This is a genomic window from Pseudomonas sp. PL-6 (genome assembly GCF_054110165.1).
In genome coordinates, this window is the sequence record NZ_CM134189.1 from 1,433,169 (window position 1) to 1,545,349 (window position 112,181).

Below are 112,181 nucleotides of genomic sequence, written 5' to 3' on the forward strand. Positions count from 1 at the left end.
CGCTGGTCGTCACGCCCTACGCTGGGGCGTCGGCCCTGGAGGTGGAGCAGGAAGTCAGCGACCGCCTGGAGAAAGCCGTGCAGCAGCTCGGGCAGCTGGAGCGCGTGCGCTCGAAGTCCGAGCGTGGGCTATCGACGCTGACCGTGACCGTCAAGGACAACTACGACCGCGAGAGCTTGCCCCAAGTCTGGGACGAGCTGCGGCGCAAGATCGAAGATGTGCAGCGCGATCTGCCGCCGGGTGCCGGGCCGTCGATCGTGCTCGATGACTATGGCGACGTCTACAGCGTGTTCCTGGTGGTCACCGGCGACGGCTACAGCTATGCCGAGCTCAAGGACTACGTGGATGGGCTGCGCCGCGAGCTGCTGCTGGTACAGGACGTCGGCAAGATCACCACCTTTGGCGAGCGCCGCGAGGCCATCTTCGTCGAGTTCAACAGTGATCGTCTGTCGCAACTGGGTCTGGCGCCCGCCGCCATAGTCGAAGAGCTGCGTCAGAAGGGGGTGGCGACGGATGCCGGGCGAGCGCGGGTTGGCTCGGCCTTCGTCACCCTGGCGCCATCGGGTGGGCTCAGTTCGGTGGGCGATTTCGAGGCCTTGCTAATCCATGGCGGCGACGGCCGGCAGTTCCATCTGCGCGACCTCGCCAGCGTCCGTCGCGGCTATGTGGAGCCCAGCGCTGCCGAGATCCGCTTCGACCGTCGGACCGGTATCGGCCTCGGCATTTCCACCGTCTCCGGTGGCAACGTGGTGACCATGGGCGAGGCGCTGCAGGCACGCATGGCGGAGCTTGAGGGGCAGCGCCCGGTCGGCATGGAGTTCGGCATCGTGTCGCTGCAGTCGGAGGCCGTCACCACCGCCATCTCGGGCTTCGTCGAGAGCCTGCTGGAGGCGGTTGCCATCGTCGTGGCGGTACTGCTGCTGTTCATGGGCCTGCGCAGCGGGCTGCTGATCGGCTTTGTGCTGCTGCTGACCATCGCCGGCTCCTTCCTGTTTCTCGAACCGATGGGCGTCGCGCTCGAGCGTATCTCGCTGGGCGCCTTGATCATCGCGCTGGGCATGCTGGTCGACAACGCCATCGTGGTGGTCGACGGTGTGCTCATCCGCATGCAGAAGGGCGAGAGCGCCGAACAGGCGGCTGCCACCGTCGTCAAGCAATCGGCCTGGCCGCTGCTCGGAGCCACCCTGATCGCGATACTGGCCTTTGCCGCGATCGGTACCTCGAACGACGCCACCGGCGAGTTCTGTCGCTCGCTGTTCCAGGTGGTGATGGTCTCGCTGCTGCTGAGTTGGGTGACCGCGGTCACGGTGACGCCGCTGCTGTGCGTCATGTTCTTGAAGGCGCCCACGGCCGATCAGGCAAATAGCGATCTCTACGGCAGCGGCTTCTACCGGCGTTACAAGGACTTGCTGCGTGCCTGTATCAGGCGCCGCTACCTGAGCACGGCAAGCGTGGCCGGCCTGTTTGCCGTCTCCCTGTGGGGTTTTACCCTGGTCGAGCAGAGCTTCTTCCCTAGCTCGACACGTCCCCAGTTCATGGTGGATTACTGGCTTCCCCAGGGCACCCATATAGACGCCACGCGTGCCGAGGCCGAGCCGGTCGAGCGCTTGTTGCTGGAGCAGGACGGGGTGACGCACGTGACCACTACTCTGGGCGAGGGCGCGTTGCGCTTCCTGCTTACCTACCAGCCGGAGCAGCCCAACCCGGCTTATGCGCAGTTTCTGGTCAGCGTGGACGATTACCGCGTCATCGCCGGCCTCATGGCGAAAGTCGAGACCGAACTCGCCTCCCGCTTCCCGGACGCACTGGCATATGCCTCGCCGTTCGAACTCGGCACGGGGGTAAGCGGCAAGATTCAGGCCCGGCTCAGCGGCCCCGACCCGAGCGAGTTGCGCCGGCTCGGCGATCAGGTGCAGCAAATTTTTCGGCAAGATCCCGACGCCAAGGCGGTGCGCACCGATTGGCGGCAACGGGTAAAGCTGGTGCAAGCGACTCTGGCCGAGGAGCAGGCCAACGTCAACGGCATCACCCGCGCCATGGTGGCGGCGGCGATCCGGGAGGGTTTCCAGGGCGTGACCGCGGGCGTCCATCGCGAGGCGGACCTGCTGCTGCCGATCATCGTGCGTGTCGACGAAGCGTCGCGTAACGACATCGATGGCCTGGCGAATCTGCAGATCTGGAGCCCAGTGGCGCAGCGGATGATTCCGTTGCAGCAGGTGGTGCGGTCGTTCGAAACCACCTTCGAGGACGAGTTGATCCATCGGCGCGACCGCAAGCGCACGCTCACCGTCTTCGCCGACCCGAGGCAAGGCAATGCGAATGACCTGTTCTCGCGGCTGCGCCCACAGGTCGAAGCCTTGCCGCTGCCGCCCGGCTACAGCCTGGAGTGGGGCGGGGAGTACGAGGACGCCGGCAAGGCCCAGGCCGGCCTTGCCGCGAGCATCCCGGTGTTTATCGCGGTGATGGTGCTGATCACCATCATGATGTTCAACACGCTGCGCCAGCCACTGGTGATCTGGCTGTGCGTGCCGCTGGCGCTGATCGGCGTGACTGCGGGCCTGCTACTCACCGGGCAGCCCTTCGGCTTCATGGCACTGCTTGGTTTCCTCAGCCTGATCGGCATGCTGATCAAGAACGCCATCGTGTTGATCGAGCAGATCGATCTGGAATGCGATGAGGGCAAGGATTTGTTGCTGGCGATCATCGATGCCGGGGCGAGCCGTCTGCGTCCAGTAGCGATGGCCGCGCTGACGACGGCGCTCGGCATGATCCCGTTGGTCTTCGATGCCTTCTTCGTGTCCATGGCCATTACCATCATCGGCGGTCTGCTGTTTGCGACCGTCCTCACCATGGTCGTGCTGCCGGTATTTTATGCGCTGGTCTACCGAGCAGCATGAGCCTTCCGTCTCGGCGGCCGGTGAGCGGCCGCATCGAGTCGAGGGGCCAGTTCAACAACCCACAGCAGATGAGACGAGCATGACGCTGACAGACCAAAGCATCGGTATCCGCTCCGGCGAAGAACTCGACGCCGCCGTTATCGATACCTACCTCAAGGCCCACATTCCCGGCCTGAGCGGCGAAGCGAAGATCAGCCAGTTCCCTGGCGGCGCCTCGAACCTGACCTACCTGATCGAGTATCCCGAGCAGGAGTTCGTCCTGCGCCGTCCGCCGTTCGGCCACAAGGCCAAGTCGGCGCACGACATGGGTCGCGAATACCGCATCCTCAACCAGCTCAACGCCGGTTTTCCCTACTGCCCCAAGGCCTACGTGCACTGCACCGACGAGTCGGTAATCGGCGCCGAGTTCTACGTGATGGAGCGGGTCAAGGGCATCATCCTGCGCTCGGAAATGCCGGTGGAGTTGGCATTCACGCCCGATCAGACCAACGCGCTGTGCAAAAGCTTTATCGACAAGCTGGTGGAGTTGCACAAGGTCGACTACAACGCGTGCGGCCTCGGCGACCTGGGCAAGCCGAAAGGCTATGTGGAGCGCCAGATCGGCGGCTGGATCAGCCGTTACGAGAAGGCCCTGACCCCCGATGCGCCGACCTGGGAGCCGGTCAAGGCCTGGCTGCGCGACAAGATGCCGGCCGATGACCTCAAGCCGGGCATCGTGCATAACGACTACCGCTTCGACAACGTCATTCTCAACCCGCAGAACCCGAGCGAGATCATCGGCGTGTTGGACTGGGAGCTGACCACCCTCGGCGATCCGCTGATGGACCTGGGCAACACCCTGGCCTACTGGATCGAGGCCGGCGATCCGCAGCCCATGCAGTCGATCCGCCGCCAGCCGAGCAACGCCCCGGGCATGCTCACTCGCCAGCAGTTCGCCGACTACTACGCCGAGCGCGCCGGGCTGCCTGCCATCGACAATCTGGATTACTACTACTGTTACGGGCTGTTCCGCCTGGCCGGCATCGTCCAGCAGATCTACTACCGCTTCTACCATGGCCAGACGCGGGACCCGCGCTTCGCCGAGTTCATCCAGATGAACCGGCTGCTGGAGCAGGCGGCCCTGCAGGTCATTTCTCGGTCGCGCTTGTAAGAGCCTACTGCGCTGTCGCCCCCGGCCGAACGGGCCGAAAAGGGCGTCGGCGCTGAGCGCTCAGCGGTTGGCCACGAACAGTTGCAGCGCCCGGCAGGCCGTCTCGGTTTCGCTCTTGAGCCGCGCCGAGTCCCTGTGAGCGGCCCAGGCGATGATCAGACCGTCGGCCAGTTGAATGAGCAAGCGGCTGGTCGATTGCAGGAACGCCGGCTCGAGTTGATTGCCGATGGCCCGCTCGAGCTCGCGCTCGATGGCCTCGGAGGCCACCGCGAAGATCTTGCTCGCCATCTCCGGATTGTTACGCAGCGTCCAATAGAAGAGCTCGGTCTGCGCCTTGGCCAGTTCCGGGTGATCGGTCAGCCAGGTGATCAGGTGGCGCAGCATCTCTGCCGCGCTATCGGCTGCGGTCGAACCGGCGGCCACATGCTCCAGCGCCTGATGGGGCAGGTTGAACAGCGACTCGTAGACCGCATAGAACAGCTCGTCCTTGGTGCGGAACACATAGTGCAGCGTTGCCAGAGGGCAATCCGCGGCCGCCGCGATGCGCCGCGTCGTGGCGTTCGCAACGCCATGTTCGGCGATCACCTTGACGGTCGCCTCTACGAAGTCCTGTCTGCGCAGTTCAGCGCCCACTCTGGCCATAGCTATCTGATCTCCTTTGGCTACTGCTTAACTGTCTTCATGGGACTCGACGCCGGCGGATGCTACCGCATCGGCACCCGCCGGGTAACGGGTCGAGCCGTATCGGCTGTTGCGCTGCTTCTTTTGCCTCATGCATGCGGGCAGATCGACAAACCACCAAGCTTCCCAAATAAACATAACGTGTGTTTCGTAAATACCCAGAATGGTGCGGTGTGCCAACCAAGATGGTGCGTACTGGGTATTTGGGTATCGCCGCCAGGGCGGCTTAAATTGCATAACCATCTGAAATAAAAGAGATATTTTCAGTTTGTCGGGATGGCATGTGCTTTGCTTTGGTCAAATGACTTGGTCAAGTGATCAAGTCATTTGACCAAAAGTGTGGCACAGCCCGATTTTCCCTGCCAGGCAGCTCGGGTAGCCGGTTCAAGCCCCATGAGGACTTTCCAATGAATGAAGTAATTGAGCGCTCGCGCCCCGGTGTCTCCACCTTCAGTGGCGCAAGGCATCTGGTCGTGGCATTGGCGGCATCCGCCATCTGTGCGGTTCAAGCTGCGGAGAAGGATCCTGCACTGCTAGGTACCACGCTGACTCCGTTGGGAGCGGAAGCAGCGGCCAGCGCCGATGGGGCGATTCCGGCATGGACTGCACCTGGCCCGCAGGGTGGGAGCTGGGTCTACGGCCAGGTACGGGGCCAGCACTGGAAGTTCAAGGACGACAAGCCGCTCTTTAGCATCGATGCCAGCAACGTCTCGCAGCATGCGAGCAAGCTGGCGCCCGCCCAGCTGGAGTTGTTCAACAAGCTCCCGGGCTTCCGCATGGATGTCTACCCCACCCGCCGCAGCTGTGGCGTGCCGGATTTCGTCGCCGAGAACACCAAGAAGAACCTTGGCTTCGCCACCCTGGACAGCGCCGGTCTGGCCCTGCAGGAGGCTCATGTGCCGGGCATTCCCTTCCCCATGCCGACCACAGGGGCGGAGGTGATGTGGAACATGAAGATGCATTACCGCGGCGTCGGCTTCGTCATGTCCAAGACGATCTCTGGCATCTCGCCGCGCAAGGCCGGTGGCGACTGGCTGCGTACCTCGCTGGACTGGAACATGTACACCCCGTGGGGGGAGAAGGGCAGCTCGCTGTTCTCGTCCCATGACCGGCTGGAAACCGCCACCTACTTCAGCTACTACGACCCGGTGTCCCTGGCTGGACAGGCCGGTGTGCTGACCACCAAGGCCGGCGAGGAGACCACTACCTTCTATTACTTCCCCGGCCAGCGTCGCGTACGCCGCATGCCCGCCTACTCCTACGACGCACCGCAGATCGGCCTCGACAACCAGTACACCATCGACGAGTCGATCATCTTCTACGGCCCCCTGGATCGCTTCGACTGGAAACTGGTCGGCAAGCAGGAGCTGATCGTGCCCTACAACTCGTTCGGCGCCTATGACACCTCGGCCAAGATCGATGACGTGGCTCAGCCCGACTACTTCGCCCCCGAGTACCGTCGCTACGAGCTGCATCGTGTCTGGGTGGTCGAGGCCACGGTGCGTCAGGGCATGCGCCACCAGGCCCCGAAGCGGGTCTTCTACATCGATGAGGACAGCTGGAATGGCCTGCTGGCCGTCGACTACGACAAGCAAGGGCAGATCTGGAAGGTGCGTGAAGGTCAGTTGATCCCGGTCTACGAGACCGGCAGTTGCGATGTCGCCGCCCAGGTCCAGTACAACCTGGTCGATGGGCGCTACCTCTACGACATGACCTCCATTGGCGTGGGCAAGAAGGATCACCGCTGGCTGACCGAGGTCGAAGGCAATCCGCGCATGAAGCGCGACTTCTACACCTCCGACAACCTGCGGACCATCAGCGAACGCTAATTGCGAATTTTGGGAGCCGACATGAAAAGAACAATTTCTAAAGCATCGGGTCTGGTGATTGCTTGCACAGCGCCGCTGGCCATGGGTTTCACCTTCGAGACGGACAACATTCGTGGTTCGTTCGATTCCACCATCGGCTGGGGCATGGGGGTGCGCACCCAGTCCCAGGGATGCGATCTGATCAACGCCGGTGCGACCGGGCACGGCGCTCCTGGTGGCTGTCTGGATCCGACCGTTTCCGGTATCGGTGATCAGGGCAACCTGAACTACGACAAGGGCGATCTGTTCACCCACTATCTCAAGGGCGTTCACGAACTGGTATTGAAGTTTCCCGAGGACTTCACCTTCATGGCGCGTGGCAGCTGGAAGCGGGACTTCGCCGCCACCGACACCACGGGAACGCTGGGTGCCGAAACCCAGTTCTGGCAGGCCATGGGCTCGGATATCGGCAGCGACGGGCTGACCGATGATGCACGTGACGAACTGAAGTTCAAGGCGCGCCTGCTCGATCTGTGGGTGAGCAAGGGCTTCGATGTGGCCGATCAGCGGGTGCGGGCGCGCCTGGGTAACCAGGTGATCAACTGGGGCGAGAGCCTGTTCGCCATCGGCGGCATAAACGCCACCAACGCCTATGACTTCCAGGCCCTCTCGAGCCCAGGGGTGCAGCTCAAGGAAGCCGTGCTGCCGGCGCCGATGCTCAGCGTCGCCACCGGGCTTGGTTACGGCGTGAACGTCGAGGCCTACTACCAGTTCGGCTGGAACAAGAGCGAACTGCCGCCGGTGGGCAGCTACTGGTCGACCTACAACGTGATCGGCGAGGGCATGGAGGAGTACGGCTACGACGATAAGGACGCCCGCGACAGCGGTCAGTGGGGCCTCTCGGTACGCTGGCAGCCGCAGGACAGCGACGTCAACTACGGCTTCTACGTGATGCGCTATCACGACAAGCTGCCGCAGGCGCGCTACGACCAGGCCACCTTCGCGCCCACCTGGGTCTACCCGGAAGAGCGTATGCTCTACGGCATCAGCGCCAACCTGCCGGTCGGCGACTGGGCCGTTGGTACCGAGCTGTCCTATCGACCCAAGGAGGCGGTGCCGCTCAACCCCTTGCCAGGCCTCGCATTCGGCCCTGCGCCTTGCTCGGGACGGGGAGGGGAGTGCTGGAAGGACACCAAGAAATTCCAGTGGCACCTGACCGGCATCTACAGCATGACCAACGCCAACTCCCCGGATTTGCTCGACTTCACCGGGGCCAGCACCGGTACCCTGCTGACGGAACTGGTGCTGGTGAAGTATCCGGGCCTGCATGACAGCTACGACGGCGAGCTGGTCGCCCCGGGGGCCAATACCTGGGTCGAGGATCTGTCGCAGTTCCCGCCCAAATCCCACGGCAACGCGACCTCCTCGGGAATCCACCTCGACTTCAGCCTGACCTATGACGGCAGCCTGATTCCGGGCTGGACGGTTACCCCGGGCATCTACTACCAGCAGTCGCTGGGCAATGGTCGCACGCCATCGATCTATTCGACCTACACCCGTGATGCCAGCGCGATGAACCTGTACCTGAACTTCGTGCGCAACCCGGGTAACTGGCAGGTCAGCTTGAACTACGCGAAGTTCAACGATGGCGACACCTCCTACGACCAGATGCTGCGTGATCGCGATTACGTTGGCCTGGCGATTTCGCACTCGATGTGAGGCATGCAGTGAATACTCCTGTTGTAGACAAGTCCGACCAGAGGGGGCGTGGCGTGCTGCCACGCCTGGAGGGCTGGCTGTTCCGCCAGCGCCGGCTGGTGCTGGTGCTGCTCGCCCTGTTCACCCTGGGCATGGCCTGGTTTGCCGTGCAGCTGCGCATGGATGCGGGCTTCGAGAAGCAATTGCCGATCGGCCATGAATACGTCGAGACCTTCCAGGCCTACCGCACCGACCTGATAGGGGCGAATCGCCTGACCATAGTGGTCAAGGCCCGCGACGGCTCGATCTGGAGCGTGGCCGGGCTAAAGCGGCTGTATGATGTGACCCAGGCGGTGACCTTCCTGCCCGGGGTCTCGCGCAGCAGCGTGCAGTCGCTGTGGACACCCAACTCCTTCGTCAACGAGATCACCGAGGAGGGCTTTCGCGCCGATCCCCTGATCCCCGGCACCGTGACGCCCGAGCGTCTCGATCAGGGGATCATCGACAAGATCGCCAACTCCACGGCCCAGGGTGGCTTCGTCGGCACCCTGGTGGCGCGCGATCAAAGCAGCGCGATGATCACCGCCGAGCTCAACGAGCTCGACGAAAATGGCCAGCAGCTGGACTACGTGGCCTATAACCAGGTCCTGGAGCAGCAGATTCGCGCGCAGTTCGAGGACACCGCGTTCGAAATCCAGATCATCGGCTTCGCCAAGCAGATCGGCGATATCGCCGACGGCGCCTCCGCCGTGCTGGAGTTCTGCCTGCTGGCGCTGCTGCTGACCGCGGCGGCGGTCTACTGGTACTGCCATTCTGTGCGCTTCACCCTGCTGGCGCTCGGCTGCTCGCTGACTTCGCTGATCTGGCAGTTCGGCAGCCTACGCCTGCTCGGCTACGGCCTGGATCCACTGGCCGTGCTGGTGCCCTTCCTGGTGTTCGCCATCGGCGTGTCCCATGGCGTGCAGCAGATCAACTACATCGTGCGGGAAATCGCCTGCGGTAAGAGCGCCGAGGAAGCGGCACGTTCCAGTTTCAGTGGCCTGCTGATTCCGGGCACCCTGGCGCTGGTCACGGCCTTCGTGTCCTTCGTCACCCTGCTGCTGATCCCGATCCCGATGGTACGCGAGCTGGCCATCACCGCGTCGCTCGGCGTGGCCTACAAAATCATCACCAACCTGGTGATGCTGCCGCTGGTGGCGTCGATGCTCAAGATAGACGGCAGCTACGCCAGCGCCGAGGAGCTTTCGCGCGAGCGCCGTGCCCGCTGGCTGCATGGGTTGGCGCGCCTCGCCGAGTGGCGCAATGCCCAGCTGGTGCTGGGCGGCGCCCTGCTGGTGTTCCTCACGGCGATCTGGCAGAGCCATGACCGGGTTGTCGGCACGCTGCAGGCCGGCGCGCCGGAGCTGCGCGAGGATGCCCGTTTCAACCGCGATGCGGTATCCATCGCCGGCAACTACGACATCGGCCTGGACTGGCTCAGCGTGGTCTTCGAGGTCGCGCCGGACGAGTCCGGCGAGGTCACCGGCGCCTGCGAGAACGTGGCCCTGGGGCAGTACCAGGATCGCTTCGTCTGGGCCATGCAGGGCGTTCCCGGGGTGCTGTCGGTGGCTTCGTTCTCCAGCGGCATGCGCCAGTTCAACGAGGGCTACAACGAGGGCAATCCGAAGATGAGCGCGGTGCCCATCGACTCCATGAACTACTCCTCGCTTGCCACCGAGGTCGCGCGAATCTCGGGCATCATGCGTGCCGACTGCAGCATGACCGCCGTGCACCTGTACCTGGCGGACCACAAGGCAACCACCATCAACCGGGTGATTGAGGCTGCCAAGGCGTTTCGCACCGAGTTCCCCATGCCGGGCGTCTCGGTGCGTCTGGCATCGGGCAATGCCGGCGTGCTGGCGGCGATCAACGAGGAGGTGGAGAAGAGCGAAATGCCGATGCTGCTGTATGTCTACGCCGCCATCGCGCTACTGGTGTTCGCCGTCTACCGCGACCTGCGCGCCGTGCTGGTGTGCTGCCTGCCGCTGACCATCGGCACCTTTATCGGCTACTGGTTCATGAAGGAGCTGCAGATCGGCCTGACCATCGCCACCCTGCCGGTGATGGTGCTGGCGGTGGGCATCGGTGTCGATTACGCCTTCTACATCTACAACCGTCTGCAACTGCACCAGGCCAACGGCCAGCCGATTGTCAAGGCCGTCGAGCATGCATTGCTCGAGGTCGGCGTGGCGACCATCTTCACCGCCATCACCCTGGCCATCGGCGTCGCCACCTGGGCGTTCTCCGAACTCAAGTTCCAGGCCGACATGGGCAAGCTGCTGGCCTTCATGTTCATGGTCAACATGGTCATGGCCATGACGGTGCTGCCGGCTTTCGCCGTCTGGCTGGAGCGGGTGTTCCCGCGCAAGCGCCCGGTGCGCATGATCGGCGCCCTGGCGCATTGAGGAGAGAGCAGATGCGATACGCGTTTTTCTTGATGGGCGCGCTGCTCGCCGCAGCGCTACCGCTCGCCAGCGTGCAGGCGCAACCGCTGCGAGCCGAGCGGGCCCTGACCGTGAGCCATGCCAGCGCGGCGACCATGCTCGATGCCGATTGGGCTGGCGGGCGCATGGTGGCCGTGGGCGACCATGGCGTGGTGCTGCTGTCCGACGATGACGGCCAGAGCTTTCGCCAGGCCCGCTCGGTACCGGTTTCCACGCCGCTGACCGGCGTCAGCTTCGCCGACGCGCAGCATGGTTGGGCGGTCGGTCATTGGGGGGCGATCCTGGCCAGCAGCGATGGCGGCGAATCCTGGCAGATCCAGCGGCTGTCCAGCGAAGAGGACCGTCCGCTGTTCGCCGTGCATTTCTTCAATGCCCGGCAAGGGGTCGCGGTCGGCCTCTGGTCGCTGGTGCTGACCACCGACGACGGCGGGCAGACCTGGCGCGAGCAGACGCTGGACGCGCCGCCGGGCTATGGCCGGGCCGACCTCAACCTGATGGGGCTGTTCGCCGACGCCAAGGGCGGCCTGTACGCCACTGCCGAGCGCGGTCAGCTGCTGCACTCGGTCGACTACGGCCAGAGCTGGCGCTATCTGGACACCGGCTACGAAGGCACCCTGTGGTCGGGCGCGGCATTGGCCGACGGCTCGCTGCTGGTCGGTGGCCAGCGCGGCACGCTGCTGCACGGCTCGGCAGACGGGCGCAACTGGCGGCACGTGCCGCTGCAGAGCAAGAGCTCGGTCACCAGCATAGTCGCCGCGAGGCGTCAGGTGCTGGTCGCCGGTCTCGACGGCCTGCTGGTGCGTAGCCGCGACGGGGGGCGCTCATTCCAGCGCCAGGACGCCGAGGATGGCGTCTCGCTGACCGCCGCCCTGCTCGCCGACGGTGATCGCCCCGTCCTGTTCTCCCGGCGTGGCGTGATAGCCGCACAGGGCGAGTGACGGGCTAGCTACGAGCGTCGCCGGCGCCGCTCGCGCCGCGATCGATCGAAGCCTTTTTCAGGGCCTTGTTGTCATTCGACGCTCGGCCCTTTTTTACGACTGTCTAGACCGGAGGGCTTATGTTTGCCGGGAGAAAACTGAAGCGCTTGGCTGGGGAAGTCAGCCTGAGAATATCCGCATTGTTAAGCGGCCAGTCGGACCAGGCGTCGTACCGCTGCGACCTGATCGGTCGCTATCCCGAGCTGCTCGATAGCTTCGCTAACCTGGAGCGCTGGTTTGGCCGTCAGGCCGAGGCCGCCGCTGCACCGACCCCGAGCGACGAGGAGAACGCGCTGGTCCGTGAGTTGCGCGAGTGCCTGCGCAGCGCCCGGGACGAGCTGGGGCAACTGCGCGGCGAACTCGAAGAGGGCCGGTACAGGCTGCTTGCCTCGGACGAGCGACTGGCCGCCTGCGCCGAGCGGGAAGAGATCTGGGAGGTGACCCGGAACCTGCTGACGGAGGTTTGCTGGGAACTGGTTGTAGTCGACGGGGATCCGGCTCACCCGGACAATCAGTTGCGTTGGTCGCAGCAGTTCCGCGATCTGCTGGGCTACTCGGAGCGCGACTTCCAGAACGATCTGGAAGGCTATTACTCGATCGTCAATCCGGATGATCTGAATCGGGTGGTGGCGGTAGTGAGCGAGTACTTTCGCATCGGCGATATTTCCTCGCCATATTCGGTCGAGTACCGGATGCGGCACAAGAGCCGGGGCGAGGTGTGGTTCCGCGAACGCGGCCAGGGTGTCCTGGGGCGCGATGGCAAACTCTGCCGGATCATCGGTGCCGTGCGCGACATCTCGGACGAGCGCCTGGCGGAGACCATTCGCGTCCGCGAGCAGGCCGGCATACAGGCCACCTACGAGCAGATCTCGCAGGTGGTGGGGGTGATCAAGGGCATCGCCGACCAGACCAACCTGCTCGCGCTCAATGCGGCGATCGAGGCGGCCCGCGCCGGCGAGCAGGGCCGTGGCTTCGCCGTGGTGGCCGACGAGGTGAAGAAGCTCGCCGGCAGGACCCGCGAGGCCACCCAGAAGATCCAGGAAATGCTGACCGCCAGAGCGGCTTGCTAGCGATTGGAGGAGCCACGTTCAGGCGAAGGCGCGACTCCAGGACTGGAAGTCGCGTCCGGAGATCGGCTTGCTGATGCAGTAGCCTTGGGCCTCCTCGCAGCCCCAGCCGGAGAGCATGTCCATGGCCTCGGTCGATTCCACCCCTTCGGCGACCACCTCGATGCCCAGGCTATGGGCCAGCTCGATGATCGTTTTGACGATGGCCGCCGACTCCTTGTCGCTACCCAGGCCACTGACGAAGGACTGATCGATCTTGATGTAGTCCACCGGCAGTTTTCTCAGGTAGGACAGGGAGGAGTAGCCGGTGCCGAAGTCATCGATGAATATCTTGAAGCCCGCTTCGCGCAACCGCGTGAGCACCTGCCGGGCAGCCGCCAGGTCCTCCATGATGCAGCTCTCGGTAAGCTCGAACTGAATCCAGTCCGGGGCGCCGCCCCAGGTTTGCAGGGCGCGCGCGATCTGCTCGTTGAGCTGCGGGTCGCGGATGTCGTGGGGGGACAGGTTGATGGCAATCGGAACGGCTCGACCTGCGTCATGCCACAGATGGCTTTCCCGGACTGCGGCCGCCAACACCCAGTAGGTCAGCTTGGTGATCAGGCCCGCACTCTCGGCGAAGGTGATGAACTGGCTGGGGCTGATCAGGCCTCGTTCGGGATGCTCCCAGCGCACCAGGGCTTCCACGCCGCTGACCCGTTTCGAGCCCATGCGCAGCTTGGGTTGAAACAGCAGGAGCAGTTCGTCGCGTTCGATGGCGCGCCGTAGGTCGGTCATCAGAGCCAGCCGCTGGGCGTTGTCGCTATCCAGCGAACCGGCATATATCGCCACTCTCTCCGCGCCCTGTTTGGCGCCGTAGCGGGCGACATTCGCGCGGCGCAGCAGGGCATCGGGGTCGTTGCCATGTCCGGGGAACAGCGTGATGCCGATACTGCAGTCGCTGTGCACCAGCAGTTCGCCCAGCGCCAGCGGTGCCTGGAGCGTCTGCGCTACGTCGCGCGCTACCTGCATCGCCTGACTGGCGTCCTGCCCCGGCAGCAACAGGGCAAAGGCGGATTCGGCGATCCGCGCCAGCCTTTCCTGCGGCTCGCCACGCTCTTGCAGCCTGGCCGCGAGTGCCTGCAGCAGCCGGTCGCCTTCGCGGTAGCCGAGGGTTTCATTGATTTCCCTGAAGTTGTCGACCTCGACATGCAGCAAGGCTAGCGGGGCGTGCGAGTCGCCCGAGCGGGCGATGGCTGTGCTCAGGGCCTCGTGCATGGACAGTCGATTGGGCAGGCCGGTCAGTTCGTCAAAATAGGCCATTGTGCGTATGCGCTCTTCGGCGCACTTGAGCTCGCTGATATCGGTGATAAAGCCCTCCAGGGCAAGTACCTGCCCATCTGCAGAGTAGATGCCGCAGCCCTTGTCCCAGACCCATTTGGTCTGGCCATTCGGTGTCTGGATCCGGTAGCTGGACTGGTAGGGTTGGCGCTTCTTCAAGGCCTTGGCAACCCCGCGGCGGAGCGTTGGCAGGTCGCCTGGGTGAATGATATCCACCATCTTGACCCGCCCCTCGATCAGATCGTCGGCGGTATAACCGGTAAGTTTCAGGCAGCCCTCGCTGACCAGTTCGAGGCGCCAGGAGAGGTCGCTGCGACAGCGATACGCCACGCCGGGGAGGTTGCCGATCAGGGTCTGCAGGGTGCGCTGACTTTCCCGTAGGCCATCGATCTCGACCAGCTCCCGGGCGAGCCGATCCGCCAGCTCACGCTGGCCGCTGCGCTGCTCGATCAAGGCGGCGATGTGCCGGGCCAGCAGCTCAAGCGCCTCCAGCTGCGAGGCATCGAGAGGCTTGGGTAGGGTGTCGGCGACCGCCAGCACACCGACCATTTCGCCTCCCGCCAGGGCGATGGGGACACCGGCAAAGCACTTGATAAAAGGCGGCCCGGCTACCAGAGCGCAGTGGCGCAAGCGCTCGTTGGTCGAGGCATCCGCTACCTGAATCCGCTCCTGGGCAGTGGTGACGGCGGCGCTCGACGCGCCTTGCCAGGCGTTCTCGCCATCGGCCATGCCCAGTAGCGCGCCGCACCAGTCGCCGCCTTGGTCCGGGAACGTCAGCATGGCCATTTGCACCTGGCAGGTGAGCGCCGCCAGCTTGACGAAGCCCTCGAGTTCCGCGGCGGACAGGGGGGCGCACGTAGCACGAAGCTGAACAGCTGCCATGGTCGCTCCTCCAGCGGACATGCATCGACGCGATAGTAGGAGGCTCCAGCGGTACTGCTGCCCGTAGCCAGGCGCGCGAGGGCCAGGGCTAACCAGGCTCTGCTATCAGTGTAGCCGCGCAGTCGGGACGGCATGGCGGCCATCAATTGGCATGCGGCCCGCGCCGGGGGGCATCGAAAAAAAAAGCGCGGCTTACGCCGCGCGAACGCTCAACTGGGTCCTGGGGCAGGGGTGAACCAGGGGGCTAGAACTGATCCGCCGTCAGTTCGTAGAGGCTGTCGGCGCCGCCGCGTATGCAGGCACTCAAGCCTTCGATACGCGGCAGAATGCGTTTGAAGAAGAAGCGCGCAGTGGCCTGCTTTGCCGAGTAGAAGTCCGGGTCCGAGGCCTGTCTGGCCTTCGCTGTGCTGGCCATTCGCGACCAGACGTAGGCATAGGCGACGTAGCCGAACAGGTGCAGGTATTCCACCGAGGCGGCGCCCACCTGGCGAGGGTCCTGCTGGGCCTGGTCACGGATCCAGGCGCTGGACTCTTCGAGCCGTTGCACGGCATCCAGCAGCGCATCGCGATGCTCGACGCCGGGCTCTTGGGCGTACAGGCGGATTTCCGCGAGAAACTCGTCCAGCGCATTGCCGCCATCGGCGAGAACCTTGCGCCCAAGCAGGTCCAGCGCCTGGATGCCATTGGTGCCTTCGTAGATCTGGGTGATGCGGCAGTCGCGGACCAGCTGCTCCTGGCCCCATTCGCGGATATAGCCATGGCCGCCGAAGATCTGCTGGCCGTGCACCGTGGTCTCCAGCCCCATATCGGTCAGGAAGGCCTTTGCCACCGGCGTGAGCAGGGCTATCAGTTTCTCGGCGCGCTTGGCGGTGTCCTTGTCCTCGCTGTACTTGGCGGTGTCGAGTTGCATGGCGACGTAGCTGGAGAAGGCGCGGCCGCCCTCGTTCAACGCCTTCATGGTCAGCAGCATGCGGCGCACGTCCGGATGCACGATGATCGGGTCGGCGGCCTTGTCCTTGGCGACCGGGCCGGTCGGTGCGCGGCTCTGGATGCGCTCGCGGGCGTACTCGATGGCGCTCTGGTAGCTGCGCTCGCCCAGGGCCAGGCCCTGGATGCCGACACCCAGGCGCTCGTAGTTCATCATGGTGAACATGGCGTTGAGACCCTTGTTCACCTCGCCGACCAGGTAGCCGGTGGCGCCGTCGAAGTTCATCACGCAGGTGGCCGAGGCCTTGATGCCCATCTTGTGCTCGATCGAGCCACAGGACAGCGAGTTCTTCTCGCCCAGCGAGCCGTCGGCGCCCACCATCAGCTTCGGCACCAGGAACAGCGAGATGCCCTTCGGGCCGGCCGGTGCGTCCGGCAGCTTGGCCAGCACCAGATGGATGATGTTCTCGGTGAGATCATGTTCCCCGCCGGTGATAAAGATCTTGGTACCGCTGATCTTGTAGCTGCCGTCGGCCTGAGGCTCGGCCTTGGTGCGGATGATGCCGAGGTCGGTGCCGGCGTGCGGCTCGGTCAGGCACATGGAACCGGCCCAGCGGCCTTCGTACATGTTCGGCAGGTACTGCGCCTTCAGCTCTTCGCTGGCATGGTTGAGGATCGACAGGCAGGCGCCGGCGGTCAGCATCGGGTACAGTCCGAAGGACAGGTTGGCCGAGTTGACCATTTCCTCGACCTGGGCGCCGATCACCTTGGGCATGCCCATGCCGCCGAACTCGGGCGAGCCGCCGACACCGACCCAGCCACCCTCGGCGTAGGTCTGGTAGGCCTCGGGGAAGCCGGTCGGGGTCTTCACCGCACCGCCTTCCCAGGAGCAGCCTTCCTCGTCGCCGCTGCGGTTGAGCGGCGCGATCACGCCGGCGGTGACCTTGCAGGCCTCCTCGAGGATGGCGTGTGCGGTGTCCATGTCCAGGCTGTCGGCGAGCCCCGGCAAGGCGGCCCATTGCCGGCCGACGTCGAAGACCTCACTGAGGACGAAGTGGATATCGCGCAGGGGCGCCTGGTAGTTGCTCATGGTCGGTTCTCCAAAGTCGACAAGGGGGTGGTGGCCGTCAGCAGGCGCACCAGGGTCTCGCAGCGCTGCCGCTCGCTCAGCGGGTAGCGCGCGAGCCACAGCGGCAAGTGCTCGAACAGCTCCAGGGCGGCAACGCCGGTCTGCTCGGGGCCGGTGCAGCCGGTGGCGCCGAGCAGCGCATGGAGCTTGTGCTGCACCTGCTGACGCAGCCGATCGATGTACTGCCGTTGGCCAGGCTTCAGACAGTCGGCGTCGCGGGCTGCCAGCTGGAAGTGCAGCGGATGGGACTCGTGGAGCGCTATCAGGCGCTGGATCACCTCCTGCAGGGTCGCATCGGCGGATTCGCGCTGATGGCGACGATCGAACAGCGACAGCAGTGCCATGTAATGCTCTTCGATGAACTCCTGGAGCAACTCTTCCTTGCTGGAGCAGTGGTTGTAGAGCGAGCCCGCGGTCAGTTCGAGGTGGCTGGCCAACTCGCGCAGGCTGACCTGGGCGAAGCCGCGCCGGGCAAACAGCTCCAGGGCCCTGGGGCGGTTGCGCTCGAAGCGCGAACCGGTTCCGGCGGGGCGCGAGATGGCTTGCACGCACTTGGCTGTGTTCATGTTGCAACCCCTCAGAGGCGGTGTTCGGGAGCGGCCTGTACGAGACGCGCCGAAGGAGCCGGCCGGGAGCGCAGCACCCTCATCGTGGGTTGGGTGCTGGCGCATTTCCGGACCGGCCCCCTTCAGACGCGTTCGAAGATGACGGCGATGCCTTGGCCGCCACCGATGCACATGGTGGCCAGCGCATAGCGACCCTTGATCCGGTGCAGTTCATGGATCGCCTTGGTGGCGATGATGGCGCCGGAGGCGCCCACCGGGTGGCCCAGGGAAATGCCGGAGCCGTTGGGGTTGACCTTGTCTGGATCGAAGCTCAGCGCATGCGCCACCGCACAGGCCTGGGCGGCGAAGGCCTCGTTGGACTCGATCACGTCGAGGTCGGCCAGCGTCAGCCCTGCACGCTGCAGCGCCAGACGAGTCGCCGGGATCGGGCCGAGGCCCATCAGGGTAGGCTCGACACCGGAATGGGCATAGGCCACCAGACGCGCCATGGGCTGCAGTCCTTGTTCCTTCACCGCTTCGCCGCTGGCCAGCAGCAGGGCGCTGGCGCCGTCGTTGAGGCCCGAGGCATTGCCAGCGGTGACGCTGCCCCCCTCGCGGAAGGCCGGCTTCATCTTCGCCAGCTGCTCCAGGGTCAACTCGCCGCGCACGTGCTCGTCGGTCTCGAATTGAATGACACCTTTGCGGGTCTGGATCTCCACCGGCACGATCTGCTCGGCGAAGCGCCCTTCGGCGATCGCGCGGGCCGCGCGTTGCTGGCTCTGCAGGGCCAGGGCGTCCTGCTCCTCGCGGCTGATGCCATGCAGCTGGGCGACGTTCTCCGCGGTGATGCCCATATGGATGCCGTGCAGCGGGTCCTGCAGGGCGCCGAGCATGTAGTCGAGCATCTTGGCATCGCCCATGCGCGCACCCCAGCGTACGCTGGGTACCAGATAGCCACCCTGGCTCATGGATTCGGCGCCACCGGCGACGGCGATGCGCGAATCGCCCAGCAGCAGGCCCTGGGCGGCGCTGACGATGGCCTGCAGGCCCGAGCCGCACAGGCGGTTGACCGTGAGTGCCGGCGCTTCCTTGGAAATCCCGGCCTGCAGGGCCGCCACGCGGCTGATGTAGGCGTCCTTGGGGGTGGTGGGAATGACGTGGCCGAATACCACGTGCTCCACCTGTTGCGGGTCGCAGTTCGCCCGTTCGAGGGCTGCGAGGGTAACCAGCGTTGCGAGCTGGGCGGGTGGGGTGTCCTTCAGGGTGCCGCCATAGGTGCCGATGGCGGTGCGTACCGCGCTGACGACGAAAACTTCGGGTCTGTTCATCCGAGACGCTCCTGGTTCGGTAGTGGAATGACCGCGAGTCTAGGGCGTGAGGCCGGCCGTCTCCTATGCCAGAATTGCGCAGGTGCGGATGACGAATTTGGACATATCGCGTGTTATGAAAACGTCTAGTGCGGGGCCATCTGACGAACGAACGGTCCGCAAGGGTGATTCGGTGGCGGCTTATTTCGTCAAGGCGGCCGTGCACCGCTTGGCCCATGTGCCGCAACGCGCCGAGGCGCTGCTGCGTGAGGCCGGCATCGAGCCGGCCCGCCTCGATGATCCGTCGCAGCGGGTACCGGCCGAGTCGGTCGCACGGCTGTGGCTGCTGCTCACCGCGGAGCTGGGCGACGAGTTCTTCGCCTTCGACTCGGGCGGCATGCCCCGCGGCGCCTTCGCCATCATCTGCCGCAGCGTTGTGCACGAGCCGGATCTGGGCCGAGCGCTGCGCCAGTGCCTGTCCGGCTTCAACCTGTTCCTGCGGGATATCCACGCGCACCTGGAGTTGCGGGGCAATCGTGCCGCCATCGTGCTGCACAACCGCATCGCCGATCAGGCCATCCGAGGCGTCGCCGAAGAGATCTACCTGAGCATGGTGATCGGCGTGGCCTGCTGGCTGGTAGGGCGGCGAATCAACCTGGATCACACCCAGTTCGGCCATCCGCAGCCGCCCCATGGCGCCGATCCGCTGCTGTGGGGCCCCTGGATCGAGTTCGATGCGCCCCGCACCGAAGTGGAGTTCAGCGCCGTCCAGCTGTCCCTGCCGACGGTGCGCAACTTCGCCAGCCTCAAGCAGTTCCTGCGCCAGGCGCCGGAAGGGGTGGTGGTGCGCTTTCGCAATCGGGCCGGGCTGGCAGCCGGCGTCTATCGCCGCCTGAAGGCGTCTCCCGAGCTGGACTGGCCGTCGCAGACCCAGATGGCGTTGGACGTGGCCATGAGCGAGTCGGCCTTTCGCCGGCAACTGGAGCGCGAGGGCTTCTCCTATCAGGCGCTCAAGCACGAGGTGCGCAAGGCGCTGGCCTTCGACTATCTCAACGACAGCAGCCTGAGCATTTCCGAGATCGCCATTCGCTGCGGTTTCCAGGAGCCCAGCGCGTTTCACCGGGCCTTCCGCCAATGGACCGGCATGAGCCCGGGTCGCTACCGCTCCGCGCAAACCACGGGGCGCGATTAGGCCGCAGCCGGACAGCGCGGGAAAAGCCTTCGCGCTCCCATGCCGCAGCGGCTCAATTTGCTACGACACGAGGCCAGTCGGGAAATCCGAGCGACTACCAAGTCGGCCGACTCTTCATCGCCCCAGCCCGGGCAACTCTCTTCACCAGTTCGAATCCGCTGCTGATCCCTGGATGGGATTTCTTGCAAGTGGCGAACATGCAAAATTAAAGTAACGTGTGTTACGTTAATATGTGCGTCGATCTTGTTCTGCGCAGTCACGGGGCGTCGGATCGCTCAATTGCATCTGCGATGTCCTGTTTTCATGACGGTTCGAAGGAGTTCTAAATGCATACAAGAATTACCGAGCTGACGGGTACGCGGTACCCGATCGTTCAGGGCGGAATGCAGTGGGTCGGTCGGGCCGAATTGGCCAGCGCGGTCTCCAACGCCGGTGCCCTCGGCATACTGACGGCGCTGACCCAGCCGACGCCCGACGCGCTGGCGGCGGAGATCGCGCGGTGCCGGTCGATGACCGACCAGCCATTCGGTGTCAACCTCACCGTCCTGCCGACCACCACGCCGCCACCCTATGCGGACTACGTGACGGCCATCATCGAAAGCGGGGTGAAGGTGGTGGAAACGGCGGGGCGCAGTCCCGCCGACTTCATCGAGCGATTCAAGGCCGCCGGCATCAAGATAATCCACAAGTGCACCGCCGTCCGTCATGCCCTGTCGGCCGAGCGGGCGGGTGTGGATGCCGTCAGCATCGATGGGTTCGAGGCCGCGGGGCATCCCGGCGAGGACGATGTGCCGGGCCTTGTCCTCATCCCGGCTGCGGCGGCGGCCTTGCGGATTCCGATCCTTGCCTCGGGCGGCATCGCCGATGGCCGTGGCATGGCGGCGGCTCTGATGCTTGGTGCGGAAGGCATCAACATGGGCACGCGTTTCATGCTGACGAAGGAAGCACCGATCCACGGCGCTATCAAGGACGCGGTCGCAGCGGGCAGCGAGCTGGATACTAATCTCATCTTCCGCGCTTTCCGCAACACGGGCCGGGTATTCCGCAATGCAGTCTCGGATGAAGTGGTGGCGATCGAACGACGCCCAGGGGCGACGTTCGAGGACATCAGGGCCTTGGTCGCGGGTGCGCGTGGGCGTGCCGCATTGGAGGGCGGAGAGGTGGATGGCGGCCTCCTCTGGGCAGGGCAGGCTATCGGCCTCATCAAGGACGTGCCGAGCTGTGCCGAACTCATCGAGCGCATGGTGAGCGACTGCCGCCAGGCCATCGCCCGCGGCGCGGCGCTGACGCAGGAGAACGCCCATGTCCTATAAGACGATCCGCTATGAGGTGGGTGACGACGGGGTTCTGCTGCTCACCCTGTCGCGCCCCGAGCAACTGAACGCCTTCACCGTCGAGATGTGTAGCGAGTTGGCCGACGCCTACCAGCGGGCCAGTGGCGACGATGCCGTGCGCGCCATCGTCGTGACCGGGGATGGGCGAGCCTTCTGTGCGGGCATGGATCTCTCGGTCGACGGCAATGTCTTCGGTCTGGATGAGAGCCTGACTCCTACGCTGGAGGACATGCGCCAACGTCTTGATACGCCGGAGATCCTGCAGGGCGTGCGCGACACCGGTGGACGGGTGACGCTAGCGATGTACGACTGCCTGAAGCCGATCATCGGCGCGGTCAATGGTGCGGCGATCGGCGTCGGCTCGACCATGTTGCTGCCCATGGATTTCCGTTTTGCTTCCGATAGGGCGCGCTTCGGCTTCGTTTTCGGCAAGCTCGGCGTCACCGCCGAGGGCTGTTCCAGCTGGTTTCTGCCGCGCCTGGTGGGCTTGGAGCAGGCGCTGGAGTGGTTTTACCGGGCCGAGATCTTCGACGCCAACGAGGCGCTGGAGAAGGGGCTGATTCGAGCAATATTGCCCGCCGAAACGCTGGTGGACGAAGCTCGCGCCTTCGCCACTGCGCTGGTCAAGGACCGCTCGCCGGTATCGATCGGGCTCATGCGCCAGATGCTGTGGCGAAACAGCGCGCAGGCGCACCCGCTCGCCGCGCATGAGGTGGAGTCGCTGGCCATGTTCTATACGAGCCAGGCCGATGGCCGGGAAGGGGTCCAGGCGTTCCGTGAAAAGCGGCCTGCACGCTTCTCCGCCAAGGCATCCAGCATGCCGCCTTTCTACCCTTGGTTCTAGACGGTTCGTCACCCCCAAAAAAGAAGCGAGCGCCAGCGATGGCCTGGTTAGTTGCGACTGGTTCCCTCGGCTTGACATAAGAGTTGAGCTCTTTTGCAGAGGGGACGTCGCAAGAACACCAGCAAACGGAGTCAGAATAATGAGCGATGTAGAACACACCCAATTGCCATCGGGAATGGGAATCCTGATCGAAGCCGAAGATTTCGACAGCTACGGTGGTTGGGTCCTCGATTCCCAGTTTGAAACGGTGATGGGCTCTCCCTACCTGCTTGCCCATGGCCTTGGTCGCCCAGTGCCCGATGCGACCACCGTTGTCTCCATCGCCAATGCTGGTGAATATGACGTGTGGGTGCGCGCAAAGGACTGGGTGCCTGCGCATCATCCCGGCCGGTTCGCTCTGTCGATCAACGGCACTCTGCTCGAAACGGAGTTCGGCGCGAATGGTCAGGATTGGTCCTGGCAGTGCGCCGGAAAGGTTTCGCTTCCGCAGGGCGATGTGGCCTTGGCGCTACACGACCTGACAGGCTTCGACGGTCGCTGTGATGCAATTTATCTCTGTCTGGATGGAGTGCCGCCGCCAAACGACGTTAATGCGGCCAGCCGAGCTTGGCGAAGGGCCCTGCGCGGTCTTCCGGACAAGCCGGTTGATGCGGGAGAGTACGATGTGGTCGTCGTTGGCGGTGGCATTTCCGGCTGTGCAGCAGCGCTCGCCGCCGCGCGTCTCGGTCAGCGCGTTGCGCTGATTCATGACCGTCCAGTTCTCGGCGGCAATGCAAGCAAAGAGATTGGTTTGATGCCGCGTGGTACTCAGGGCGCCCTGCTCAAGGAGTTGTCTGCGCGAACCGCTGATGGCGACCTGGCGGCCTTTTCATTGCTGGAAGCTGAGCCGACCGCGACGGTGTTCCTCGAGCATCGCACTGTCGCTGTCGCCACCGAGGGCGCGAGGATCGTCTCGGTCAATGCCGTTCAGGCTCGCGGCGGTCATGAGCGCTGCTTCAGAGGCGCCGCATTCATTGACTGTACTGGCACGGCAATGCTGGGCGTTCTCGCAGGGGCGCAGACCATGTTCGGACGGGAGGCAAAGTCAGCTTTCAATGAGCACTATGCGCCTGAGGTCGGCGATGACATGCACCATGGCAACACACTGTTCTTCCGTACACGGATGGCTGAACACCCAACTCCGTTTCCAGACGTTCCCTGGGCGACCGAGGTATCCAAAGACTACGCAAACCTCAGTGGGCAACTGGTTGAGGCTGGTGTCGAGAACGGTCCCGGCCCGAAAGCCGGAGCAAATCCTGACACACCGGAGTTCAGGTTTGGCAGATCCTCCGATACTTTCCCTGCGACCCATTTCTGGGAATATGGCCAGTGGCTCGACCCCTACGTCGAGGGAGAGCATATTCGCGACTATCTACTTCGGGCACTCTATGGGACGTTCTCGAATGTCAAAAACCTTGAGCCCGAGAAATACGCGAATCTTGAACTGGAGTGGATCGCCCATGTTGCTGCGCAGGGCGAGTTCAGGCGATATCTCGGTGACTACGTCCTCACGGAGAACGACATCCGCGACCACAAGCAATTCCCCGACACCTTGATCGCCAATGATGGATCGTTCTGCATTCATTGCGCATGGGAACCAGGCGAGGGCAAGTACAATTTCCGTCTCAAGGACTGGATCTTCGACGCACGTGACAAGGAGTCGTACGAGATCCCGTTCCGTTGCCTCTACTCGGCTAACATCGACAACCTGTTGATGGCCGGTAAGCACATCAGTGTCACGCATGTCGCCGGCTCTGCAACCAAACTCATGGGCAACGGCGCACAGCATGGCGTTGCAGTCGCCGCTGCGGCTGCCCTATGCAACAAGCTCGGTACTACACCACGTGGCCTGTATGAAAATCACCTCGACGAACTTAAGGGCCTCGTGCACCAACTCACTCGCTGCGATCACGATATGGCAAGCCATCCGCCTGTCAGGCAGTTTGAGTCGGTTCCTGGCTAGCAGAGGGGGATCGGCGGACCGGCTGGGCCGTCGATCAAACATGGTGGGTGCTACTCAGGTCCGTCACAGGCCAGCTGCTGGGACGCCCCGGCAGTTGTTTTCCCTGATCGAGCACTTTGGGCAGAGATAAAAGTGTGTGAAGCGGAGCAGCCTAGCGGATCGATACTGCTCCATCTCCAGAGGGGCCTACGCTGACGGATGTTTGGTCATTCGTGATCGATAGAGAAATTTCCTGGCGAACATGCGATTCGCCGGTTTGCAGGTGCGAACCGGCGTGTCGCCCCGTTCGCTGACTTTACGACTGAATTTGCTGAAGACCGACGGACGTCTGAAGTCGACGCGCTGGATACGAACGAGTGATCCTCGGATGCTTGGCCGCAAGACCAGCGTGCCGCCGTTCTGCCCCTGATTCTGACGAATCAGCCTCCTTCTAACCCTTGCCTTATCGCAAACGGAGCCCTCGTTTCCACGAACGGTTCTTTAGGTGTCTTTTTACATAACAAAAGATTTGCATAACAAGTGTTGCGTAAAATTGAGAGCATGGTTAGAGTGAGGCGAAACAACAAAACGCCTCCAGGAGGTGCGACAGATGATTACCCTCAAGCCCACCCTGACTCTGCCGGCTGCCGGGCTCACCGGTTTCGAGACCCCGCTGAGCGAAGAAGAAGCTGCGATCCAGTTCTCAGCGCACCGCTTCGCCAAAGAAGTGTTGCGTCCGTTGGGACGCGAGCTGGACAAGATGAGTGCCGACGAAGTGGTCGCGCCAGGCTCGCCGTACTACTCGGTCTTTGGCGAGTTCGCCAAGCTGGGCCTGGATCCGACGCTCCTGGCGGAGCTGCCGGCTGAGATGGGGGTGCGTGTTGAATCGATGATCCTTGAGGAGCTGGGGTGGGGCGATTCAGGTCTCGCTGTGTCCCTGGGATGCGCTGGCTTCCCGCTGCAGATGGCTGTTGCCGCCGGCAATGCTGAGCTGGTGGAGCTTTGTCAGGGCAGGATCGGCTGCTGGATGGCGACCCAGCCTGATCGCGGCAGCGACAATCAGTTGCTCGACGTCGCTCGAGACTGGCCGGCTGGCACTCCGGCCAATATTGGAAACCTGACCGCCAAGGTGGTCGGTGACGAGATCATCATCAATGGCCAGAGCTCGGCCTGGGTATCCAACGGTGCCGTGGCTCAGGTGGCCTTCGGTCTGATGTGCGCCGACTACGGCGACGGCTTCTACGGCAAAGACGGCCTGCCCCACGGTATCGCGGTAATCGTGCCGCTGGATATCAAAGGCGTCTCCAAGGGCAAGCCTTTGGCGAAGATTGGTCAGCGCTCGCTGCCGCAGGGCGAGACTTATTTCGACAACGTGCGCGTGCCGCGCCGCTTCGCCATTGCTGAGCGCGACAACTACTACGGCACGCTCAGCTCGTCTTGGTCTCATGCCGGCACCCTCATGGCGCAGGTCTTTACCGGTGTTGCTCGAGCAGCCTTCGAGCTGGCGCTGCAGTACTGCCATGAGCGCCGCCAGGGCGGTCGCATGCTGATCGACCATCAGATGACCCGCCTGCGCCTGGGCGAGATGCTGCGGCGCGTCGAGACCGCTCGCGCCGTCGCTCGCCGTTCGCTGAGCTTCGCCCGTCTGTCGCCACAGACGCATCCTTATGCCACCGCCTCGGCCAAGGTCACGGTCACCGAGGAGGCGCTGGCCGTGGTCCAGGAGGCCTTCCGCCTGTTCGGCGGCAACGGCACCACCCTCGAATACCCAATCGAGAAGCTGCTGCGTGACACCCAGTCCGCCCTGATCGAAGACGGTGAGAACCGCATCCTGACTATGCGTCTTGGGCTGCTCGCACAGCAGCTCTATGCCGAAGGTTGGGCTCAGAACTGATCCACCCGCTCCACCAGACCATTCATCCAAGAACAAAACGAGGTACTCGAAATGGCCAAATATCCTGTCGTTGTCTATGGCGCTAGCGGCTACACCGGCATGCTGACCATGGACTGGCTGATTGACCAGAAAATCCCGTTCACGGCTGTGGCGCGCAACGCCGGTCGCGCCAAGGAAATGATGGCGCAGCGCGTCGTCGGCCTGGAGACGGCCACCTATGAGCTGATCGAGTGTCCGCACGAGGTCGAGGCCCTGACCGCCGTGTTCAAAGGCGCGAAGGTCGTCTGCAACACCGTCGGCCCGTTCGTCAATTTCGGTCTGACCACCGCCGAGGCAGCCCTGAAAGCCGGCTGCCACTACCTGGATCCGGCTGGCGAGCAGGAGCACATCCGTGCCCTGCGTGACCAGTTTGGTGAACTCTATCGTCAGGCCGGCCTGCTGCTGTCGCCGTCGCTGTCCTACATGTACACCTACGCCGAGATCGCCGCCGAGCTGGCCTTGGAGACCCCCGGTATCGACTCCCTGGAAACCGCCACCCTGACCCGTGGTCCGCGTGTCGGCGCCGCCGGTGTGACCGTGGGCTCCACTGCCACCATCTTCGAGGGCTTCCGCCATCCAGGTGCTTACCTGTGGGAGAAGGAGCTGATTCCATACGCGCCAAACAGCAGCTTCAACGTGGTCTGCCCCAGCTTGCTCGAGTCGGTGTTCTGTCTGCCGTGGGGTGGCACCTCGCTGCCAATCTATTTCCAGAATGATGGCCGAGTGCGTAGCTGCATGTCTTGCGTCGGCTTCTACGATAACCCGGTAATGAAAATGGTCCACGGCCTCGGCCAGAAGTGGGAAGCCGAGTACAAGCACCTACCCAAGGAACAGCAGGATGCAGTGATCCAGAACCTGGTGGATTCCACCACGCCGAGTATGCCTCCGCGTGAGCGCAGCACCCTGCAGCGCACTGTGGACTTCGCAATTGGTCGCGGCCAGCTGGGGGCGGTGCGAGCCACCGTACATGGCATCACTCCTTACATTTCCACCGGCGCGTTGCACGCTGCTGCTGCTGCCAGGCTGCTGGACAACGACACCGCCAAGGTGGGCTTCGCCTCGTCGTCCAAGGCCTTCGGCCACCGCTACATGCTCGGCTTCCTCGAGCAGCGTGGCCTGGCTCGCGCAACCATCACCCAGCTGTGAAGTGACGAAAATGGCGATCATCGATTTCTTCGACCGCGGCTGGCGGATCAATCCGCGCGGCGCCGCCTATATCCAGGACGGCGCGGTCACAACCTTTACCGATGCGGGGGAGATGTCCTGCCGCATCGCCAACGCACTGCTCGCTAGTGGATTCGCACCCGGAACCAAGGGCGCGGTCTGGGCGGCCAACGATGTGACGGCCTGGCTCTGCGCCTTGGGTCTGTGGCGCGCCAATATGTGCTGGATTCCAGTCGGCGCGCGCAACGCGCCCGAGGAAAACCGCCATGTGCTGGACGCCTTCGACTGCGAGGTACTGTTTTTCCAACAGGAGTTCGCCGAGACCATTGCTGCCCTACGCCCGCAGTTGCCGAAGATCTGTCAGTGGGTCTGCATCGATGGCGAGGTTGAGGGGGCGGAATCACTCGAGCAATTCATCGCGCAACAGCCGGCGAGCGATCCACGTGTCGCCGTCGATCCGGACGACGTGATCTGGCTCGGTCCAACTGGCGGAACCACGGGCCTGCCCAAGGGTGTGATGAATACCCATCGTAGTGTGCAGACCGGCTTTGCCCACGTGATGATCAACACGCCGTACCCGGCGGGTGCCAGGCCGGTCAATCTGGCTGCCGCACCCATGACTCACACCGCTGGCCTGCTATCCATGCCTTGCACGGCTAGGGGCGGCACCGTGGTAATCATCACCAAACCGGAACCCCAGATGCTGCTGGCGGCCATCCCCACGTACAAGGTGACGGAGTTCTTCCTGCCGCCGACCGTGATCTACCGGCTGCTAGACATTCCTGATTTGAACAAGAAAGTCGACTTCTCGTCGCTGCGCTACTTCCTCTACGGCGCCGCGCCGATGTCTGTGGACAAGCTGCGCAAGGCGATTGAGGTTTTCGGACCAGTCATGATTGAGGGGTACGGTCAGACCGAGGCGCCGGGCTCTATTGCTCATCTGACTCCGGGCGAGCATTTCCTCAATGGTGAAGTGGCCAGCGATGAGCGGCTGTCCTCGGTCGGACGGCCCAACCCGCTGATTCGTGTCGAGATCATGAACGACGACAACCAGATCCTCGCCCAGGGCGAAACCGGCGAGATCTGCGTGCGCGGCGACCTGATCATGAAGGGTTACTACAAGGACCCGCAGAAGACCGCGGAGACCATCATCGACGGCTGGCTGCACACCGGCGATATCGGTCACCTGGATGCCGATGGCTACCTGCATATCACCGACCGTAAGAAGGACATGATCATCTCGGGCGGCTTCAACGTCTATCCGAGCGAGGTCGAGCAGGTGCTCTGGGGCCATCCCGCGGTGCGCGACTGCGCGGTGATCGGCGTGCCGGACGAGAAGTGGGGCGAGGCGGTCAAGGCCGTTATCGAACTGAACGAGGGTCAGAGCGTCGACGCCGAAGCGCTGATTGCCCTGTGCAAGGACAAGCTGGGTTCGGTCAAGGCACCGAAGTCCGTCGACGTCGTCGAGTCCCTGCCCCGCAGCCCCGTCGGCAAGGTGCTGAAGAAGGACCTGCGTGCCCGCTACTGGCAAGGCGCCAGCCGGCGGATCTGAAGTCGAGGAGTCTTCTGATGGAACCGATTTATATTGCCGGTATTGCGATGACCGAGTTCGGTCGTCACCCGGATCGCAGCCTCGAGGACCTGGCCCTGGAGGCGCTCAACGGCGCGCTGGCCGATGCTGGCGCCCAGCGCGCCGATATCGGCGCGGTGTTTTACGCCGGTATCACCAACGGCGCGCTGCAGGGCCAGCTGTCCATTCCGGGGCAGGTGATCATGAGCAAGATCGGCATCGAAGGGGTGCCGGCCTACAACGTCGAGAACGCCTGTGCCTCCGGTAGCACGGCGGTGCATCTGGCGGTGCAGAGCCTGCGCGCCGGCGCCACCGATGTGGCGCTGGCCCTCGGCTGCGAGAAGATGGTGGTGGCCGACAAGGCGAAATCCTTCGCCCTGTTCGAAGCCGGCTGGGACGTCGCCCGCGCCGAGGAAAACTTCGCCATCCTGTCGAAGATGGGCGATGGCATCGTGCCGCCGCCCGGTTCGGAGTCCGATCGTCCGTACAGTCGCTTCATGTCCATCTACGCCGGTTTCTGCCGCTGGCACATGAAGACCTACGGCACCACCCAGCGGCAGATCGCGGCGGTATGCGCGAAGAACCACGGCCACTCGGTGCACAACCCTTACTCGCAGTTCCGCAAGCCCTTCACCATCGAGGAAGTGCTGGCGGCGCCGCCGATCACCTATCCGATCACCCTGCCGATGTGCGCGCCGATGACCGACGGCGCCGCCGCCGCGATCATCTGCACCGAGGCGGGCCTCAAGCGCATCGGCGCCGACCCCAAACGTTGCGTGCGCATCGCCGCCAGCGTGATCCGCAGCTTCACCCTGCGCAGCATGGATGAGACGGACAAGCACGTCAGCCATCTGGCCGCGCTGCAGGCCTACGAGACCGCCGGCCTCGGCCCGCAGGACATGCATGTCGCCGAGGTCCACGACGCCTCGGCCATGGGCGAGATCATCCAGGCGGAAAACCTCGGCCTGGCGCCGATGGGGCTGGGCGGGGTGTGCGCCGAACGCGGTGATTTCACCGTGGGTGGACGGATTCCGATCAATCCCTCCGGCGGCCTGGAATCCAAGGGCCACCCGCTCGGCGCCACCGGTATCGGTCAGCTCTTCGAGCTGACCACCCAGCTGCGCGGCGAAGCCGGTGCGCGCCAGGTCGAGGGCGCGCGCCATGCGATCCAAGAAAACGGCGGTGGCCTGATCGGCGTCGAGGAAGGCGCCGTGGCCGTTCACATTCTGAGCCGATAGGAGTACCTGTCATGTCAGCAGTCCGTCGCGGCACGAAAAACGGGACCAGCAGTGAAGTCGGGCAATTTCGTCGCCACGGCGGCTGGCTGGAAAGGCCGGCCGACCTGCAGCCGGAGCTGGAAAGCGATGTCAGCGCCGATGTGATAGTGGTCGGGGCCGGCTTCGCCGGCCTGTCCACCGCGTTGGAGCTGACGGCGCTCGGCGCCAAGGTGATAGTGCTCGAGCAGGAGTTCGCCGGGTTCGGTGCTAGTGGGCGCAATGCCGGCTACCTCGGTGGCAGCCTGGGCATCGAGTTCGAGTTCTTCCTCAAGCGCGTCGGCATCGAGCAGGCGCGGAAGATCGTCAGCTTCTACGACGAGGGCGTCAGCTACGTGGAGCACAGGCTCGACGAGCTTGGCATCGACTGCGACTACAACCGCTCGGGCAATATCCGCGTGGGCGTGCATCCCTCGCAGGAGAAGAAAGTTCGCAAGGCCATGCAACTCGGTCTCGAACTCGGCTCGCAGACGCAGTTTCTGGACGCCACCGAGATGCGCGCGCGCGGGATACCGCCGGCGTTTCTGTTCGGTTATGCCCAGCAGCACGGCGGCACGCTGGACCCCGGCAAGTATGTGCTGGGCCTGCGCCGCGCGGCGCTCGAGGCCGGCGTGCAGCTCTACGAGAACACGCCGCTGCTGTCGTACAGCGCAGGACAGACCGTCCGTTGCATGACCCGGCGCGGCTTCGCCAGCGCGCCATTTCTGGTGCTCGCCACCAACGCCTACACCCCGCAGCTCGGCCTGCTCAAGGACAAGATCGTGCCGCTGCGCGTCTCGGCGATCGAGACCGATCCGCTTTCCCCGGCCCAGCTGGCGACGCTGGGTTGGCCGGGGAGGGAAGGCCTGATCACCGCGCACTGGACCATGGAAAGCCACCGCCTGACGGCGCGCAACTCGCTGGTGATCACCACCAAGCGACTCGACTATGCCTATGGCGCGCAGACGCCGAACGAACCGGACCAGGCCGCCTATCGCGCCCTGGCCGCGGCGCTCAACGAGCGCCATCCGACCCTGCGCGGGCTGGGCATCCGCTCGACCTGGAGCGGCTACGTCAGCATGGCCTACGACGCCTTGCCGGTGGTCGGCGAGACCGGTGCCCACGACAACGTGCTGTATACCGCCGGCTGCTCGGGGCATGGCGTCGCCACCCAATCGCTGATGGGGCAGCTGCTCGCCGAGCGGATTGGCGGCATCGAGCATCCGCTGCTGGCCGCGCTGCGCCACAAGACGCCGTCCACGCTGCCCGAACCCCTGCAGTGGTGCGCCGTCAAGCTCGCCCTCGGGGCGGCAAACCGCATGGACGGCTGGACCAACAGCAGGGCGCGCCGCGCCGCCGGGCATTGAGCCTGGCGGCCAACTTCGATCATTTCTTTGGAATCCGAATCTATGAATGCCAACTCGAAAGAGGTCGTGCAGCTCACGGCCTGGGCCGCAATCCTGGGCGGCGTCTTCGCCTATCTGAATGTCGGTTTCATGTTGCTGGTCACCCAGGGCGACATGAATCTGTCCCTGCAAGGCGCCTACATGTTGGGCGCGTCGGCGCAGGTGCGTGAGTTCTTCCGCTGGTCGATGCTGGCGGATGTCCTCGGCTTCTACCTGCCGCTGCTGGTCATCGGCGGTTACTTCTGGGCCAGTTTCCGCGACAGGGCAGGGGCCCTGGGCGACATGGCGGTTCTGGCCATCGTCGTCTACGTCATCCTCGGGGTGGCCGGTGCCAGCCTGCAGCTGGCGGTGCTCAATCCGCTCGCCAGCCTGCATGCCGAAGGCGGCGAAGCCGCCAAGGCCGCCGCCGAGGCCGCCTGGACCAGCATCGCCACCGCCAGCCAGAAAGGCCTGTGGTGGTGCGAGGGCCCCGTCGTGCTGTTCTGGGGGCTGATCGTCGGCAAGCAGCTCAAGGACGCCGGCTGGGGCAAATCCATCCTGTGGCCGTTGAGCATCGTCGGCTGGTGTTTCGGCCTGTTCTTCGTCTGCGGCTTTTTCCAGAGCCTGGCCGTGCTGACCAATCTGCTGCTGGTCGTGGTCGTCCTGATCTTTCCCCTGTGGCTGCTGATGTTCGGCGCGCAACTGCTGCGTGGGCCGAAGTTGCGGCTGGCCGATCAACTTTCCTAACAACTGCGAGAGGCGCTCAGTATGTCCAAGAAGCCCAGCGTTGAAACCGGCCTCGATTCGAGGCGCAGGCAATTGTTGAAACTCGCCGGCGCCACCGCGGCCGTGGGAGGCCTAGGCCTGAAAGTAGGGCTGGCCAGTGCCAGCGAAGACGACCTCCAGGCAAGTGGCGTGATCGATGTGGCCATTATCGGCGGCGGTCTCGCCGGTTTGACTGCGGCCCGTGACCTGCAGCAGGCGGGTAACCACTCCTTCGTGGTCTTGGAGGCCAGGGACCGGGTCGGCGGGCGAACCCTCAACTACGAGGTGGGGGACGGCAATGTCTCGGAGGTCGGCGGGCAATGGATCGGGCCGGGCCAGACTGCCGTGGAGGACCTCGCGCGCCAGCTGGAGGTAGGTACCTTCCCGCAGTTCCACGAAGGGCGCACGGTCATCCTGGGCGGGGACGGTCGGCTGGAGATCGATCTCGAAGGTACCTTCGGCACCGACATGGCCGTGGCCGAGAAGCTCAGCGAGATGTCTCGCGATGTTCCTTCGGGCGCGCCCTGGAGGTCGGTGAAGGCCGCCGAGCTGGACAAGCTCTCGGTCGGTGATTGGCTGGCCACGCAGAACATCAAGCCCGAGGATCGCTCGGGCTGGGATGCCGCCCTGACGCTTACCGGTGGGGCAAGCCCGGCCAAGATGGGGCTGCTGCATTACCTGTCCATGATCAATTCGGCCAGCTGCGACTACGAGAAGCTCGATTCGATCAAAGACAGCGCGCAAGGCACCCGCTTCGTCGGCGGCTCGCAGATTCTCAGCACCAGGATGGCCGAGCAACTGGCCGACAAGGTGCGCCTGCAGTGTCCGGTGCGCAAGATTTCCGGCTGGGATGGCGAGGTCGTCACGCTGCACACGGACCAGGGGCTGGTTCGCGCACGCAAGGTCATCGTGGCCATCCATCCCGCGCTGTGCAATCAGGTGCAGTTCGAGCCGGCCCTGCCAGCGGCCCGTGCCGCGCTGCAACGTGCCTGGCCCGCGCACTCTCCGGCACGCAAGATCGCCATGGTGTATCGCCGTCCTTTCTGGCGGGACAAAGGTCTTAACGGGCACATCTTCCAGTCCAACGGCCCGATCATCTGGGCTTGGGACAATTCCCCGCCCAGCGGCGAGATCGGCATCATCAACGCCTTTATCTCCAACGCCAATCTGCCTTCGGATCATGCAACCGCCAAGCGCACCCTGGCGGAACTCTTCGCCCGCGCCTGGGGCGATGAAGCGCTGGAGCCGGTGGCCTTCCACGATCATGACTGGCGCTACGACCCCTGGTCGATCACCTGCGTCTCGGCCATCCCTCCGGGTTTCTGGACTACCCATGGCGAGGCGCTGCATCCGCCGTGCGGCAACCTGTTCTGGTCCGGTACCGAGACCGCCGATATCTGGGCGGGTTACATGGATGGCGCCGTGCGTTCGGGGCACAAGAGCGCCCTGCAGGTGCTCAATGCCCTGCGTCAGGCGTAGGAGGAAAAGATGAAGAAGTTGATAGCGTTGTCCGTCGTCGCGCTGATTGCCGGGCTGGTGGCTTTATATGGTCGGGATGCTCTCGATCTTTATCGCCTGATGGACCACATCGCCACGTCCAGCGAGGCCAGCGAGGCCGATGGCGGGCCGTGGCCGCGTCTGACCGATGCCTGCGCCGGCTGTCATGGCCGCCAAGGCCATTCACAGCATCAGCAATATCCGAGTCTGGCGGGGCAGCCCGCGCCCTACCTGGTGGCCCAGCTCCAGCGCTTTTCCAGTGGCGAGCGCGCCAGTCCCAACATGGGCCCGCTGGCGATGACCCTGAGCGAGGCCGATATCCAGTTCCTGTCGGCGTACTTCGCCAAACAGCCTGCCGCTGCGAACGGGTCGTTCCAGCCCGATGCCACGCTGCAGACGAAGGGCGAGAAGCTGGCGGCGAACGGCGGCTGCGCCGCCTGTCATGGCGAAGGGCTGATGGGGCGGGAGCAGTTCCCGCGCCTGGCCGGGCAGGGGCACGACTACCTGCTGGCGCAGCTGAATGATTTTGCCCACGGGCGGCGCCAGGACCCGACCGGTGCAATGACGGCCATCGCCGCGGCTCTGTCCGTGGACGATCGGCAGGCCCTGGCCCACTACCTCGCGGCGCTTCCCCCTGCGGCGAAGTGATCCATCAGTTCAGTATTCGATAGAGGCTATTGCTATGGAAATTAAGGAAGCTCTTGCGTTGCTTTCCAGCGTCTTCTTAATCGTTTGCGGCGTGGTGTACGGCCTCAAATATGTGCGGGTGCGAAAGAACTACCTGCTGGGTTTCGAGTGGCTGATCGTCGCTTTCTCCGCGTCGAATCTTCTGTTCTTCCTGCTGACGGGGTTTGGGCCTAGCTACAGCATCTCCTTCTTCCTCGATGCTTTTTCCCGCGCGTTCGGGGTGCCAATTGTGGCTGTGCTGGGCCTGATGGCGGTCACCCATAGCTACAAGCCGTCGGTTGCCAAGGACATCGTGATATTCACCGTCACCTTCGCCGCCACCTTCGTGCTGGTGCTGGCGGACTCCGTTCAAGGTCCGCTGCCGTATTTCTACCTGCTCATGTGGTGCTGCTACACGGTCTTTCTCGTCTATTTCAGCTGGCGACTGCTGCGTGCCGGCGAACATCTGCATGCCCTGCTCAATACGCTGGCGGCGGCGGCGGCTTTGGGGATCGCGGTCGTCTATGACTTCTTTCCGATCCCGGGGGACGACGACAAGATGGTGTTCATGATCTACGCCCTGACCGTCTGGGGTTGCCAGATCGTTCAGCAGTACTACGCCTATGGCGCGCTGGAGCGTGCGGGGGCGAGGGCGTCCGGCTCCCTTGCGCTGGCCCGCTGATCGAGTTGCGTATCTGCAGGGCGTGAGCCGTCGCCTGACGGCTCATTCTCGCTCCAGCTCATTGCAGTAAGACCGGCGCCTTCTGGTCCGCCTTCGGCGTGACAACGATGGCGCCATTATCGATGGCGTCGAAAGACCTGCCCCGAGTGATTGGGGCAACGGAGTTCATGGATTTGAACACAGTGCTGATCCCTCCCTGATTCTCCCAGCCACTAACCCTCCCAGGTTTCGCGAGTACGGTCCGGCCGCATCCCATGGTGCCGGACGGGGAAAAGTCGTCCGCGAAAAAAGCAAGCGCTTGCATACCCAACACAACAACAAGAGGTAGAGAACGCATGAGAAGGAAACAACCACGCTGGCAACCCACCCGCATAGCCTGTGCGCTGGGACTGGTCGCCGGCACCTGTGCTTCGGCGCATGCCGTCACCTTCAATGTCGGCGAGCTGGAGGGGCAGTTCGACTCGCAACTGTCGGTCGGTGCCAGCTGGTCGGTACGAGGAGACGACCCGGATCTGATCGCATTCAACAATGGCGGCGACGGCCTGGCGCCGTCATCGGACGACGGCCACCTGAATTTCAAGCGGGGCGAGACCTTCTCGAAGATCTTCAAGGGCGTGCATGACCTCGAGCTGCGTTATGGCGACAGCGGAGTGTTCGTTCGCGGCAAGTACTGGTACGACTTCGAGCTGAAGGACGAACAGCGCCTGTTCAAGGATATCGATGACTCCAACCGCAAGCAGGCGGCACAGGCCTCGGGTGCCGAGATTCTCGATGCCTTCCTCTACCACAACTACGCCATCGACGATCTGCCCGGTTCCGTACGCCTGGGCAAGCAGGTGGTGAGCTGGGGCGAGAGCACCTTCATCCTCAACAGCATCAACTCGATCAACCCGATCGACGTGGCGGCCTTCCGCCGTCCGGGTGCCGAGATCAAGGAAGGCCTGATCCCGGTGAACATGTTCTACGTCTCGCAGAGCCTGAGCGAGAACCTGTCCGCCGAGTTGTTCTACCAACTGGAGTGGGACCAGACCGTGGTCGACAACTGCGGCACCTTCTTCGCCCAGCAGGATGTGGCGGCCGATGGCTGCGACCATGAGCTGGCCGTTCTGCTGACCCAGCAGCAGCTCGCCGATGCAGGTTTTGCGGGCGTGGTTCCTGCGCTGCAGGCTAATGGTGTCACCTGGGGGACGCCGGACGAGGGCGTGATCGTGCGTCGTGGCGGTGACCGGGACGCGCGCGACGGTGGCCAGTGGGGGAGCGCGCTGCGCTACTACTTCGCGCCGTTGGATACCGAGTTCGGCGCCTACTTCCTCAACTATCACAGCCGGACGCCGTTCTTCAGCGCCACGGCGCCGGACGCATTCACCTACGGCGTTGCCGATCTCTTCGGCCCAGCGGCGCCGTTGGTGGTGGCGGGAAATTCCAGCTACTTCCTGGAGTATCCGGAGGATATCCGTCTCTACGGTCTGAGCTTCTCCACCACCCTGCCCAGCGGTACTGCCTGGAGCGGCGAGATCAGCTATCGGCCGAATGCGCCGGTGCAGATCAACACCACGGACATTCTCTATGCGGGGCTCACGCCGCTTACCGATCCGCAGTACGACAACGCCTCCATCCTCAGCGCCACGCCGGGTCGGGATCTGCATGGCTATCGGCGCAAGGAGATCACTCAGCTGCAGACCACCTTCATTCACTTCTTCGATCAGGTCATGGGGGCTTCCCGTCTGACTCTGCTTGGGGAGGTCGGTGTGGTGCATATCGGCGGCCTGGATCACTCCGGTGACGTTCGCTATGGCCGTGACCAGATGTTCGGCCCGGGGCCGCTGCCGAGCGGCGCCTGCCCGATCCTCAATAGCCAGTCCCTGGGTAACAACCCGAATGCCGAGAATGTCTCCAGGTACTGCGAGAACGACGGTTTCGCCACCAGCACCGCCTGGGGCTATCGCGCGCGGGCGATCTGGGAATACCCCAATGCCTTCGCCGGCGTCACGCTCAAGCCGAGCCTGTCCTGGTCTCACGATGTCGAGGGCTACGGCCCCAACGGCCTGTTCAACGAGGGGGCCAAGGCCGTCAGCCTGGGCCTGGATGCCGAGTACCAGAGCACCTACACCGCCAGCCTGTCCTACACCGACTTCTTCGGTGGCCAGTACAACACCTCGATCGATCGTGACTTCGTGGCCCTGAGCCTCGGCGTGTCCTTCTAAGTGGAGTCCCTGCACATGAAAAAGACAGTCATCCTGAGCTATTCGCTGGCGCTGAACCTTGGCCTGGCCGGCGCCGCCTTTGCCGCGGTCAGTGCCGAGCAGGCCAGCCAGCTTGGCGCCGCACTAACGCCGCTGGGGGCCGAAATGGCCGGCAATGCCGCCGGCACCATTCCCGTCTGGACCGGCGGCCTCGCCATGGACGCAGGCAGTCGGGACGCCGCCGGCTTTCTCAGCAACCCCTTCGCCGACGAGCAGCCACTGTTCGTCATCACGGCGCAGAACCTGGCGCAGTACCAGGACAACCTCACGCCCGGCCAGCTGGCCATGTTCAAGCGCTACCCCGGCACCTACCAGCTACCCGTCTATCCCAGCCACCGCAGTGCCAATGCCCCCGATTTCGTCTACCAGGCCGCCAAGGTGAACGCGACCAAAACCACCATGGTCGAGGGAGGCAATGGCCTGGCCGAGTTCTCCACGGCCATACCTTTCCCGATTCCGCAGAATGGCTTGGAAGTGGTGTGGAACCATCTCACCCGTTACCGAGGTGGCAGCGTAAAGCGCAGCCATGTGCAGGCCGTGCCGCTGGCCAACGGCAGCTTCGTGCCGGTGCACTTCAAGGATCAATTCACCTTCCGCGATCGCATCGCCGGCTTCGATCCGGCCAACCCCGGCAACGTCCTGTTCTACTACAAGCAGTTGGTCACCGCCCCATCGCGCTTGTCCGGTGACGTCCTGCTGGTGCACGAGACGCTCAACCAGGTCAAGGAACCGCGTCTGGCCTGGCTGTACAACGCCGGACAGCGTCGCGTACGCCGCGCTCCGCAGGTCTCCTACGACGGACCCTATCCGGCCTCCGAAGGCCAGCGCGTCGCCGACAACCAGGACATGTTCAACGGGGCGCCGGACCGTTACGACTGGAAACTGGTCGGCAAGCGCGAGATCTACATCCCCTACAACAGCTACCGACTCGACGGGGCGGATCTCAAGTACGCAGATATCGTCAAGCCCGGGCATATCAACCCGGAGCTGACCCGCTACGAGCTGCACCGGGTCTGGCAGGTCGAGGCAACCCTCAAGCCGGGCGAGCGACACATCTACGCCAAGCGGGTTTTCTTCGTCGACGAAGACAGCTGGCAGATTGCCCTGGCCGATCACTACGACGCACGCGGCACCCTCTGGCGCGTTGCCGAAGGTCACCTCTCGCCGATGTACGACCTGCAGATCCCCTGGCTCGGCACCGAGGCGCTGTATGACCTGATCAATGGCCGCTACATAGTGTCCGGCATGCACAACGAGGAGAAGGAGCCGCTGCAGTTCGGCTTCAGCTCAAGCGCTGCCGAGTACACCGCTGCCGCGCTGCGCAGCTCTGGCATTCGCTGATGACTACTCCATAGTGGGCCACAAGCCTGCTCCTTTTGCCGCCCTTCGGGGCGGTTTTTTTTGAGCTCGATTTTTGTCCGTGGGGGGAGGGTCGGATCTGTTGGGCGTTACTGGTCGTGGCGGGCCGGAATGGAGCCAAGCCGGCCAGTTGCGATAGGCAACAACCGGCCAATAGCTGCCTGTCGTAACTGGCCGCAATCGACCTGGAGAAGACGATTGAGGAAGAAAAAATCCTTCCTCATTGAGCCTGGCTCCATCCCATACCGCCTGCATTTGCATTGGCGAAGAACCTAGCCATACTTGCCACTGTATCGCCATCACGGCGTTCCCCAGTGGAATGTCTACAACCTTGCCAATTCAAGGACGAAGCCATGAACTCCACCCCGTTCTCGCTGCTTGTTTCATGCATGCTGCTGACTGGTTGCAACCATTTCACTTATTATAAGGAACTGGAGGCTGACAAACGCCTAGCAATCGTTACAGAAAAGCAAGAGTTCGCAGGAGGCAAGGAGTTCACGCGTAAAATTACTTGCTCTGAGCCTAGCCCAGATGCCTTAACTGCTCTAGCAGCTAGTTTGAGCGGAGAAACTAAAGCGGGAGTAAACATCGCCGCTGCATACTCTGAAAATGCGGCAAGCATTGGCTTGAGAACCCAATCTATACAGCTTTTACGCGATCAGCTTTACAGTATTTGCCAAGCATATGCAAACCAAGGCCTCTCTTCCTATACCTACCAGACTCTCCTGGCTAAGAATCAGCAGAATACAATTGCTTTGATGGCAATAGAGCAGTTGACTGGTGTATTGAAAGCGCCGAGTGTCAAGTTAACAACTGCCGCAGATTCATATTCGTCAAGCTTGGTCAAAAAACAGCAACAGATAACGGAGATGGAGTCAGATCTTTCGGCAATTGAAGGCAAGGACCCTGATAAAGAAAAGGAGCTGAAGGATACTATTGTTGCTTTAAAGAAAGATCTGAAAGAATCGCAGCGAGGAAATGCAAAAGCTGAAGGCGATGTAGTGGTTGAGGAAGAACAGTCCTCACAGCCGACTGGGCTTACAGAAAAAAATGTTGAGACAATAACCGAAGCGATTCTCGACTTGGTAGAACTCACCAATAGCAGCACTGAAAGCGTAAATACAATGTTCGTTTGCACTGATATTCTTCAGACATCCTCGTTCAGGGGCAAAGCTGAAAACGTTTCTAGTGGAGCCTCAGCGCAACAAACTTACACTCCGCTAGAGAAAGCATGTGAAAGCTATGTCAGCCAACGGCTCAGTACCGAGATTTCAAAGCTCGAGCTTGAAACGAGGGTTTTTTCAAGCGCGAGCCCTGCACGCCTTTTAACTTCACCAGACAGCCGAAAGGAACTGACAAAGGCAATAGAAGCAATCAATGTAGCTCCGCAACAGGCCACTCCATAAGTAGAGTATGTAAGCGAACTGGATTCACATTTTGTAGGCGGTATTCATCTGGCAGCAAAGGCAATTTCTGCCGGTGGCGAGGGCTGCATTGGGTCTATTTCAGCCGGTTCCAACAGGCAGCTTTTGGCCGTTCTCTGCCCAGTACCACTGGCAGCACTAGAGCGAGCGTTGTGTATGCGTCCGGCTGTCCGAAGCTCACTTGGGGCACGCAAAGGTTGGCTCCACTGCCATCGGTCATTCAGCAGACTGAGTCGAGCGATGACGGCAAAGAGGCGAGGCAGTGTGGGCGTCCATGCCCACCGATCTGGCGACAGCTACTGGTTGGCCTGGGATGATGCTGGCACTTGGCCGGCCAGGAAGTGAGCCGTGGCCCTGATTTCCTCTGCCGATAGCGTGCTGGCCATGGCGTTCATGGCCTGGGTCGGATCCTTGCGCTGGCCATGCTTGAAGGCGTTGAGCTGGTCGATCAGATAGCCTTCGCCCTGGCCGGCGAGGCGCGGGCCGAGGGGGCCGCCGGCCAGGCCTTCGCCATGGCAGGTTGCACAGCCCTTGGCGGTGATCGTGGCTTGCCCGCTTTGCGCGAGGGCGGAGTCGTCGGCGGGCGTCTCGGTCCTTTGCGCCGTCTGGCGGGCGAAGTAGGCCGCCAGGGACTGGATCTGCTGGTCGCTCAGGCTCGCGGCGAGCGGGCTCATCTGCGGGCTGTGCCTGCGGCCTTCGGCGAAGGCGTGCAACTGGGCCTCGATATAGGCGGCGGGCAGGCCGGCCAGGGAGGCGTACTGGGCGTTGCTGGACTGGCCTCTTTCGCCATGGCACAGGGCGCAGCTGTCCTGAAGTTGCGGCCAGGCGCCGCCGTCGGCTTGGTAGTCCGCATAGTGTTGGTCGAGGGCCTCCATAAAGCGGTATCCCACGACTATTTCCGGGCCATAGATCGCGCTCGATACTGCCAGGGCGGCCGTCGCCACGACTGCGCCTATCACTAATGCTCGTTTCATCAGGCGCTCCTCCGACGTTGCAGCAGCGCCTGGAGGGTTTCCAGCGCCGCCCGGTGGCCGGAGCGAACCGCGCCGTCCATCGAACTGGCCCAGATTTCGGCCGTTTCGGTGCCCGACCAGATCAGCCGGCCAACCGCGGGTTTCAGGTACTGGCCCCATTGGGTCAGGAAGCCGGGCGGTATGGATGCGACGCAGGTCAGCGTCCAGGGATCGACCTTGCCCCAGTCATGGTCGTGAAACTGAGTGGGATGCAGCGCCTCGTCGCCCAAGGCTTGGGCATAGATCTCCGCGAGGATGGTCTCTGCGCGCTGGCCGTCCTGGGGCAGCTGACCCGCTCGGACGAAGGCGCTGAGAACGCCGACGCTGCCATCCGGCGGCGAGTTGTCGTAGGACAGGATCAACGGCCCGCTGGCTTGGGTGACCTGGCCGTTCAGGCCTTGGTCGCGCCAGAACGGACGCTCATAGACATGCACCGTCTTGCGCATGGGCGCGTGGGACGGCCACAGCCGTTGCAACTGCGCACGGCCTTCGGGCAGCGGCGGCTCGAAGCTGATCTGGTTGCACAGGGACGGGGGCAGGGCGGCGATGATCTGGCGGGCGCGGATGATGCCCTGATCGGTATGCAATTCGACGATCTCCCGGTCCCAGCCGACGATCTTGCGCACGGGGCACGCCAGCTTGACCCGGTCGCCCAAGGCCTCCGCCATCTTCAAACAAAGGACCTGGGAACCGCCAACGAAGCGGGTTTCCTGGGCTCCGCCCTTGAAGCCCTCGAGCTTCACCATGTCGCAGTCGGAGGAGTTGATCAGCGACAGGTAGTGCAGCAGTGCCAGGTTCGAGGGCGGGGTGCCGGTGGTCAGCCCAATGGACGTATCGAAGCTGAGTTTTTCTTCGTTGCTGATGCCCTGTTGCGCCAGCCACTGGCCGACCGAGAGCCTGTCGAGCGTTGCGGCATCCGCTGCCGTCCACGGTGCCTTGCTGGGTACGCCCCGCGCCAGTTCGTTCAGCTTGTCGACGATTGGACTGTGGGCGGCCTGAGTCACGTCCTCTGCGTATTTGGCTGTGCCTGCCAGGTAGACGTTCTTGCCCTGGTAATAGGTCGGGAAGGTGTCGACCCCGAGTTCGCGCGCCAGGTCGAAGATGGCGGTCTGCCCGGGGCCGATCCATTGGCCGCCGGCTTCCGAGACGACGCCGTTGCCCAGATCATGGTTATAGGTGCGCCCACCGACGCGGTCCCGCGCCTCCAGCACGACGAAGGCCTCGCAGCCGGCGCGTTGCAGGTCCCGCGCCGCGGTCAGGCCGGCCAGGCCGGCGCCGATGATCGCGACGTCCAGCACATCATCGTCGGGGCGTGTCGCCGTCTGCGCCATAGCCCGCCCGCTGAGCGCCAGGCCACCGATCAAGGTCGCGCCGCCGATGGCCTGCAGCAGCAAGCGTCGCTGGCGCTCGGGGGGCGACAGTTCCTCGTTGTCTGAAATCATCTTCGCCTCTGTCATGCTGGTTTTTATAATTAACAAAACGTATGTTACGAAAATACATCGAAATCGAGCCGGCGCCAAGAGGAAACGAGCGGCGTTCATGAGGGGCAAGGGCAGGGCTCGAGTGCTCAGGTTGCTGCGCGTCGATGCGGGCGGGTAGCGCAGGCGGGGTCAGGCGTCTGGTGACGCGATTGGTGGCAGTCGGGGCGGGCGCCGGCATGCTTCTGAGCCGATGGCGTCGCTCGCCCCGATTCTGGCGAGGCCACCGCCGTTAAGGGGCTGCGTCGACAGTCGCAGCCCTGAGTGCGATCTGGAGCACCGCCAGCCCCGGCTCGCGGCTCAGTCCTGGTGGTCGGCGCCCGGCTCGGCCCACGCCGCTTCGATGGTGCGCCGCTCGTCATCGGACAGCGGCTGCCCGAGGTACAGGCGCCGCCGCTCATCCTGGGTTGGCACGGCCAGCTCCGGCAGCAGACGCCGATTGCCGTCCCGATCCAGATCCAGGCTGGGCAGGAAGTGGCTTGCCCTGGCATTGCGCACCGCGTTTTCCGGTTTCAGCATGAAATCGATGAAGCGGTACGCCGCCGGCACGTTGCTGGCATTGCCGGGAATAGCCAGGCTGTCGATGAACTGCAGGCTGCCCTCTTGCGGAATGCTGAAGCGCAGCTCACCGCTCTGATTGGCCAGCGAAGCGAGCCCGCTCCAAGCCATTGCGGCGCATACCTTACTGTCGGCCAGCTGCGAGACGAAGGCGGTAAATGGCTGCGGGCTGTCCGCCAGCTTCAGGCTGCGGAGCTCGTGAACGGCCTTGTTGATGCTGCGAGCGCTGCTGGTTTTCAGGTTCCTGCCTCTGTAGGTCAGATAGAGGAAAAGGCTGTGTTCCCGTTCGTTCTGCAGCATCACGCCACAGGACCTGAGCTTGTCGACATGGGACGGATCGAACAAGACGCTCCAGCTGTTGGGGACAGCGGCCTGCAATGCCCGGGAGGCTTCACGCTCGTGGACGACCAGGCCGACCGTACCCCACATGTACGGAATGGCGTACAGATCCGCATTGATTCTGGAATTGAGCCTGAGCAGCAGTTCGCGACTGACCTCTTGGCGATTCGGCAGCTCGCGGAAATCGAGCGGGGCCAATCGGTTCTCTTTGATCAAGCGTTCGAGCTGAAGATCGGAGGGGACAATCACGTCGAAGCGTTCGCCCGAGTCCAGATCGTTCTCCAGCTGGGCTGCGCTCGTGTAGGTGGAGTAGTCGACCTGAATGCCGGTCTCGCGCTCGAAGTCTTGCACGACGGCCGGATCGATATAGTCGGCCCAGTTGTGCACCCGCACGACTTCCTGCGCGACCGCCTGGGTCGAAAGGGCTGTCAATGCAAGAACCAGCAGCGTCTTGACGTTCAGGGACGGCGACTGCGTTTTCCTTTCTGCTCTCACCTCGGCCTCCGACAGATGTTTTATTTATTATTTCATCTGTTATGTAAAATACAGCACTCCTCGCAGTCATGCAAAGCGTTATCCGCGCATGCCTCCGCGCCGTGGGATGGGCCTGAGCCTGCCGTAGATCTTGATCAGGGTTCGTGCGCGATCCTCACGAGTCGTCGGCTCATGGGGCGGAGGCTTTGTGGTTTGCTAGGAGGGTTCACAGCAAGAGACCGGGGCGATCCCTGGTCTCCTGGGTGGGTACCGCTGGTTGCGTGTTACTTGGCCGAGGCCTTAGCGGCGGATGGCTTGCGTGCGGGGGCGGGCTTGGGCGGCGCGATCATGGTGATCAGGGCGTTGAGCAAGGCCTGACCGCGTTCCGCGCTAAATCGCTCAGGCTCGATCGGCATCAACATCATCCAGCCATCGCTGATGGCGCTGACCTGGTCGGCGAGCAGGTCGGCGGCGATATCGGTCCGAATCAGGCCCTGGCTTTGACCTTTCTCCAGGACCGCGGTGAAGACCTGGCGGAAGCGCGCATAGCGCTGCTTGATGACGCTGGCGAACGCGGGTTCATGGCGTGCGTGGGCCAACAACTGCAACCAGGCGAGCCAGCCATTCGGCTCGTCTCCGCCCATCGAGTCGAGCCACTGGCCAACGAGCCCCTTGATGTCGACCCGCTCCTGGTTGACCTCCAGCAGGGTGTCGATCTCATCGAACAGGTTCTGAGCGACGGCGGTGATCATTTCCTCTTTGTTGGCAAAGTAGTAGGTCACGGCGCCTGTGGTGCAGCCGGCCTGTTGTGCCACCTTGCGCATCGAGGCACCGGCATAGCCCTCCTGCGCAATCACCCTGAGGGCAGCATTGAGCAGTTCGGCGCGCTTGGCATTGTGATCTCCCACCGGGCGTCCACGGCGCGCCGCGGGTTCCGATTCGCTCTTGCGCGCTTTACGGTTGCTGGGCGGGGAGGCGGGCAGTTGTGAGTTGGACATAGGCAGATGGGGGCCGAGTTGAGTCGTTGATCCATGGCAGGGAAGCGTCGCACCGGCGCCAGCATAGGGAAATTGCCTGCAGAAAGCACCTTCGCCGCTTCGCGGAAGATGGCGCCTCGGCTGGCGAGGCAGCGAGCCCGCCCTGATCGGGCGGGCCTAAGCGTCGCAACGCTTTTGCGGCTGGTCAGTCGTTGGCGCGGAAGATCAGCGGAGCGATGTTGGTGAAGTTCGTCACGTCGCCGATGACCTTGGCAGTCGTGGGTGAGCTGAGCGCGGCATCAATACTGGCCTGATCTTTGAAGCGCAGAATGACCAGGCCCGCGAGGGGCTGCGGGCCAGCCGCTGGAAAGAGAATTTCAGCCGATTGCAGTCCGAACTCACCCCAGGCGGCCTGGGCAATAGGGATATGGGTGGACAGATAGTAGTCACGGTCGAAGGTCGAGCCTTCGGCCAGGGGGTAGCTGACGATCAGGGTGGCCATGAGTAGTTCCTTGTTTTGGGTGATGTAACGGGGCGCACGAGGCGCTGGGGTTGAGCTGTGATCAGGCGCTGGCGCAACCTGCGACCGCGACTGCGCGAATTTCTACGCGCAAGCCAGGCAGGGCCAGTTCCGTGGTGCCCACCGCCGTCCAGGATGGGTAGCGGTCGGGGAAATACTGATCCTTGACCCGGGCGAAGGCCTGCATGTCGGCTTGCAGGGCGGTATGGAAGGTCATCAGCTCGACGACGTCGGCCAGGCTGGCACCAGCCGCTTCGAGTATGGTCTTCAGGGCCTGGAACGCCAGGTGGGCCTGCTCCTCGATATCCTTGCCGGGAGTCATATTGGCGTCGATGCCGACCTGGCCGGAGACCCAGATCGTGTCCCCTACGCGTGTCGCCTGGGAGTAGTGGAAGTTGTCGTAGAACACCTGGGTGTGGGGCGGGTTGATCAGCTGTCGCTTCGGGGTTTGGGCATTCATCGGCGGATCTCCGATCACACGAGCTGGCGGAAGGTGGGGTGGCGAAACGGGTCGCCCGGCTGCAGGTTCGACAGCTCTTCGGTAAACAGAATGCCCGCCCTCGGATAGCCCGAGTCGCTGTGCTCCGGCAGTGGGTGGAAAGTTGCGTCGTCGCCGAAGAAACGGAATACGAAGGTATGGCGATCCGGGAAATTCTGGTCGACAGGCGCGCCGCCATGCAGAGAGCCGGGGTGGATCAGCACCACATCGCCGGGTTCGGTGGCCCAGGAGAGGACGTCGTAGGCGTTGGGGTTCAGCTCGCGCTCGGCCTCGATGTCGGGCAGCCGGGGCAGGGTTCCACCACCATGCAGGGGCTGGGTCGGGTCGTTCGGATCGCGAAAGGTGGTGCCGTCAAAGCGAGGGCCGCGGTGCGAGCCACGAATGATCTCCAGCGCGTTCTGCTTGGGCACGGATTCGAAGCTGATCCAGGCGTTGCCCCAATGCTGACCGGCCCAGGGCAGGTAAGACGTGTCTTGGTGCCAAAGCGTACGCGCTCCATGACCGCCGGCCTTGAGGAACACTTCCTCGGCGAAATACCAGACATTTCTCGAACCCCAGAGGTCGGCGAACAACTGGCCGAAGGGCAGGGAGGCAACCAGTTCCTCTAGGCGTTCCTTCGCCAGCGGATTGGCGTTGTCGACGTGCGATTGCTGCACCGTCCCATCGAACATGCGGGTGGCATGGGGGCCATGGTTCTCCACCGACCAGTCGTAGGCCGCCCGGCACCGGGCCAGTTGCTCCTCGTTCAGCAGGCCTTTGATCAGGACGGCTCCGTCCTCCAGGAACGCGTTGCGCAGAGAGTCATGCATGGTGCTGTCTCCTCGGAGATTTCACTGAGCTGAGCAGCAGGCTATCAGCGAACCCTAATTAACGCAACAAGTGTTATTTTATGTTAGCGTAGAGCTGGCTTCGCGCGTATCGATGCGCGAAACCGCGGGCGTTGTGACGCTAGGCGAGAAGGCTGACGGCGCGTATATCGCTAAGGGATCGACGAAAACGATTGTGCTGTCGGGCAGGCGAAGAGATCGCCAGAAGGGACGGGGACTGATTGTCAAGCTACGCGAGGCGCGGGCAAACCAGTCATTCGGGATACTAGGGGGCGCTTCCGGGGAGACCAAGCCGCGACTGCTGGTTCGCTTCTGATCGGCCTGAAACCACCTCAGAAATCGATGGCGTCGATCAGGAAATGGGACTGGATACGTCCCCCAAAACGGCCCCCAACGCTGTAGATTTTCATCTTGATCAGGCTGTAGGCCGCGTGAATTCTGGAGCGGGCGAAGGGAATCGAACCCTCGTCATGAGCTTGGGAAGCTCAGGTAATGCCATTATACGACGCCCGCGGCGGGTGCCTTTATACCGGAACTCGGCGGGGAAATGAAGGGCGAACCGGTGCTGGTCGTGCATCCGGTTCGCCGTGGGGCCTGCTCATACGGCGATGGCCTGCAGCTCCTGCAGCCCGCCACGGCGTGGCAGCAGCAGGCGCTTGCTGGGGGCGTTGAAGAAGTCCAGCAGCACGCGTTGGGTCTGCAGCCAGGCGTCCTTGTGCTCCATGTCGAGGAAGTGGCCGGCGTCGTTGATCACGGCGAACTGGGCGTTATCGAGGTGATGGGCGAACAGGCAGGCGTCTTCCACCGAGGTGTATTCGTCGCGATCGCCGTTGACGAACAGCAGGGGGATGTCGATGGCCTGCAGGCATTCCTTGCGGCAGTGCGCTTCCAGGCTGAGCACCTGTTTGATATGGGCATACATCTGCCGGTACTCGTGCTCGTCGAGGGTGCTGACGTGCTTGTGGTTGAAGCGCTTGAACAGCGATGGCAGGTGCTTGCCGATGGTGCTGTTGACCAGCAGGGCGATGTTGTCGCGGTCCACCGCGCCGAGAAAGCGCAGGCCCTTGTGCAGGTAGTCGAGCATCGGCACGTTGAGGATCGGCGAGAAGGAGCAGATCGCCGCCTTCTCCAGGCTGGCCGGACGCTGTGCCAGGGCGAGCATGGAGGCGACGCCGCCCCAGGAGAAGGACATCAGGTAGTTGGCGCCATGGTGGTCGATCAGCTTGAGCAGGATCGCGGCTTCGTCTTCCTTGCTGATGGGCGTGAAGTCGCTGTTGAACGGCTTGGACTGACCGGCGTACGGCAGATCGAAGGCCACCACGTTGAACTGCGGCTGCAGGTATTTGATGGTCTGGGTGAAGGACGCCGTGGTCGCCAGGGAGCCGTTGACCAGGATGATCGTCTTGCTCGCTGCCGGGTTGCCGTAGAACTCCGTGTGAACCTTGTGCTTCCTGTTGATCTCGACGACTGCGGTTTGTGGCCTCATGTCGTTTCCTCCTGGCGCAAGTGTGACGAGGCGAGCGGTGGGCCGTTCGCAAGCTTTTGGGCAGTCAGATAAACGCCTGGACATGACAACCTAATGTCAGGCTGGAGGATTTTATAATTCTTTGATTTTCAATCAGTTAGGATCGAAACAGAGCGACTGCCCAAGCCTTTTAAAGGCCGGGAGCGAGGGCGGTGTTACCAGGCAGGAATCCAGTTCGCGCAGGGCGCAAGCAACCGATGGAACGCTTAGATGTCTGCTGTGACTCATTGGTCACGCCGAGACTTATGGTTCGATTTAAGCAGCGCCCTTGCAGCCATGCAAGAGCGAGTCACAGCTTTATCGCATATTGCTGCTGCCGTTGGTCGGTTAGCTTGCGAACGATTGCCGGCGTTGCCAGCGCCCCTCAAACGCTGGCGATTTCCGCGCTGGTCAGTGGACGGTATTGGCCGGGGGCAAGCGAGGGGTCGAGGTGGATCTCGCCCATGCTCTCGCGGTGCAGGGCGACGACCCGATTGCGGAAGTGGCCGAACATGCGCTTGACCTGATGGTAGCGGCCCTCGAACAGGGTCAGGCGAGCGCTGTGGCTGCCGAGCAGTTCGAGCCGGGCGGGCAGGGTGGTGAGGTCTTCATAGGCGAAGTACAGGCCGCGGGCGAAGACTTCGGCGTACTCGGCGGTGATCGGCTGTTCGGTGTCGACGAGGTAGACCTTGGGCTTGCGCTGCTGCGGCTGGGTGATGCGCCGCGACCAGCGCCCGTCGTTGGTGATCAGCAGCAGGCCGCTGGTATTCAGATCCAGGCGGCCGGCCAGGTGCAGGTCGTGTCTGTCCGGCTCGTCGAGCAGGTCGAGGACGGTGCGGTGTTCGTCGTGCTCGGTGGCACTGACCACGCCGACCGGCTTGTGCAGCATCCAGTAGCGCGCGCTACGTCCGGCTTGCAGCAGTTCGTCGTCCAGCTCGACGCGCTGGAAGTCGCGCACGTCGAAGCGCGGGTCGTGAATCACCGCGCCGTCCACCCGCAAACGCCCGGCGCTGATCAGCAGGCGGCTGTCCTGGCGGCTGAAACGGGGGAAGTTGCTGAGGAAGCGGTCGAGGCGCATGGCTCAGTCCTGCTCGCTGCGCCGGTCGCGCTCGGCGGCTTCGACCACACCCGCGCAGGCCGGGCACAGGCAGGCCTGGTCGCGCTGTTCGGGCGTCAGGCGCTCGAGCACAGCCGGGTCGATGCGGGCCGCGAAGCACCAGCAGGCCTGGATGTCCGGCGCGCCGTCGGCCAGGGCGCAAGCGTTGCCCTGGCCACAGAGCGGGCAGCGTTGTGTGGGGTTCACGGCGCGTCGTCCAGAGTGGCGGCGCAGACGCGGTTGCGCCCGCCCTGCTTGGTCTGGTTCAGCGCCCAGTCGCGCAGGAAGGTGTCGCGCGACATCATCGAGGCGATCTGGGTGGGGCGGATCAGGTCCTTCTGGATTTCCGAGTAGATGTTGTCCGAGGTCAGCGGCAGCTCGGTGTTGACGATGTTCTGCCGGATGCTCTCGCGCGAGGCGTAGTAGCTGGCCAGGCTGGTGGCAAGGAAGCCGCCCGGTAGGAGCTGGAGGGTGATCTGGGCCTTGCGCGAAGTGCTGAATGCCATGAGGTCGGGGCCTTGGAGACGTGGCGCAATGCTAGCGCGCTGCCGCAGGCGCGTCATCGGTGCCCGTGCGATTTGCGCTTGCGCGCCGGGGGGGGGGGGGGGGGGGGGGGGGGGGGGGGGGGGGGGGGGGGGTCACCGGCGGCCGCGATGCTCAGGCCTGTTCCAGCACCACCACGCGCTGCCCGGCGCGCACCGGCGAGCCGGGCTGCACGCGCACCTCGCGCACCGTGCCGGCCACCGGGGCGATGAGGGGAATTTCCATCTTCATCGACTCGAGGATCACCAGCACGTCGCCGGCCTCGACGCGCGCGCCTTCTGCCACCTGCACCTGCCACAGGTTGCCGGCGATATGGCTGTCGATGCCGTGCTGGCCCGCGCCGAGCGGCGCATCCTCGCCGAGTTCGGCGGCCACCTCCTCGACCTCGAAATGCGCCTGGCCCGATTCGATCCAGCGCTGGCGCTCGGCGTCGAAGGCCGCGCGCTGCTGCTGGCGGAAGGCGGCGATGCCCTCGGCCTCGCGGTCGAGGAAGGCCTGGTAGTCGGCCAGGTGCAGCTCGCTGTGTTCGATACGCAGCGGGTAGCGGCCGAGCGGAAAGTCGCGGCGGATGCGCAGCAGCTCTTCTGCCGATACCGGGTAGAAGCGGATCTGGTCGAAGAAGCGCAGCAGCCAGGGCTTGCCGTCGAAGGCCTCGACCTCGCGGTAGCGGTTCCACATCTGCAGGGTGCGGCCGACGAACTGGTAGCCGCCGGGGCCTTCCATGCCATACACGCACATATAGGCGCCGCCGATGCCCACCGAGTTCTCCGCGGTCCAGGTGCGCGCCGGGTTGTACTTGGTGGTGACCAGGCGATGGCGCGGGTCCAGCGGGGTGGCCACCGGCGCGCCGAGGTAGACGTCGCCCAGGCCCATCACCAGGTAGCTGGCGTCGAACACGGTGCGGTACACCTCGTCCAGATTCGGCAGGTCGTTGATGCGGCGGATGAACTCCAGGTTGCTCGGGCACCAGGGGGCGTCCTTGCGCACCGTGGTCATGTATTTCTCTATCGCCAGCTGGCAGGCCGGGTCATCCCAGGACAGTGGCAGGTGGACGATGCGCGACGGTACCTTGAGGTCCTTGGCCGCGCACACTGCGTCCCACTCGCCGGCGACTGTGTCGAGCAGCCGCTGCAGCGCCAGGGTTTCCGGCTGGTAGTGCACCTGCAGCGAGCGAATGCCTGGGGTGAGGTCGATCACGCCAGCGAGCTGCTTGGCCTCCAGCGCCTGCATCAGCGCGTGGCCACGAAAGCGCAGCACCAGGTCCAGCTCAGGCGCGCCGATTTCCAGCAGCAGGTGGGTGTCGCCAGACAGGCGTGCGACCAGTCGGGTGTCGCCTTCGCCGAGGTCCAGCACGATAGGGCTTTGGAGGGCCTTTGTGAGAGGGGCTGCAGCCGCGACCGAAGCGGCATCATCGTCGCGGCTAAAGCGGAGCGCCGCCCGGCCCCTCCCACCTAATTCGGCGTATTCGCGTGTGTTGGTCTGCGCCAGTTCCCGCGCCGTGGCGATATCCACCGGCACGAAGCGCACCTTGTCGCCGGCCTTGAGCTGCCCCAGCTGCCACAGGTCGGCCTCGATGATGGTCACCGGGCAGACGAAGCCGCCCAGGCTGGGGCCATCGGGCCCCAGAATCACCGGCATATCGCCGGTAAAGTCCACCGCGCCGATCGCATAGGGGTTGTCGTGGATATTCGAGGGATGCAGGCCGGCCTCGCCGCCGCTGTCGCGCACCCACTCGGGCTTGGGCCCGATCAGGCGCACACCGGTGCGGCTGGAGTTGAAGTGCACTTCCCAGTCGGTGGCGAGGAAGCGGTCGATATAGCGCTCGCTGAAGTATTCCGGCGCGCCGTGCGGGCCGTAGATCACCCGCAGTTCGCGTACGGCCGGCAGGTCGGGGCAGAGCTCGGCGGGCAGTTGTGCGCCGCTGCTGGTATCGGCGAGCGGCAGCAGGTGCAGCACGTCGCCGGCACGCAGGGCGCGGCCGCCATGGCCGCCGAACTGGCCGAGGGTAAAGGTGCTCTTGCTGCCTAGGTAATCCGGCACCTGCAGGCCGCCGCGCAGGGTCAGGTACGAGCGTGCGCCGCTACCGGCGATGGTGCCGAGGGCCAGGGTGCTGCCGGCTGCGATCGGCAGGGCGGTGTTCATTGGCTGTTCCACGCCATCGACGCTCAGCGGAATCTCGGCGCCAGTGACGGCGACCACGGCGTCGGTATTGAAGCGCAGCAGCGGGCCGCTCATGGTGATTTCCAGCGCAGCGGCGCCTTCTTCGTTGCCGAGCAGGCGGTTACCCAGGCGCAGGGCACGGCTGTCCATCGGCCCGGACGGCGGCACGCCAACGGCCCAGTAGCCGAGGCGGCCGGGGAAGTCCTGCACGCTGGTCTGGGTACCGGCGCTCAGTACCTCGAAGGTGCTGGCCTGGTAGACCAGATTCTCCAGGCAGCGCGTCCAGGGCTTGCCGCTGGCGAAGGGCGTATCGCCCAGGATCTGGCGCAGGTAGTCGCGGTTGCATTCCACGCCGTACAGCACGGAATCGCCAAGGGCTTTGTCCAGAGCGGCGCTGGCCTGCTCGCGGGTTGGCGCCCAGGTGATCAGCTTGGCGATCATCGGGTCGAAGTAGGGCGGAATCTCGCAGCCGGCCTCGACCCAGGTATCGATGCGCAGGGCCTTGCCGTCAGCGGGCGGGAATGCCACGGCGGTGAGCAGGCCGGGGCTGGGCTGAAAATCGCGGCCCGGGTCTTCGGCGTACAGGCGTGCCTGGATGGCATGGCCGCTGGGTTCGAGGGTTTTCGCCAGTTCGCTCAGCGGCGGCAGATCGCCGGCTGCCAGCTCGATCATCCAGCGCACCAGGTCGACGCCCCACACCTGTTCGGTGACGCCGTGCTCGACCTGCAGGCGAGTGTTCACTTCGAGGAAGTAGAAGCGCTCGGCCTCGCTGTCGTAGACGAACTCGACGGTGCCGGCGCTGCGGTAACTGACCGCCTTGGCCAGCTTGATCGCCGCCGCGCACAGCTCATCGGCCATGCCGGCGGGCAGGTTCGGTGCAGGGGTTTCTTCCACCACCTTCTGGTTGCGGCGCTGTACCGAGCAGTCGCGCACGCCGAAGGCGAGCACCTCGCCCTGGCCATCGCCGAATACCTGCACTTCCAGGTGGCGGGCGCGCTGGATGTACTTCTCGATAAATACGCCGCTGTCGCTGAAGTTGTTTTGCCCCAGGCGCTTGACCGCCTCGAAGGCTTCGCTGAGTTCTGCGGCCGAGCGGCAGACACGCATGCCGATGCCGCCACCTCCAGCGGTGCTTTTCAGCATCACCGGGTAGCCGACCTGTTCGCCGGCCTTGAGTGCAGCATCGAGGTTTTCCAGCAGCTCGGTACCTTCGAGCATCGGCACGCCGTGCTGCTTGGCCAGGGCGCGGGCGGTGTGCTTGAGGCCGAATACGCGCAGTTGCTCGGGCGTCGGGCCGACGAAGGCGATGCCGGCGGCTTCGCAGGCTTCGGCGAAGGCGGCGTTCTCGGAGAGAAAGCCGTAGCCGGGGTGAATGGCCTTGGCGCCGCTGCGTTTGGCGGCAGCGAGAATCTTGTCGACCACCAGGTAGGTCTGCGCAGCCGGGCCGTCGCCGAGGCAGAAGGCTTCATCTGCCTGCTGGATATGCAGGCTGGCGGCGTCGGCTTCGGCATACACGGCCACGCCGCTGGCATTCAGTTCACGCAGGGTGCGCAGGATGCGGCAGGCGATGGCGCCACGGTTGGCGATCAGGAGTTTGTCGAACATTCGAGGAGCCCTCGAAGGTGGCGGGCCGTCCCGCCGTCATTGGGTCTGCGCCACGGTCGTCCGTGGCGAAAAAATCGGGTGATGCGTATTGCTGTGTAGGAGCGGCCGGGCGGCGTTCCGCTTTAGCCGCGAACCAGCGGAGCCGGTGGATGTAGAAAGCGACATCCACCCTACGGGTTATCGCGGCTGAAGCCGCTCCTACGGGAAGTGATCAATCCCAAACCAGGACTTCAGCCGGGGTCGGGTTCCAGCCGTTGCACGGGTTGTTCAGTTGCGGGCAGTTGGAGATCAGCACGATCACGTCGGTCTCGGCCTTGAGCTCCACGTACTTGCCCGGCGCGGAGAGGCCGTCTTCGAAGGTCAGACCGCCCTCCGGCGTTACCGGAACGTTCATGAAGAAGTTGATGTTGGCGCCGAGGTCGCGCTTGCTCAGACGGCCGTCGTGCAGGCTGGCGCGCAGGAAGTTGTCGCGGCAGCTGTGCATATAGCGCTTCTCGAGTGCATACCTGACGGTGTTGCTCTCCTGCGCGCAGGCGCCGCCAAGGGTGTCGTGGCGGCCGCAGGTGTCGGCGACTATGGTCAGCAGCGGCTTGCCGAGGTTGGAGTAGAGCACCGTGCCGGTGGTCAGGTAGACCTTGTTCTGCTTGCGCAGGGTGCGCTGCGGGTCGAAGCGCTCGCGCGGGTTGCGCGCGGCGAAGAACAGGGTGTCGATCGCCTGGTTGCCTTCCAGATCATGCAGGCGCAGGGTCTGCCCGGCCTTGACCTCGAACAGGTAGGGCTCACCCGCCGGGATGGTGTGGCGGAAGCTGGCGGTTTCGGGATGCAGGTTGCTGGATGTCAGGTCGCTGGCAGTAAGGCTCATCGGACTGTCCTCGATAGCGTTTACTGGGCTCCCGCCTTCGCGGGAGTGACGAGGTCGGCGTCATCCCCGCGCAGGCGGGGACCCATTCAAATGTACTGGCGTTCGGTGTTGTGAAAGCCGCGGCCGTTTTCCGGGCGCGAGGTGCGGCAGAGCAGGGTGATGCCGTCGCTGGCGACCTCGCTCCAGCGCAGCTGCACCGGCTTGGGCGCGTACTGCGGGTTGGGGTCCAGTGGGTGCTGCAGGGCGGTGAGCACCACCAGGGTGTCCATCGGCGCATACAGCTCGATATGGTCGCCGGCCTTGGAATTGTTCGGCTGGAAGTGGAAGACACCCTCGGCGTCGACGTCCACGCGGCTGAACAGGTTGAGGTTCATCAGCAGGTCCTGCAGGTTGAGGTCCCACTTGCCCATTTCCACCAGCAGGTTGTCCATGCCGTTGCGGAAGAAGCCGTTGCGCAGTTCCTGGTAGCGGCCCTGACCGTATTTCTCCAGCACTTCCTCGGCATTCAGTACGCCGCCGAAGCTGTCGTGCCAACCGCAGGTGTCGGCGGTGATGGCGGCCAGCACCTTGCCCATGTCCGAGTACAGACAGTGGCCGGCGCTGAGCCTGGCGGTGTGTTGGCACTTGAGGGTATCGGGCAGGTTCAGTCGTTCGCTTTTCTCGGCGGCGTTGAACAGCAGCAGGCTGACGTTGGCGCCGCCTTCGAGGTCGGTGATGCGCAGCAGCTGGCCGCGCTTGAGCACGAAGGAGGTGTGGCCGCCGCCGGGTACGGTTTCCTCGTACAGGGTCGGGCGCAGGGTAAGGGCAGTGTTCATGGGGACCTCGGGATCAAAGCCTGGTCGTCAGGCGCCGGCAGTGGCGCCTGATTAGCGTTGCGATGTGGTTTAGGGCGTAGGCTTCAAAGCTTGCCGTCGACGGCCATTTGTATGTAGCTCGGGTCGAAACGCAGCTTGATGTTGGCGGCGTCGCCGGTGCTTACGCCGCCCGCGAAGGTCATGCCGATGGCGTCGGCGCTACGCGCGCCTTCGCCGAGGATGCCGTGCTCGAAGCTGAAGTTGGCGACCTTGGTCATGGTCTCCGGCAGAGCCGGGCTGGTGACGAAGTCCAGGGTTTCCTTGGGCGTGTAGAACAGCTTGGTGGTCGCCAGCTGGGCCTGGAAACCGGCCAGGTCGGTGCCGGAGGCCTTGGCCATTTCGGTCAGGGCGTCGGTGGCTTCGGGCGTTCCGGCCTGCATCAGTTCGAGAATCTCGAACCAGGCGCCGACCAGGGCTTTGCCGAAGTCCGGGTTGTCCTTCAGGGTCTGGGTGTTGACCACCATCATGTCGAGGATTTCACCGGGGATCTTCGAGGAGTCGAACACCTGGGTGCTGCCGGGCTGGGCGATGATCTCGGCGAGCATCGGGTTCCAGGTGGCGGCGGCCTGCACGCTGGGGGTGGAGTAGGCGGCGATGATGTCGGCGTCGGAAGTGTTCACCACGCTCACGTCGCGCTCGCTCATGCCTGCCGACTCCAGGGCGCGGGCGAGGAAGTAGTGAGAGACCGACAGCTCCACCAGGTTGACCTGCATGCCCTTGAGGTCGGCCAGGGTCTTGCCCTCGCCCTTGATCAGCAGGCCGTCGTTGCCGTTGGAGTAGTCGCCGACGATCAGCGCGGTGGAGTCCACACCACCGGCGGCGGGGATGGTCAGGGCGTCCATGTTGGTCATGGTGCAGCCGTCGAACTGGCCGACGCTGTACTGGTTGATCGATTCGACGTAGTCGTTGAGCTGCATGACATCGATCTCGATGCCGTATTTCTTCGCCCATTTGTCGATGATGCCGGAGGTGCTGGCCTGGCCCCAGGGCATCCAGCCGGCGTAGAGCGTCCAGCAGACGCTGAAGCTGTCTTTCTTCTCGGCATGGGCGCTGAAGCTGAGCAGCGCGGCCAGACCGGCAGCGGCGAAGGAGAGCAGACGGTACTTGCGCATTTGGAACCTCCAGTCTTGTTGAGTGCGGGCAGGAGTCGCGGCACGTTTCGAATGGTTCGAAAGGCGCGTTCTCCCGGGCTTTTATCCCGCCGTGTAACCTCACTGGAGGTCGATGACTCTCGGACCAGTCACCCGCCTGCGCGGATCGGAACCCTAGTCATCCATTTCGCAAATTGTGGTGCCGCGATTCCGGGAAACCCCGGTTAGAACCTGCACACTGAGGCTTTAGCGAATAGCGTGCCAGCTCGCCGAAGCCCGTGGCTGGGCGTTCTGGCGACGCTGCTTGCGGTTTGCGTGCTGCCTGATGGGGCCTGGGCGGTGTTCATTGCACCGTTCGGGGGCAATTCGGCTCGTGGCACCGCGCCTTGGCGGCATGATGGCGGTGGCATGGAAATCGCTATCGACCCTGTTGCAGGGGCGGCCTTGCTGCCGCCCTCGGGACGACCCGACCCGCTGCTCGTCTGGACGACCAGGTAACTCACTTGTTCAAGGGAGATTGCCATGGCGCATACCCATTTCACTTCGATTCCCCTGATCGACGTCTCGGGCTTGTATTGCGAGCATCTTGCCGAGCGCCAGCGCGTTGCCGACGAGCTGGGCCGTGCCGCGTGCGAGGTCGGCTTTCTGCAGATCACCGGGCATGGCATTACGCGTGATCTGCGCGACGGGTTGATCCAGCAGGCGCGCAGTTTCTTCGCCCGCCCGCTGGAGGAGAAGATGCGCTTCTATATTGGCCAGTCGAGCAACCACAGCGGCTACGTGCCGGAAGGCGAGGAGCAGTTCGTCGGCGGCAGCAAGGATCTGAAAGAGGCCTACGACGTCAATTACGACTACACCGAGGCGGCCCAGGTCTATCCGCTGCTGGGGCCGACGCAGTGGCCGGACTCGGCGGACTTCAAGCGCGAGGTCGGCGCCTACTACCGCGCGGCGCTGGCACTGGGCGACACGCTGTTCCGTGGCTTCGCCCTGGCGCTGGGGCTGGCCGAGGACACCTTCGCCGACATCACCCGACACCCCACCAGCCAGTTGCGCATGATCCATTACCCGCTCGACCCGGACCCTGTGGCTGACCGTCCCGGTATCGGCGCGCACACCGACTACGAGTGTTTCACCATCCTGTTGCCCACCGCCGAAGGCTTGCAGGTGCTCAACGGCGACGGGCAGTGGATCGACGTGCCGCTGGTGGAGGACGCCTTCGTGATCAATATCGGCGACATGCTCGAGGTGCTCAGCAACGGCCATTTCGTCGCCACCTCGCACCGCGTGCGCAAGGTCAGCGAGGAGCGCTTCGCCTTCCCGCTGTTCTGCGCCTGCGACTACCCGACGCGCATCGCCCCGATTGCCGGCCTGCCGGCGCGCGGTGAGCGGGTGTACGCGCCGGTGAGTTGCGGCGACCACCTGTTCGCGCAGACGGCGCAGACCTTCCGTTACCTGCGCGAGCGGCTGGAGAACGGCTCGCTGCAATTGCCGGATGGCGCGACAGGCCTGTCCAGCTTCGGCCCCTCCAGTGTCGGCGCGGCCCGCCGGGAGGTGACGGCATGAACCTGCTGGAACTGGCGGCACGTTACCCACAACGCGCCGAAGGTGGTGTGCCGGACTGGATGCTCGGGCACTTTCGTCGGCGCAGCATCAGCTTCGCCGATGGCCGCAGCGATGAGCGCACCCAGGTGCACTGGCTGCAGAGCCGCAGCTTCACCATCGACCTGCGCCTACCGGATGGGCCGCCATTGTCGGGGCGTGCCTGGCAGGACTACGACGCCGCCGAGTTGCGCCAGCTCGCCAACCACGAAGGCTGGTTGGCCGAGAGCGTCTGGGAGAACGGTTACCTGAGCTGGCACGGCGGGGTGTCCCTGCAACTGCACAACCGCTGGCCGGAACCGGCGCAGTTGCAGCGCATCGGCAACTGCATGATCGAGTTCGGCACCAGCGGCGCCTATGTCGAGGACTGGCGTTTGCAGGCCAGCGGCGGGCCGTTGATCGGCCTGCGCCTGCTGGAGGAGTGCGATGCCGAAAGCGGCGAGGTGCTGCAACGCGGCGGCGGCCTGATTCTCTGCGGCGAGCAGCTTGGCTGGGTGCAGGGTCGGGTCAAGGAGCCTGGTGAATCAGCGCTGCAACTGCGCGAGCGGGTCGAGCTGGCGCGCGGGGATGGTGAGGCCCTGGCCGCGCTGTTCGACTGCGAGACCTCGCTGGCCTATGCCGATCAGCAGGGGCGGTATCGGGTGGCGCTGTCCACCCAGCCGGCACGGGTCGGGCAGAGCGTCTCGCTGGAGGGCTTCGAGCTGCCGGCGGCCGGGCGTGTGTGCCAGCACCTGCAAAGGCCGGATGGCCGTGCGGTGGTACGCACCTTCCTTATCGATACGCTGGAGCCGGATTGGCGCGCCGCTCTCGCCACGCCGAGTACCGACGAGGCGCAGCGCTGGTTTGCCGCGGAGAGTGAAACGCTGTCGAGGTATCTGGAAGTGTTGAGCTGACCTGCGACTCGTTTTGTAGGAGCCCACTTGCGGGCGATCAGCACAAGCTACAGCGGATCGCCCGCAAGCGGGCTCCTACAGATGGTTAGCCTGCCGCGATGCGCTCGGCCAGCTCGCTGGGCAACTGCGCCTGAGCCCGGCGTGCCGCGTTCAGCGGGATGTCGTAGGTGATGCGCGCGCCATAGGCGTTGGGCGCCTGCGGGTCGTGGCGCACCTTGTCGAACACCAGCAGGCGGGTGCCGAGGCTGAAGCCTTCGGACAGGTCGTGGGTGACCATGAACACGGTCAGGCGGGTCTCCTGCCACAGTTCCAGCAGCAGCGCGTGCATGTCCTTGCGGATGCCGGGGTCGAGGGCGCCGAACGGCTCGTCGAGCAGCAGCATGCGCGGTTGCATCACCAGCGCCTGGGCGATGGCCAGGCGTTGCTGCATGCCGCCGGAAAGCGCGCTGGGATACTTGTTCAGGGCATGGCCGAGGCCGACCTTGGTGAGGATTTCCGCGGCGCGCTCGCGGGCCTCGCGCTTGGCCGCGCCGAACAGCCGGCCCAGCAAAGGCGAGCGCGGCAGCTCCAGGCCCAGGGCGACGTTGTCCAGCACTCTCAGGTGGGGGAATACCGAGTAGCGCTGGAACACCACGCCACGGCTCGGGTCGGGCTCGTTGGGCAGCGGCTGGCCGCCCAGCAGCAGCTCGCCGCGGCTCGGGCGTTCCTGGCCGAGCAGCATGCGCAGAAAGGTGGATTTGCCACAGCCGGAGGCGCCGACCAGGGTGCAGAACTCACCCTCGTCGACCTTCAGATTGAGGCGTTCGAGCACGACCAGGTCGCCGTATTCCTGCCACAGGTTGCGCGCCTCGATAAAAGCGGTTTTCGACTGGCTGGCGTTGGCAGCGCTGGATGGGTTCATGGCAGGTTCACTTAGCGGGACGATGTGTTGGCTGAACAGGGTCATACCTTGCCTCCTTCATGCCAGGGGAAGCACAGGCGCAGCACCTGGCGCAGGCCCAGATCCATGAGCCAGGCCAGCAGGGTTATCCACACGACGTAGGGCAGGATCACGTCCATGGCCATGTAGCGACGCACCAGGAAGATGCGGTAACCGAGGCCGTCGGTCGAGGCGATGGCCTCGGCGGCGATCAGAAACAGCCAGGCCGAGCCGAGCATCAGGCGCAGCGAGATCAGCAGGCGCGGCAGCAGTTGCGGCAGCACCAGGCGCAGGATCAGCGTCCAGGTGTTGGCGCCGAGGGTCTGCGCCTTGATCAGCAGCTCGCCGGGAATCTCGCGGGCGCGCTGTTCGATGTCGCGGGCGATGCAGGGGGTGATGCCGATGACGATCAGCATCACCTTGGACAGCTCGCCCAGGCCGAAGACGATAAACAGGATCGGCAGGATGGCCAGCGGCGGAATCATCGACAGCACGGTGAGCAGCGGCGATAGCGGTGCGCCGAACAGCGGCACGCTGCCGGCGGCGATACCCAGCACCAGGCCCAGCAGCGCGGCGATGCCAAGGCCCAGGCCCAGGCGTTGCAGGCTGGAGGCGGTGTCCTGCCAGAACAGGTACTGGCCGCTGCGTTTGTCTTCGCTGAAGGCCAGGCGGTCGACGGCGTCGATCATCTGGCTGGCGCTGGGCAGCAGCTTGTCGTTGGGGTTCTCGGCCAGGCGGGTGGCCGAGGCGCTGAAGTAGACGAACAGCAGCAGGGCGAAGGGCAGCAGGATCAGCAGCAGGCGGCCGCTGCGATCCGGGTGGCGGTTGATCAGGCGCATGGATAGTCCTCGTCGGGCCTGGAACGAAATGCGTGCGCAGCTAGCAAGCGCAAGAGCGCGCTGGTTTCGGGCCTTTGGGGTGGGCGGCTGGTTGCCGCCGATGCGAGTGGGGCGTACCCATGATGAACCTCCAGTTTGACAGGGGCGGGCAGGAGTTCGCGGCGGTTCCCCACGGATGGGGCGCGTTCTCCCGGGCTTTTGTCCCGCCGTGTAACCTCGCTGGAGGTCGCTAGCTCTCGGACCAGTCGCTCGCTCGTGGCGAGCCGGAACCCTAGCCGGCTATTGGCAAATTGTGGTGCCGCGATCCCGGCGAACCGGGTTGTTCCTGCACGAGCTGTTCTTAGCGAACATCGTGCCATGCGTCGCGAACCGCAGCAGGCGGCGCTCCCTTCGGCGGCGCCGGGTCTGCGGTGCGCCGTGCTGGTGCGTGGTGAGGGCGGCGTGCTGCCTGCTGGGGCGTCAGGACGGTGTCAGAGCTTGCCGTCAGCGGCCAGCTGCATGTAGTCGTGGTTGAAACGCAGCAGGATGCGTTGAGCGTTGCCCAGGGTCTGCTCGCCGCTGAAGGCGATGCCCAGGTTGCTCAGGCCCTGGCCGCTCTGGCCTAGCAGGCCGTGCGCATCGGCGAAATGGGCGATGCGCTGCATCAGGTCCGGCAATTTGCCGGTCTGGGCGAAGTTCAGCGCATAGCGCGGGGCGTAGAAGGAACGCAGGGTGTTCAACTGGGCCTCGAAGTCCTCGGCGCTGGTGTGCGCGGCGGCCGCCATCTTCGCCCTGGCCTCACGCCCGGCGGCGGTGGGCAGGCCGAGCAGACGCTGGGTTTCGAACCAGGCGCCGGTCAGTGCCCGGCCGAATTCCGGGTGTTGCGCCAGGGTCTGGCTGTCGACCACGGTCAGGTCGAGGATCTCGCCGGGAATCAGGTTGGAGGTGAACACCTGGCTGACCTCGGCCTTGCGTTTGATCTCGGCTAGGATCGGGTTCCAGGTGATCACCGCATCGCCCTGGCCGGCGAGGAAGGTGTCGGCGATTTCGGTATCGGAAACGTGCTGGATGGTTACGTCGCTTTCCTTCAGCAGCGCCCATTCCAGTGCGCGGCTGAGCAGGTAATGGGACACCGAGTTCTCCACCAGCAGCACGGTCTTGCCCTTGAGATCCTGAATACGCTTGCCGCTGCCACGCAGCAGCAGGCCATCGGCACCGTTGGAGAAGTCGCCGATGATCAGCGCGGTGCTGTCCTTGCTGGCTGCGGCGGGAATGGTCAGGGCGTCCATATTGGTCATGGTGCAGGCGTCGAACTGGCCGGCGGTGTACTGCTCGATGGAGCCGACGTAATCCGGCACTTCCTGCACCTGGATATCGATGCCGTACTTTTCCGCCCATTTCTTCACGATGCCCTGTTCGGCGGCGTAGCCCCAGGGCATCCAGCCGGCGAAGATCGACCAGCACAGCTTGAAGGTCCTGGGCGCGGCCTCGGCGGCGGGAGCGGTCAGCAGGGCGGTGCAGAGCAGGGCGGTAAGCAGGGTACGCAATGACATGGTGACCTCGGCGGCAGGGAACGGAGGCGGGAAGGCGGGCAGCCGTGCTGCGCGTTCTCCCGGGCTTTTATCCCGCCGTGTAACCCCGCGGCTTCCCGCCGCTGCATGAGGTCGCCCACTCTCGGACCAGCCACCCGCCTGGTGGGGCGGGCCGGAACCCTAGTCGGCCATTGTCTGCACGCAGCGCTGTTCGCCTTCCCGCTGCGGCGCCTTGCCAAGCGAGGAGCGTGCCAGCGGCCATGGCGGGCCTGTGATGGCCGTCACTCGGCTGCACGGAACGTGATCCAGTGCAGATTGTCGAACGAGCATGCTGATAGAGCTGTGCCCGCTGCGGTGGCCGGGCGTCTAGCAGATACGGGAAATTCGAGGAGTATTCCAACATGCGTGGTTTGACTGTGATGGTATTGGCGTTGCTGCTGGGCGGCTGCAGTTTCAGTGCCCCGGGTGTACATGCCCGGGTCGGCGATCCCGATGTGATTCATGTCGACCTGGGTGGCCGCGGTTACCACGGCGGCGGTCACTTCTGCCCGCCGGGGCACCGGATGAAGGGGAGCTGCTGATGAAAACCTTCGGCGCGTTGCTGCTGGCGATCAGCCTGGCGTTCGGTCTGTCCGGCTGCAGCCTGAGGCTGCCGGGTATCGGCATCGATATCGGCGATGTCGGCGGCGGTCCTCCCCACTGCCCGCCGGGGCAGGCCAAGAAAGGTCGTTGCTGATCCAGTCCCGGGCCTCGCGGCCCGGCCTCTTCCCTCGGGGGCGCGGTGCGCGTCCCCCGCTTCCCCTGCGGAGGCTTCCATGTCCTACAGAACCCTGCTTGCGGCCCTGCTGTTCATCCCGCTCAGCGGCTGCGCCGTGTATGGTGACGGCTACGACTACGACCGCGGCTACCGCGATCATCATCACTCGCACCACTATTACAACGGCTACCGCCGCGATTACTCGCCGCCGGTCTACGTCACGCCGCGGTACTACTATTACGACGACCGCCGCCACGACCGCCATCGCCACGATTCCAAACGCTACGTGCCGGCACCGCCGCCGCGCCAGCATGGTTTCTACCAGCGCGATCACAAGCGCCACGACGGTTACTCGCGCCACGACGGCCGCCGCGACGATGGCCGCCGTCACGATGGTCGGCAGCATCACAAGCAGTATCAGAGCGCGCCTTCCGGCAAACGCTGGGAAGGCAATCGCCACCAGCAGGTGCAGCAGCGCTACTCCCGCGACGACCGTCACTCGCGCGGCGAGCAGCAACGCGGCGGTGACTGGCGGCGCAACTAGCGGCGTTCAGCGCCGTGGCGGCAGCGGCTGGCGATCCACCCGGCGAATTTCCTCCACCAGCGCCTGCGCCGCCGGCGACAGGCTGTGCCCGGCACGGCTGACCAGGCCGTAGGCCGACTGCTGCTGCAGGCTCGCCGGGGCCAGCGGCAGCAGGCTCAGTTGGCCGGCCGCCACTTCCTCGGCGATCACGTCCCAGGGCGCCATGCTCAGCACCTCGCTGTCGGCCACCAGGCGCTTGAGCACCAGAAAGTTGTCGCACTGCACGCTCAAGGGTTGCGGCCGGCCGCTGGCCGCGCCGAGGCTGCGCTCTACCGCCTGCGGCAACTGGGTGCCGGCCAGGGGGAAGTCGAGCAGGTCGGCCAGGCGCAGCTCGCGGCGTTGTAGCAGCGGATGGCCGGGGCGGCAGAACAGCACGCCGGCATGCGCCTGTAGCGCCTCGATCTGCAGTTGCGGGTCATCCTGCAGTTCGCGCACATCGGCGACGAACAGTTCGACGCCGGCCTCCAGCAGCCGCTCGCGCAGCTCCAGCCAGTTGCCGATCTCCAGTCTCACCTGTACCCGCGGATAGCGTTGCAGCAGCCTGCCCACCGCCTGCGGCACCAGCCGTGCGGCCGGGTAGGGGCCGGCGCCCAGACGCAGTTCGCCGGCCTCCAGGTTGTCCAGCTGGCTGACCGCGTTGCTCAGCGCCTGGCTGCCGGCCAGCAGGCGGCGGGCGTGTTCCAGCACCAGCTGGCCGTGGGCGGTGAGGCTGATGCCGCGGCTGTGGCGATCCACCAGGCTGCAGCCAAGCTGCGCCTCCAGGGCCTGGATGCTGCGGCTCAGTGCCGGCTGGCTGAGGTGCACGGCCTCGGCGGCGCGGGCGAAGTGGCCGTGTTCGGCGAGGGCGACGAAGTGACGGAGCTGGCGTAGGTCGTTCATGCGCTGCCTGCATTGGTTCGTGGATTCAAATGCATTGGAATTATCAGGCGGCCTTTGCCAACCTGCCAGCACTTCAACAACAAGACGTCCTATCGCCATGAGCACCTTCTCTCGCCTTGGCGGCCTGCTGCTGGCCGCCGCCTTGCCCCTGAACGCGCAGGCCGAACTGCCGGCCGAGCGCATCGAGCCGAGCATCCACGCCGAGCTGGCGGCGCACACCCAGCACTTCGCCCAGCAGGTCTACCGCGTCGCCGACAACGTCTACTCGGCCGTCGGCTGGCAGCTGGGCAACGTGGTGATGATCGAGGCGCCCGAGGGGCTGATCATCGTCGACACCGGCGAGTCGGTCGGCGAGTCGCGCAAGATCATGGCCGAGTTCCGCAAGCTCACGGACAAGCCGGTCAAGGCGGTGGTCTACACCCACTTCCACCCGGACCATATCAACGGCGTGCAGGCCTTCGTCAGCCGCGAGCAGGTGGAACGCGGCGAGGTGCAGATCTACGCCCACGCAAGCCTGCTGGAGAACGTGGTGGCGCAGGGCGCGCTGGTCGGGCCGATTCTCGGCGTGCGCTCGGCCTACAGCTTCGGCTCCTTCCTGCCGGCGAGCGACCTGGAGGGCATGAACGCCGGCATCGGCCCGCTGGCCAAGCCCGAGCCGTCGTCCTTTATCGCGCCGACCGTGACCTTCGCCGAGCGCCTGGACACCCGCATCGCCGGCCTCGACGTGCAGCTGCTGCACGTGCCCAGCGAGGCGCCGGACGAGATCACCCTGTACCTGCCGGACAACCGCGTGCTGATCAGCGCCGAGGTGGAGCAGGGGCCGACCCTGCCGAACATCCATACCCTGCGCGGTACCAAGTTCCGCGACCCGGTGCAGTGGGTCGCCAGCCTGGACAAGCTGCGCGAATACCAGGCCGAGCACATGGTGCCGCTGCACGGCCGCCCGGTCAGCGGCCAGGAGCGGGTCGAGGAGGTGCTGCGCATGACCCGCGACGGCATCGCCTATATCCACGATCAGAGCGTGCGCTGGATGAACAAGGGCCTGACCCCGGACGAGCTGGTGGAGAAGGTCAAGCTGCCGCCGCACCTGGCCGGCTACACGCCCTACCTGCGCGAGTACTACGGCACGGTCAAGCACAGCGTGCGGCAGATCTACAACGGCTACCTGGGCTGGTTCCAGGGCGACCCGGTGGCGCTCGACCCGACCCCGCCTCGGCAGCAGGCCGAGCGGCTGATCGCCCTGGCCGGTGGCCGGGAAAAGCTGCTGCTGGAGGCCGGCAACGCCTACCTCAAGGGCGACTACCAGTGGGCCGCCGAGCTGGCCGGCTACGCCATCCGCGTCGACCGCGAGGATCGACTGGCACGCGAGATCAAGGCGCGCAGCCTGCGCAAGCTGGGTTACGCCAGCATGAACATCAACTGGCGCAACTGGTACCTGATGAGTGCCATGGAGCTGGAAGGCAAGCTCGACGGTGAGGCCATCCGCCAGCGCTCGCAGGAGATGCGCAAGGTCCTCCTCTCCCCGGACATGGTGCGCAGCTTCACCCCGCAGGCCTTCCTGCAGAACTGGGTGACGCGCATCGACCCGGAGCAGGCCGGCGACCTCGAACTGACCCTGGGCTTTCGCTTCCCGGACGTGAACGAGGAGTGGGCGCTGGAAGTGCGTCGCGGCGTGGCCCAGTTGCACCGGGGCATTCCCGAAGGCACCGAGCTGCGGCTGAGCATGGACAAGCGCTTTATGGAAACCCTGCTGACCGGCGAAGGCGGCCTGGTCAAGGGCGCGCTGCTGGGCGACGTGCAGGTCGAGGGCAACCTGCTGGAGATCCGCCGCTTCCTCGCCTGCTTCGACTTCGCCGACGAGTCCTTCGGCCTGACCCTGCGCTGAGCGCCGTTCCAGCCGAAAGAGCGGCGGCAGCGCCGGGTCGGCCCGGCACACTGCGGCGATCGCCCAACCGGAGGATCGCGATGAAACTGCTGTCGTTCGCCAAGGGCGCCCTGGCCATGTTCTGGCTGGTGGCGCTGCTCAACCTGCTCTACCCCTTCGCCGCGCCGCTGGGCGGCTGGGTCAACTGGACCGCGCTGGCGCTGTTGCTGGCCCATCTAGGCGAGCTGCTGCTGTTTCGCGCGCGCCTGCACGGCCGGCCGGGGCTGTGGCGGCAGCGCCTGCAGGTGCTGCTGTTCGGCCTGCTGCATCTGCAGACGCTGCGCTGAATGCCGTTGGCCCGGAGGCAATCCGGGGCGGTCGCCGCGCTTTATCCCGGATTGCATCCGGGCCAAGACTGCACGGCGTACTCGCGCTTTCGTAGGAGCCGGCTTGCCGCGATCCGCTTCAAGGCATCGCCAGCAAGCTGGCGCCTACGGACCGCTACTCCACGAACAACTGCTGCACCACTGAAAAATCCTGCTTGCCCTTGCCCTGCTTGAGCAGCAGGCGGTACAGCTGAAGCGCCAGGGCGCCCATCGGCGTGCTGTTGCCGCTGTGGCTGGCGGTTTCCTGGGCCAGGCCCAGGTCCTTGGCCATCAGTTCGGCCATAAAACCGCCGCTGTAGCCCTTGGAGGCCGGGGCGTTCTCCATCACCCCGGGCCAGGGGTTGTACTTTTCCAGCGTCCAGTTGCCGCCGGAGCTCTGCCGCATGATCTCGGCCAGGGTCGCCGGCTCCAGGCCGTTGGCCACGCCCAGGGCCATGGCCTCGGCGGTGGCGATCATCTGCACCGCCAGCACCTGGTTGTTGCACACCTTGGCCACCTGGCCGGCACCGTCCGGGCCGGCGTGAAAGATGTTCTTGCCCATGGCGGCGAGGATCGGCCGCGCCTTGTCCAGGGCGTTGGCCTCGCCGCCGACCATAAAGGTCAGGGTGGCGGCCGCGGCGCCGGCGGTGCCGCCGGACACCGGCGCATCGAGCAGGGCGACGCCGCGCTCACGGGCGGCGGCATGCACCTTGCGCGCCGACTCCGGGGCGATGGTCGAGCATTCCAGCACCAGGGTGCCGGCCGGCAGTTGCGCCAGCAGGCCGGCGTCGCCCAGGTACAGGCCTTCGACATGGCGGCTGGCCGGCAGCATGCTGATCACCACCTTGGCCTGGTCGACCGCCTCGGCGGCGCTGTCCGCCGCCAGGGCGCCTTCGCCAGCCAGTTCGTCCACGGCGCTGCGCACCAGGTCGAAGACCTTGAGCGGGTAGCCGGCCTTGAGCAGGTTGCGGGCCATGGGCAGGCCCATATGGCCGAGGCCGATAAAGGCGATCTGGGTCATGGTTTGGGTTCTCCTTGTGCTGATGCCTCGGGGAGCGAAGGTTTACAGATCCGCCAACGGATGCGCGCCGTCCCAGGCCGGGGCGAAGTGCGCCTCGATCACCGCCGGCGGGATGGCCGCCACGTCCGGCCAGTGCCAGCGCGGCGTCTGGTCCTTGTCGATCAGGCGGGCGCGCACGCCCTCGGCAAACTCCGGGTGGCGGCAGCAGTTCAGGCTCATGGCGTACTCCATGCGGAACACCTCGGCCAGCGACAGGTGACGGGCGCGGCGGATCTGCTCCCAGACCAGGTGCGCGGTCAGCGGGCAGCCGCCGGCCAGGGTCTTGGCCGCACGGGCCAGCAGCAGGTCGGCGTCGCCGTGCAGGCCGGCGATGGCCTGTACCGCGGCCGGCAGGTCGGCCACGTCGAGCAGCGCGTCGAGACGTTCGCGGCGCGGCAGCCACTGCGCCTGCGGCAGCTCGCCGCGCGCCTCGCGTTCCAGCGCGCGCAGCAGGCTGTGCAGCTGCTGCGCGGCGTGCTCCCGCCAGTTGAGTTGCACCAGGCCTTCGATCAGCGCGTCCTGCTGCTCGTCGCGGAGGAAACGGTCGGCCAGGTTCAGGTCCAGCGCGTCGCGGGCGTTGATGCTGGCGGCGCTGAGACCGAGAAACAGGCCGAGCCTGCCCGGCAGGCGGGCGAGGAACCAGCTGCCGCCGACGTCCGGGTACAGGCCGATATTGATTTCCGGCATGCCCAGGCGGCTGCTGGGGGTGACGATGCGGATCGCCGCGCCCTGCATCAGGCCCATGCCGCCGCCCAGCACGTGGCCGTGGGCCCAGCAGATCAGCGGCTTGGGATAGCTGTGGATGCGGTGGTCGAGGCGGTATTCGTCGGCGAAGAAGCGCCGCGCCAGCGGCGGCACCTCGCCAGGGTGTTCGCGGCACTGCTGCACCAGCTGCACCACGTCGCCGCCGGCGCAGAAGGCCTTGGGCCCGTTGCCGCGCAGCAGCACGCAGGCGATTTCGGGATCGATGGCCCAGGCCTTCAGGCGCGCGTCCAGCGCCTCGATCATCGGCAGCGACAGGGCGTTGAGGCTCTTCTCGGCATCCAGGCTGGCGATGCCGATGCGGTAGCCATGCAGGCTGGGGCGTTCTTCGAAGTGCAGGTTCATACAGGTTTCCAGCTTGGGGCGGGGCGGTTCTGGTGGATGTAAGAAGCGACATCCACCCTACGGGCCTGGCCGATTACGGTGCCACGAATCATTTGTTGCGCCACTGCGGGTCGCGCTTCTCGAGGAAGGCATTGACCCCTTCGCGGGTGTCGTCGGCGTCGAACAGGTCGACGAAGCGCTCGCGTTCCTCCGCCAGCCAGGTGTTCGGGCCGCGCTCGCGCGCGCCCTGGATCAGCGGCTTGATGGTGCGCACCGCCACCGGACTCTGTCGCGCCACCTTGGCCGCCAGCAGCAGGGCATGACCACGGGCCTCGCCGCTATCGACCAGCTGTTCCACTAGGCCGATGCGCAGGGCGGTCTCGGCGTCGATACGTTCGCCGCAGAGGATCATGCGCTTGGCCCAGCCTTCGCCCACCAGCCAGGCCAGCGCCTGGGTGCCGCCGGCGCAGGGCAGCAGGCCCACCGCGGCCTCGGGCAGGGCCATCTGCGCTTGGCGTTCGGCGATGCGGATATCGCAGGCCAGCGCGCATTCCAGGCCGCCGCCCATGGCGTAGCCGTTGATCGCGGCGATGGACACCCCGCGAAAATCGCGCAGGGTCTCGAAGGCCTCGCCGAAGCGCCGCGCCATCTCGCGGGCGCGCGCCTTGTCGCCGTCGGCGAACATGTTCAGGTCGGCGCCGGCGGAAAAGAACTTCGGCCCCTGGCCGGTCACCACCAGGGCGTAGATGTCGTCGTCGCGGTTGAGGTGCTCGACCAGCTGCTTGAGGCCGATCAGCGAGTCGCGGTCCCAGGTGTTGGCCGGCGGGTGGTTGATGGTGATCAGCGCGGTGTGGCCGTGCTTTTCCACGGTGAGCTTGTGGGTCAGGTCGAAGATGCCGGGCTTGTAGGCTTCGATGGCGGTGCTCATAAGGGTCCTCTTAAATGATGTTCCCCTCTCCCTTGTGGAGAGGGGATAAAGCGGTCACAGCAGGCGATCGAGCATGCCGCCCTGCTGCAGCAGGCGGCGGGCGACGATCACCCGCATGATCTCGTTGGTGCCTTCCAGTATCTGGTGCACGCGGCTGTCGCGCACCCAGCGCTCCAGCGGATAGTCGCTCAGGTAACCGTAGCCGCCGTGCAGCTGCAGCGCCTCGTTGCAGATGGCGAAACACTGGTCGGTGGCGAAGCGCTTGGCCATGGCGCAGTACAGGCTGGCCTCGGCGTGGTGCCGGTCCAGCTTGTCCGCGGCCAGGCGCACCATCTGCCGGCTGGCGGTCAGCTCGGTGAGCATATCGGCCAGCTTGAACTGCAGCGCCTGGAATTCGGCCAGTGGCTTGCCGAACTGCTTGCGCTCCTCCACGTAGTGCAGGCTCTGCTGCAACGCCGCCTGGGCCGCGCCGAGCGAGCAGCTGGCGATGTTCAGGCGGCCGCCGTCCAGGCCCTGCATGGCGTAGACGAAGCCCTGGCCCTCCGGGCCGATGCGGTTGCCGGCGGGAATGCGCACGCCGTCGAAGGCGATGGTGCGGGTCGGCTGGGCGCGCCAGCCCATCTTGTCCTCGTTGCGCCCGTAGCGGATGCCGGCGGCGTCGGCCGGCACCAGGAAGCAGGAGATGCCCTTGGCGCCGTCCTCGCCGGTGCGCGCCATGACGATCAGCACATCGGTCGATCCCGCGCCGGAGATAAAGCACTTGCTGCCGTCGAGCAGGTAATCGTCGCCATCGCGCCGCGCGCGGGTGCGCAGGTGGGCGGCGTCGGAGCCGGCGTCCGGCTCGGTCAGGCAGTAGGAGGCGAGCAGGCGGCCGTCGATCAGCCCGGGCAGGTACTGCGCCTTCAGGGCGTCGTCGGCGAAGCTCGCCAACATCCACGAGGCCATATTGTGGATGGTCAGGTAGGCGGTGGTGGCCACGCAGCCGGCGGCCAGCTGTTCGAAGATCAGCGAACTGGACAGCCTCGACAGGCCCAGGCCGCCGTCCTCCTCCTTGAGGTACAGGGCCAGGTAACCCTGTTCGGCGGCGCGGCGGATCACCGGCAGCGGAAAGTGGTGGTCGCGGTCCCAGTCGCCGGCGTGCGGCGCCAGCTCCCGCGCGGCGAAGGCGCGGGCGCTGTCGGTGAGCAGGCGTTGTTCGTCACTGAGTTCGAAGTCCATGGCGCCTCATTGCAATGTCAAAGGTTGGCCGCCGGCGCGGCGCTCGGCCTGCCACTGCGCCAGATTGGGCAGCGCGGTGTCGGCGTCGAGGCGGTCGACGATTTCGAAGTAGTCCTGCTTGAGCGGGTCCTTGAGCACCTCGTCGCGCGGCTTGACCCGCACCGCGTAGACCGTCTGCAGGTTCTGGTGGTCGAAGGCGCGCCACTGCTGTTCGTCCTTCAGCAGGCTGTAGCGGTGGCCTTCCAGCGCCTTGATCAGCGCCTCGCTATCCAGGCTATTGGCACGCTTGGCGGCATCGGCCCACTGCTGGACGATGCTGTAGGCCGAGGCGGCGGAACTCGAGGGGTACATCTGGTAGCGCGCCTTGAAGGCGGCGACGAAGGCTTCGCCGCGGGCGGATTTCTCCAGCGCCGGCACGCGCCAGGTCCAGGGTTCGGTGCCGATCACGCCCTGCATCAGGTCCGGGCCGGCCTGCTCGACCATGCTCTGGGTCAGGTTCGGCGCGATGACCTGCATGCGCTCGGTCAGGCCCAGGTCCTTGGCGATGCGCATGGCGCGCACCAGGTCCTCGCCGAACAGCACCAGGGCGAGGATCTTGGCATCGCTCGAGGCGGCCTGGGTCAGGGCATCCTGGTAGTCGGCCAGGCGTGCGCCGGGGAAGGGCACGCGCACGCCGGCGTGCTGGCCGGCGTCGTCGCTGGCGGTGGCCTGGCGCAGCGAGGCCTCGGTGGTGTGGCCCCAGGTGTAGTCGGAGGTGACGTAGAAGTAGCGCTTGTCCGGCAGGTGCTTGCTCAGGTACTGGCCGAGCACCTGGGCGCTCATCCAGGCGTTGTTGCACTCGCGGAACATGTAGCGGTGGCCGTCCTTGCCGGTGGTGTCGTTGGAATAGGTGAGGGTGCCGAAGTACAGCAGGCCGTGTTCGCGGGCGCGCTTGCCGGCGGCGATGGCCACCGCGCTGGAGGAGCCGCCGAACAGCATGGCGGCGCCCTCGGCGGCCAGCTTGTCGACGTTCTTCACCGCCTTGGCCGGACGCGAGGCGGTGTCCTTGCTGGACAGGCGCAAGGGGCGGCCCAGCACGCCGCCTGCGGCGTTGAGCTCGTCGATGGCCAGCAGGGCTCCACGCATCTGCGCCAATCCCTCCTCCTTGTATGGGCCGGTGCGCGGGTAGTTGAGTCCCAGGGTGATGGGCTCGGCGGCCTGCGCACAGGCGGTGATCCCGGCCCACAGGGCCAGGGTGGCAGTCAGGTGGCGCATTGCAGTTCTCCTTGTTGTTGTGCTGCAGGAGACTGTTTTACGCCGCTCGTCCAGTTGCAGTGATCGTCTATTGGTCTAACAGAGGCCTACTCCGTTCTCATTTCAATTGAATGGTCATGTTGGGGCCGTCGCCGAGCGGTGTGTCGTCGAACCAGCGGCTGGTGACCGTCTTGGTCTCGCTGTAGAAGCGCACCGCCTGCTTGCCGTAGGCGTGCAGGTCGCCATAGAAGGAGCCCTTCCAGCCGGTGAAGGAGAAGAACGGCAGTGGCACCGGGATCGGCACGTTGATGCCCACCTGGCCGACTTCCACCGCGTGCTGGTAATGGCGCGCGGCGCCGCCGGAGCGGGTGAAGATGCTGGTGCCGTTGCCGTAGGGGCTGGCGTTTACCAACTCGATGGCCTCTTCCAGGGTCGCGACCTCCAGGCACACCAGCACCGGGCCGAAGATTTCCTCGCGGTAGATGGACATTTTCGGTGTCACCTTGCGAAACAGCGTCGGCCCCAGCCAGTTGCCCTCGGGGTAGCCCTCGACGCTGCACTGCGAACCGTCCAGCAGGCACTCGGCGCCCTCGGCCTTGCCCTCGGCGATCAGGCGCAGCACGCGCTGGCGCGCCTGCTGGCTGATCAGCGGGCCGAACGCGGCGCCGCTGTCGCGCCAGTGGCCGGGACGCAGCTCGGCCATCTGTGCGGCCAGCTCGGGAATCCACTGCCGCGACTCGCCGACGAACACCGCCACACTGATCGCCATGCAGCGCTGGCCGGCGGCGCCGCAACTGGCGCCGACCAGGTTGCTGATGACCTGATCCTTGGGCGCGTCGGGCATGATCACCATATGGTTCTTGGCCCCGGCGAAGGCCTGCACCCGCTTCAGGTGCTGGGTGCCGGTGCGGTAGATATGCTGGCCCACCGGCACCGAGCCGACGAAGGAAATCGCGCGCACGTCCGGGTGCACCAGCAGCGCGTCGACCTGCTCGCGCCCGCCGTGCAGCAGCTGCAGTACCCCGGGCGGCGCGCCGGCCTCGAGGAACAGCTCGGCCAGGCGGTTGGGGGTCATCGGGTCCTGCTCGGAGGGCTTGAGGATGAAGGTATTGCCGCAGGCGATGGCCAGCGGGAACATCCACAGCGGGATCATCGCCGGGAAGTTGAACGGGGTGATGCCGACGCACACGCCCAGCGGCTGGATCCAGCTGGCGGTGTCGATCTCGCGGGCGACGTTCTCCACCGTCTCGCCCATCATCAGACTGGCCACGTTGGCGGCGTGTTCGGCCACCTCGATGCCGCGCCAGACATCGCCCTTGGCATCGGCGAAGGTCTTGCCGGTCTCCTGCGCGAGAATCTCGGCCAGCTCGTCGTGGTGCTCCTTGAGCAGGTGCTGGTAGCGCAGCATCAGCCGCGCCCGTTCCGGCACCGGCACCTCGCGCCAGGTGAGGAAGGCGGCCTTGGCGCTGGCCACGGCGGCCTCGATCTCCGCATGGGTGGCCTTGGGCGCCAGCGCCAGCACCTGCTGGGTGGCCGGGTCGGTGACCTCGATCAGTTCGCGGGCCTGGCTCGCGAGCCACTGGCCGTCGATCAGCTGGGGCAGGGTACGGGGCATGGTCGGCCTCCTGTTGTTCTTCTGTGCTCTCTTTATAGTCAGTGTCCGGCCGCTTGTGGATTGACGATCTTGGCCTTTGGATGGACGATCTTGGCATTGCCATCCCCCAGCGAGGCGGGCGCGCCGATGACCGCACGAGTGGAAACCTCCAGCTGGCCGCTGCCCGCCAACGGCCAGCGCTTCATCACCCCGCCGCGCCTGCGTCGCCTGCTGGCCCGTCAGCCGCTGAGCTGCGGCTGCTACCCGCTGGCGCTGGGGTTCTACCCGGAAGCGGCCGGGCACCTGATGCAGCGCAGTCAGCCGGAGGATCACCTGCTGATCTACTGCCGCGCCGGGCGCGGCTGGCTGGAGACGGCGGATGGACGATTCGAGGTCGGCGGCGGCGATCTGCTGCTGCTGCCCAAGGGCCTCGCCCACCGCTACGGCGCCGACGCCGCACGGCCCTGGACGCTGTACTGGGTGCATTTCGACGGCAGCCTGGCCGAGGACTTCCTGCGTCTGCTGGGGCCGCGTCGGGTGCGCCGCATCGGCGTGCAGCCGCGCCTGCTGGCGGATTTCGAGGCGTTACTGGGCTTGCAGCGCCAGGGCCTCAACCCGGTGCCCTTCATCCACGCCGCCCATCAGCTGCAGGCGCTGCTCAGCTCCCTGGCGGTGCTGCCGGCGCGGGCCAACCTCAAATCCGGGCGGGTGCTGGACGTCGACGCGGTGCAGGCGGTGATGCGCAGCCACCTGCATGGCAGCCTCAACCTCGACGAGCTGGCGGCGCAGTTCAAGCTGTCGCGCTTCCACTTCGCCAAGACCTACCGTGCCCTGACCGGCCACGCGCCGATCCAGGATTTCATCCAGCTGAAGATGGCCCAGGCCTGCCGCCTGCTCGACCAGGGCGACGCCGAGGTGCGGCAGATCGCCGAGCAACTGGGCTACGACGATCCCTATTACTTCTCGCGGCTATTTCGCAAGGTGGTGGGCATGGCGCCCAGTCATTACCGGGCCTTGCACCAGGGCTAGGGCGGCATCCGCCGGTAGGTTGGTGCTGAGTGTAGCGAAGCCCAACAGTCCTCGACATGACCCGTTGGGCTTCGGCGCTGCGCACCTCAACCCAACCTACGGCTGCTGAATCCGCGCTACACCCGGGCGATGGTCGCCAGGCCGGTGGCCACCAGCTTCTCCTGGCCATCCTTCAAGGCGAACACGTCGGCGCGGCAGACCGCCTGGCGCTGTCCGGCCTTGAGCACTTCGGCCCGGCACAGCAAGCGCTCGCCGATGGCCGGGGCGAGCAGGTTGAGCTTGTATTCGCTGGTGACCACGTCGCCGACCAGCGAGGCGGCGGCCCAGGCGCAGCCGCTGTCGACCATGAAACCGACCACCGCACCGTGCAGATAGCCGTGGTGCTGGCACAGGTCGGGGCGGCTGCGCACCTGCAGGCTGACCTTGCCGGGTTCGAAGTCGAGCAGCTCGGCGCCGAGCAACTGGGCGAATGTGGAGTGGGCCAGCGCCTGTTCCAGGCGTTCGCGGCTGATAGCGGTCGCGGTGTTCATGTTGCGCTGCTCCTCGAGATATCGCCTTTGAGTCTTGGCCGGCGAGGGCGGCGTGGCAACGCGCATCCAGCGGCGTGATGGGCAGGCATCAGTCGGCGCCGCGTTATCCCGTGCCATGCCTTGACTTGCCCCCGTGCCTTGCCTAGCGTGCCGTTTTCGTTTTCAGCGCAGGAACACCCGGGATGACCGACGACCGCATCAAACTCGACGCCAGCTGGAAAGAGGCGCTGCGCGAGGAGTTCGACAAGCCCTACATGAGCGAGCTGCGCGAGTTCCTCCGTGCGGAGAAGGCGGCCGGCAAGGAGATCTACCCGCCGGGCCCGCTGATCTTCAATGCGCTCAACTCCACGCCGCTGGAGCGGGTCAAGGTGGTGATCATCGGCCAGGACCCCTACCACGGTCCCGGCCAGGCCCACGGCCTGTGCTTCTCGGTGCAGCCGGGGGTGCAGACGCCGCCGTCGCTGGTGAACATCTACAAGGAACTCAAGCGCGACCTGAACCTCGACATCCCCGCCCACGGCTACCTGCAGAGCTGGGCCGAGCAGGGCGTGCTGCTGCTCAACACCTCGCTGACCGTGGAGCGCGGCAACGCCGGCTCCCACGCGAACAAGGGCTGGCAACTGTTCACCGACCGGGTGATCGAGGTGGTCAGCCAGCAGCGGCCCAAGCTGGTGTTCCTGCTCTGGGGCAGTCATGCGCAGGGCAAGCAGCGCCTGATCGACCCGACCAAGCACCTGGTGCTGCGCTCGCCGCACCCCTCGCCGTTGTCGGCGCACCGCGGCTTTATCGGCAATGGCCACTTCAGTCGCTGCAACCAGTTCCTCGTGCAAAACGGCATGACCCCCATCGACTGGCGGTTGCCGGCGCTCTAGTCGGGATCGCGGCGCGCAGGCTGCGCCGTGCGCAGCGATGCCGCTATCTTGCTGTGCGCGGCGCTCCCTGCGGGAGCCGCCCATCAACGAACGACAACGGCTTCGCCGGCCTGACACTGCTGCTTCGCCAGGTCGGCGTGCAGGCCGTTCAGGCGCTGCCGCAGGCGGCTGAGCTGGGGCTCGTCGGCCTGGGCGAGCAGGTCGGCGAACAGGTCGACCAGCGCCCGGCGACTGGTCGCATAGCTGGCCTGGTAGGCCTGGGTATGGAAGCGCTCGCGCTGTTGCAGCAGCGCGCGCATGCGCGCCTCGAACGCCTCGCCGCGGCGCACCTCGAGGGTTTCGCGCAGCGCCTGTTGCCAGGCCAGGCGGTTGTCCAGCCAGACCCGGTTCTGCGCCCCCAGACTGGCGGCCCAGGCCTCGACGCGGGCGCTCTGCGTGGCGCTCAAGTTGCCGAACCAGGGCCGCAGGCGCTGGTTCATGCGCTCGGCGCGTTGGGCGATCTGCTGCGGCAGCGGCGGTTCGACAAACTCTTCGCGCAGCTTGGCGTTCTGCTCGTCCAGCGCCTCGAACAGCTGCTCGACCTGGCGCGGGCTCAGGCCGCGCAGCAGCTGCACGCTGCTCGGGGTGATTTCCACGGCGATGCGCTGCAGGGCCTGGTCGAAGGCCTGCAGTTGCGCAGCCAGCGCCTCGCTGTCGGGGGCGTCCAGCAGCGCCTGGTTGGCCTCCAGCCAGTCGAGGTAGCGCGGCAGCTCGACGCGGCAATGCCAGGCCAGGTGCTGCTGCACTTGCGGCTTGAGCCAGGCGCGCTGCTGCTCGTCGAGCGCCAGGTAGTCGTCCAGCTTCCAGGGGATCAGCCAGTCCAGATTGCGGTAGGCCAGGTCGACCCGGCTGCAGGCGCCGAGCAGCAGGGCCAAGGCCAACAGCAGAAGCAGGGGCTTGCGCAGCGACATGAGCGTGCTCTCTCGAGGGCGGAGAGCTTGAGCCTAATGCCAGACGGGCAGGGCGCAAGAGGGCGGAAATATCCGCTTAAGAGTTCAGCGTTTTCTCGGGGGTGTCGCGCCCCGGGCATTCGTCGCCCGCGTTGCGGCGCAGGGCGCTCCCTACAGAATAAAAAACCGCCCCGAAGGGCGGTTCCGCTAGCATCGGCCGGGTTCAGCCGCCGAGGTAGGCGTCGCGTACCTTGGGATCGCTGAGCAGGTCGCTGCCGCTACCCTGCATGACGATATGGCCGTTCTCCAGCACATAGCCACGGTCGGCCAGCTTCAGCGCCTGGTTGGCGTTCTGCTCGACCAGGAAGATGGTCACGCCGTCTTTGCGCAGCTGTTCGATGATGTCGAAGATCTGCTGGATGATGATCGGCGCCAGACCCAGCGACGGTTCGTCGAGCAGCAGCAACTTGGGCTTGCTCATCAGCGCACGGCCGATGGCGAGCATCTGCTGCTCGCCGCCGCTCATGGTGCCGGCGCGCTGGGCGAAGCGTTCCTGCAGGCGCGGGAACAGTTGCAGGACCTTGTCCAGCTGCTCCTGGTTGTCGCCCTTGCTGCCGAAGAAGCCGCCCATGGCCAGGTTTTCCTCGACGGTCAGGCGGGCGAACACGCGGCGGCCTTCCGGCACCACCGCGATGCTCTTGCGCATGACGTCCGGCGTGTCCATGCCGACCAGCTCCTCGCCCATGTAGCGGATGCTGCCGCTGGTGGCGCGCGGGCTGCCGCACAGGGTCATCAGCAGGGTCGACTTGCCGGCGCCGTTGGCGCCGATCAGGGTGACGATCTCGCCTTTCTGTACCTCGATGCTGACCTCGTGCAGGGCCTGGATCTTGCCGTAGAAGGTGGAGACCTTGTTGAAACTGAGCATGGTTAGGCTTCCCCCAGGTAGGCTTTGATCACGTCCGGATTGTTGCGGATCTGCTCCGGCGTACCGTCGGCCAGGGGGGTGCCCTGGTTGATCACGTAGATGTGGTCGGAAATGCTCATCACCAGCTTCATGTCGTGCTCGATCAGCAGCACGGTGACGCCGTGCTCGTCGCGCAGCACGCCGATCAGTTGCTTGAGGTCCTCGGTTTCGCGCGGGTTGAGACCGGCGGCCGGCTCGTCGAGCATCAGCAGGCGCGGGCGGGTCATCATGCAGCGGGCGATTTCCAGGCGGCGCTGCTGACCGTAGGCCAGGGTGCCGGCCGGGCGGTTGGCGAACTCGGTGAGGTTGACCCGCTCCAGCCAGTGCGCGGCGAAGTCCATCGCCTCTCGCTCGCTCTTGCGGAACGCCGGGGTCTTGAACAGGCCGGACAGGTAGTTGGTGTTGAGGTGGCGATGCTGCGCCACTAGCAGGTTCTCTACCGCGGTCATGTCCTTGAACAGACGCACGTTCTGGAAGGTGCGCACCACGCCCTTGCGCGCGATCTTGTGGCCCGGCAGGCCCTCGATCTGCTCGCCGTCGAGGCGGATGCTGCCGCCGGTGGGCTGGTAGAAACCGGTCAGGCAGTTGAACACCGTGGTCTTGCCGGCGCCGTTCGGGCCGATCATCGAGACCACCTGTTTTTCCTTGACGCTCAGGCCCACCTCGTTGACGGCCAGCAGGCCGCCGAAGCGCATGGTGAGGCCGCTTACTTCGAGAATCGCGCGGCTCATTGCTTCAACTCCAGGTGGGGACGCTGCATGGGCAACAGGCCCTGCGGACGCCAGATCATCATCAGCACCATCAGGGCGCCGAACATCAGCATGCGGTATTCGTTGAACTCCCGCGCCAGTTCCGGCAGCAGGATCATGACGATGGCCGCGAGGATGATCCCCAACTGCGAACCCATGCCGCCGAGCACCACGATGGCGAGGATGATCGCCGACTCGATGAAGGTGAACGACTCCGGCGACACCAGGCCCTGGCGCGCGGCGAAGAAGCTGCCGGCGAAACCGGCGAAGCTGGCGCCGATGGTGAAGGCCGAGAGCTTGATCACGGTGGGGTTCATGCCCAGCGCGCGGCAGGCGATCTCGTCCTCACGCAGCGCTTCCCAGGCGCGGCCGATCGGCATGCGCAGCAGACGGTTGATCACGAACAGGGTCAGCAGCACCAGCAGCAGGGCGATCAGGTAGAGGAAGATCACCTTGTTTACCGAGTTGTAGGCGATGCCGAAGTACTCGTGGAAGGTCTGCATGCCCTCGGCGGCGCGGCGGTCGAAGGACAGGCCGAACAGGGTCGGCTTGTCGATGCCGCTGATGCCGTTGGGGCCGCCGGTGAGCTCGGTCATGTTGCGCAGCAGCAGACGGATGATCTCGCCGAAGCCCAGGGTGACGATGGCCAGGTAGTCGCCGCGCAGGCGCAGCACCGGGAAGCCGAGGATGAAGCCGAAGAACGCCGCCATCAGGCCGGCGATCGGCAGGCACACCCAGAAGCCCAGGCCGTAGTAGTGCGACAGCAGCGCGTAGCTGTAGGCGCCGACGGCGTAGAAGCCGACGTAACCCAGGTCGAGCAGACCGGCCAGACCCACCACGATGTTCAGGCCGAGGCCGAGCATCACGTAGATCAGGATCAGCGTGGCGATGTCCACCGCGCCGCGCGAGCCGAAGAACGGCCAGGCCAGGGCGACCAGGATCAGGCCCATGATCGCCCAGCGCTGGGTCGAGGGCAGGGTGAGGAAGTTGCTCGCCTTGCTCGGCATGCTCGGCAGCTTGGGCGCGTGGGCCCAGGCGGCGCCGAGCTGGCTGCGGAACAGCTGCCAGAAGAACATGGCGATGGCGCAACCGGCGATGGTCCACAGCACGGCCGGGCTGGCGCCCTGCACCTGCAGCTTGATGCCGACGGTGGTCAGCTTCAGGCCGAGCACCGGGTAGGCCACGGCCAGCACCAGCAGGGCGCTGAAGAAGGCGGTCTTGAGGCGATTGCTCATGGAGGGCGCACTCATACTTTTTCAACCTCCGGACGGCCGAGGATGCCGGTCGGGCGGAACAGCAGCACCAGCACCAGCAGGCTGAAGGCCACCACATCCTTGTACTGGTCGCCGAAGATGTCGGCGCCGAAGGCTTCGGCCACGCCCAGTACCAGACCGCCGAGCACGGCGCCGGGGATGCTGCCGATGCCGCCGAGCACCGCGGCGGTGAACGCCTTGATCCCGGCGAGGAAGCCCAGGTGCGGGTTGATCACGCCGTACTGCATGCCCAGCAGCACCGCGGCCACGGCGGCCAGGGTGGCGCCGATGACGAAGGTCAGGGCGATGATGTTGTTGGTGTTGATGCCCAGCAGGTTGGCCATCTTCAGGTCTTCGGCGCAGGCGCGGCAGGCGCGGCCGAGGCGCGAGCGGGAGATGAACATGCTCAGGCCGACCATCACCACGAAGGTGACGACGAAGATCAGCACCTGCATGTAGGAGATGACCACGCCGTTCATGGCGCTTTCACCGAAGATGAAGTTGCCCGGCAGCAGGTTGGGAATGGCCTTGTCCTTGGAGTCCTGGGCCAGCAACACCTCGTTCTGCAGGAAGATCGACATGCCGATCGCGGAGATCAGCGGGATCAGGCGGTTGCCGCCGCGCAAGGGGCGGTAGGCCACCCGTTCGATGCTGTAGCCGTAGGCGCTGGCGACGATGATGCTGGCGGAGAACGCCGCGATCATCACGATGGGCAGGCTGTCGAGACCGAACATGGCGAGTCCGGCGATCACGATGAAGGCTACGTACGAGCCAATCATGTAAACCTCGCCATGGGCGAAGTTGATCATGCCGATGATGCCGTAGACCATGGTGTAGCCGATGGCGATCAGGGCATAGGTACTGCCAATGGTGAGTCCATTGATCAGCTGTTGAAGGTAGTGGTAAAGATCAGGCATTGCCTAACTCCTGGGCCCTGCGTAAAGCGGCGCTTGTGACGCAGCGCAAGACCGGAATTCTTCTAATAAACAAAGCCCACTGCGGCTGCAGTGGGCTTTGGGTTCAGGCGGGACTGTTACTTGGCTTCGGACTTGGTGCCGTCCTGGTGCCATTCGTAGACCACGAAGCTGAAGTCCTTCAGATCGCCCTTCTCGTCGAAGGCGAGGGTGCCGGTCGGGGTGTCGAAGCTGTTGGCGCGCAGGGTTGCGGCCACTTCGGCGGTGTCGGTGCTGCCGGCTTTCTCGATGGCTTCGGCAATCACCTGCACGGCGGCATAGGCCGGGAACACGAACGGGCCGCTCGGGTCTTCGTTCTTGGCCTTGAAGGCCTCGACCAGCGCCTGGTTCTTCGGATCCTGGTCGAAGGACTTCGGCAGGGTCACCAGCAGGCCTTCGGAGGCCGGGCCGGCGATGGCCGAGATTTCCTTGTTACCCACGCCTTCCGGGCCCATGAACTTGACGTCCAGACCCTTCTCCTTCGACTGGCGCAGCAGCAGGCCCAGTTCCGGGTGGTAGCCGCCGTAGTAGACGAAGTCGACGCCGGCTTGCTTGAGCTTGGCGATCATTGCGGAGAAGTCCTTGTCGCCGGCGTTGATGCCTTCGAACAGGCCGACCTTGATGCCCTTGCCTTCCAGGGTCTGCTTGACCGCGGTGGCGATGCCTTCGCCGTACTGCTGCTTGTCGTGAATCACGGCGACGTTCTTCGGCTTGATGCTGTCGGCGATGAAGTTGCCGGCGGTCGGGCCCTGCAGGCTGTCCAGGCCGATGGTGCGGAACACCAGCTCATAGCCGCGCGCGGTGATGTCCGGGCTGGTGGAGGCCGCGGTGATCATCAGGATGCCTTCGTCTTCGTAGATGTCGGAGGCCGGTTGAGTGGAGCTGGAGCAGAGGTGGCCGACCACGTAGGAGATGCCGTCGTTGACGATCTTGTTGGCCACGGCGACGGCCTGTTTCGGGTCGCAGGCATCGTCGTAGACCACGCCTTCGAGCTGGGCGCCGTTCACCCCGCCGGCCTTGTTGATCTGCTCGATGGCCATCTTGGCGCCGATGAATTGCATCTCGCCGTACTGCGCCACGGCACCGGTCACCGGACCGGCCAGGCCGATCTTGATGGTGTCGGCTGCCATCGAATAGCTGGCCGCCCCCGCCAGAGCCATTGCCGCAAACAGTTTGGAAATCTGCTTAGTAGCCTTGTTCATGAGTGCTCCACTCTTATGTTTTTCGTTGTTGTAGTTCTTGCGGCCGAAGCTGCAGAACCGGGTCCGTTACCCCGGTCATGCCCCCGGCAACTGTACCGGAACAGTGTAGAGCGCGGATTTGCGCCTTGAAAAGCCGGCAGCTGGAGGCGAATCGCGGGGGTGTCGCTAAATTGCAAGGTATGTACAGAAAAACGGCGTGTCCCCAGTCGCTCAGCGAGCGTCCCGCGGTTGCCTGAAGAGTCGCCGGCGCTATCATTGCGCGCCTGCACTCATCGCCATCGACACGGGGCACACCATGACGGATCAATCTAGCACCCTCTATGCCAAGCTGCTTGGCGAAACCGCGCCGATTCGCTGGCAGGAACTGCAACCCTTTTTCGCCCGGGGTGCACTGCTCTGGGTCGAGGGCAGCGAGGATCTGGTGGCGATCGCCGAGGCCGTGGCCAGCAACGACCAGGCGCGGGTCGCCGAGTGGATGGCCCGTGGCCAGCTGGGCAAGCTGGAGGATGCCCGCGCCGAGGACCTGCTGGCGCGCGACCCGCAGCTGTGGGCGGTGGTGGTGGCGCCCTGGGTACTGGTGCAGGAGCGGGCGACGGCCGCCAGCGTGCACTGAAACGGCGCGCTGCAGCGGCGCGATAGCCGGTCTAGACTGTCTCGGCGTTCCCGCGCGGAACGCCCAGACCCGTTACTAAGGAGTGGTGCCATGTTCGAACCCGGTCACCTGCATCGCCGCAATCCGCCCGGTATGGCCGGGCAGCCGAGCTATTCCATCGACTTCTATTACGAGGTGCGCCAGGACCCCAAGGAAGGCGCCATGCTGCACGGTCGCCTGGTCGGCGAGATCGACGGCAAGGCCTTCGAGGAAGTGTTCGAGATGCACCGCGACACCGCCTTCAACTTCGCCAGCGTGATCTCCCGGCTGGTGGTCAAGCACGGCCTGCACGCCAACGCCAGCCCGATCATGCGCGGGCACAAGGAATACGACGCCATCTTCGAGGACATCCGCAGCAAGCTGCACGCCAAGCCGGGCGAGGCGGTGAACCTCGATCATCTGGAGCAGGACGGGCTCTGAGCACCTACTGGCCGAGCGTTGTTCTTCATGCCCATCGCCGAGAACCTGATCGCCTTCACCCTCGCCGCCACGCTGCTGACCCTGACGCCGGGCATCGACACCGCGCTGGTGCTGCGCACCGCCGCGGTCGAGGGGCGCCGGCAGGCGTTGCGCGCGGCGCTGGGCATCAACGCCGGCTGCCTGCTGTGGGGCGCGGCGGTGGCCTTCGGCCTGGGCGCGCTGCTTGCGGTTTCCGAGTTCGCCTACAACCTGCTCAAGTATTGCGGCGCGGCCTATCTGGCCTGGCTCGGGCTGAACCTGCTGCTGCGCCCGCGCAGCTCGCTGGCCCTCGCGCAGGCGAGCGGCAAACCCGACGCCAACTGGTTTCTGCGCGGCCTGCTGGGCAACCTGCTCAACCCCAAGGTGGGGATCTTCTACGTCTCCTTCCTGCCGCAGTTCATCCCCCAAGGCCAACCCCTGATCGCCTGGACCTTCGCTCTGGTGGGCATCCATGTGGCGCTCGGCCTGATCTGGGCGCTGGCGCTGATCGGCGCCACCGAGCCGCTCGGCCACTGGCTGCGGCGCGCGGCGGTGATCAGGTGGCTGGATCGCAGCACCGGGCTGATCTTCGTGCTGTTCGCTGCGCGCCTGGCCTTGAGTCGACGCTGAAGCGCTATCCTGTGCCCTCGCGACCAAGAACCAGGCGGTGACGATGGACCGGTTTCAGGAAATGCGGGTGCTGCTGGCGGTGACCGAGGCCGAGAGCTTCGCCGGCGGCGCCAAGCTGCTGGGCATCTCGCCGCCCAGCGTGACCCGCGCGGTCGCCGCGCTGGAGGCGCGTCTCGGCACCCTGCTGCTGGCGCGCAGCACGCGCAGCCTGCGCCTGACCGAAGCCGGCCAGCGCTATGTCGAGGACTGCCGGCGCATCCTGCTGGAGCTGGAGGAGGCCGAGGAGCTGGCCGCCGGCGGCAGCGTGCGCCCGCGCGGGCGGCTTACCGTGACCGCGCCGGTGATGTTTGGCGAGCTGTTCCTGATTCCACGCATCGCCCAGTACCTCGACACCCACCCGGACGTGGAGGTCAATGCGCTGCTGGTCGACCGCGTGGTGAACATGCTGGAGGAGGGCATCGACGTCGCCGTGCGCATCGGCTCGCTGCCCGAGGGCGATCACCCGGCGCTGCAGGTCGGGCAGATCCGCCCGGTGGTATGTGCCGCGCCGGCCTTTCTCGACCGCGTCGGCCGCCCGCGTCATCCGGATGAGTTGCGCGATGCGCCCATCGTCATGTCCAGCGCCAGCAACCTGCTGTCGCACTGGCAGTTCATCGGCGCCGACGGGCCCTTCGGTTTCATGCCGCGTCCACGCTTTACCGTCAGCTCCAACCAGGCGGCGATCGGCGCCGCACGCCTGGGCTGGGGCTACACCCGCGTGCTGTCCTACCAGGTGGCCGAGGCGGTGGCGCGCGGCGAGATCGAACTGGTGCTCGAAGCCTTCGAACCACCGGCCCTGCCGGTGCACATCATTCACCAGGGCGGGCGCCAGGTGTCGGCCAAGGTGCGCACCTTCGTCGACCACTGCGCCGCCAGCTTTCGCGCCGATCCGGCCTTGCGCGCGGCCGGCGCTCCACCCGCAGCATGAGCCATCACCGCGAAATGCAGGTGTTCCTCGCCGTGGCGCAGGCCGGTAGCCTGGCGGCGGCCGCCAGGGCGCTGCAGCTGTCGCAGGCCACGGTGATGCGTACGATTGCTGCGCTGGAGAGCCGTCTGGACAGCACCCTGCTGTTGCGCGGTCCGCGCGGCGTCAGCCTGAGCCCGGCGGGTGCGGCTTTCGCCGACAGCTGCCAGCGCATCCTGCTGCGGGTGGAGGAGGCCGAGCGCTCCGTGACCGGCCTGCACGCCAACCCCGTCGGACAACTGACCCTGGCCCTGCCGCTGCTGATGACGCATCAGGTGCTGACGCCGATTGCCGTCGACTACCTGGCAGCCTTTCCCGAGGTGAGCCTGGCCACCCTGGCGCGCGAAGAGCCGCCCAGGTTGCTGGAGGAGGGCATCGACCTGGCCGTGGTGGTCGGCCATCTGCCCAGTTCGTCCGGCTTCGCCGTGCCGTTGGGGTGGGCGCGACCGCTGGTCTGTGCGGCACCTGCCTATCTGCAGCGCTGGGGCTGGCCCGCCAACCCGCAGGCTTTGCACGCACACCGCACCATCGCTCGTTCTTCGACCGGGCATGCGGGGGAATGGCGCTTTGTGGACGGCGCGGTGAAGCTCGCGCCGCGGCTGACTTGCAGCACGCCGCAGGCCGCGATCCGCGCGGCGCTCGCCGGTTTTGGCCTGACCCGCTGCCTGAGCTACGAGGCCTATCAGGAGTTGCAGAGCGGGCAATTACAGGCGGTGCTGAAAAACTTCGCTACAGCGCCCGTGCCGGTGCAGCTGTATTACCGCGAGGGGCGCCGGGCGGCGGCGCGGGTGCGCAGCTTCCTCGACTTTGCCGTACCGCGTCTGCGCGCCCACCCGGCCTTTCAGGTCTGAGCTGATTGCGGAAAATGAAATAGTGGATTGCCAATAGTGGTGATTCTTATCGGGGTTGGATGGGGTGAACATGGCCCCCATCGTCGCGAAGGCCAGTCGTCTCGCGGAGACCTAAGCCCACCTCGAAGGAGTCATCGCATGTCCCGTCCCGCCATCAAGCTGTACAACTTTCCCCGTTCCGGTCACGCCCACCGCGCCGAACTGATGCTGTCGCTGCTGCAGTTGCCCACCGAGCTGATCTTCGTCGATCTGGCCAAGGGCGCGCACAAGACCCCCGAGTTCCTCGCCCTCAACCCCTTCGGCCAGGTGCCGGTGATCGATGACGGCGGCACCGTCGTCGCCGACTCCAATGCCATCCTGGTCTACCTGGCCAAGCGCTACGGCAACGACGACTGGCTGCCGCAAGAGCCGGCCGCCGCCGCACGGGTGCAGCGCTGGCTGTCGGTAGCCGCCGGGCTGGTGGCCTTCGGCCCTGCCGCCGCGCGCCTGGTCACCGTATTCGGCTACTCGTTCAACAGCGAAGAAGTGATCAACCGCGCCCACGCGCTGTTCACCGTGATGGAAGGCGAGTTGGGCGAAACCCCGTTCCTCACCGGCGACAAGCCGAGCATCGCCGACGTGGCCAACTACTCCTACATTGCCCATGCGCCGGAGGGCAACGTCTCGCTGGAGCCCTACCCGAACATCCGCGCCTGGCTGGCCCGCATCGAGGCACTGCCGGGGTTCGTGCCGATGCCGCGTACCGCCGCCGGCCTGCAAGCCTGAGTCACCACCAGCTGCCGGGTTTACCCGGCGGCTCCTCTCGTGGAGGGCAGAACATGCAACAGCTTCCCAGCCATCGGCACTCGCCCTGGCACGCCGGTGAAAAGCATTTGCAGGAGAAGGTCGGCGTCGCCGAGCGCATGGAAGTGCTCGGGCAGAAGGTTATCCGCGACCATATGCCGGACCAGCATCGCGACTTCTATCGTCAACTGCCCTTCATGATCGCCGGTGCCGTGGATGGCGCAGGCCAGCCCTGGGCCACCCTGATCGAGGGCGAGGAGGGCTTCGTCACCTCGCCCGACCCGCGCCGGCTGGCGTTCGATCTCGCCGCCATGGCGCTCGACCCGCTCGACCCGGCCACGTCCGGCCTGGGCGCCGGCGAGGCCATCGGCCTGCTGGGTATCGAGCTGCACACGCGGCGGCGCAATCGCATCAACGGCCATATCCGCCAGGCCTCGGCGCAGCGCCTGGAGATCGCCGTGGAGCATTCCTTCGGCAACTGCCCGCAATATATCCAGCTGCGTGAATACAGCCGCTCTCCGGATGGACGGGGGAACGCGCGTCACGACGCCAGCGAGCTGGATGCACGCAGCGCGGCAATGATCCGCGGCGCCGATACCTTCTTCGTCGCCAGCTACGTCGAGCACGACGATGGCCGTCGTTCGGTGGACGTTTCCCACCGTGGCGGGCGCGCCGGTTTCGTGCGGGTGGAGGGCAATCGCCTGACCATTCCCGACTACGCCGGCAACCTGCACTTCAATACCCTGGGCAACCTCAGCGTCAATCCGCGCGCCGGCCTGCTGTTCGTCGACTTCGCCACGGGCGACGTGCTGCAGCTGGCCGGCCGTGCCGAGATCATTCTCGACAGCCCGCTGATCCAGGCCTTCGAGGGCGCCGAGCGGCTGTGGACCTTCGACGTCGAGCAGGTGGTGCTACGCCCGGCGGCGGCTTCGCTGCGCTGGGCCTTTCATGAGTACGCGCCGACCAGCCTGATGACCGGCACCTGGGCGCAAGCCGATGCGCGTCTGCGCGAACGCGAGCAGCGTAATCAGTGGCAGCGCTGGCGCGTGCTCAGCCTGCAGCAGGAGAGCAGCGATATCCGTTCATTCGTGCTGGCGCCGGAGCAGGGCGCCGCACCGAGTTTCGCCGCCGGCCAGCACCTGCCCATTCGCATCAGCAGCGCCGCGGGCGACACCCTGCTGCGCACCTACAGCCTGTCCAGCGCGCCGTCGGATGGTTTCCTGCGCATCAGCGTCAAGGCGCAGGGCCGGATGTCGCGGCATCTGCACGAGCAGGTTCAGGTCGGGGACGTGCTGGAGGTGCGTGCGCCGCTGGGCAGCTTCACCCTCAACAGCGACACCCATCGGCCGCTGGTGCTGATCGGCGCCGGTGTCGGCATCACGCCGCTGCTGTCGATGCTGCGCGAACAGGTGGCGCTGGGGCGGGGCAGGCGCATCCATTTCTTCCAGGGCGCACGCACGCTGGCCGACCTGCCGTTCCAGGCCGAGCTGCGCGAGCTGGTGCAACGTGCCAATGGCTTGCTCCACATCCACCGTGCCCTCAGCGCACCGGGCAGCGATGCCGTGCTCGGGCGCGACTACGAGCAGCAGGGACGTCTCGATCTGGCGCAGATCAAGGCGGCCCTGGCGTTCGACGACTACGACTTCTACCTGTGCGGCCCGGCCGCCTTTACCCAGGCGATCTACGACGGCCTGCGCGACTTGAATGTCGCCGACGCGCGCATCCACGCCGAGGCGTTCGGCCCCTCGACGCTCACGCGCCGCACGGACGGCCAGGCCGCCACCTTGGTGCAGCCGCCAGCGGCGAGCGAGCCGGTGCCGGTGTACTTCACCGCCTCGGCCAAGGAGGCGCGCTGGACGCCAGGCAGCGGCAGCCTGCTGGAGCTGGCGGAAAGCCGCGGCTTGAGCCCCGAGTTCAGCTGCCGCGGCGGTTCCTGCGGCACCTGCAGGACGCGTCTGGTCAGCGGCCAGGTGCACTACCCGAATCCGCCCGCCGAGCTGCCGCAAGACGACAGCGTGCTGATCTGCTGCGCCGTGCCGGCGCAGGGCGAAGGCGGCACGCAGCCGCTGGTGCTGGATCTCTGAGGAGGCAGGCGAGATGAACGGGCAAACCCATCCCGCTCCCAGCTGGCGCGACAGCGCCCAGGCCACGCGCCACTCGTACTGTGCTCAGAGCGAGGTCGAGGCCGGGTATCTGCTGCCGCAACTGCTGGTTTCGGCGGAAATACCGACGTGCCGATCCTCCGTTTCGGCATTGGCGCGCTTATGGCGATGGCTGGCCGGGGGCAGCGCCAGTGCGCTGTCGTAGGGCGCGGTGTGTTCCACCCATCCGCTCGCTGGCGGTGCGCACGACGCACCCTGCGGGCCAGTAAGCGCCGGACCATTGCGAGCCGGTTCAGAGACGCGATCGCCATAACCAGCCCGCCTGGGACGGCCTGTTAGCCGTTGGCCAGACCGCGCCGCGCCATCCAGCGCCGGTACTGACGGGAACGCCGCATATCGCTCAGCTGCTGCTGGAGCAGCGCCCACAGCGGCGATACCCGCGGGTGGGTGTCGCGGCCCTGGCTCAGCTTGCGCAACTGGTGCTTGACCACGGCCATGTTGGCCAGCGACGCCAGCACCTTGTTGCCCCAGGTGATCGGCGGCAGCTGCGGCGCGTTGTGCTGCCCGCGCTGCCAGTCGCGCGGCAGGTTGGGGTCGATGGCCAGGGCGGTGCCGATGCCGACCATCTCGACGCCGCTGGCCAGCACCTGCTCGGCGACGGGCGCACGGCGGATGCCGCCGGTGACCATCACCGGCATGCTTGCCAGCGCACGAATCTCGCGGGCGAACTCCAGAAAATAGGCCTCGCGGGCCAGGGTGCGGCCGTCGCGGGCCTCGCCCTGCATGGCCGGCGCCTCGTAGCTGCCGCCGGACAGTTCGACCAGGTCCACCTTCAGCTCGCCCAGCAGCCTGACCACCTGCTGCGCGTCGTCGGCGCTGAAGCCGCCGCGCTGGAAATCCGCCGAGTTGAGCTTGACCGCCACCGCGAAGCCCGGCACCACCTCGGCGCGCACCGCCTTGACGATCTCCAGCAGCAGGCGCGCGCGGTTTGCCAGCGAACCGCCCCATTGGTCGCTGCGCCTGTTGCTCAGTGGCGAGAGGAACTGGCTGAGCAGGTAGCCGTGCGCCGCGTGGATCTGCACGCCGCTGAAGCCGGCTCGTTCGGCGAGGCGGGCGGTGCGGACGAAGCGCGCTATCGCCTCGTCGATCATCGCCTGGGTCATCGCCAGCGGGGTGGCGAAGCGCTTGGACAGCTTGCCCAGTTCCAGTGCCACCGCCGAGGGTGCCCAGGTCGGCTGGCCGAGGTTGGCCTGCATCTGCCGGCCGGGGTGGTTGATCTGCAGCCAGAACTGCGCGCCCTGAGCACGACCGATGCGCGCCCAGTGCTCGAACCTGGCCAGCTGCGCATCGTCCTCCAGTACCACGCCACCCGGGCCGGTCATGGCGCGGCTGTCGACCATCACGTTGCCGCTGATCAGTAGGCCGGCGCCGCCCTCGGCCCAGGCCTGGTAGAGGCGCAGCAGCTGTTCCGACGGCGCGTGCTCGGCGTCCGCCATGTTCTCCTCCATCGCCGCCTTGGCGATGCGGTTGGGGATGATCGAGCCGTTGGGCAGGACAAGGGGGGCGAACAGGTTCATGGGGCGCTTCCTCGGCTGAAAGTGAGGCGACCTTAACCTTTAAGCTCACTTTAATGTCAATGAGCATTTGCACGCGATTCGCCCTGTCCATCGTCACCAGCAAGCCCGGCAACGCCAACCTGGGGCCGATCAGCCTGGTCGGCCAGTCGCTGTCCAAGGACTTCTGGGGCTGGGTGCTCAAGCTGCCGGTCAATACCGAGCTGGCGCGGGTGCGGGGCGTGGTCGGCTACTACCTGCCGAAGTGGCTGACCGCCATCGATTATCGCGAGACCGACAAGCGCCTCGTCTTCGAGATCGCCGACAGCGAAACCGGCAGGCTTGACCTCGTCTTCGAGGTGGAGAAGCTCGCCGATCTGTCCAGCGACCCCGAGCTGGTGACCAACAGCTTCACCAATATCGGCCACGACGGCGAGCTGGCCTATGGCTAGGCCGTTTCCCGGCAGCTGCGCCATGCCTCCAACTCGAATGCGAATTCGGTGAGCCTCAAGCTCGGCGATGGCAGCCTGTCGAGCTACATCCAGGCGCTGCAGCTGGGCAGGGTGATGAAGGACGAATATGTGCCGGACTTTCAGAGCGCGCTCTATGCGCCCGAGCCCTTGGCGCAGATGCCGCGGTGAAAGGTTGGGTGGGCCGTGCGCCAGCCATCAACGGCTGGTGCGCGCGGCGCCCCCCAGGCGATTGCAGCCTCAGGCGCGCTGGCCGGTTTTGCCGGCGCGTTTGGGCATCTCGCTGGTCTCGCCCAGGTTCATCTTCGACAGCACCCGCTTGGCGTTGGCCGCGCAGTCGAGGTCGTCCGGTTTGCTTTCGATCTCGTCGATCAACGCCAGCAGGTGCGTCTTGCTCTGCGCCAGGCGTTGTTCCAGTGCCTCGATGTCATGCACCTTGGCGTGCAGGGTGTCGAGCAGCTTGGCGTGCTCCCACTGCGACAGGTCCTGCGGCAGCAGCGTGCGCAGCTCGTCGAGGCTGAAGCCGGCCTGCTGCGCCGTGGTGATCAGGTTGAGCACCAGCACGGCCTCCTGCGGATAGCTGCGATAACCGTTGGCCTGCCGCTCCACCAGCCTGAGCAGGCCGATGCTTTCGTAGAAGCGAATGCGCGAAGCCGCAAGGCCGGTGCGCTGCGCCAGTTCGCCGATTTTCATAGCTGTGCTGCCCCTGTGCTGCAAGCCGGTTAAAGGGTTAAGCCCAACTTTAACCTTTAACTCGGCAACCGGCAGCTCTGGCTCGCAAGGCTGCCAGCTCGTGCCTTTGCTCCGCGGGCGCTTCCTGGTTGTCCGAATGCACGGCGCCAAACGCCGGGGCTCAGGACTTCAGCGCCGCCTCGATCTGTGCGATATCGATCTTGCTCATGCCCATCATGGCCTCGAACGCACGCTTGGCCGCCGCGCGATCGGGGCTGGCGATGGCGGCGGTGAGGACACGCGGGGTGATCTGCCAGGAGATGCCCCATCTGTCCTTGCACCAGCCACAGGCGCTGGCCTGGCCGCCGTTGTCGATGATCGCGTGCCACAGGCGATCCGTCTCGGCCTGGTCGTCGGTCGCGACCTGGAAGGAGAAGGCCTCGTTGTGCTGGAACGCCGGGCCGCCATTGAGGCCGAGGCAGGGAATGCCCATCACCCTGAACTCCACCGTCAGCACATCGCCCTGCTTGCCGGCGGGGTAGTCGCCGGGGGCATGATGCACGGCCAGCACGGCGCTGTCCGGGAAGGTATCGGCATAGAAGGTCGCGGCTGCCAGGGCGTCGCGGTTGTACCAGAGGCAGATGGTGTTCTTGCTGGTCATCCTGAGTCTCCCGCCATGGGTTGAGACTCAGGAGTCTAGACGGCAGTGGGGCGCTGATCCGGTGCGACCGATCTGCAGTGTTCGCGCGTCGTCAGGCGCTGACCCATCTCTGCCGCGCCCAGCCACTCAGGCCATCGACCGCCAGTACCAGCACCAGCATGGCGAGGATTACCGTGGCCGCCTGGGCTTCCTGGAACAGGCTGAGCGACACGTAGAGCATCTGCCCCAGGCCACCGGCGCCGACGAAGCCGAGCACGCTGGCCATGCGGATGTTGTTCTCCCAGCGGTACAGCGTATAGGCCACCAGTTGCGGCCAGACGCCGGGCAGGGTGCCGTAGCAGAAGGCATTGATGCGCCCGCCGCCGCTCAGGCGGATGGCTTCGGCCGGTTCGCGCGGGGTGTTTTCCAGCGCCTCGGCGAACAGCCGGCCGAGCACGCCGGCGGTGTGCAGGGCCAGGGCCAGGGTGCCGGCGTTGGGGCCGAGGCCGGCGGCCAGCACCATCAGCGCCGCCCACACCAGCTCGGGGATGGCGCGCAGGGCGTTGAGCAGCAGGCGTGTGGCATGCAGGGCAAAGCCGCCGAAGCGTCCGGCGGCCGGCAATGCCAGGGCCAGGCCGAGCAGGGCGGCGAGCAGGGTGCCGATGGCGGACATGGCCAGGGTTTCCAGGGCGCCGCGGCCGATGGCCTGCAGGTGCGCGGCGGAGAAGTCCGGCTGCATAAAGCCGCCGGCGTACCTGGCCATCTGCGCCAGGCTGTCGCCGCCGACCAGGCCGGCCAGGTCGATACCCAGGTAGAGGAAGGAAGCGATCACCGCGGCGATCAGGGCGGCGAGCAGAATCAGGTTGCCGGTTCTCATAGCAGTCTCGCGCGCAGCAGGCGGCTGAGCTGGTCGGCCAGCAGCACCAGGGCGAGGAACACCAGCAGCATGCTGGCCACCTCGCCGCCGGCGAACATGCGCATCGACAGGTCGATCTGCTGGCCGAGGCCGCCGGCGCCGACGAAGCCCATCACCACCGAGGCGCGGATCGCGCATTCCCAGCGGTACACGGTGTAGGACAGCATCTCTCCCGCGGCATTGGGCAGCACGCCGTAGGCGAAGGCGCTCAGGCGGCCACTGCCGGCCAGCAGCAGGGCGCGGCTGGGGCGGGCGTCGACCGACTCGAAGATTTCCGCGTAGACCTTGCCGAGCATGCCGGCGTAGGTGATGGCGATGGCCAGCACCCCGGCGGTGGGGCCGAGGCCGACGGCGCGGACGAACAGCAGCGCCCAGACGATCTCCGGCACGCTGCGCAGGAAGATCAGCAGGCCGCGTACCGGCCAGCGTGCCAGGTTCGCCCACCAGGCCGGGCGGCCGCCGCGGTGCAGCGCCGACAGCGACAGCGCGCGGCTGGCCAGCAGGGCCGCGGGCAGGGCGATCAGCAGCGCCAGGCTCATGCCGGCGGTGGCGATGGCCAGGGTTTCCAGGGTGGCGCGGCCGAGCAGGGCGAGGAACTCGCCGTCGTGCGCCGGCGGCCAGAAGTCGGCAAGGAAGTTGCCCATGCTGCGGGCGTTGTCGCCGTCGAACAGCACGCCCAGGTTCAGCTCGCTCAAGCCGAGCCCCGGCCACAACAGCAGCAGCGCCAGCAGGGTGATCAGCAGCCGCGGCAGGGCGGCCGGGTCGCGCGGGGAGCGGCTCAGCATCGCGGGATCTGTACCGTGAGCGGCTGCACCGGCAGCGAGGCCGGCAGCGGCTGCAGCTGTTCGTTGGCGTACAGCGCCTCCAGCGCCGCCGGCTCGATGGCCGCCGGCGGCAGGTCGAAGACGATGCGCCCGTCGCGCAGGCCGATCACCCGCGGGAAATGTGCCAGGGCCAGCTCCACCGCGTGCAGGCTGGCCAGCAGGGTCATGCCGCGGCTGGCCGCCTCCTGGTTGAGCACCGCCAGGGTGTGGCCGGCCAGCACCGGGTCCATGGCCGACACCGGCTCGTCGGCGAGGATCAGTTGTGGCGCCTGGTACAGCACGCGGGCGATGCCGACCCGTTGCAGCTGGCCGCCGGACAGCTGGTCGCAGCGCTGGAACAGCTTGTCGGCGATATCCAGGCGCGCCAGGGCGGCCTGGGCGCCGGCGGCGTCGAGCGGGTGCAGCAGGTTGAGCAGGCCCTTGGCCAGCGGCCACTGGCCGAGCTTGCCGGCCAGCACCGCGGTGACCACCCGTTGCCGCGGCGGCAGCGGCGGCGCCTGGTGGATCAGGCCGATGCGCGCGCGCAGGCGTTGGCGGGCGCGGTTGCCGAGGCGCCAGGGATCTTCGCCGAGCAGTTCGAGCTGGCCGCTGCTGGGCGCCAGGTTGCTCGCCAGCAGGCGCAGCAGGCTGGTCTTGCCGGCGCCCGAGGGGCCGATGATGGCCACCCGTTCGCCGGGCGCCAGGCTCAGGTCGATGCCGTCGAGCGCCCGCGTGCCGTCGGCGTGGGTCAGGCCCACGCCGCGCAGGGCGATGCTCACTTGAGCAGGCCGGCGGCGCGAGCGGCTTCCTCGATGCCGGCGTAGTTCTCGACCTTGGTCTCGATAAAGCGGCTGGCGGCCTGCAGGTCGAGGATGGCCTTGTGCTCGGGGTTGGCCGGGTCGAGGGCGAGGAAGGCGGCCTTGATCTTGCCTTGCAGCTCGGCGTCGAGGTTGCCGCGCACGGTCCAGTTGTAGTCGTAGTAGGGCGGGGTGGTGGCGATCACCTTGACCTTGTCGACGTCGACCTTGCCGGCGGCGACCAGCTTGTCCCACACGCTGGCGTTGAGCACGCCGCCGTCGGCCTTGCCGGCCTGGACCCAGGCGGCGGTGGCGTCGTGGGCGCCGGAGTAGGCGATGCGGCTGAAGAAGTCTTCCGGCTTGATGCCGTCCTTGAGCATGAAGTAGCGCGGCATCAGGCTGCCGGAGGTGGAGGACACCGAGCCGAAGGCGAAGGTCTTGCCCTTGAGGTCCTGCAGCGATTTCACCGCCGGGTCGGCGCTGATGATCTTGCTGGTGAACTGCTCGTCCTCGGCGCGCTGCACCAGGGGTACGGCGTTGCCGGTCTTCAGGCGCGTCTGGACGAAGGTGAAGCCGCCCAGCCAGGCCATGTCGACGCGGTCGGCGGCCAGCGCCTCGACCACTGCGGCGTAGTCGGCCACCGGGACGAATTCGACTTTCATCTCCAGCTGCTGTTCGAGGTAGGCGCCCAGCGGCTTGAACTTGCGCAGCAGTTCGGTGGGGGCTTCGTCGGGGATGGCCGAGACCTTGAGGACCTCGGCGGCCTGGGTGAAGACGGCGGAAACGGACAGGGCGAGGCCGGCGGCGAGCGCCAGGGTGTGCTTGAGCATGACGGGTTCTCCGGTTCAATAGCGGGGAAAGCGCGCGGAGTATAGTGAGCCGAGGGCCAGGATGCAGCAGGCTTGCGCTGCCGCCGGCCTGACTCTGTGGTTAAGATGGCGTTTTTCCCCTGTTTCAGGAGCTGCTCGATGACCGCTACGCTGCCCGCCCTGGCCTTCGCCGGGATCGGCCTGATGGGCCTGCCGATGACCCGCCGCCTGCTCGCCGCCGGCTACCCGCTGACCCTGTGGAACCGCTCGCCGGACAAGTGCGCGCCACTGCTGGCGCAGGGCGCGCACCGAGTGGAGACGCCGGCCGAGCTGTGCCGCGAGGCCAACGTGGTGATGCTCTGCCTGGCCAACACCGAGGTGGTGCGCGAGGTGGTGTTCGGCCCCGGCGGCATAGTCGAGGGCGCGCGGCCCGGCCAGCTGCTGGTGGATTTCTCCAGCCTGGAGCCGGCCGCCACCCGCGAGATGGCGGCGGAGCTTCAGGCGCGCACCGGCATGCGCTGGGTCGATGCGCCGGTGTCCGGCGGCACCCCCGGCGCCGAGGCCGGCACCCTGGCGATCATGGCCGGCGGCCGCGAGGAGGATGTGGAGCGGGTGCGGCCGATTCTCGCCCACCTGGGCCAGCGCCTGACGCGCATGGGCGAGGTGGGCGCCGGCCAGGTGACCAAGGTGTGCAACCAGATGATCGTCGCCTGCAACGCCCTGGTGATCGCCGAGGTGGTGGCCCTGGCGGAGAAGGCCGGGGTCGACGCCAGCCTGATCGCGCCGGCGCTGGCCGGCGGTTTCGCCGACTCCAAGCCGCTGCAGATCCTCGCCCCGCAGATGGCCGAGAGCCGCTTCGAGCCGGTCAAGTGGCACGTGCGCACCCTGCTCAAGGACCTCGACACCGCGGTCAAGCTGTCGCGCGAGCAGGGCAGCGCCACGCCGATGAGCGGCCTGGCGGCGCAGCTGATGCGCCTGCATGGCAGCCAGGGCAATCTGCAGCGCGACCCGGCCACCCTGGTCGAGCTGCTACGCGGGAGCGAGGCATGAAGATCGCCGCCAACCTGTCGCTGCTGTTCATCGAGCTGCCGTTGCGCGAGCGTATCCAGGCGGCCGCGGCGGCCGGTTTCGACGGCGTGGAGATCCAGTTTCCCTACGAGCTGCCGGCCATCGCCCTGCAGGAGGCGCTGGCGCGTGCCGGCCTGCCCTTGGTGCTGATCAACCTGCCGGCCGGCGACCTGATGAGCGGCGGCGCTGGCCTGGCCGCGGTGCCGGCGCGTCAGGCCGAGTTCGACGCCGCCCTGCAGCAGGCGCTGACCTACGCCGCCATGGCGCGCCCGGCCTGCGTCAACGTGCTGCCCGGGCGCCTGGCCGCGGGCGTCAGCCGCGAGCAGGCACTGGATTGCCTGGCCGCCAACCTGCGCCAGAGCGCCGAGGCCTTCGCCCTGCTCGGCATCCGCGTGCTGGTGGAGGCGATCAACCCCATCGACATGCCGGGGTTCCTGATCAACACCCCTCAGCAGCTGGACGAGCTGCTTCGCGCGGTGAATCACCCGAATCTCGCGGCGCAGTACGACCTCTACCATATGGCCCGTCAGGAGCTGGACCTGGCCGCTGGCATGCGCCTGTTGGCCGGGCGCATCGGCCACGTGCAGTTCGCCGACTGCCCCGGCCGTGGTGCGCCGGGCACCGGCGAGCTGGCCTTCCCGGCGTTGCTGCGTGCGCTGCGCGAGAGCGGCTACGGCGGTTGGCTGGGGGCGGAGTACAAACCGGGCGAGGCGGGTACCCAGGCCAGCCTGGGCTGGTTGCAGCCGTTCAGGGAGTACGCGGGCGGTGTTTGAATGGCGCTTTTCCGCGTCGCCGCTAAAGCCCCTCCCACCGTATCTGTGCCGCTGATGTAGGCGACGCTTCAGCGGCGAGCTTTTTGGCTCGGCGCGTTTCGGTCGATAGGACGGAGCCCGGATGCACTTCGGGGAGGGCTGGCGCTAGAAGCGCGTGCCCACCCGCTCCAGCGGCCGGTAGTGCGGGGGGAACAGGCTGACGATCTCTTCCAGCGGCAGCGGCTTGCTGAACAGGTAGCCCTGCACCTGATCGCAGTCGCGCTCCTGCAGAAAGGCCAGTTGCTCGCTGGTTTCCACGCCCTCGGCCACCACCTTCAGGCGCAGGGCGTGGGCCATGGCGATGATCGCGTGGACGATCTCGCGGTCCTGGCTGGAGGCGGCGAGGTCCTGGATAAACGAACGGTCGACCTTGAGGGTGTCCAGCGGCAGGCGGCGCAGGTAGGCCAGGGACGAATAGCCGGTGCCGAAATCGTCGATCGACAGGCTCACGCCCAGGGCGCGAATGCTCTCCAGCAGGCCGATGGCGCGGTTGATATTGCTCAGCAGAGCGCTTTCGGTGACCTCCAGCTCCAGGCTCTGCCCCGGGCAGCGGCTGTGGTGCAGGATCTGCGCGATGCGTCCGGGCAACTGGTCGTTGCCCAGGTTCAGCGCCGAGCAGTTGACCGCCACCTTCAGCCCCGGATAGCCCATCTCGCCCAGGCCGCGCAGGTCGTGGCAGGCGCGGCGCAGCACCCAGTCGTCGAGCTGGTCGATAAAGCCGTTGGTCTCGGCGATGGCGATGAAGCGCTCCGGGGTGAGCAGGCCGTGCTGCGGGTGGCGCCAGCGCACCAGCGCCTCCAGCTTGTGCAGGGCGCCGCTGCGCAGGTCGATGATCGGCTGGTAGAACAGGGTCAGGCCGTTGTCCTGTTGCAGCGCCTGGCGCAGGTCTTCCTCCAGTTGCAGCTCGAACGAGGCCTTCTGTTTCAGGTGCGGGTTGAAGAAGTGCACCACGTTGCGTCCGCTGCCCTTGGACTGGTACAGCGCCAGGTCGGCGTGCTTGAGCAGCTCGTCGGCGCCGCCACCGTCGCGCGGAAACAGGCTGATGCCGATGCTGGTGGTCATCACGATCTTGCGTCCGGCCAGCTCTATCGGTTCCTTCATCTGCTCCAGCAGACGCTGGGCCAGGGCGCGCGGCGCGGCGTTGCTGTCGAGGCTGGCGACCACGCAGAACTCGTCGCCACCGAAGCGGGCGATCAGGTCGCGCTCGCGCAGGGCGCCGCGGATGCGCTGGGCGACCACCCGCAGCAGGTCGTCGCCGGCGGCGTGGCCGAGGGTGTCGTTGATCCGCTTGAAGTGATCGATGTCGAGGAACATCACCGCCAGGCCGCGGCCGACTATGGCGTGTTCCTCCAGGGTGGCGGCGAACACCCGGTTGAAGCCGCGGCGGTTGAGCAGCTCGGTCAGCGGGTCGAAGTGCGCCGCCTGTTCCAGCGAGGCCTTGGCCTGGTCGAGCTGCGCCAGCAGGTGGTTGACCCGCTGCAGGTCGCGCTCCTTGTCGTCCAGCTTGCGGTTGGCCCAGGACGCCACCAGGCTCAGGGCGACCACCGCCAGGGTGATGGCGGCCACGCTCAGCCCCAGCTGCAGGCTATTGTCGGCGCCCTGCACCTCGAGCGTGGCGCCTTGCGGCACCACCAGGTGCAGCGCCGCCATGCCGGTGAAATGCATGGCGGTGATGGCGGCGCCCATCACCAGCGCGGCCGAGTACTTCAGCCAGTGGCGGTAGGGCGCGCTGCTGCTGCGCCGATGATGGGCCAGCAGCTGCGCGGCGAGGCTGGCGCCGATGGCGATGACGATGGACAGGGCGAACAGCCCGCCGTGGTAGTAGGCCTGCGCAGTCGAGCGCATGGCGGCCATGCCGCTGTAGTGCATGGCGGCGATGCCCAGGCCGATGATCGCTGCGGCCAGGGCGCGGCGGCCGAGGCCAGCGTCGCGCTGGGCCATGCAGTAGAGGGCGAGCAGGGCGGCGGCCAGGGCCACCAGCAACGACAGCAGGGTGGTGGCCAGGTCGTAGTGGATGGCCAGCGGCGCGCGGAAGGCCAGCATGCCGATGAAGTGCATCGACCAGATGCCGCCGGCCAGGCACAGCGCGCCGACCAGGCCCCAGGCCAGGCGCATGCCGCGCTGCGGCACCTGGTCGAGGTGCTCGACTATCGCCAGGGTGCCCAGGCTGCCGGCCGTGGCGACCAGGTAGGCGAGCACCGTCAGCCAGGGATCGTGGCTGCAGTCCAGCAGCAGCTGGCCCTGCTCGGGCAGCTGCGCGAGAAACCGAATCGACCACCCATCCATAGCCACCCCCCGCAGTGCAGCCCCGACGCCCTCCTCAGTCAAGCACAAACGTGCCAAGTCAGTCGCTTTTACCGTAATCGTTGAGCGAGATCACCCGAGTCTTGCCGATGCGGTGGCGGTAGATCTCGCGCAGGTACTTGATCGCCTGCTTGACGCTGCCGCGGCTCAGGCGGATGTCGTTGATCGAGACGAACTTGTCGGCGTCGTGGATCAGCTCGCGGTACTTCTTCTCGTACATCGGCTTGATCGCGTACCAGTTGGTGTCGAGGATCTTCGCCGGGTCCTCGTGCTCGTTGAGCATGGTATCGAGCTTGGCCTCGTCGAAGTGCTCGGCGACGATGAAGTCGAGCATGGCGTCGTCCAGGCTGTCGTCGAAGCGGTACTGGTCGCGGGCGAAGCAGCGCTTGATGTAGGCGACGATCAGGGTCAGGAAGTCGTCGGACAGGCACGGGCTCTTGACGATCAGGGTGGTCAGCGAGAGGTTGGCCGAGGCGCCGATCACCAGGGCGTAGCGTTTCAGCGTGGTGTTGGGGAAGAGGTTGTTGAGGTGGGTCTTGAGCCGGTTCAGGTCCATGTAGGACAGCTTGTAGTCCTTGGGCAGGGAGACGATGGACACCACCGATGAGCAGTTCTTGAAGAAGTGCAGCTCGCTCAGCTGCGTCGCGTCGTAGCCGCTGGCCTTGTACTGCTCCAGGGCCTGGCGATAACGCTTGGACTCGATCGGCAGCAGGCTGATGCCCTCGATGGCCTGGGTCACCTTGTTGAAGTGCGGCAGGTCGATGGAGCGGAAGAACAGGTCGTCGATGTTCAGCCGCGGCGCGTGCTGCTCCTTGTCCAGCACGCGGAATTTCTCCGAGAGCTGGGCCGGCTGTTCGGGCACCACGGATTCGGCGTAGGCCACCGCCACCGGTCCGGCCAGGCTCATGAACAGGTCGTTGGCGTCGAGGCGGATGGTCTCGCCGATGTCGATGCCGGCGCGGCGGAAGTAGTTCTGGTCGTAGTCGCCGGTGACCGCCTGGGCGGTGAGGATGTTGAAGATCTGCTGCGAGATGTACTGGTTGGCGTGGCGCTCCATGGCGGTCACGTCGATGTTGTGGATGCTGCCGTCGCCGCTCTCCTCGGCGTAGCGCATGATGTCGTTGGAGATCAGCATCATCGCGTTCCACGGGCGGATGCGGCGCATCACGCTCTCGGCGCTGCTCTGCTCGTTGTCGAAGTTGTAGGAGAAGTCCCACTCCTCGGCCAGGTACTTGCACAGCAGGCGCCCGGCGTTGATGTGCAGCGCTTCGGACATCTCGCTGCGCTGGTCGGAGATGTTCGGCAGGATGCAGATGCCGCTGGTGAAGATCGGCTCGAAGACGAAACCGTGGTCGCGCTGCGCCTCGTCGTCCACGTTGGCCTTGCTGTCGAAGGTCTTGCTCATGTAGGCGAACTGCTGCGCCAGGCCGAACTCCGAGGCCATGCCCGAGCCGGTGCCGCCGCCGGCGCTGAAGATATAGAAGTACAGGCGCGACTGGTTGGCCTTGATCCCGCAGGAGTCGATCAGGTAGCTGTGGATGAACTTCCAGTCTTCGTTGGAGAAGCGCTGGGTGTCCTTGTTGAGGATGATCTTGGCCAGGTACTGGCCGAGGATCGGCGCGTTGCCGGCGCCACCGGCATGCACCTCGGACAGGTCCATGATCTTCATCTTGCTGTAGTCGTCGAGAAAGCCGCTCATCTCGCCCTTGCGCGAGAAGCGGATGCGGCCCTCGATGTCCTTGTCCAGGTCGCCGAGCATCACCAGCGGCTCGATCAGGAACACCGGCTTGCTGCTCTTGTGTGGGGCGCGTAGCAGGTTGCTGCGAATCCAGCGGCTGGGCCGCGAGGCCTGCTCGGCGGCGGCGGTGGCCTCGCTGTGGAATTCCTCCAGGTAGAACTGGCGGGCGTTGTACACCAGCGAGGCGACGTCCAGGGCGATGTTCGAGCCGCAGCGGCCGAGGCCGATCAGGCACACCGAGGGGAACTGCTGGATGCGGCTCGACTCGCCCTCGTCCAGTGGCTCGCCCAGGGGGAAGACCAGGTTGCGCAGGCCGTCGAGGTTATCGAGGATGCGCTCGATGTCGCGTTCGGTGAAATACAGGTACTGCTCGCCGGTATCGCCGCGCACCGGCAGCGCGAGCGGAGCGGGCGGCACCAGCAGGGTGTCGGCGAGATCGGCCAGGGTGGCTTCCTTGGCGGCGGCAACGGCGTCTTTCTTGGTTTTCATCGGTGACAGTCCGGCGAGTCGGTGGGGTATTGGCCATTGGCCATGAATTGGCCAGCTCCATGGTTCTAGCACGGAATAAAGCGCTTCGCATTATTCCAGCTGGATATGGACGATTTTTTGGCGTCAACACCCCATCGATGTGCATAAATCCAGCGAATAGTCGCAGACAAGCCGCGGCAAAGCCTCTAGATTGCCCCTCACCCAAGGTTCGGCCGGTGCTGCCAAGGTAGGCGCCACCGCAGTAGGCCCGACGTGGACAACAACAAGAGAGATTGCCATGCAGCCCAACCAGCAAGCGTCCAACGCCTGGCGCATCCTGTTCCTGCTATTCCTCGCCAACCTGTTCAACTTCTTCGACCGCACCATCCCCGCCATCATCATCGAGCCGATCCGCCTGGAATGGGGCCTCAGCGACCTGCAGCTGGGGCTGATCGGCACCGCCTTCACCATCGTCTACGCCCTGGCCGGGGTGCCGCTGGGGCGCATGGCCGACACCGGCGCCCGGCGCAAGATCATGGGCTGGGGCCTGGCCGCCTGGAGCGGGCTGACCGCGCTGAACGGCATGGCCTGGAATTTCTGGAGCTTCCTGCTGATCCGCATGGGCGTCGGCATCGGCGAGGCCAGCTACGCGCCGGCGGCCAACTCGCTGATCGGCGACCTGTTCCCGGCGCACAAGCGCGCGCGAGCCATGGGCATCTTCATGCTCGGCCTGCCGCTGGGGTTGCTGCTGGCCTTCTTCACCATCGGCGCCATGGTCCAGGCCTTCGACAGCTGGCGCGCGCCCTTTCTGATCGCCGCCGTGCCGGGGCTGATCCTCGCCCTGTTCCTGTTCTTTATCCGCGAGCCGGCGCGCGGTGCGGCGGAGAGCACCCGGGTCAGCAGCGCGCCGGTGGACAAGCCGCTGCGCAAGGTGCTGGCGATCCGTACCTTCTGGTGGCTGGTGCTGGCCGGGCTGGCGTTCAACTTCGCCTCCTATGCCTGCAACTCTTTCATGGTGCCGATGCTGCAGCGCTACTTCGGTCTGCAGTTGCAGGATGCGGCGATGGCCACCGGGGTGATAGTCGGGCTGACCGGCTTGCTCGGCCTGACCCTGGGCGGCTGGCTGGCGGACAAGGTGCACCAGCGCTGGGCCAATGGCCGTCTGCTGTTCGCGGCTTTCAGCATGCTGCTGGCCTGCCTCTGCACCGCCTGGGCACTGAGCGCCGGGCGCATCTACACGGCGCTGTTCGTCGGCCTGTTCAGCCTCGGCTGGCTGTTCTCCTACAACTTCTACACCTGCGTCTACACGGCGATCCAGGACGTGGTCGAGCCGCGCCTGCGCGCCACCGCCATGGCCCTGTTCTTCGCCGGCCTGTACCTGCTCGGCGGCGGCCTCGGCCCACTGGCGGTGGGCTGGCTGTCGGATCACTACGCCCAGGCGGCCATGCACGCGGCCGGCGCCAGTGAGATGAGCGAGGCGTTCAAGGCCGTCGGTTTGCACGACGCCATGCTGCTGATTCCGGTGGCGCTGTTTCTCACCCTGCTGGCGCTGCTGCAGGCCGCCCGCTGCTTCCAGCAGGATGCGCTGCGCATGCGCGAGGGGTTGGCTGGGGCTGCTTTGGCTTGATCGTTGGATGGTGCGCACGGCGCACCCTACGGGAGTAGGGGCGCCGTGTGAACTTCGGGGGGGAGGGTGCGCCATGCGCACCCATCTCAGGGCACCAGCAGGATCTTGCCGTCGCGCTCGCCGCTGGCGGCCGCGGCCACGGCGTCCTTGATATGGGCCAGGTCGTAGGTGGCGGCGACGCGGGTCTTCAGCTTGCCGCCGGCGATCAGCTGCACCAGCTCGCCGAACACCTTCATTTGTTCGGCTGGCGTGGCCTGCTGGAACCACTTGGCCAGCCAGAAGCCGCGCAGGGTGACGTCGCGGAACACGAAGGAGGCCGGCGATACCAGGCACGGCTGGCCGCTCATCATGCCGTAGTTGACCAGCACGCCGCCGTTGCACAGGGTCGCGGCGATATGGTCGGTGCTGGCGCCGCCCACCGCATCGATGCCCAGGCGCACGTCGGCGCCGCCGGTAGCCGCGCGCACGCGCTTGGCCAGGTCGGGGCCGTCCACCAGCACCAGATCGCCGCCTTCGGCCTCGACGCCGGCCACGGCCGATTCGCGGCGCACCACGTTGATGGTCTTGAAGCCGCGCAGCTTGGCCAGCTGAATCAGGTAGCTGCCGACGCCGGAGTTGGCGGCGTTCTGGATCACCCAGTCGCCCGGCTTGAGGTCGACGAACTCGCTGAGCAGCAGCGAGGCGGTCGGCGGGTTGACGGTGAGCATGGCCAGCTGCAGCGGGTCGGCGTCCGGCAGCGGGATCAGCTTGTCGGCTGGCGCATTGAGGGCGCTGACCCAGGTACCGCAGCCCACCGGCAGCAGCACGTTCTGGCCGACCTTGAGGTTGCCGACGCCCTCGCCGAGCGCTTCGACCCGACCGACGCCCTCGTTGCCGCCGATGGCCGGCAGCGGCGGCAGCATGCCGTAGGCGCCGGTCAGGGTCAGCACGTCGGAGGGGTTGATCGGCGCGGCCAGCACCTTGACCCGCACCTGGCCGGCGGCCGGCGCTGGCAATTGCAGCTCGACCGCTTCGATCACGTCCTGCGGCACCGGGCCGCGTTGCTGGTATTGGGCTTTGAGCATGATGATTCTCCTGGGGCAGGCGCAGAAATGCGTGGAGCCAGTCTAGCCGCGCGCGGGCAAAGCGGAATGAATCGCCGTGCATCCACTCTGGTGATGGGCGGCCGGCGCCGTCTATGCTCAGGGCTCGTTCGAGTCAGGGACGTGGCATGTGCAGATGCTGGGTAGGTGTGCTGTTGCTGTGGCTGGCCGCGGGGGCGTGCGGCGAGACGCTGCGCGTCGGTTTCGGCACGCACAAGCCGCCCTACGTGTTCGAGGGCGAGCCGCGCGGTCTGGAATACGAGCTGGTGGACCGCGCCGCGCACCTGGCGGGGTTCGACATGGCGGCCTACTACGCGCCCATGGAGCGCCTGCACCTGATGCTGCGCCGCGGCGAGATCGACGCCATCACCACCACCAACGAACGCAGCGGCGTCGAGGCCTTCTACTCGGACATCTATATCCACTACCACAACGCCGCGGTCGCCCTGGCCGCGCGCGGCTACCGCATCGAACGCATCGCCGACCTGGGCGGCTACTCGGTCAGCGCCTTCCAGCGCGCCCGCCTGCTGCTGGGCGCGGAGTTCCAACGCATGGCCGAGGGCAATCCGCGTTACCGCGAGGAGGCCCTGCAGATCAATCGCAACCGCCTGCTCTACAGCGGCCGGGTCGAGGTGGTGATCGGCGATCCGCGGATCATCCAGTATTTCAATCGCGAGGTGGCCGAGCAGGTCGATGTCAGTCAGCCGCTGGCCTGGTACCCGCTGTTTCCCCCCACCGCCTACCGGGTCGGCTTTCGCCTGGAGGCGCAGTGCCAGCGCTTCGACCAGGGCCTGCGCCAGTTGCGCGCGAGCGGTGCTTATCAGCTGATCGAGCGTCGCTACCTGAGCGACTGAAACCTGGCGAAACCTTTTGCGGGGCTGTCTCGGCCCTACCGCTGTAGCACTATGCGGACTCGTTCCGCGACTCGCATGGAGGAGCCCCGATGTTGCGTCCACACCTGCTTGCCAGCCTTGGCCTGGCAGCGCTGCTGAGCAGCCAGGCGAGCCTGGCCGAGTCCCGCCAACTGCCCAGCGAGCTGGGGCAGCTGCAGATCGAGACCGTTGCCGAGGGGCTGGCCAACCCCTGGGGCCTGGCTTTCCTGCCGGACGGCCAGGGTTACCTGGTGACCGAGCGTCCCGGGCGCCTGCGCCGGATCGCTCCGGACGGCGCCTTGTCGGCGCCGCTGGGCGGCGTGCCCGAGGTGTTCGCGGTGGGCCAGGGCGGTATGCTCGACGTGGTGCTGTCGCCGGATTTCGCCGCCGACCGTCTGGTCTACCTGTCCTACGCCGAGGCCGGTGACGGTGCGGCCGGCACGGCGGTCGGGCGCGGCCGTTTGTCCGCCGATGCCACGGCGCTGGAGGGCTTCGAGGTGATCTTCCGCCAGCAGCCCAAGCTGTCCAGCGGCACGCACTTCGGCTCGCGCCTGGTGTTCGACCGCGATGGCCACCTGTTCATCGCCCTCGGCGACAACAACCAGCGCCCCACCGCGCAGGAGCTGGACAAGCTGCAGGGCAAGCTGGTGCGCATCCATCCCGACGGGCGCATCCCGGCGGACAACCCCTTCGTCGGCCAGGCCGGCGCCCGTGCGGAAATCTGGTCCTACGGCCACCGCAACCAGCAGGGCGCGGCGCTCAATCCCTGGAGCGGCCGCCTGTGGAGCCACGAGCACGGCCCGCGCGGCGGCGACGAGATCAACATCCCCGAGGCGGGCAAGAACTACGGCTGGCCGCTGGCGACCCACGGCATCAACTACTCGCTGCTGCCGATTCCCGAGGCCAAGGGCGAGGCTGTCGCCGGCACCGAGCCGCCGCACCACGTCTGGGAAAAATCGCCGGCCATCAGCGGCATGGCCTTCTACGACGCCGAGCGTTTCCCGGCCTGGCAGCACAACCTGTTCATCGGCGCGCTGGCCGGCCAGGCGCTGATCCGCCTGCAGCTCGACGGCGACAAGGTGGTGCACGAGGAGCGTCTGCTGCAACCGCTCAAGGCGCGCATTCGCGACGTGCGCCAGGGGCCGGACGGCTTTCTCTATGTGCTGACGGATGCGAGCGACGGACGACTGCTGCGCCTGGGGTTGGCGCGCGAGTAACGCGGGGGAGGGGGATGCCGGGTGCGCGCTGCGCACCCGCGGGCATTACTTCTTGCTGATGGTGATCTGCCGGGTGCCGCCGTAGGTCTGGCCGCTGACGCCCTTGGCGATCTGCTGGATCTCGCCGCCGCCCTGGAGGAAGGCCGCCACCTGGGCCTCGATGGACTCGCGGGTTTCCACGGCAGGGGCCGGCTTGCTGACTTTGCTGGTGGACGACTTGACGCGCAGGGTGGCCATGACCTTATCTCTCGACGATGGGCGGTCGGCCATTGTGCCTGATCGGGGCGCCGCCTGCTCGCCTAATCGTCTGGGGTCGCTCTGGCGGGGCCGCTCGTCGAGGCCCTGGATGCCGGCTAATCGCTTGTTTTCAAGGCACTTAAAGCACTTTTCGACCGGCTGTCGATTAACCGTGTGCGTAACCCTGGCACAGCCGAACTCGGGTAGAATGGCCGGCTGTTTTGGCGAGGTGGAACGCGATGGCCTTAATCGGGCGGATGAATTCTTTGCAGGTGGTCAAGCACACCGACTTCGGTCTGTACCTGGACGGCGGTGCGGACGGCGAAATCCTCCTGCCCAAGCGCTACATCCCCAAGGACACGCCGAGCGAGGTGGACGACTGGCTCAACGTGTTCCTCTACCTCGACAGCGAAGACAAGCTGATCGCCACCACCCTGAAACCGAAGATCCAGCTCGGCGAGTTCGCCAGCCTCAAGGTGGTGGATATCAACCGCATCGGCCTGTTTCTCGACTGGGGCCTGGCCAAGGACCTGCTGTTGCCGCACTCCGAAGAGAAGCGTCCGTTGCAGCTCGGCGATTACTGCGTGGTCTACCTCTACCTGGACAAACGCACCCGCCGCCTCACCGCCACCGCGCGTCTGGACCGTTATCTGGACAAGACCCCGGCCAATTACCAGGTGGGCCAGGAGGTCGATCTGCTGGTGGTCGAGCGCAGCGACCTGGGCTTCAAGGCCATCATCAACGGCCGGCACTGGGGCCTGATCCACAAGAACGAACTGTTCAAGTTCGTGCGCAACGGCATGCGCGAGAAGGGCTATATCAAGGAAGTGCGTGCCGACGGCAAGATCAGCCTGAGCCTGCAGCCGGTGGGCCATGAGGCGGCCAGCGGCCTCGGCGAGCAGATTCTCGAACGCCTGCGCGCCCAGGGCGGCAGCCTGGCGCTGGGCGACAAGAGCCCGCCCGAGCTGATCGCCGAACATTTTCGCGTCAGCAAGGGCAACTTCAAGAAGGCCATCGGCGGCCTGTACAAGCAGGGGCTGATCCGCATCCACGACGACCGCATCGAACTGCTCGACAGCTGAGCCGCCAGCGGCTTGAGTCGCGCCGCGCCAACTCGCATAATGCCGCCGTCTTCCGCCGGTGTAGCTCAGTTGGTAGAGCAGCGCATTCGTAATGCGAAGGTCGCAGGTTCGACTCCTGTTTCCGGCACCATCCAACCCAAGGGCTTGCAGCGATGCAGGCCCTTGGCGTTTTCGGGCGTAGAATGCCGGGAACCTTGGTTCTGCCTGTGAGGTGCCCATGTTGGTCCGACTGCTGCTGCCGATCCTGTTCTGTGCATGGGCCTTGCCTTCCTGGGCCGATGTCACGCAGCCGATCCGGGTGATTCCCAAGAGCTATGTCAGCCCCGGCGCCAGCGGCAGTGTGTCCGGTTCGGCGCATTTTCAGCAGTACGATCTCTATGGCGGCCAGCGTCTGCCGCAGGCGCCGCTGCGCGAGGAGAGCCGCTACGGCAGCCATGCCAGCGAGGTACGCGGCGGCATTCGGCAGAGCATCGAGTATCCCGGCGGATTGCGTCTGGAACTGCAACCCGGCAGCGGCAGTTACCAGCAGCAGCGCAGCCGCTGAGTGCGGTCGGCCTCGCCAGGCGGGTGTGGCGTCAGCGCCGGCGCTCCGCGGCGTGGTGGGCGGCGGTCCCTTGTGGTGCGGGTTCGTTGCGGTCGATGACCACGCGGTTGCGGCCGCTGCTCTTGGCTTGATAGAGGCACTCGTCGGCGCGTTGCAGCCAGCTTTCCCAATGTTCGCCGCTGCGCAGGATGGCGCCGCCGATGGACACCGTCACCGGCCCGCCGGGGCTTTCCAGTTCACTCTCGACGCGCTTCAGCAGATGCTGGGCGGCGGCATGCAGGCCGTCGAGTTCGGTGTTGGGCAGCAGCAGGAGAAATTCCTCGCCGCCGAAGCGGAACAGGCGGTCTTCCTTGCGCGAACAGCGCTTGACCAGTTCGACGAAGGCCACCAGCACCTGGTCGCCGATGTGGTGGCCGAAGCGGTCGTTGATCTGCTTGAAGTGGTCCAGGTCCATCACCAGCAGGCCGAAGCTGTCGCTGTGGCGGCGGTGGCTGGACATGGCGATCTTCAGTTCCTCGTTCATCGCCCGGCGGTTGCGCGCGCCGGTCAGCGGGTCGTGGATGGCCAGCAGTTGCAACTGGTCGCGCTGGGTGCGGGTGCGGACGGCGAAGATGAAGCTGAGCACGCTGGCCATCATCCCGGTGACCAGGAAGGAGACCATCTGGTAGTGGCTGTCGAACACGCTGCCGGGCACCAGCAGGGCGTGCGCCACCAGGCAGGCGAGCACCAGGGCGGTGGCCAGCAGGGCCTTGCGGGGGGTGACCATGAAGAAGTTGAAGAGGATCAGCGGGTAGATCCAGAACAGGCCGTTGACCCCCAGGTTGATGGCGATCAGCGTCGAGCCGATGGAGAACACCGTGGCCAGGTAGATGCCCGGTTTGACCGTGTCGCGGGTGCGCCAGGCGTAGAACACGGCGAACAGGGTGGAGAGCACGATGATGGTGTCGGCTATGCCCACGAGGTAGTTGCCGTGCAGCAGGCGGTACACGGCGTAGGGGGAGATGCCCAGGACGCCGAACAGGCCCATCAGGGTGATGATCGACAGCTGGAAATCTTCGCGCAGGCGCTTGAGCAAGCGGGCAGTCTTGATGGCCATAAGCGTTCTTGTCGTTGTTATGTGGCAAGCATGCAGAGCTTTGACCGCTTATGGCAAGGGTAGATCCTGAGCAAAGTGCCAGCATTTGCGCCAGGCCGACGAGTCGCTCCGGCGCTTGAGCCCGGTTTGGTTAACCGCTGCGCATTTGCAACCGGCTGGCCGGTGACAGTTCGCCAGCGCCGCCGCATCATGGGCCGCCCGCCATCAGTTCAAGGATCTGCGCGTGTCCCAGTCATCGCCTCCATCCGTGGTATTCGCCGCGCAAAGCGTCGCCGGCCAGGTGCGCACGCACAACGAGGATGCCCTGGCCTGTCGCCCCGAGCTCGGTTTATGGGCGCTGGCCGACGGCATGGGCGGCCACGAGCGCGGTGAGGTGGCCAGCGCCCTGGCGCTGCAGGGCCTGATCGACGCGTTGCAGCAGGGCGCCGAGCTGGCCGCAGCGGTGCACGCCGCGCACCGGGCGATTGCCGACGCGGCAGGGCCGGGCGCCGGAGAGGCGAGCATGGGCAGCACCCTGGTGGCGGTGCGCCTGGCGGGCGATGGATTCGAGCTGGCCTGGGTCGGCGACAGCCGCGCCTATCGCATCGGCGCCGAGCGCATCGAGCAGCTCAGCCACGATCACAGCTGGGTGCAGGCCATGGTCGACGCCGGCCAGATGAGCGCCGAGGAGGCGCGCCAGCACCCGCGGCGCAACCTGATCCTGCAGTGCCTGGGCCAAGGCGAGCAGGCGCCGGAGGTGGGCCTGCTGCACGCCCGGCTGGCGCCCGACGAGCTGCTGCTGCTGTGCAGCGACGGCCTCACCGGCGAGCTGGACGACGCGGCGATCCAGCGCTGCTGCGCCGAGGCCGAGACCCTGGAGGCGATGGTCGAGCAACTGGTGGGGCTGGCCAATAGCCATGGCGGCAGGGACAATATCAGCTGCATCGTCCTGGGCCTCGCCCCGGCTGCCGAACCGCGCGAGGCGCCGCCCCGCGGCCTGCTGCGCAAACTGTTCAAACCCCGTCAATCCTGAGCGCCAGTCCAGCCGCATGAGTCAGCCTCCGATCACCGTACCCGGTTACAGCATCCACGGCCGCCTGGGCAAGGGCGGCATGGCCGAGGTCTACCTGGCCACCGAGCAGGCGCTGCAGCGCCAGGTGGCGCTCAAGGTGCTGCTGCACCGCGAGGACCAGGCCTTCACCCAGCGCTTCATCCAGGAAGGCCATATCGTCGCCTCCCTGCAGCATCCGTCGATCATCACCATCTACCGCATCGACCAGCTGGCCGACGGTCGACACTTTCTCGCCATGGAATACCTGGCCGGCGGCGACCTGGCCCAGTACAAGGGCCAGCGCCTGGAGCCGGCGCGCGCCCTGCGCATCGTCCGGCAGATCGCCAGCGCCCTGGCGCTGGTGCACGACCGCGGCCTGGTGCACCGCGATATCAAGCCCGGCAACATCCTGTTTCGCGACGATGGCACTGCGGTGCTCACCGACTTCGGCGTGGCCAAGCAGCTGCAGCTGGACAGCGAGCTGACCCAGTCCGGCATCGCCGTCGGCAGCCCGGCCTACAGCAGCCCGGAACAGGCGCAGTGCCAGGCGCTGGATGCACGCAGCGACATCTACAGCCTCGGCGTGATCCTGCTGGAGATGCTGACCGGGCATAACCCCTTTCGCGGCGCCAACTACACCCAGACCCTGATGAACCAGCTGCAGCTGCAACCGCCGCCCCTGCCCGAGCCGCTGGGCGAGTGGCAGTGGCTGCTCGAGCGCATGTTGGCCAAGGACCCGGAGGATCGCTTCGCCGATTGCCACGTGCTGCTGGCCAGCCTCGACGAACTGCAGGACGCCGAGCAGGATCACACCCGCCTGAGCCCGGCGCTCGGGCCGGCGCCGCGCAGGGCCAAGCGTCGCTGGCTGCCCTGGGCCCTGCTCGGTGTGCTGCTGCTCGGCGCCGGCAGCGCCGGCGGCTACTACTGGCAGCTGCAGCAGCGCCTCGCCGGGCTGCTCGCCCTCGGCGAAACGCGCCTGAGCGAAGGCCAGCTGCTCGCCCCGGCGCAGGACAACGCCGACTACTATTTCCGCCAGGCGCTGGCCCTGGATGCCGATAACGCCCAGGCCGCCGACGGCCTGCAGCGGGTATTGCAGGCGCGCATCCAGCAGTACCTGGAACTGGCCGAGCAGCGCCTGGGCGAGGGCCTGCTGATCCTGCCCGAGGACGACAGCGCGGTGCACTACTTCCGCCAGGTGCTCGGCTGGGAGCCGGACAACCTGCTGGCGCAGGCCGGGATCAACCGTGTGGCGCAGCGCTTCATCGAGCAGAGCGAGGCGGCCTATGCGCGGCGCGAGTACAACCTGGCGCTGGAGCAGATCAAGCAGGGGCTGGAGGCCGAACCCGACAACGAACGCCTGCTGGCGCTCTACGACGGCCACCAGCAGCGCGTGCGCAGCAGCCAGGCGGCGAGCCGGCCGCGCAGCGCGCCGCCAGCCCAGCAGAATCCGATCAAACGTTTGCTGAACAACCTTTTCGACTGATCCGAGGCGCCCGAGATGCTCAGATTGCAGTTC

Annotated in this window: 95 protein-coding genes, 2 tRNA genes, 5 pseudogenes and 3 riboswitches (2 of these 105 cut by a window edge); of the genes and pseudogenes, 52 read left to right on the forward strand and 50 right to left on the reverse strand. The window is 65.8% G+C overall.

The features are described 5' to 3' along the window. Positions 1-2,897, forward strand: partial view of an efflux RND transporter permease subunit gene (locus ACW9UL_RS06625; RefSeq protein WP_457789631.1) — the 3' portion only. The gene continues 133 nt to the left of window position 1, outside the view; only the last 2,897 of its 3,030 coding nucleotides appear in the window; its start codon lies off the left edge, out of view; it ends in the stop codon at positions 2,895-2,897. A 79-nt stretch (positions 2,898-2,976) separates the two neighbouring features. Then, positions 2,977-4,047 carry a phosphotransferase family protein gene (locus tag ACW9UL_RS06630; protein ID WP_457789633.1) on the forward strand — a complete coding sequence of 357 codons (1,071 nt, stop codon included), beginning with the start codon at positions 2,977-2,979 and terminating at the stop codon, positions 4,045-4,047. Positions 4,048-4,107: 60 nt separating this feature from the next. Here the strand turns inward: ACW9UL_RS06630 and ACW9UL_RS06635 are convergent, their stop codons facing one another. Next, on the reverse strand, positions 4,108-4,689 hold the full coding sequence (locus tag ACW9UL_RS06635) for a TetR/AcrR family transcriptional regulator (RefSeq protein ID WP_457789635.1): 582 nt from the start codon (positions 4,687-4,689) through the stop codon (positions 4,108-4,110). 446 nt (positions 4,690-5,135) lie between these two features. On the opposite strand from ACW9UL_RS06635, the gene ACW9UL_RS06640 reads away from it, so the two are divergent. The 6 genes and pseudogenes from ACW9UL_RS06640 to ACW9UL_RS06665 all read left to right on the forward strand — a co-directional run. After that, positions 5,136-6,557, forward strand: a complete 1,422-nt coding sequence (locus tag ACW9UL_RS06640) for a DUF1329 domain-containing protein (RefSeq protein WP_457789637.1) — start codon at positions 5,136-5,138, stop codon at positions 6,555-6,557. A gap of 21 nt (positions 6,558-6,578) precedes the next feature. Further along, complete coding sequence (locus ACW9UL_RS06645; RefSeq protein WP_457789639.1) at positions 6,579-8,255, forward strand: DUF1302 domain-containing protein; 1,677 nt, start codon at positions 6,579-6,581, stop codon at positions 8,253-8,255. 53 nt (positions 8,256-8,308) lie between these two features. Beyond that, positions 8,309-10,678 carry an efflux RND transporter permease subunit gene (locus ACW9UL_RS06650; protein ID WP_457789640.1) on the forward strand — a complete coding sequence of 790 codons (2,370 nt, stop codon included), beginning with the start codon at positions 8,309-8,311 and terminating at the stop codon, positions 10,676-10,678. 11 nt (positions 10,679-10,689) lie between these two features. After that, the gene (locus ACW9UL_RS06655) at positions 10,690-11,655 is read left to right on the forward strand and encodes a WD40/YVTN/BNR-like repeat-containing protein (protein WP_372439511.1); all 966 of its coding nucleotides are present in this window, start codon (positions 10,690-10,692) and stop codon (positions 11,653-11,655) included. Between the two features lie 119 nt (positions 11,656-11,774). Next, positions 11,775-12,467, forward strand: a pseudogene (locus ACW9UL_RS06660) (PAS domain-containing protein); the annotation flags it as partial. Positions 12,468-12,500: 33 nt separating this feature from the next. Further along, a pseudogene (locus ACW9UL_RS06665) lies at positions 12,501-12,743 on the forward strand (methyl-accepting chemotaxis protein); the annotation flags it as partial. Positions 12,744-12,782: 39 nt separating this feature from the next. On the opposite strand, the gene ACW9UL_RS06670 reads toward ACW9UL_RS06665, so the two are convergent. The 4 genes and pseudogenes from ACW9UL_RS06670 to ACW9UL_RS06685 form a co-directional block, all read right to left on the reverse strand. Further along, positions 12,783-14,960 (reverse strand): sensor domain-containing phosphodiesterase, encoded by a 2,178-nt coding sequence (locus tag ACW9UL_RS06670; RefSeq protein ID WP_457789641.1) that lies wholly within the window; start codon positions 14,958-14,960, stop codon positions 12,783-12,785. Between the two features lie 244 nt (positions 14,961-15,204). Beyond that, complete coding sequence (locus ACW9UL_RS06675; protein WP_457789642.1) at positions 15,205-16,977, reverse strand: acyl-CoA dehydrogenase C-terminal domain-containing protein; 1,773 nt, start codon at positions 16,975-16,977, stop codon at positions 15,205-15,207. Then, positions 16,974-17,582 (reverse strand): TetR/AcrR family transcriptional regulator, encoded by a 609-nt coding sequence (locus ACW9UL_RS06680; RefSeq protein WP_130022014.1) that lies wholly within the window; start codon positions 17,580-17,582, stop codon positions 16,974-16,976. Before ACW9UL_RS06680 ends, ACW9UL_RS06675 begins: the two co-directional genes overlap by 4 nt. Positions 17,583-17,704: 122 nt before the next feature. After that, positions 17,705-18,892, reverse strand: a pseudogene (locus ACW9UL_RS06685) (acetyl-CoA C-acyltransferase family protein); the annotation flags it as partial. Between the two features lie 169 nt (positions 18,893-19,061). Between ACW9UL_RS06685 and ACW9UL_RS06690 the strand changes: the two are divergent. From ACW9UL_RS06690 to ACW9UL_RS06765, 16 genes are all read left to right on the forward strand, one after another. Next, positions 19,062-20,060, forward strand: coding sequence for an AraC family transcriptional regulator (locus ACW9UL_RS06690; protein WP_457789644.1), 999 nt, complete (start codon positions 19,062-19,064; stop codon positions 20,058-20,060). 326 nt (positions 20,061-20,386) lie between these two features. After that, positions 20,387-21,373: an NAD(P)H-dependent flavin oxidoreductase gene (locus ACW9UL_RS06695; RefSeq protein WP_457789646.1), complete on the forward strand. Its 987-nt coding sequence runs from the start codon at positions 20,387-20,389 to the stop codon at positions 21,371-21,373. Next, positions 21,363-22,238, forward strand: a complete 876-nt coding sequence (locus ACW9UL_RS06700) for a crotonase/enoyl-CoA hydratase family protein (protein WP_457789648.1) — start codon at positions 21,363-21,365, stop codon at positions 22,236-22,238. The genes ACW9UL_RS06695 and ACW9UL_RS06700 overlap by 11 nt, the downstream gene beginning before the upstream one ends. 139 nt (positions 22,239-22,377) lie before the next feature. Continuing rightward, a complete protein-coding gene (locus ACW9UL_RS06705) occupies positions 22,378-24,240 on the forward strand; it encodes an FAD-dependent oxidoreductase (protein WP_457789650.1) in 1,863 nt (620 codons plus the stop codon). Between the two features lie 589 nt (positions 24,241-24,829). After that, complete coding sequence (locus ACW9UL_RS06710; protein WP_130022026.1) at positions 24,830-26,113, forward strand: acyl-CoA dehydrogenase family protein; 1,284 nt, start codon at positions 24,830-24,832, stop codon at positions 26,111-26,113. Between the two features lie 51 nt (positions 26,114-26,164). Continuing rightward, positions 26,165-27,298, forward strand: coding sequence for a saccharopine dehydrogenase family protein (locus ACW9UL_RS06715; protein ID WP_457789652.1), 1,134 nt, complete (start codon positions 26,165-26,167; stop codon positions 27,296-27,298). A gap of 10 nt (positions 27,299-27,308) precedes the next feature. Further along, positions 27,309-28,868 (forward strand): AMP-binding protein, encoded by a 1,560-nt coding sequence (locus tag ACW9UL_RS06720; protein WP_395505574.1) that lies wholly within the window; start codon positions 27,309-27,311, stop codon positions 28,866-28,868. A gap of 17 nt (positions 28,869-28,885) precedes the next feature. Next, a complete protein-coding gene (locus ACW9UL_RS06725) occupies positions 28,886-30,124 on the forward strand; it encodes a thiolase family protein (protein WP_457789654.1) in 1,239 nt (412 codons plus the stop codon). Positions 30,125-30,135: 11 nt separating this feature from the next. Then, positions 30,136-31,506, forward strand: coding sequence for an NAD(P)/FAD-dependent oxidoreductase (locus ACW9UL_RS06730; RefSeq protein WP_457789656.1), 1,371 nt, complete (start codon positions 30,136-30,138; stop codon positions 31,504-31,506). 42 nt (positions 31,507-31,548) lie between these two features. Next, on the forward strand, positions 31,549-32,271 hold the full coding sequence (locus tag ACW9UL_RS06735; protein ID WP_457789658.1) for a hypothetical protein: 723 nt from the start codon (positions 31,549-31,551) through the stop codon (positions 32,269-32,271). Between the two features lie 21 nt (positions 32,272-32,292). Further along, entirely contained in the window at positions 32,293-33,768 is a 1,476-nt protein-coding gene (locus ACW9UL_RS06740) for a flavin monoamine oxidase family protein (protein WP_457789660.1), read from the forward strand. A gap of 9 nt (positions 33,769-33,777) precedes the next feature. Then, entirely contained in the window at positions 33,778-34,434 is a 657-nt protein-coding gene (locus ACW9UL_RS06745; protein WP_457789662.1) for a c-type cytochrome, read from the forward strand. Positions 34,435-34,468: 34 nt separating this feature from the next. After that, positions 34,469-35,134 carry a hypothetical protein gene (locus ACW9UL_RS06750; RefSeq protein WP_457789664.1) on the forward strand — a complete coding sequence of 222 codons (666 nt, stop codon included), beginning with the start codon at positions 34,469-34,471 and terminating at the stop codon, positions 35,132-35,134. 335 nt (positions 35,135-35,469) lie between these two features. Next, positions 35,470-37,338: a DUF1302 domain-containing protein gene (locus tag ACW9UL_RS06755; RefSeq protein ID WP_457789666.1), complete on the forward strand. Its 1,869-nt coding sequence runs from the start codon at positions 35,470-35,472 to the stop codon at positions 37,336-37,338. A 15-nt stretch (positions 37,339-37,353) separates the two neighbouring features. Beyond that, positions 37,354-38,718, forward strand: a complete 1,365-nt coding sequence (locus ACW9UL_RS06760) for a DUF1329 domain-containing protein (protein WP_457789668.1) — start codon at positions 37,354-37,356, stop codon at positions 38,716-38,718. A gap of 371 nt (positions 38,719-39,089) precedes the next feature. Further along, positions 39,090-40,142, forward strand: a complete 1,053-nt coding sequence (locus ACW9UL_RS06765; protein WP_457789670.1) for a hypothetical protein — start codon at positions 39,090-39,092, stop codon at positions 40,140-40,142. A gap of 314 nt (positions 40,143-40,456) precedes the next feature. On the opposite strand, the gene ACW9UL_RS06770 is transcribed toward ACW9UL_RS06765, so the two are convergent. The 16 genes and pseudogenes from ACW9UL_RS06770 to ACW9UL_RS06845 all read right to left on the reverse strand — a co-directional run bounded on the left by ACW9UL_RS06770 (position 40,457) and on the right by ACW9UL_RS06845 (position 56,581). Next, positions 40,457-41,035, reverse strand: a complete 579-nt coding sequence (locus tag ACW9UL_RS06770) for a c-type cytochrome (protein ID WP_457789672.1) — start codon at positions 41,033-41,035, stop codon at positions 40,457-40,459. A 98-nt stretch (positions 41,036-41,133) separates the two neighbouring features. After that, the gene (locus ACW9UL_RS06775; protein ID WP_457789674.1) at positions 41,134-42,615 is read right to left on the reverse strand and encodes a flavin monoamine oxidase family protein; all 1,482 of its coding nucleotides are present in this window, start codon (positions 42,613-42,615) and stop codon (positions 41,134-41,136) included. Between the two features lie 336 nt (positions 42,616-42,951). Next, positions 42,952-44,043, reverse strand: a complete 1,092-nt coding sequence (locus ACW9UL_RS06780) for an extracellular solute-binding protein (RefSeq protein WP_457789676.1) — start codon at positions 44,041-44,043, stop codon at positions 42,952-42,954. Between the two features lie 263 nt (positions 44,044-44,306). Continuing rightward, a complete protein-coding gene (locus ACW9UL_RS06785; protein ID WP_457789678.1) occupies positions 44,307-45,020 on the reverse strand; it encodes a TetR/AcrR family transcriptional regulator in 714 nt (237 codons plus the stop codon). A 184-nt stretch (positions 45,021-45,204) separates the two neighbouring features. Beyond that, positions 45,205-45,501, reverse strand: a complete 297-nt coding sequence (locus ACW9UL_RS06790; protein ID WP_457789680.1) for an EthD family reductase — start codon at positions 45,499-45,501, stop codon at positions 45,205-45,207. 61 nt (positions 45,502-45,562) lie between these two features. Further along, complete coding sequence (locus ACW9UL_RS06795) at positions 45,563-45,979, reverse strand: RidA family protein (RefSeq protein WP_457789682.1); 417 nt, start codon at positions 45,977-45,979, stop codon at positions 45,563-45,565. 14 nt (positions 45,980-45,993) lie between these two features. After that, positions 45,994-46,827, reverse strand: coding sequence for a phytanoyl-CoA dioxygenase family protein (locus ACW9UL_RS06800; protein ID WP_457789684.1), 834 nt, complete (start codon positions 46,825-46,827; stop codon positions 45,994-45,996). 457 nt (positions 46,828-47,284) lie between these two features. Then, positions 47,285-47,358: transfer RNA gene (locus ACW9UL_RS06805), tRNA-Gly, on the reverse strand. Between the two features lie 85 nt (positions 47,359-47,443). Then, entirely contained in the window at positions 47,444-48,331 is an 888-nt protein-coding gene (locus tag ACW9UL_RS06810) for an alpha/beta fold hydrolase (RefSeq protein WP_021442977.1), read from the reverse strand. A 403-nt stretch (positions 48,332-48,734) separates the two neighbouring features. After that, positions 48,735-49,427 (reverse strand): pseudouridine synthase, encoded by a 693-nt coding sequence (locus ACW9UL_RS06815; protein ID WP_457789686.1) that lies wholly within the window; start codon positions 49,425-49,427, stop codon positions 48,735-48,737. A 3-nt stretch (positions 49,428-49,430) separates the two neighbouring features. Then, positions 49,431-49,652 carry a cysteine-rich CWC family protein gene (locus ACW9UL_RS06820; protein ID WP_457789688.1) on the reverse strand — a complete coding sequence of 74 codons (222 nt, stop codon included), beginning with the start codon at positions 49,650-49,652 and terminating at the stop codon, positions 49,431-49,433. A 59-nt stretch (positions 49,653-49,711) separates the two neighbouring features. Continuing rightward, positions 49,712-49,951, reverse strand: a pseudogene (locus tag ACW9UL_RS06825) (GGDEF domain-containing protein); the annotation flags it as partial. Between the two features lie 151 nt (positions 49,952-50,102). Next, a complete protein-coding gene (uca, locus tag ACW9UL_RS06830; RefSeq protein ID WP_457789690.1) occupies positions 50,103-53,753 on the reverse strand; it encodes an urea carboxylase in 3,651 nt (1,216 codons plus the stop codon). 211 nt (positions 53,754-53,964) lie between these two features. Beyond that, positions 53,965-54,615, reverse strand: coding sequence for an urea amidolyase associated protein UAAP2 (locus ACW9UL_RS06835; protein ID WP_457789692.1), 651 nt, complete (start codon positions 54,613-54,615; stop codon positions 53,965-53,967). An 86-nt stretch (positions 54,616-54,701) separates the two neighbouring features. Then, positions 54,702-55,430: an urea amidolyase associated protein UAAP1 gene (locus tag ACW9UL_RS06840; protein ID WP_457789694.1), complete on the reverse strand. Its 729-nt coding sequence runs from the start codon at positions 55,428-55,430 to the stop codon at positions 54,702-54,704. An 83-nt stretch (positions 55,431-55,513) separates the two neighbouring features. Then, positions 55,514-56,581 (reverse strand): putative urea ABC transporter substrate-binding protein, encoded by a 1,068-nt coding sequence (locus tag ACW9UL_RS06845; RefSeq protein ID WP_457789696.1) that lies wholly within the window; start codon positions 56,579-56,581, stop codon positions 55,514-55,516. 68 nt (positions 56,582-56,649) lie between these two features. Further along, a riboswitch (guanidine-I (ykkC/yxkD leader) is annotated at positions 56,650-56,749 on the reverse strand. 333 nt (positions 56,750-57,082) lie between these two features. Between ACW9UL_RS06845 and ACW9UL_RS06850 the strand changes: the two genes are divergently transcribed. Continuing rightward, entirely contained in the window at positions 57,083-58,123 is a 1,041-nt protein-coding gene (locus tag ACW9UL_RS06850; protein WP_457789698.1) for an isopenicillin N synthase family dioxygenase, read from the forward strand. Further along, positions 58,120-59,052, forward strand: coding sequence for a hypothetical protein (locus ACW9UL_RS06855; RefSeq protein WP_457789700.1), 933 nt, complete (start codon positions 58,120-58,122; stop codon positions 59,050-59,052). The genes ACW9UL_RS06850 and ACW9UL_RS06855 overlap by 4 nt, the downstream gene beginning before the upstream one ends. Positions 59,053-59,137: 85 nt before the next feature. Here ACW9UL_RS06855 and ACW9UL_RS06860 read toward each other — a convergent pair whose 3' ends face one another. The 3 genes from ACW9UL_RS06860 to ACW9UL_RS06870 form a co-directional block, all read right to left on the reverse strand. Continuing rightward, complete coding sequence (locus ACW9UL_RS06860; protein WP_457789702.1) at positions 59,138-59,953, reverse strand: ABC transporter ATP-binding protein; 816 nt, start codon at positions 59,951-59,953, stop codon at positions 59,138-59,140. 41 nt (positions 59,954-59,994) lie between these two features. Further along, positions 59,995-60,810, reverse strand: a complete 816-nt coding sequence (locus ACW9UL_RS06865) for an ABC transporter permease (RefSeq protein WP_457789704.1) — start codon at positions 60,808-60,810, stop codon at positions 59,995-59,997. Between the two features lie 185 nt (positions 60,811-60,995). After that, a riboswitch (guanidine-I (ykkC/yxkD leader) is annotated at positions 60,996-61,096 on the reverse strand. A 184-nt stretch (positions 61,097-61,280) separates the two neighbouring features. Next, the gene (locus tag ACW9UL_RS06870; RefSeq protein WP_457789706.1) at positions 61,281-62,342 is read right to left on the reverse strand and encodes a putative urea ABC transporter substrate-binding protein; all 1,062 of its coding nucleotides are present in this window, start codon (positions 62,340-62,342) and stop codon (positions 61,281-61,283) included. A gap of 54 nt (positions 62,343-62,396) precedes the next feature. Beyond that, positions 62,397-62,516, reverse strand: a riboswitch (guanidine-I (ykkC/yxkD leader). Positions 62,517-62,722: 206 nt separating this feature from the next. On the opposite strand from ACW9UL_RS06870, the gene ACW9UL_RS06875 reads away from it, so the two are divergent. The 3 genes from ACW9UL_RS06875 to ACW9UL_RS06885 all read left to right on the forward strand — a co-directional run bounded on the left by ACW9UL_RS06875 (position 62,723) and on the right by ACW9UL_RS06885 (position 63,622). Further along, positions 62,723-62,902, forward strand: coding sequence for a hypothetical protein (locus ACW9UL_RS06875; protein WP_031302854.1), 180 nt, complete (start codon positions 62,723-62,725; stop codon positions 62,900-62,902). Beyond that, the gene (locus ACW9UL_RS06880) at positions 62,902-63,057 is read left to right on the forward strand and encodes a hypothetical protein (protein WP_021442965.1); all 156 of its coding nucleotides are present in this window, start codon (positions 62,902-62,904) and stop codon (positions 63,055-63,057) included. The genes ACW9UL_RS06875 and ACW9UL_RS06880 overlap by 1 nt, the downstream gene beginning before the upstream one ends. A 79-nt stretch (positions 63,058-63,136) precedes the next feature. Further along, positions 63,137-63,622 carry a hypothetical protein gene (locus ACW9UL_RS06885; protein ID WP_457789709.1) on the forward strand — a complete coding sequence of 162 codons (486 nt, stop codon included), beginning with the start codon at positions 63,137-63,139 and terminating at the stop codon, positions 63,620-63,622. A 6-nt stretch (positions 63,623-63,628) separates the two neighbouring features. Here the strand turns inward: ACW9UL_RS06885 and ACW9UL_RS06890 are convergent, their stop codons facing one another. Beyond that, the gene (locus ACW9UL_RS06890; protein WP_457789711.1) at positions 63,629-64,540 is read right to left on the reverse strand and encodes a LysR family transcriptional regulator; all 912 of its coding nucleotides are present in this window, start codon (positions 64,538-64,540) and stop codon (positions 63,629-63,631) included. Between the two features lie 97 nt (positions 64,541-64,637). Here ACW9UL_RS06890 and ACW9UL_RS06895 point away from each other — a divergent pair, with 97 nt between their 5' ends. Continuing rightward, positions 64,638-66,425: an alkyl/aryl-sulfatase gene (locus ACW9UL_RS06895; protein WP_457789713.1), complete on the forward strand. Its 1,788-nt coding sequence runs from the start codon at positions 64,638-64,640 to the stop codon at positions 66,423-66,425. A gap of 80 nt (positions 66,426-66,505) precedes the next feature. Next, positions 66,506-66,751, forward strand: a complete 246-nt coding sequence (locus ACW9UL_RS06900; protein WP_457789715.1) for a DUF1145 domain-containing protein — start codon at positions 66,506-66,508, stop codon at positions 66,749-66,751. Positions 66,752-66,905: 154 nt separating this feature from the next. On the opposite strand, the gene mmsB is transcribed toward ACW9UL_RS06900, so the two are convergent. The 6 genes from mmsB to ACW9UL_RS06930 all read right to left on the reverse strand — a co-directional run bounded on the left by mmsB (position 66,906) and on the right by ACW9UL_RS06930 (position 73,909). Further along, complete coding sequence (mmsB, locus tag ACW9UL_RS06905; protein ID WP_397498208.1) at positions 66,906-67,790, reverse strand: 3-hydroxyisobutyrate dehydrogenase; 885 nt, start codon at positions 67,788-67,790, stop codon at positions 66,906-66,908. Between the two features lie 42 nt (positions 67,791-67,832). Then, positions 67,833-68,936, reverse strand: coding sequence for an enoyl-CoA hydratase/isomerase DspII (gene dspII / locus ACW9UL_RS06910; protein WP_397498207.1), 1,104 nt, complete (start codon positions 68,934-68,936; stop codon positions 67,833-67,835). Positions 68,937-69,024: 88 nt separating this feature from the next. Next, positions 69,025-69,843, reverse strand: a complete 819-nt coding sequence (locus ACW9UL_RS06915; RefSeq protein ID WP_457789718.1) for an enoyl-CoA hydratase — start codon at positions 69,841-69,843, stop codon at positions 69,025-69,027. A gap of 54 nt (positions 69,844-69,897) precedes the next feature. After that, positions 69,898-71,061 (reverse strand): acyl-CoA dehydrogenase family protein, encoded by a 1,164-nt coding sequence (locus ACW9UL_RS06920; RefSeq protein WP_021444474.1) that lies wholly within the window; start codon positions 71,059-71,061, stop codon positions 69,898-69,900. A 6-nt stretch (positions 71,062-71,067) separates the two neighbouring features. Continuing rightward, on the reverse strand, positions 71,068-72,315 hold the full coding sequence (locus ACW9UL_RS06925) for a substrate-binding protein (RefSeq protein WP_457789720.1): 1,248 nt from the start codon (positions 72,313-72,315) through the stop codon (positions 71,068-71,070). A 97-nt stretch (positions 72,316-72,412) separates the two neighbouring features. Further along, the gene (locus ACW9UL_RS06930) at positions 72,413-73,909 is read right to left on the reverse strand and encodes a CoA-acylating methylmalonate-semialdehyde dehydrogenase (RefSeq protein ID WP_397498205.1); all 1,497 of its coding nucleotides are present in this window, start codon (positions 73,907-73,909) and stop codon (positions 72,413-72,415) included. 126 nt (positions 73,910-74,035) lie between these two features. Between ACW9UL_RS06930 and ACW9UL_RS06935 the strand changes: the two genes are divergently transcribed. After that, the gene (locus ACW9UL_RS06935) at positions 74,036-74,917 is read left to right on the forward strand and encodes an AraC family transcriptional regulator (protein ID WP_397498204.1); all 882 of its coding nucleotides are present in this window, start codon (positions 74,036-74,038) and stop codon (positions 74,915-74,917) included. Positions 74,918-75,033: 116 nt separating this feature from the next. Here ACW9UL_RS06935 and ACW9UL_RS06940 read toward each other — a convergent pair whose 3' ends face one another. Beyond that, positions 75,034-75,447: a PaaI family thioesterase gene (locus tag ACW9UL_RS06940; protein ID WP_021443718.1), complete on the reverse strand. Its 414-nt coding sequence runs from the start codon at positions 75,445-75,447 to the stop codon at positions 75,034-75,036. 182 nt (positions 75,448-75,629) lie between these two features. Here ACW9UL_RS06940 and ung point away from each other — a divergent pair, with 182 nt between their 5' ends. Continuing rightward, a complete protein-coding gene (gene ung, locus ACW9UL_RS06945; RefSeq protein ID WP_021443717.1) occupies positions 75,630-76,319 on the forward strand; it encodes a uracil-DNA glycosylase in 690 nt (229 codons plus the stop codon). A gap of 83 nt (positions 76,320-76,402) precedes the next feature. On the opposite strand, the gene ACW9UL_RS06950 is transcribed toward ung, so the two are convergent. The 6 genes from ACW9UL_RS06950 to ACW9UL_RS06975 form a co-directional block, all read right to left on the reverse strand. Next, a complete protein-coding gene (locus tag ACW9UL_RS06950; protein WP_457789723.1) occupies positions 76,403-77,269 on the reverse strand; it encodes a DUF6279 family lipoprotein in 867 nt (288 codons plus the stop codon). Between the two features lie 202 nt (positions 77,270-77,471). Further along, entirely contained in the window at positions 77,472-78,173 is a 702-nt protein-coding gene (locus ACW9UL_RS06955; RefSeq protein WP_457789724.1) for an ABC transporter ATP-binding protein, read from the reverse strand. A 2-nt stretch (positions 78,174-78,175) separates the two neighbouring features. Next, complete coding sequence (gene livG / locus ACW9UL_RS06960; protein WP_021442916.1) at positions 78,176-78,943, reverse strand: high-affinity branched-chain amino acid ABC transporter ATP-binding protein LivG; 768 nt, start codon at positions 78,941-78,943, stop codon at positions 78,176-78,178. Further along, on the reverse strand, positions 78,940-80,196 hold the full coding sequence (locus ACW9UL_RS06965; RefSeq protein WP_021442917.1) for a high-affinity branched-chain amino acid ABC transporter permease LivM: 1,257 nt from the start codon (positions 80,194-80,196) through the stop codon (positions 78,940-78,942). Before ACW9UL_RS06965 ends, livG begins: the two co-directional genes overlap by 4 nt. Before the next feature lie 11 nt (positions 80,197-80,207). After that, entirely contained in the window at positions 80,208-81,131 is a 924-nt protein-coding gene (gene livH / locus ACW9UL_RS06970) for a high-affinity branched-chain amino acid ABC transporter permease LivH (protein ID WP_021442918.1), read from the reverse strand. A gap of 116 nt (positions 81,132-81,247) precedes the next feature. Next, positions 81,248-82,369 (reverse strand): branched-chain amino acid ABC transporter substrate-binding protein, encoded by a 1,122-nt coding sequence (locus ACW9UL_RS06975; protein WP_021442919.1) that lies wholly within the window; start codon positions 82,367-82,369, stop codon positions 81,248-81,250. A 295-nt stretch (positions 82,370-82,664) separates the two neighbouring features. Here ACW9UL_RS06975 and ACW9UL_RS06980 point away from each other — a divergent pair, with 295 nt between their 5' ends. The 7 genes from ACW9UL_RS06980 (at position 82,665) to ACW9UL_RS07010 (ending at position 88,810) form a co-directional block, all read left to right on the forward strand. Further along, a complete protein-coding gene (locus tag ACW9UL_RS06980) occupies positions 82,665-82,982 on the forward strand; it encodes a DUF2288 domain-containing protein (protein WP_457789727.1) in 318 nt (105 codons plus the stop codon). Between the two features lie 90 nt (positions 82,983-83,072). Continuing rightward, complete coding sequence (locus ACW9UL_RS06985) at positions 83,073-83,441, forward strand: DUF5064 family protein (protein ID WP_122107484.1); 369 nt, start codon at positions 83,073-83,075, stop codon at positions 83,439-83,441. A gap of 27 nt (positions 83,442-83,468) precedes the next feature. Then, a complete protein-coding gene (locus tag ACW9UL_RS06990; RefSeq protein WP_457789729.1) occupies positions 83,469-84,089 on the forward strand; it encodes a LysE family translocator in 621 nt (206 codons plus the stop codon). A gap of 43 nt (positions 84,090-84,132) precedes the next feature. After that, positions 84,133-85,056 (forward strand): LysR family transcriptional regulator, encoded by a 924-nt coding sequence (locus ACW9UL_RS06995; RefSeq protein WP_122107483.1) that lies wholly within the window; start codon positions 84,133-84,135, stop codon positions 85,054-85,056. Beyond that, entirely contained in the window at positions 85,053-85,943 is an 891-nt protein-coding gene (locus ACW9UL_RS07000) for a LysR family transcriptional regulator (protein ID WP_457789732.1), read from the forward strand. Before ACW9UL_RS06995 ends, ACW9UL_RS07000 begins: the two co-directional genes overlap by 4 nt. 138 nt (positions 85,944-86,081) lie before the next feature. Continuing rightward, a complete protein-coding gene (locus tag ACW9UL_RS07005; protein ID WP_122107482.1) occupies positions 86,082-86,708 on the forward strand; it encodes a glutathione S-transferase family protein in 627 nt (208 codons plus the stop codon). A 53-nt stretch (positions 86,709-86,761) separates the two neighbouring features. Next, positions 86,762-88,810, forward strand: coding sequence for a pyridoxamine 5'-phosphate oxidase family protein (locus ACW9UL_RS07010; RefSeq protein WP_457789734.1), 2,049 nt, complete (start codon positions 86,762-86,764; stop codon positions 88,808-88,810). 353 nt (positions 88,811-89,163) lie between these two features. Here ACW9UL_RS07010 and ACW9UL_RS07015 read toward each other — a convergent pair whose 3' ends face one another. Beyond that, positions 89,164-90,405 carry an NADH:flavin oxidoreductase/NADH oxidase family protein gene (locus tag ACW9UL_RS07015; protein WP_457789736.1) on the reverse strand — a complete coding sequence of 414 codons (1,242 nt, stop codon included), beginning with the start codon at positions 90,403-90,405 and terminating at the stop codon, positions 89,164-89,166. 80 nt (positions 90,406-90,485) lie between these two features. Between ACW9UL_RS07015 and ACW9UL_RS07020 the strand changes: the two are divergent. Then, positions 90,486-91,022: pseudogene (locus ACW9UL_RS07020) on the forward strand (acetoacetate decarboxylase (ADC)); the annotation flags it as partial. A 69-nt stretch (positions 91,023-91,091) separates the two neighbouring features. Here the strand turns inward: ACW9UL_RS07020 and ACW9UL_RS07025 are convergent. The 6 genes from ACW9UL_RS07025 to ACW9UL_RS07050 form a co-directional block, all read right to left on the reverse strand. After that, positions 91,092-91,544 carry a MerR family transcriptional regulator gene (locus ACW9UL_RS07025; protein ID WP_457789738.1) on the reverse strand — a complete coding sequence of 151 codons (453 nt, stop codon included), beginning with the start codon at positions 91,542-91,544 and terminating at the stop codon, positions 91,092-91,094. A gap of 160 nt (positions 91,545-91,704) precedes the next feature. Then, a complete protein-coding gene (locus ACW9UL_RS07030; RefSeq protein ID WP_457789740.1) occupies positions 91,705-92,184 on the reverse strand; it encodes a VOC family protein in 480 nt (159 codons plus the stop codon). A gap of 91 nt (positions 92,185-92,275) precedes the next feature. Then, positions 92,276-93,040 (reverse strand): phosphonate ABC transporter, permease protein PhnE, encoded by a 765-nt coding sequence (gene phnE / locus ACW9UL_RS07035; RefSeq protein ID WP_397496386.1) that lies wholly within the window; start codon positions 93,038-93,040, stop codon positions 92,276-92,278. Then, entirely contained in the window at positions 93,037-93,864 is an 828-nt protein-coding gene (locus ACW9UL_RS07040) for a PhnE/PtxC family ABC transporter permease (RefSeq protein ID WP_122107468.1), read from the reverse strand. Before ACW9UL_RS07040 ends, phnE begins: the two co-directional genes overlap by 4 nt. Further along, positions 93,858-94,661: a phosphonate ABC transporter ATP-binding protein gene (locus ACW9UL_RS07045; protein WP_122107467.1), complete on the reverse strand. Its 804-nt coding sequence runs from the start codon at positions 94,659-94,661 to the stop codon at positions 93,858-93,860. The genes ACW9UL_RS07040 and ACW9UL_RS07045 overlap by 7 nt, the downstream gene beginning before the upstream one ends. Beyond that, on the reverse strand, positions 94,658-95,509 hold the full coding sequence (locus tag ACW9UL_RS07050; protein WP_457789742.1) for a putative selenate ABC transporter substrate-binding protein: 852 nt from the start codon (positions 95,507-95,509) through the stop codon (positions 94,658-94,660). Before ACW9UL_RS07050 ends, ACW9UL_RS07045 begins: the two co-directional genes overlap by 4 nt. Positions 95,510-95,647: 138 nt before the next feature. Between ACW9UL_RS07050 and ACW9UL_RS07055 the strand changes: the two genes are divergently transcribed. Then, complete coding sequence (locus ACW9UL_RS07055; protein WP_397496388.1) at positions 95,648-96,538, forward strand: NAD(P)-dependent oxidoreductase; 891 nt, start codon at positions 95,648-95,650, stop codon at positions 96,536-96,538. Next, positions 96,535-97,329: a hydroxypyruvate isomerase family protein gene (locus tag ACW9UL_RS07060; protein ID WP_457789745.1), complete on the forward strand. Its 795-nt coding sequence runs from the start codon at positions 96,535-96,537 to the stop codon at positions 97,327-97,329. The genes ACW9UL_RS07055 and ACW9UL_RS07060 overlap by 4 nt, the downstream gene beginning before the upstream one ends. Before the next feature lie 144 nt (positions 97,330-97,473). Here the strand turns inward: ACW9UL_RS07060 and ACW9UL_RS07065 are convergent, their stop codons facing one another. Then, positions 97,474-99,654 (reverse strand): putative bifunctional diguanylate cyclase/phosphodiesterase, encoded by a 2,181-nt coding sequence (locus tag ACW9UL_RS07065; RefSeq protein ID WP_457789747.1) that lies wholly within the window; start codon positions 99,652-99,654, stop codon positions 97,474-97,476. Between the two features lie 58 nt (positions 99,655-99,712). After that, entirely contained in the window at positions 99,713-101,899 is a 2,187-nt protein-coding gene (locus ACW9UL_RS07070; protein ID WP_397496391.1) for a hypothetical protein, read from the reverse strand. A gap of 277 nt (positions 101,900-102,176) precedes the next feature. Between ACW9UL_RS07070 and ACW9UL_RS07075 the strand changes: the two genes are divergently transcribed. After that, positions 102,177-103,505: a spinster family MFS transporter gene (locus ACW9UL_RS07075; RefSeq protein ID WP_457789749.1), complete on the forward strand. Its 1,329-nt coding sequence runs from the start codon at positions 102,177-102,179 to the stop codon at positions 103,503-103,505. 86 nt (positions 103,506-103,591) lie between these two features. Here ACW9UL_RS07075 and ACW9UL_RS07080 read toward each other — a convergent pair whose 3' ends face one another. Further along, on the reverse strand, positions 103,592-104,569 hold the full coding sequence (locus ACW9UL_RS07080) for a zinc-dependent alcohol dehydrogenase family protein (protein ID WP_122107460.1): 978 nt from the start codon (positions 104,567-104,569) through the stop codon (positions 103,592-103,594). A gap of 146 nt (positions 104,570-104,715) precedes the next feature. On the opposite strand from ACW9UL_RS07080, the gene ACW9UL_RS07085 reads away from it, so the two are divergent. Continuing rightward, positions 104,716-105,441, forward strand: coding sequence for a substrate-binding periplasmic protein (locus ACW9UL_RS07085; protein ID WP_457789751.1), 726 nt, complete (start codon positions 104,716-104,718; stop codon positions 105,439-105,441). Between the two features lie 89 nt (positions 105,442-105,530). Then, positions 105,531-106,676, forward strand: coding sequence for a PQQ-dependent sugar dehydrogenase (locus ACW9UL_RS07090; RefSeq protein ID WP_457789753.1), 1,146 nt, complete (start codon positions 105,531-105,533; stop codon positions 106,674-106,676). A gap of 45 nt (positions 106,677-106,721) precedes the next feature. Here ACW9UL_RS07090 and ACW9UL_RS07095 read toward each other — a convergent pair whose 3' ends face one another. Then, positions 106,722-106,913 carry a PFL_1563 family small protein gene (locus ACW9UL_RS07095; protein WP_021441765.1) on the reverse strand — a complete coding sequence of 64 codons (192 nt, stop codon included), beginning with the start codon at positions 106,911-106,913 and terminating at the stop codon, positions 106,722-106,724. A gap of 239 nt (positions 106,914-107,152) precedes the next feature. Here ACW9UL_RS07095 and ACW9UL_RS07100 point away from each other — a divergent pair, with 239 nt between their 5' ends. From ACW9UL_RS07100 to ACW9UL_RS07110, 3 genes are all read left to right on the forward strand, one after another. Then, positions 107,153-107,995: a CvfB family protein gene (locus ACW9UL_RS07100; RefSeq protein ID WP_457789755.1), complete on the forward strand. Its 843-nt coding sequence runs from the start codon at positions 107,153-107,155 to the stop codon at positions 107,993-107,995. Positions 107,996-108,049: 54 nt separating this feature from the next. After that, positions 108,050-108,125 (forward strand) — tRNA-Thr (locus tag ACW9UL_RS07105). A gap of 87 nt (positions 108,126-108,212) precedes the next feature. Continuing rightward, complete coding sequence (locus ACW9UL_RS07110) at positions 108,213-108,539, forward strand: hypothetical protein (RefSeq protein ID WP_457789757.1); 327 nt, start codon at positions 108,213-108,215, stop codon at positions 108,537-108,539. Between the two features lie 31 nt (positions 108,540-108,570). Here the strand turns inward: ACW9UL_RS07110 and ACW9UL_RS07115 are convergent, their stop codons facing one another. Next, a complete protein-coding gene (locus ACW9UL_RS07115) occupies positions 108,571-109,635 on the reverse strand; it encodes a GGDEF domain-containing protein (protein ID WP_457789759.1) in 1,065 nt (354 codons plus the stop codon). 223 nt (positions 109,636-109,858) lie between these two features. Here ACW9UL_RS07115 and ACW9UL_RS07120 point away from each other — a divergent pair, with 223 nt between their 5' ends. The 3 genes in view from ACW9UL_RS07120 to ACW9UL_RS07130 are tightly spaced (at most 16 nt apart) and all read left to right on the forward strand, a layout consistent with a single transcriptional unit that may run on beyond the window. Further along, positions 109,859-110,647: a PP2C family protein-serine/threonine phosphatase gene (locus tag ACW9UL_RS07120; protein ID WP_397496397.1), complete on the forward strand. Its 789-nt coding sequence runs from the start codon at positions 109,859-109,861 to the stop codon at positions 110,645-110,647. A gap of 16 nt (positions 110,648-110,663) precedes the next feature. Then, the gene (locus ACW9UL_RS07125) at positions 110,664-112,148 is read left to right on the forward strand and encodes a serine/threonine-protein kinase (protein WP_457789762.1); all 1,485 of its coding nucleotides are present in this window, start codon (positions 110,664-110,666) and stop codon (positions 112,146-112,148) included. 15 nt (positions 112,149-112,163) lie between these two features. Further along, positions 112,164-112,181, forward strand: the 5' portion of a protein-coding gene (locus tag ACW9UL_RS07130) for an FHA domain-containing protein (RefSeq protein WP_457789764.1). It continues 888 nt past the right edge of the window; only the first 18 of its 906 coding nucleotides appear in the window; its start codon is at positions 112,164-112,166; its stop codon lies beyond the right edge, outside the window.

Bases quoted from the DNA above. Each gene is read 5' to 3' on its own strand.
- ACW9UL_RS07030 (WP_457789740.1), bottom strand. From the start codon at position 92,184: ATGACCAGCAAGAACACCATCTGCCTCTGGTACAACCGCGACGCCCTG.
- ACW9UL_RS06995 (WP_122107483.1), top strand. From the start codon at position 84,133: ATGGACCGGTTTCAGGAAATGCGGGTGCTGCTGGCGGTGACCGAGGCC.
- ACW9UL_RS06885 (WP_457789709.1), top strand. From the start codon at position 63,137: ATGTCCTACAGAACCCTGCTTGCGGCCCTGCTGTTCATCCCGCTCAGC.
- ACW9UL_RS06890 (WP_457789711.1), bottom strand. From the start codon at position 64,540: ATGAACGACCTACGCCAGCTCCGTCACTTCGTCGCCCTCGCCGAACAC.
- ACW9UL_RS06710 (WP_130022026.1), top strand. From the start codon at position 24,830: ATGATTACCCTCAAGCCCACCCTGACTCTGCCGGCTGCCGGGCTCACC.
- ACW9UL_RS07075 (WP_457789749.1), top strand. From the start codon at position 102,177: ATGCAGCCCAACCAGCAAGCGTCCAACGCCTGGCGCATCCTGTTCCTG.
- dspII (WP_397498207.1), bottom strand. From the start codon at position 68,936: ATGAACCTGCACTTCGAAGAACGCCCCAGCCTGCATGGCTACCGCATC.
- ACW9UL_RS07070 (WP_397496391.1), bottom strand. From the start codon at position 101,899: ATGAAAACCAAGAAAGACGCCGTTGCCGCCGCCAAGGAAGCCACCCTG.
- ACW9UL_RS06930 (WP_397498205.1), bottom strand. From the start codon at position 73,909: ATGCCCCGTACCCTGCCCCAGCTGATCGACGGCCAGTGGCTCGCGAGC.
- ACW9UL_RS06775 (WP_457789674.1), bottom strand. From the start codon at position 42,615: ATGATTTCAGACAACGAGGAACTGTCGCCCCCCGAGCGCCAGCGACGC.
- ACW9UL_RS06855 (WP_457789700.1), top strand. From the start codon at position 58,120: ATGAACCTGCTGGAACTGGCGGCACGTTACCCACAACGCGCCGAAGGT.
- ACW9UL_RS06795 (WP_457789682.1), bottom strand. From the start codon at position 45,979: ATGAATGCCCAAACCCCGAAGCGACAGCTGATCAACCCGCCCCACACC.
- ACW9UL_RS06645 (WP_457789639.1), top strand. From the start codon at position 6,579: ATGAAAAGAACAATTTCTAAAGCATCGGGTCTGGTGATTGCTTGCACA.
- phnE (WP_397496386.1), bottom strand. From the start codon at position 93,040: ATGAGAACCGGCAACCTGATTCTGCTCGCCGCCCTGATCGCCGCGGTG.
- ACW9UL_RS06800 (WP_457789684.1), bottom strand. From the start codon at position 46,827: ATGCATGACTCTCTGCGCAACGCGTTCCTGGAGGACGGAGCCGTCCTG.
- ACW9UL_RS06955 (WP_457789724.1), bottom strand. From the start codon at position 78,173: ATGCTCAGTTTCAACAAGGTCTCCACCTTCTACGGCAAGATCCAGGCC.
- ACW9UL_RS06640 (WP_457789637.1), top strand. From the start codon at position 5,136: ATGAATGAAGTAATTGAGCGCTCGCGCCCCGGTGTCTCCACCTTCAGT.
- ACW9UL_RS06900 (WP_457789715.1), top strand. From the start codon at position 66,506: ATGAAACTGCTGTCGTTCGCCAAGGGCGCCCTGGCCATGTTCTGGCTG.
- ACW9UL_RS06715 (WP_457789652.1), top strand. From the start codon at position 26,165: ATGGCCAAATATCCTGTCGTTGTCTATGGCGCTAGCGGCTACACCGGC.
- ACW9UL_RS06745 (WP_457789662.1), top strand. From the start codon at position 33,778: ATGAAGAAGTTGATAGCGTTGTCCGTCGTCGCGCTGATTGCCGGGCTG.
- ACW9UL_RS06735 (WP_457789658.1), top strand. From the start codon at position 31,549: ATGAATGCCAACTCGAAAGAGGTCGTGCAGCTCACGGCCTGGGCCGCA.
- ACW9UL_RS06845 (WP_457789696.1), bottom strand. From the start codon at position 56,581: ATGCGCAAGTACCGTCTGCTCTCCTTCGCCGCTGCCGGTCTGGCCGCG.
- ACW9UL_RS06730 (WP_457789656.1), top strand. From the start codon at position 30,136: ATGTCAGCAGTCCGTCGCGGCACGAAAAACGGGACCAGCAGTGAAGTC.
- ACW9UL_RS06630 (WP_457789633.1), top strand. From the start codon at position 2,977: ATGACGCTGACAGACCAAAGCATCGGTATCCGCTCCGGCGAAGAACTC.
- ACW9UL_RS06695 (WP_457789646.1), top strand. From the start codon at position 20,387: ATGCATACAAGAATTACCGAGCTGACGGGTACGCGGTACCCGATCGTT.
- ACW9UL_RS06700 (WP_457789648.1), top strand. From the start codon at position 21,363: ATGTCCTATAAGACGATCCGCTATGAGGTGGGTGACGACGGGGTTCTG.
- ACW9UL_RS06850 (WP_457789698.1), top strand. From the start codon at position 57,083: ATGGCGCATACCCATTTCACTTCGATTCCCCTGATCGACGTCTCGGGC.
- ACW9UL_RS06670 (WP_457789641.1), bottom strand. From the start codon at position 14,960: ATGGCAGCTGTTCAGCTTCGTGCTACGTGCGCCCCCCTGTCCGCCGCG.
- ACW9UL_RS07110 (WP_457789757.1), top strand. From the start codon at position 108,213: ATGTTGGTCCGACTGCTGCTGCCGATCCTGTTCTGTGCATGGGCCTTG.
- ACW9UL_RS06720 (WP_395505574.1), top strand. From the start codon at position 27,309: ATGGCGATCATCGATTTCTTCGACCGCGGCTGGCGGATCAATCCGCGC.
- ACW9UL_RS06895 (WP_457789713.1), top strand. From the start codon at position 64,638: ATGAGCACCTTCTCTCGCCTTGGCGGCCTGCTGCTGGCCGCCGCCTTG.
- ACW9UL_RS06880 (WP_021442965.1), top strand. From the start codon at position 62,902: ATGAAAACCTTCGGCGCGTTGCTGCTGGCGATCAGCCTGGCGTTCGGT.
- ACW9UL_RS06810 (WP_021442977.1), bottom strand. From the start codon at position 48,331: ATGAGGCCACAAACCGCAGTCGTCGAGATCAACAGGAAGCACAAGGTT.
- ACW9UL_RS06785 (WP_457789678.1), bottom strand. From the start codon at position 45,020: ATGTCCAACTCACAACTGCCCGCCTCCCCGCCCAGCAACCGTAAAGCG.
- ACW9UL_RS06770 (WP_457789672.1), bottom strand. From the start codon at position 41,035: ATGGAGGCCCTCGACCAACACTATGCGGACTACCAAGCCGACGGCGGC.
- ACW9UL_RS06725 (WP_457789654.1), top strand. From the start codon at position 28,886: ATGGAACCGATTTATATTGCCGGTATTGCGATGACCGAGTTCGGTCGT.
- ACW9UL_RS06655 (WP_372439511.1), top strand. From the start codon at position 10,690: ATGCGATACGCGTTTTTCTTGATGGGCGCGCTGCTCGCCGCAGCGCTA.
- ACW9UL_RS06950 (WP_457789723.1), bottom strand. From the start codon at position 77,269: ATGTCGCTGCGCAAGCCCCTGCTTCTGCTGTTGGCCTTGGCCCTGCTG.
- ACW9UL_RS06915 (WP_457789718.1), bottom strand. From the start codon at position 69,843: ATGAGCACCGCCATCGAAGCCTACAAGCCCGGCATCTTCGACCTGACC.
- ACW9UL_RS06835 (WP_457789692.1), bottom strand. From the start codon at position 54,615: ATGAGCCTTACTGCCAGCGACCTGACATCCAGCAACCTGCATCCCGAA.
- ACW9UL_RS07015 (WP_457789736.1), bottom strand. From the start codon at position 90,405: ATGAACCTGTTCGCCCCCCTTGTCCTGCCCAACGGCTCGATCATCCCC.
- ACW9UL_RS06920 (WP_021444474.1), bottom strand. From the start codon at position 71,061: ATGGACTTCGAACTCAGTGACGAACAACGCCTGCTCACCGACAGCGCC.
- ACW9UL_RS07115 (WP_457789759.1), bottom strand. From the start codon at position 109,635: ATGGCCATCAAGACTGCCCGCTTGCTCAAGCGCCTGCGCGAAGATTTC.
- livH (WP_021442918.1), bottom strand. From the start codon at position 81,131: ATGCCTGATCTTTACCACTACCTTCAACAGCTGATCAATGGACTCACC.
- ACW9UL_RS07100 (WP_457789755.1), top strand. From the start codon at position 107,153: ATGGCCTTAATCGGGCGGATGAATTCTTTGCAGGTGGTCAAGCACACC.
- ACW9UL_RS06760 (WP_457789668.1), top strand. From the start codon at position 37,354: ATGAAAAAGACAGTCATCCTGAGCTATTCGCTGGCGCTGAACCTTGGC.
- ACW9UL_RS07085 (WP_457789751.1), top strand. From the start codon at position 104,716: ATGTGCAGATGCTGGGTAGGTGTGCTGTTGCTGTGGCTGGCCGCGGGG.
- ACW9UL_RS06865 (WP_457789704.1), bottom strand. From the start codon at position 60,810: ATGCGCCTGATCAACCGCCACCCGGATCGCAGCGGCCGCCTGCTGCTG.
- ACW9UL_RS06765 (WP_457789670.1), top strand. From the start codon at position 39,090: ATGAACTCCACCCCGTTCTCGCTGCTTGTTTCATGCATGCTGCTGACT.
- ACW9UL_RS07050 (WP_457789742.1), bottom strand. From the start codon at position 95,509: ATGCTCAAGCACACCCTGGCGCTCGCCGCCGGCCTCGCCCTGTCCGTT.
- ung (WP_021443717.1), top strand. From the start codon at position 75,630: ATGACCGACGACCGCATCAAACTCGACGCCAGCTGGAAAGAGGCGCTG.
- ACW9UL_RS07060 (WP_457789745.1), top strand. From the start codon at position 96,535: ATGAAGATCGCCGCCAACCTGTCGCTGCTGTTCATCGAGCTGCCGTTG.
- ACW9UL_RS06635 (WP_457789635.1), bottom strand. From the start codon at position 4,689: ATGGCCAGAGTGGGCGCTGAACTGCGCAGACAGGACTTCGTAGAGGCG.
- ACW9UL_RS07090 (WP_457789753.1), top strand. From the start codon at position 105,531: ATGTTGCGTCCACACCTGCTTGCCAGCCTTGGCCTGGCAGCGCTGCTG.
- ACW9UL_RS07095 (WP_021441765.1), bottom strand. From the start codon at position 106,913: ATGGCCACCCTGCGCGTCAAGTCGTCCACCAGCAAAGTCAGCAAGCCG.
- mmsB (WP_397498208.1), bottom strand. From the start codon at position 67,790: ATGACCCAGATCGCCTTTATCGGCCTCGGCCATATGGGCCTGCCCATG.
- ACW9UL_RS07000 (WP_457789732.1), top strand. From the start codon at position 85,053: ATGAGCCATCACCGCGAAATGCAGGTGTTCCTCGCCGTGGCGCAGGCC.
- ACW9UL_RS06980 (WP_457789727.1), top strand. From the start codon at position 82,665: ATGACGGATCAATCTAGCACCCTCTATGCCAAGCTGCTTGGCGAAACC.
- ACW9UL_RS06815 (WP_457789686.1), bottom strand. From the start codon at position 49,427: ATGCGCCTCGACCGCTTCCTCAGCAACTTCCCCCGTTTCAGCCGCCAG.
- ACW9UL_RS06860 (WP_457789702.1), bottom strand. From the start codon at position 59,953: ATGAACCCATCCAGCGCTGCCAACGCCAGCCAGTCGAAAACCGCTTTT.
- ACW9UL_RS07025 (WP_457789738.1), bottom strand. From the start codon at position 91,544: ATGAAAATCGGCGAACTGGCGCAGCGCACCGGCCTTGCGGCTTCGCGC.
- ACW9UL_RS06965 (WP_021442917.1), bottom strand. From the start codon at position 80,196: ATGAGCAATCGCCTCAAGACCGCCTTCTTCAGCGCCCTGCTGGTGCTG.
- ACW9UL_RS06935 (WP_397498204.1), top strand. From the start codon at position 74,036: ATGACCGCACGAGTGGAAACCTCCAGCTGGCCGCTGCCCGCCAACGGC.
- ACW9UL_RS06740 (WP_457789660.1), top strand. From the start codon at position 32,293: ATGTCCAAGAAGCCCAGCGTTGAAACCGGCCTCGATTCGAGGCGCAGG.
- ACW9UL_RS06755 (WP_457789666.1), top strand. From the start codon at position 35,470: ATGAGAAGGAAACAACCACGCTGGCAACCCACCCGCATAGCCTGTGCG.
- ACW9UL_RS06985 (WP_122107484.1), top strand. From the start codon at position 83,073: ATGTTCGAACCCGGTCACCTGCATCGCCGCAATCCGCCCGGTATGGCC.
- ACW9UL_RS06790 (WP_457789680.1), bottom strand. From the start codon at position 45,501: ATGGCCACCCTGATCGTCAGCTACCCCCTGGCCGAAGGCTCGACCTTC.
- ACW9UL_RS06675 (WP_457789642.1), bottom strand. From the start codon at position 16,977: ATGAGCAACTACCAGGCGCCCCTGCGCGATATCCACTTCGTCCTCAGT.
- ACW9UL_RS06990 (WP_457789729.1), top strand. From the start codon at position 83,469: ATGCCCATCGCCGAGAACCTGATCGCCTTCACCCTCGCCGCCACGCTG.
- livG (WP_021442916.1), bottom strand. From the start codon at position 78,943: ATGAGCCGCGCGATTCTCGAAGTAAGCGGCCTCACCATGCGCTTCGGC.
- ACW9UL_RS07005 (WP_122107482.1), top strand. From the start codon at position 86,082: ATGTCCCGTCCCGCCATCAAGCTGTACAACTTTCCCCGTTCCGGTCAC.
- ACW9UL_RS07055 (WP_397496388.1), top strand. From the start codon at position 95,648: ATGACCGCTACGCTGCCCGCCCTGGCCTTCGCCGGGATCGGCCTGATG.
- ACW9UL_RS06925 (WP_457789720.1), bottom strand. From the start codon at position 72,315: ATGCGCCACCTGACTGCCACCCTGGCCCTGTGGGCCGGGATCACCGCC.
- ACW9UL_RS06870 (WP_457789706.1), bottom strand. From the start codon at position 62,342: ATGTCATTGCGTACCCTGCTTACCGCCCTGCTCTGCACCGCCCTGCTG.
- ACW9UL_RS06750 (WP_457789664.1), top strand. From the start codon at position 34,469: ATGGAAATTAAGGAAGCTCTTGCGTTGCTTTCCAGCGTCTTCTTAATC.
- ACW9UL_RS06875 (WP_031302854.1), top strand. From the start codon at position 62,723: ATGCGTGGTTTGACTGTGATGGTATTGGCGTTGCTGCTGGGCGGCTGC.
- ACW9UL_RS06940 (WP_021443718.1), bottom strand. From the start codon at position 75,447: ATGAACACCGCGACCGCTATCAGCCGCGAACGCCTGGAACAGGCGCTG.
- ACW9UL_RS07040 (WP_122107468.1), bottom strand. From the start codon at position 93,864: ATGCTGAGCCGCTCCCCGCGCGACCCGGCCGCCCTGCCGCGGCTGCTG.
- ACW9UL_RS06975 (WP_021442919.1), bottom strand. From the start codon at position 82,369: ATGAACAAGGCTACTAAGCAGATTTCCAAACTGTTTGCGGCAATGGCT.
- ACW9UL_RS06680 (WP_130022014.1), bottom strand. From the start codon at position 17,582: ATGAACACAGCCAAGTGCGTGCAAGCCATCTCGCGCCCCGCCGGAACC.
- ACW9UL_RS07080 (WP_122107460.1), bottom strand. From the start codon at position 104,569: ATGCTCAAAGCCCAATACCAGCAACGCGGCCCGGTGCCGCAGGACGTG.
- ACW9UL_RS07010 (WP_457789734.1), top strand. From the start codon at position 86,762: ATGCAACAGCTTCCCAGCCATCGGCACTCGCCCTGGCACGCCGGTGAA.
- uca (WP_457789690.1), bottom strand. From the start codon at position 53,753: ATGTTCGACAAACTCCTGATCGCCAACCGTGGCGCCATCGCCTGCCGC.
- ACW9UL_RS07065 (WP_457789747.1), bottom strand. From the start codon at position 99,654: ATGGATGGGTGGTCGATTCGGTTTCTCGCGCAGCTGCCCGAGCAGGGC.
- ACW9UL_RS06705 (WP_457789650.1), top strand. From the start codon at position 22,378: ATGAGCGATGTAGAACACACCCAATTGCCATCGGGAATGGGAATCCTG.
- ACW9UL_RS06840 (WP_457789694.1), bottom strand. From the start codon at position 55,430: ATGAACACTGCCCTTACCCTGCGCCCGACCCTGTACGAGGAAACCGTA.
- ACW9UL_RS07125 (WP_457789762.1), top strand. From the start codon at position 110,664: ATGAGTCAGCCTCCGATCACCGTACCCGGTTACAGCATCCACGGCCGC.